This window comes from Salinarimonas chemoclinalis, from assembly GCF_041514305.1.
GTDB classification, from domain to species: Bacteria; Pseudomonadota; Alphaproteobacteria; order Rhizobiales; family Beijerinckiaceae; genus Salinarimonas; species Salinarimonas chemoclinalis.
The window spans coordinates 448,564-563,029 of sequence record NZ_JBGMWH010000001.1; the positions used below are offsets into that span (position 1 = coordinate 448,564).

Below are 114,466 nucleotides of genomic sequence, written 5' to 3' on the forward strand. Positions count from 1 at the left end.
ATGAACCACGGCGTCGTCGAGCAGTTCGGCACGCCCCAGGAGATCTACGACCATCCCGCCACCATGTTCGTCGCCGACTTCATCGGCTCGCCGGCGATGAACTTCATCCGCTTCGAGGGCGGCTTCCGGCCCGGCGACACGTCCGTCCGGCTCGCGGGCGCCGAGGTGGCGGTGCCGGCGTTGCGGGAGGCGGCCGACGGCCGACGCCTCGTGCTCGGCGTGCGCCCCGAACACGTGCGGCTCACCGACGACGCGGACGCCGTCCTGCGCGGACGCGTCGAGGCGGTGGAGTATCTCGGCACGACGCAGATCGTGACGCTGTCCACGGTGAACGGCCCGCTGCGCGCCCGCGTCCCCTCGCGCGAGGTGGTCCGACCGGGCGAGATCGCCGGCCTCGTCTTCGACGCGCGCACGCTGACGCTCTTCGACGCGGGCACCGGCTGCGCCTTCGTCACGGCCGCCAACGAGGGAGTGCACGATGGCTGAGGTCGTGCTGCGCAACCTGACGAAGCGCTTCGGCAAGGTGCCGGCGGTGGACGACGTGAGCCTCGCCGTGCCCGACGGCGCCTTCGTCGTGCTGCTCGGCCCCACCGGCGCCGGCAAGACGACGACGCTGCGCCTCGTCGCCGGACTCGAGCGGCCGGACGCGGGCGACATCCTGATCGACGGGCGCAGCGTGCTGGGCGAGATGCCGGCGCAGCGCGACGTCGCCATGGTCTTCCAGCAATACTCGCTCTACCCGCACCTCACCGTGCGCGACAACCTCGCCTTCCCCCTGCGCTCGCCGATCCTGCGCTGGGACGAGGCGGCGATCGCGAAGCGCGTCGGCGAGGTGGCGGAGGTGCTGCGCATCGCCCACAAGCTCGGCAACAAGGCGACGCAGCTCTCCGGCGGCGAGATGCAGCGCGTCTCGATCGGGCGCGCGCTGGTGCGCCGGCCGCGCATCTACCTGATGGACGAGCCGCTCTCCTCGCTCGACGCGAAGCTGCGCGCGGAGCTGCGCATCGAGCTCAAGCGCATCCAGCAGGAGCTGGGCGCGACGCTGCTCTACGTCACGCACGACCAGATCGAGGCGATGACGATGGCGACGCACGTGGGCGTGCTCGACCATGGGCGGCTCGTGCAGTTCGGCACGCCGCGCGAGATCTACGAGGACCCGGTGAGCGTCTACGTCGCCGAGCGGCTGGGCCAGCCGCGGATCAACACGCTTCCCGCCGACATCTTCGGCCCTGGCCCCGCCGGCGCGACCACGATCGGGCTGCGGCCCGAGCACATCCGCATCGGGGAGGGGCGCGAGGCGCGGGTTGGTCGCATCGAGCGCCTGGGCGACCAGACCCGCCTCCACCTGACCCTCGAGGGCCACGAGATCGTGACGCTCACCGAGGTGCACACCCGCCTGGCGCCGGGCGACAGCGTCGCCGTCGCGCCCCGGGATCCGCTCTATTTCGACGCCGCCGGCGCGCGCGTCCCTTCCGGGAGGTGAGACCGTGAAGCAATTCATCAATGCCAGGGACAGCCTCGTCACCGAGGCGATCGACGGGCTCGTGCGCGCCTCCTCGGGCCGCCTCGCCCGCCTCGACGGCTATCCGCACGTCAAGGTCGTCGTGCGCACGGACTGGGATCGCTCGAAGGTCGCGCTCGTCTCCGGCGGCGGCTCGGGCCACGAGCCGAGCCACGCGGGCTTCGTCGGGCGCGGCATGCTGACCGCGGCGGTGTGCGGCGACGTCTTCGCCTCGCCGTCGGTCGACGCGGTGCTCGCCGGCATCCTCGCGGTGACCGGCAAGGCCGGGTGCCTGCTCGTCGTCAAGAACTACACGGGCGACAGGCTCAACTTCGGGCTCGCCGCGGAGCGCGCCCGCGCCTTCGGGCTCGACGTCTCGATGGTGATCGTCGACGACGACGTGGCGCTGCCGGACCTGCCGCAGGCCCGCGGCGTCGCCGGCACGCTCTTCGTCCACAAGATCGCCGGCGCCCTGGCGGAGGCGGGGGCCGACCTCGGGACGATCACGGCGGCGGCCGAGCGCGTCATCGCCGGCGCGATCTCGATCGGCATGTCGCTCGACACCTGCACGGTGCCGGGCTCTCCCAAGGAGGACCGTATCGCCGCCGGGCGCGCCGAGCTCGGGCTCGGCATCCACGGCGAGGCCGGCATCGAGCAGGTGGAGTTCGCCGGCGCGCGCGCCGCGATGGCGATGGTGGTCGAGCGACTGCGCCCGCATCTCGGTGCGGGCGACCACGTGGCGCTGATGAACAACCTCGGCGGCGCGACGCCGCTCGAGATGTCGGTTCTCGTCGAGGAGCTGGCGCGCTCCGAGATTGGGGATCGCGTGCGCTGGATCGTCGGCCCCGCACCGCTGATGACCTCGCTCGACATGCACGGCTTCTCGCTCTCGCTGCTGCCCGCCGACGAGGCGCGAGCGAAGGCGCTCGCCGCCCCCGTCGCGCCGCAGGCCTGGCCGGGGCTCGAGCGGCTCGGCGAGGTCGGCGTCCTCCCCCTCCCCGACGGCCTCACCCCGATCCAGCCGATGGCCTCGGCGCATCCGGGGAACCGCGCGCTCATCGCGCGCTGCTGCGAGATCCTCGTCGCGGCGGAGGCCGACCTCAACGCGCTCGACGCCAAGTCCGGCGACGGCGACACCGGCTCGACGCTGGCGGGCGCCGCCCGGGCGCTCGCCGGCGCCCTCGACCGGATGCCGCTCGCCGATCCGACGCAGCTCTACCGGGCGATCGGTATCGAGCTGTCGCAGACGATGGGCGGCTCGTCGGGTGTGCTGCTCGCGATCTTCTTCGCCGCCGCGGGTGACGCCTCCGCGTCCGGCCGCTCGTGGATCGGGGCGCTCTCGGCGGGGCTCGATCGGGTGATGCAGGTGGGCGGCGCCCAGCCCGGCGACCGCACCATGATCGACGCGCTCGCCCCGGCGCTGGAGGCGCTGCCGAACGGGCTTCCCGCCGCCGCCGCGGCGGCGCGCGCAGGCGCCGACCGCACCGCCGAGATCACCCGCGCCAAGGCCGGCCGCGCCGCCTACCTCGCGCAGGACAAGCTCGCCGGCCACCGGGACCCGGGGGCCGAGGCGGTGGCACGACTGTTCGAGGGCCTGGCGGAGAGGGCCGGCTGAGCGGACGATCCGTCTTCGGCGCCAGCGCTCCATGGCCGATCGGCCGCGCTCGATCGCGCCGATCGTCCCCGGATCCCGCCGGCGAATCTCCCGCGCCCGACGCGTCTCCGCCTCCCCCGTAAGGAACCGTGCGGACCCCGAGCCCTTCGCCGGAACGACGCCGCGGGAGGATCGCGGAACGCCGCGGAAATCCTCGTGCCGCCGTGGTTCGGGGCCCGCGTCGCGCACGGTGCGGCACCGGCGCGTCGTTCGTGGTGTCAATTTATCCTTACACTATTGGATGTAACATTTCATTGACAGTCGCGAAGCGCGGCCATAGGATGCGAGGGCCTGATCGGGCTCATTCCCGCAGGCGATTCCGAAAGGAGTGCGCGCATGCACAGCGAAAAGCAGACGCTGGATATCGACGATCCGGATCGCATCTGGCCCACCGGGCTGACCATCCGCGAGTCCGAGGAGCTCCATAAGCACGTCATCGACGGCGCGCGGGTGTTCTTCGTGATCGCGCTGATCGCCCACATCCTCGCCTACGTCTTCACGCCCTGGGGCGGCTGAGGGAGGTCCATCATGAATCAAGGTCGTATCTGGTGCGTCGTGAGCCCGACCGTGGGGCTGCCGCTCTTCCTGGGAGCCGTGGCCGTGATCTCGTTCGTCGTTCACTTCGCCATTCTCGACAACACCACCTGGTTCCCCGCCTTCTTCCAGGGCGGTTGACGCGGCCGGCCGATCCCCCGGGCCACCGCTGCCGAGGGGCGGGCGCAGGAGCCCGCCCCCCGCGGCCCTCACGATGGAGGCTCGCCCGCCCTCCGTCGACGGGCGTTTCGTGAACGCGAACGATGGCGCGTGCCGGCGAGCGTGCGCGAGGTCATCGCGGGTCGGGTGATCGCAGGCCGGTTCCGGCGTGCCGCGCGAGGCGGCCCGGACGCGGGCGTATGGGGAGAGCGCACATGGATTCGGGGTCCACTCAGGTCATCGGCATCTTTCGCTCCGAGCCCGCGGCGGAGGCCGCCCATGCGGCTCTGGTGCAGGCGGGCTTCGAGGAGTGTCGGGTGATCCGCCCGCAGCCGCGGGTCGTGGCCGACGCGGCCGGGGAGGAAGGCGCCGAGGGCGGCGCCCGGACGACTCCCGCGCCCGACGCGTCGGCGCTCGACGCCGCCGCCGTCCGCGCGGCCGTGCTCGACGGCTACCTGCCGGGCGCGCTCTCGCGGGCGTATCTCCACCTGCTGGAGGCCGGCGCCATCGTCGTGAGCGTCAAGGCTCCCTTCGGGGAGGGCGCCGCGGCGCAGGCGACCGTGTACAGCGCGCAAGGCTACGAGCCCGCGCCCGAGCCGCCGCCGCCGCGCAACCCCGCTCCCTTCTCCACGGCCTTCGGAATTCCCGTGCTGAGCCGCTCGCGCTCGCGCACGGAGCTGACGCCGACGTGGTCGTTCTCGGATTTCCTGGGCTTGCGCGTCCTGTCGCGCGATCCCGCGCCGCTGTCGCGGGCGCTCGGCATGGCGACGCTCTCCGGCGGCGCCGCGCAGGGTGGGCGACCGGCGCAGCGCAAGACCACGAGCTTCGGCCTGCCGCTGCTGTCCCGCAGCGCGGCGCCGCTGTCCTCGGCGGTGGGCCTCTCGACGCTGACCGCACCCAAGCGCGAATGGAAGACGAGCTTCGGCCTGCCTCTCCTCTCTCGCTCGGCTTCGCCGCTGTCGGACCTCTTCGGCCTGCCGGTGCTGACCAGGAAGCAGTAGCCGCGCCGTTCCGGCGCGCGCTCGCCACCTCGCGAGGACGCGGATGATCACCCTGCGGCGTCGATTGGTGTCGGTCTGGTCTGGCCTCGGCCCGCGCTGGCTGCCGTTCGCCGACGTCGCGACGCCGGACCTCTCGCTCGGGCGTCTCCTGCGGCTGTCGCTGTTCCAGGTGTCGGTGGGGATGACGCTCGTCCTCCTGGTCGGCACGCTCAACCGGGTGATGATCGTCGAGCTCGGCGTCGCCGCGAGCGTCGTGGCCGTGATGGTGGCGTTGCCGGTGGTGGCGGCGCCCTTCCGGGCGCTCGTCGGCCATCGCTCCGACACGCACCGCTGCGCGCTCGGCTGGCGGCGCACCCCCTTCGTGTGGAAGGCGACGCAGCTCCAGTTCGGCGGCTACGCCATCATGCCCTTCGCGATCCTCGTGCTCGCGGGCGCCGGGCAATCGGCGGACGCGCCGGCCTGGCTCGGGCTCGGCGCCGCCGCGCTCGCCTTCCTGCTCGTGGGCGCGGGCGCGCACGTCCTCCAGACCGCGGGCCTCGCGCTCGCCACGGACCTGACGCCGCAGGAATCGCACCCGCGGGTCGTCGGGCTCATGTACGTCACGCTGCTCGTCGGCATGATCGGGAGCGCGCTCGTGTTCGGCGCGGCGCTCGAGGACTTCACGCCCGGCCGTCTCGTGCAGGTGATCCAGGGCGCGGCGGTGGCGTGCATCGTGCTCAACGGCATCGCCTTCTGGAAGCAGGAGCCGCGGGACCCGCGGCGCGCCCGCGAGCGCGCGCCCGATCCGAGCTTCGCCGAGAGCTGGGCGCGGTTCGGCGCGGGCGGGCGGGCGATGCGCCGGCTGGTCGTCGTCGGCGTCGGCACGATGGCCTTCGGCATGTCCGACGTGCTGCTCGAGCCCTACGGCGGCGAGGTGCTCGACTGGAGCGTCGCGGCGACGACGAAGCTGACGGCGCTTCTCGCGCTGGGCGGCCTCGCGGGCTTCGCCACCGCCTCCTGGGCGCTCGGCCGAGGCGGCGACCCGTATCGGCTCGCCCTCGTCGCGGCGCTGGTGGGCGTGCCGGCCTTCGGCCTCGTGATCCTCGCGGCGCCGACCGGCCTCGCCGCATCGTTCCTGGCCGGCAACGTCCTCATCGGCTTCGGCGCGGCGCTGTTCGGGCACGCGACGCTCACCGCGACGATGAACCTCGCGCCGCCCGGCCAGGCGGGCCTCGCGCTCGGCGCCTGGGGCGCCGTGCAGGCCACCGCCGCCGGCGTCGCGCTGGCGCTCGCCGGCGTGATTCGCGACGCCGTGACGCTCGCGGCCGGTGCGCTGGAGGCGGCGGGACCGTTCGGCGGGGCGGCCGCGGGCTACGTCGCGGTCTACGCCCTCGAGATCCTGCTCCTCGTCGTCACGATCGCCGCGGTCCTGCCGCTCGCGCGCCGGGCGCTGCGCCGGAACGTCCCGGAGAACGGCGACGTGAGGGAGCCGCCCTCCGCCCCTTCGCGATCCGCGTCATGAGCGTGCGCCCGATCCTCGTCGCGCCGGCCCCGGCGTTGCGCGCCGTCTCGGCCCGCGTCGAAGCCTTCGACGGGACGGTGGCTGGAGCGGTCGACGACCTCCTCGAGACGATGCGGGCGCGCGGGGCGATCGGCCTGTCCGCGCCCCAGATCGGCGATGCGCGGCGCATCGCCGTGATCGACCCGAGCGGAGACGGGGCTGCGCCGGAGGCCTTCGTCAACCCGCGCATCGTCGCGCGCGGGCGGGCCTATGGCTTCGTGCAGGAGAGCTGCCTCTCGCTGCCCGGCGTCGTCGCGAGCGTGTGGCGCGACACGCGCGTGCGGGTGTCGGCGCAGGACGCGCAGGGGCGCTCCTTCGAGCGCGACCTCGCCGGCCTCGCGGCCGTGAGCCTCCAGCACGAGATCGACCACCTCGACGGCCGCCTCTTCGTCGACCGCCTCGGCGCACTGCGGCGCTGGGCGCTGCGCCGGCGGCTCGGCACGGCGGCCGCGCCTCACGACGGCGCGCCGTCCGCCGTCGGCCAGTAGGTGCCGATGCTCCAGAGGTTGCCCTCGGGATCGCGGAAGGCGAAGTCGCGGGTCCCGTAGGGCGTGTCGCCGAGGGCGGCGGTGATGGTCGCGCCCGCGGCCTTCGCCCGCGCGAAGGCGGCGTCGATGTCCGCGACGGCGAGGTAGAGCGCGTCCGTGCGGCGGCCGCCGCGCGCGCCGACCTCCGCGCCGTACGCGTCGTCGCGCTCCTGGCCGAGCATCAGGATCGACGTGCCCAGCACGAGCTCCGCATGGGCGACGGCGGCTCCCTCGCCGTCGCCGTCGCGATAGACGACGCGCTCGCGGAAGCCGAGCGCCTCGGCGAGCCAGGCGATCATCGCGTCGGCGTCGGTGCAGCGCAGGGTGGGGAAGAGGCAGGGGGCGGTCTCGGGCGTGCTCATCGGGTCCTCCGATCGTGGGAGCCTCCGACGCTACGGGTCTCGATCGCGCCGGTCTTGACGCTTTGTCACCTCAGTCCGCCGTCTCTCCCGCGCGCAGCGCCTCCGCGCCACCCCGAATCCGGTCGAGCCAATCCGTCGGCGTCGCGCCCGCCAGCGCGTGGAACTCGCGCACGAGGTGCGCCTGGTCGGCGAAGCCGCAGGCGGCGGCGACATCCGCCCAGGCGGCACGGCCCGACGCGGCGACGACGCAGGCGCGCCGGAAGCGGACCATGCGCGCGAGCGTCTTGGGACCGACGCCCAGATGCCGGGCGCTCAGCACCGCGAGGTGCTTGCGCGAGATCCCGATGTCCGCCGCGATCGCCGCGATCGAAACCGCGCCGCCGGCGCGGGAGACGGCCGCGCACAGATGCGCGATCTCTGGCCGCGCCGCGGGGAGCGTGCGCGCGAGCAGGAACGCCTCCGCGATGTCGAAGCGCGCGTCCCAGGTCTCCGCTTCGCCGAGGCGCCGCCGCAGGTCCCGCCCCGCGGGGCCGAGCGCGTCCTCGATGTCGACCATGCGCGAGGCGACCTCGCCGGCGAGGCCGCCGAGGAAGCGGTGCGCACCCACCGGCGTGAAGTCGATCTGCAGGCACTCCGCGCCGCCGTCGGAGCGGATCTCGACGGGTCCCGCATGGAGCCCCGCGAGGAAGCTCGGCTGCGCGTCGCCCTCTGTCGGCGCGCGGCCGAAGGCGATGCGGAAGGGACGGCCGAAGGACACGATCAGCGGCACCACGAGCGCGGCGCTCTCGTGCTGGACCCGCAGCCCGGGCCCGCGCTCGCGATAGCCCGCGAGGGAGGAGACCACGCCCGAGAGGGCAGGGTGCGGCACCCGCCGGACGAACTCGACGGGGGACGGCTCGCGCATGCAGCGACCTCCCGGTGTGGGTCGAGGGGCATCATCGCACGGGAGGCGTGGGCAGGGGAGAGGCGTGCACGAACGCCGAAGGCTCCCCCGGGCGCACCCGTCCGCAGACCGGCCGATCGGCTCGCGGAGCAGCGGCGGCAACGATCGCCCCCGGCACCGCTCGAGATTGCGCAAGCTCGGGATTCGACCTAGCCTTTCGAGACTGCTCGCTCGCCTCGTTGGTGGTCGGAATGCTGCTCTTCCAAGCGCTGCCGGTCGACATTTTCAGGCCGCTCTCCAACAAGCATCGACTCGCTTATGCACAGGTCCTCTCGCGCCTCAATGCGGGGCTTTTCTCGATCGACTATCCCGATCAGCCGACGAAGGAAGACGTCGTCGTCGAGATCCAGGAGGCGATCGTCGGATACCTGCGCAGCAACCCGGAGCTCGACCGGGAGGACTTCGGCCTGACGCCGCGAGACGTCTACGTCGAGCTGTGCGCGACCGGCTGGCTTCAGGAGATCCGCGAGGCTTGGACGATCTTCGTCGGTATGGACGAGCGGGTCTCACGGTTGCTCGATCGGCTCTGCCAGCTGCATCAGCCGTCCGACGAAACGATCGGCGGCGCCATCAGCACCGTCGTCAACGGCCTGGAGGACGCGGTCGGTGACCCCGACACCAAGAGCATCGGCGTCCAGGAGGCCGCCAAGCGTGCCAAGCAGTTCGCGCGACACATGCGTGGGGTCATCGGATCGCTGAAGGTGATCGAGCAGGAAATCCTGACGGAGGCGTCGCTCTCCGGCGTCGTCACCCGCTTCTTCGGTGATTTCGTCGACCGTATCGTCATTCGCGATTACAAGACCATCACCGTTGGCGGAAGCAACCCGTTCCTCCATCGACACCGGGCGTTGGGCCTCGCCCGTGACATCGTCGCCGACACGGCTTTGTTCATGCGCCTCTGCGACGGCTACGTCGCGATGGGTGTCGCCGCCGATCGCGCGGAAGCCGAAGCCACCTTGAACCGCCACGTCGCAGACATCGAGCACGCATTCGCGGCCATCGAACGCTTCCGCTGGCGGCTCGACGCCTCGCGGTCGCGCGTCGAGCAACGCTTCAAGAACACCGTGCGCTACATGGATCTTCTCGACGCCGGCAAGGTCGACGCCTTCCTCGGTGCCCTCTCGGCCTGCGCTCCGCTCGGCGACCTCGATGGTGACGACGAGGTGCCGACGACGATGGGGCTCGTCGACAACACGACCTGCCTCGACGACACCATTCTGCCCGAGCCGGACCGTCGGCGCGAGCCGATCGCGACCCTTCGCTCGCGCCCCGTTCCTCCCGACCCCGTCTGGCAGGAGTTCGAGCGCCTGAAGCGGGCTTTCGACAACCGCGTCGCGATCACGCCCGAGCGCATCGGGAACTTCGCTGCACGCGCTCTCGGAGAGGCGGGCGAGGCTCGAGCGGGCGAGATGATCGTGGACGGCCTGGAGGACTTCGTGCTCTTCTCCGCGCTGCAGATCCTGCGCAATTGGCCCGATCGCATGCCCAAGGGCTTCACCATCGAGTCGCTCGACACCACAACGGGAAACGATTGGATGGATTTCGGCGACTTCCGAATCGCCAGGGAGCGTCCGCGTCATGGCTTTGAATGAGCTCGAGGCGATCCTCGATCGAAGCGAGGACGACAGCGAGGCGCTAGAGCGCGACCTGCGCCAGGTCGCGCGCGCGCTCCTGGAGAGGCAGTTCCTCGTCGCGGACGATCACGGCAACCCGCGGCGCTTCGAGCTCGTGCGCGCACACCGTCGCTACTTCGAGAACCTGTTCGATGCGCTCGGATACGAGCTTGTTTTCGATGAGCGGACGCGAGTGGTGGGGATCAAGAACCGTGCCGAGGCGCCGGCGCGCCCGTTGAAGCGCGACCATGCGCTGTTCTTGCTGGCGCTGCGCATCGTCTTCCAGCAGGCGATCGAGAGCTTCGCGCTCGACGCGGGCGGGCGCTGCCGCACGACGGTCGAGGACGTCTGGTCCCTGATCGAGGAGAGGGCGCAGGGCGTCCTGCGGCCGCGCACGCGCGGAGCGACGATCGAGATCGCCCGCGAGTTCCAGAGGAACGGCATCTGCCGCCTACTCGAGGAGGAGGAGAGCGGGGGCCGCATCCCGCTCGAGATCCGTGACGTGATCACACTCATCGTGACGATCGATGCCGCGGAGAAGCTCAAGGCGTACGCGCGAACCCTCCAGCCGGAGAACGCCGGGAGCGAGGACGTCGCGACGGCCGATCCGGCCGCTTCGGACCGAGGCTGAGGGAGCCGACGCGATGAGGCCGACCTTCTTCGAGCTGCGCAACATCTCCTTCGTGAACTGGTATCTGTTCGCCGCAGACGACATCGCGATCGAAGGCGGGGTCGCGCTCGTCGGCGCCAACGGCACGGGCAAGAGCTCGATCATCGACGGCATCCAGGTCGTCCTGTCGGGGAATTCCGCCCACCACTATCGCCTCAATTCCTCTGCGCAGCAGAGCGTGGAGACGAAACGGACGGTTCTCGCATACTGCTTGGGTGTCCTCGACGACGTGTCCGACGCTCACGACGGCATTCGATCCCAGTGCCTGACATGGCTCATGCTCGGCTTCAAGCACAAGGCGACCGGCGAGGAGATCACGATCGGCATCAGCATGGCCGCGAAGCTCGGCGAGGGTCGCGTCCGCGACGAGGCGCCCTTCATAGTGCACGATCGCATCCTGCGGGCTGCCGACGTGACGCAATCCGGAGTTGATACCGAAGGTCCGTGGATCGAGGCTCTCTCGTTCGCCGACGTCAAGGCGCGGCTCGAGGCGGAGGGCGCGCACATCGAGAAGTTCCCGAATGCGACGCGGTTCATCGCCGAATACGCGACCGTGCTGGGCCCGCGACGCGGACAGATGGACCACCAGCGCTTCATGCGCAGCCTGCGCAACGCCGTCCAGTTCAAGTCGGCGGTCAATCCCAACGAGTTCATTCGCAAGAACATCCTCACGAACGAGCGGGTGGACATCTCCGGCTTGCGCGAGTCGATGGCGAGCTACAAGGCGATCAAGGAGCGGATCACCCAGCTCGAGAAGCGGATCGAGGACATCGGCAAGGTCGGCGAAGCCCATCGCGAGGTGGTCTACCGCCGCAATCTCGTCGGCCGCCAGAGGCTGGTCCTGGAGCACGCCAAGCTCCTGCGGGTCCAGCGCAGGCGCCGCGACACACGAAGCCAGCTCGACGCATGCCTCGGCGAGATCGTGGAGATCGCCGCCCGCCTCACCGAGCTGGAAGCCGAGCGGACGCGAGCCAAGGAAGCCAGGGACGACGTCGTTCGACGACGCGCTGAATCGTCCGTCGAGCGCGAGCGCGAGGGGCTTCGTAGCGAGATTCGCCTTCTCGAGGAGAAGAAGGCGCGCGCTGTCCAGGAGCTCGCTCCCGCCGCTCGGGCCATCGACGTCACCCGTGCGCTGGTTGCGACAGCGCGTGAGTTCAACGGCGGCCTCGCCGATCGGCTCGAGCGCATCCCCGAGCCCGTGCCGGGCGACATCGACGAGCAGCTCGGGGCGCTCCTTCGCGGGAGCCTGCGGGCCGATCTCGAGACGCTGCGGGAGAAGATCGGAAGGCTCGCCGCGAAGGCCGAGCAGGAGCGCGACGCGATCGAGGAGGACATCGCCCGCCTCGAGGAGAACCTGGCGCGCGTCGGCGAGGGCAAGCTCCCGCTCGACCATCGCACGACCCTTCCTCTCATGGCGACGCTGAAACGCGCCGGTATCGACAGCATGGCTCTTTGCGAGGCGGTAGACGCCATCGCCGACGAGAGCTGGCGCGACGCCGCAGAGGCGGCGCTCGGTCCCGCGCGCGAGGCGCTCATCGTCGATCCCGCGGAATACGACCGAGCCTTCGATGCCTATCGTGCGGCCGGCGTCCGGGGGGCGCAGGTGGTCGACACGACCAAGACCGCAGGCACGCAGCCCGCGAAGAACGGCTCTCTCGCGACGATGGTCCTGACGGCGAACCCGCATGCGCGCGCGTTCATCGACTTCCGGCTCGGCGGCGTCATGATGGTCGAGACGGCGTCCGAATCCCGCCGGCACGGCAGCGCGATCACCAAGGACCTGATGTCGTCCGGCTCGCGGGTCGTGCGCAAGCTGGAGCGTCCCGACCGCTATCTGCTCGGGCGCGCCGGCTCTCGGGACCATCTGTCGAGCCTCGCGGTCGAGATCGACGAGCGGCGAGGCGACCTCGATCGCGCGACACGAGACGCGCTGCGCCTGCGCGAACGCGAGCGCGACGTGTCTCGCGTGCTCGAGGCGCTCGAGGAGGCGCGCAAGCTCCCGCTGGCCGACATCCTGCGGCGCCTGGGCTTCGTCGAGGGCGAGTTCGAGCGGTGCGAGGATCGGCTCGAGGAGCTCGAGGAGAGCGCAGAGGACTTCGAGGCGCAGATCGAGGCGGCGGATGCGGCGCTCGGCGCCGCCGATGCCGCGGTCACCGATCGACGCCTGCGCATCGCGCGCGGCGAGGAGAAGGCCGAGGCGCTACGCGCGACGCTGACCGCGCTGCGAGCCGAGGAGACGGACGCCGATCTCGCCGGATCCCGAGTGATCGAGGAGATGGCGGACCCGGCGTTGCATCTCGAGCAGATCGAGACCTACTGGGACGACATCCATCCGCGCGGCGAGGAGGGTGCGACCGCCCTGGCCTACGCAGCCGCCCGTGAGCTGAGCTTCGACGACGCGACCATCGAGCGCTTCATCGCGGACGTCGATGAGCGCGTCCGCCGCAACAACCCCATCCTTCAGCGCGTTCGCGATCGCCTGCTCGAGGCGCTCGGCGAGTACCTGCGCCTGCACGACGTCGCAGCGCCCGACTGCCTGCGGAACGAGGAACGCGACATCGCCGAGATCGGAGCCTGGATCGATGCGGAACGACACCGGCTCGTCGAGAACGAGCTCCTGAACTATCGCCAGAAGGCTCAGGACGCGCTGGATAGCGTGCGGGAGCAGCTCGTCGGCGACTTCATCGCCAAGATGCGCGACGAGATCGAGAAGATCGAGCAGGAATTCCGCAACCTCAATCGGCAGCTCGCGAAGACGCCTTTCCACGGCTTGACGCTGGGCTTCGTCAAGCGCCGCGACCCCGACCGCGAGCATATGCTCTCGCTGATCGAGGCCGGATCCGACGTCGCCTGGGAGGGCTCGCTCTTCGAACGGCGAAGCGAGCTCGACGACGGGCTCGGGAAGGCGCTCGCGGAGCTGGAGGGCTTCGTCGACGACCCTGATCGCAACATCGACGAGATCACCGATCCGAAGCTGTACTTCACCTACGACGTGGTGATGAAGGACGAGAATGGGAGGGAGCAGACCGACCTCTCCAAGCGTCTGGGGACGGCGTCCGGCGGGCAGGTCCAGGCGCCGTTCTACGTCGCGCTCGCGGCTGCGATCAAGAGCGCCGCCTATCCCGGGAATCAGGCCCATGACGGCGGCGTTCCCCTCGCCCTGTTCGACGAGGCTTTCGGTAAGATGGACGACGCCTCGATACGGAGCTGCCTCGACTTCATGGACGAGATCGGCCTCCAGGTCTTTCTAGCGGCGCCCGACAGCAAGCGCATCACCTTCTCGCAGATGGTGCAGACCGTGATCTCGATCGCACGCAGCGGGCGTCACTTCACCGTCGAAGTTCAGCGCATCAAGGCGCGCACGCACGAGACCTTCCTGGAGGAGAACCCGCGTCTGCACGACTTCGACGCGTTCCGGCGACGGATGCTGGAACAGCGTGACAAGACGGCCGCGGAGTGATCGGCGTGGAGGCGATCGACGACAGTCCGGCGCGAAGCATCCTCCTCGCCCTCCTGCGGCGAGGAGACCGGGCAGCGGTGGCCAGGCGCGTGAGTATGCGTGTCGACTACGAGCGGATCCCGCGGCGCGCGGATGCTCGCGAGGCGCTCGAGCGCAGCCTCGAGATGCTCGAGCGTGCGAACGTCGTCTTCCTCGTTCGTCGGCGGGGCGCGCGACACCTGATCGATCGTGTGGTGCTCCTCGATCCCGCCGGCCTCGCGCGTCACCTCGGCATCGCACGGTTTGCAGACCAGGCACAGAGGCTGGAGAATGCCGTCGAGCAGGCAGTCTCGATGGACATGGCGCTCACGCAGCTCCTGAGCGCGTGCGTCGCACGATGGCGACGCGGTGAGTCCGCCTTTGGCCTGAGGCCAGACGAGCAAACAACTCGGAAAGCCGTCGAACGCTTCGCGCTTCTGCGGGCTCTTCTGGCCGGCGAGGGGCGGGGCCTCGATCGGCGGACTTTCTCGGTGCGCACCGTCGGACTCAGCAAGGCGCTCGAGACCCATCAGGGCATGCTGTGCCAGATGCTGCGGCGGGTCGGAGCGGAAGGCGAGTCCGACGAGGACGTTCTCGCGCGTCTCGGCCTCGAGCGGTTCATGCCCCAGATCCTGGCTTCCGGCGGGTTCGATGTCCACTTCCCGCCTCCGGACGCCGATACGTGGCTGCCGGGCACGGCGTTCCCGTACGTCTGCATCGATCCGACCTGGTTCGGAGGCTTGTGCCTGCGTGCCACCGGCCGTCGCGCCATCCTCACCATCGAGAACCTCGCGACCTTCAACCGGTATGTGCGCGAGATCCGGGAGCCGCGGCACATCGTGGTCTACACGGGCGGCTTTCCGGCCCAGACCGTCGTCGGCTTCCTCCGGCGTCTGCGCGACGCGGACCCCGGCGCCGCATTCTTCCACTGGGGCGACATCGACGAGGCCGGCTTCGAGATCGTGCGGTTCATGGAGCGTGAACTCGAGCGGGAGGTCACGCCCTTTCTCATGTGCCCCGTCCTGCTCGACACTCTGGGTTCCGCCGCAGGCATCGCTGGAGAAGGGCGTCGGCTCGAGCAGGAGACGCTCACACCGTCGCCGCTGCCCTGGTAGCCGACGAAGAGCCCCGCGCCGAAACCCAGGCGAGACGCACCATCATGCGCAGCCCGACACGGTCTCACACGTCCAGGTTCGACACGCTCAACGCGTTGTCCTGGATGAACTCGCGGCGCGGCTCGACCACGTCGCCCATCAGCTTGACGAAGAGGTCGTCGGCGTCCGCCACGTCCTTGACCCTCACCTGCAGGAGCGAGCGGGCCTCGCGGTCCAGCGTGGTCTCCCAGAGCTGGTCGGGGTTCATCTCGCCCAGGCCCTTGTAGCGCTGGAGGGTGATGCCCTTCTGCCCGACGCTCATGGCCGCCTCGAACAGGGCGCTCGGGCCGTAGAGCGTGCGGGTCTCGGCCTTGCGGACGAGCTCGACCGGGCGATCGTAGATGTCCTGGAGCTTGCCGGCGCGCTCGTCGAGGCGCTTGGCCTCCTGGCTCTCGAGCAGCGCGGCGTCGAGCACCTCCACCTGCGTCACGCCGCGCAGCGTGCGGGTGAAGACGAAGCCGTGATCGCGGACCTCGCCGGTCCAGCCGCGCTCGGTCTCCTCCGAGATCGCGTCGAGGCGCCGGGCGACGTAGGCGGCCGCCTGCCCGGCGGCGTCCGGATCGTCGACGAGCTGCGGGCGCAGCACGCCGGCGATCGCCGCCTGCTCGACGACGAAACGGCGGTAGCGCGAGTGCAGGCCGTTGATGATGTTGCGCACCGTGCGCGCCTCGTCGACGAGCGCCTTGAGCTGCTCGCCCTGGAAGACGACCCCGGTCGCCAGCCTGAGCTGCGCGTCGGCCATGCCGGTCTCGATCAGGTAGTCCTCGAGCGCGCGCTCGTCCTTGGCGTAGATCGAGCTCTTGCCGCGCCCGACCTTGTAGAGCGGCGGCTGCGCGATGTAGAGGTGCCCGCGCTCGATCAATTCGGGCATCTGCCGGAAGAAGAACGTCAAGAGAAGCGTACGGATGTGGGAGCCGTCCACGTCCGCGTCCGTCATGATGATGATCTTGTGGTAGCGCAGCTTGTCCGGGTTGAACTCCTCGCGCCCGATGCCGGTGCCGAGCGCGGTGATCAGCGTGCCGATCTCCTGGGAGGACAGCATCTTGTCGAAGCGCGCGCGCTCCACGTTGAGGATCTTGCCGCGCAGCGGCAGCACCGCCTGGTACTCGCGCGCGCGGCCCTGCTTGGCGGAGCCGCCGGCGGAATCGCCCTCGACGATGAACAGCTCGGCCTTGGCCGGGTCGCGCTCCTGGCAATCGGCGAGCTTGCCGGGGAGCGAGGCGACGTCGAGCGCGCCCTTGCGGCGGGTGAGCTCGCGCGCCTTGCGCGCCGCCTCGCGGGCGGCGGCGGCCTCGACCACCTTGGAGGCGATGGTCTTGCCTTCGGCGGGGTGCGTCTCGAGGAAGTCGCGCAGCGCCTCGTTGACGACGTTCTCGACCGCCGGTCGCACCTCGGAGGAGACGAGCTTGTCCTTCGTCTGCGAGGAGAACTTCGGGTCCGGCACCTTCACGGAGACGACGGCGGTCAGGCCCTCGCGGCAATCGTCGCCGGTGAGCGTCACCTTCTCCTTCTTCGTGAGGCCGGTCGATTCCGCGTAGCTGGTGATCTGGCGGGTCAGTGCGGCGCGGAAGCCGGCGAGGTGGGTGCCGCCGTCGCGCTGCGGGATGTTGTTGGTGAAGCACAGCACGTTCTCGTGGTAGCTGTCGTTCCACCACAGGGCGACCTCCACCGCGATGCCCTCGCGCTCCGCCTTGAGCATGATCGGCTTCTGAACGAGCGGGCTCTTCGCCCGGTCGAGGTAGCGCACGAAGGCCTCCGTGCCGCCCTCGTACATCAGCTCCTCGCGCTTCTTCTCCGCGTGTCGATTGTCGGAGAGGATGATGCGCACGCCCGAGTTCAGGAAGGCGAGCTCGCGCAGGCGATGCTCGAGCGTGCCGTAGTCGAACTCCACCATCGTGAAGGTCTGCTGCGAGGGCATGAACGACACTTCCGTGCCCCGCCGCCCGTCGGCCTCCCCCACCACCGCGAGCGGCGCCACCGGCACGCCGTGCGCGAACTCCATGAAGTGCTCCTTGCCGTTGCGCCAGATGCGCAACTTCAACCAGGTGGAGAGCGCGTTGACGACGGAGACGCCGACCCCGTGCAGGCCGCCGGAGACCTTGTAGGAGTTCTGGTCGAACTTACCGCCCGCGTGCAGCTGGGTCATGATGACCTCGGCCGCCGAGACGCCTTCGCCGGAATGGATGTCGGTGGGGATGCCGCGGCCGTTGTCGGAGACCGTCACCGAGCCGTCGGCGTTGAGCGTCACGTTCACCGCCGTGGCGTGGCCGGCCAGCGCCTCGTCGATCGCGTTGTCGACGACCTCGTAGACCATGTGGTGCAGGCCGGAGCCGTCGTCCGTGTCGCCGATGTACATGCCCGGCCGCTTGCGGACCGCGTCGAGCCCCTTCAGCACCTTGATGGATTCGGCGCCGTAGGCGTCGGTGTCGAGATTGGTCGCAGGCTCTGCCATGAACGGGTCCCTGGAGCGCGCCGCGACGTGCGGCGGGATCGCCCCCTCACGAGTTCGATTCGTCTTCCCTATTTAGGCGCTGCGGCTTGATTTTTCACCCACCGCGCAGCACGCGCGCGCGCCCGGGTACATCTGTACACGGGTTTTTGAGGCCATGCACGTCGGGGGTAGACCTGCTCCGGCAGTGCCGCCGTCAGTAGGCGATGGTGACGAGGACGTCGGCCTGGTCCAGGAGAACGAGACGGTTCGACGTGGCCTCGAGGACCGTCTGCACCCTCTCGCCGACGGGTACCGGGGTCCCGTCGACGACGACCGCGAGCTCGTTGCTCCAATTCACCGCGGGAACGCCGTCGATCAGGAAGAGGTTCGAGAAGGAACTGCCCTCCCGGGCGTCGTTGGCGCGCGCCACCTCGACGCCCGGGCCGCCGCGGTCGGATACCATCACGGCAGAGCACTGCCTGTGCGTGCCGCAATCTCCCTCCCAGGTCTCGAGCCACGCCGCGACGTCGTTCCAGACGACGATGCTGCCGGTCAGGATCTTTCGTCCCGCGTCTCCTTCGCCGATGAGGCGGAGCCCCTGCGCGTCGGCGACGTAGAGCCGGTTGTCGGGAGAGTTGCCCTGCAGCAGAAACGCGCGGCCGTTCTTCCCCGCGAGGATCGAGTAGGGCACCGCTTCGTCCCTGCGGTGCGTATGGACTCGAACCAGATCGTTTCCTTCGAGGACGAAATATTCGTAAACGACGTAGCTGCCCGGTCTGCCACGATCCACGTGCCGCGATACGAGCACGGCTCCGTCCGCGAACCTCCGGATCGACAGGGGAGCCGAGGCTTCATAGCGATGAATTTCCTCGAAATACCGTCCATCCGTCACGTAAATCGCGGAGTCTCCTTTGGAGTTCAAGCTCGCATGGACGAAGGCCCGCCCGTCTCCGCTCGGGAAGATGCCGGTGATTCGCGGCATGCCGATTCCCTCGACGAAGCCGTAGGCGGCGCCGCCGAGCCTCGAGACGCGACGTCCCTGGGCATCGTTGTGGTCGACGTGATGGATCTTGTCGCTCCCCTCGGAACTCGACACCTGCAGAACGGAGGATCCGTCCACCACGACGTACGGCCCCGAGCCGTTGGGAGACACATAGGGCGTGTCGATGATGCCGGGCGCGTCGACACGGGCGATGAACATCCCGTTGTGACGGCTGCCGACGAACGTGCCGTCACGGTACTGGTACGTGGCGAAAGGCGTCCCCCTGCGTATCAGGGTCAGGGGGCCTTGTGGCCCCTCGGGCATGGCCGCGAACGCCGCCTTCAACCGCGCCGCGATGTCCGCCGCATTCCCGGCCCGCGGCGTCGTCGCCTGCGGGCGAGCGGCCGCGCCGTCCTGCCTGGGCGCAGCGGCGGCGACGGCGGGGTCGCCGCCGCCGCTGGCGACCTCGGTGTCGGTGGGCTCGTCGGGATAGGGGTTCCATTCGAGGTCCGGGTTGCTCTCCCAGTATGCGTCCGCCGCAGCCAAGAGGCGATCGACCTGCGGGTGACCGTCGTGGCGCAGGATCATGTCGTGCGTCGGGTCCCACGGGCCGAGGGTGACGAGCCGCCCCCCTTCTGTGCCGATGCGAGAGGACGGGAGACCCGCGACGGCCGGGTCGTGCAGCACGTCGCACATGCCGTCGGCCCTCAGGAGCGGCGACCAGACGAAGCCGCGCAGCCGGCTTCCGGCGAGCTCGGCCTGCGCGTCGTCGATCAGCTGTACCTCGACCCACGCACCGGCGTGGCGGGGATCTCCCGACTTCACGCGCAGCATGGTCGCATTCTCCAGCGACGCGAGCACGTCGAACTCGATCCCCGGTCCTCGCCGGACATTGACGATATTTCCCGTTGGGGAGCAGATCTCGATGATCGCACCGTGGTCCTGGGCCGTGGCGGGCCGGACCTCGCCGGCGAACGCGCTCGCCCCGAGGAGAGTCGCGGCGAGGACATGGGCCGCTGCGCGCGGCCGTTGCGAGGCTCGGGTCATGGATGATGCTCTCCCTGCCGACGAAGCGGATGATGCGAGGAATTTTCGCTCCTCTCAAGACGCGATAACTCGCCGCCTGCCGCGAAGCTTCCCTGCACCCTTCCGCCGTCTCGTGCGTTGTCCCGCGATCCTAGACACTCGACGGACGAGGAGCCCCCCATGCCCGAGCACGGCATCGCACAGGCCCAGGCCGATCCGCAGACCCCGCCACCGCTCTCCGACAAGGCGCTCGCCGTGTTCGCCTTCGCGGCCTACCACCAGCTCGAGAGCGGCGAGCCCGTCACCGGTGTCGTGCGCCACGACGGGGCCGGCCAACATGCCGACGAGGACGCGATCCGGGAACTGCGCGATGCGGGCCTCGTGACGGAGGAGGCGAACCGCGTCGCCTTCTCCGATCAGGGCGAGGCCGTCCTCGGCGCGTTGATCCGGGCCCTGCGCACGGTCGGCGCACGCTCCTGAGCCGGCCCGAGCCGCGTCGCGGCGATCCACCAGCCCGGCCGCGCCTTCGACAGGCGTGCGGCCGCGGCTGCGGCGGCCGCGTCGCTCTCGTAGAGGCCGAACACCGTGGCCCCGGAGCCCGACATGCGCGCGAGGCGGCAGGCGGGTGTCGCCGCGACCAGGGCCATCGCGCGCGCGATCGGCGGCGCGAGGCGCGTCGCGGGGGCTTCTAGGTCGTTGCCCCCTTGGCGCAGGAGCGCGATCAGCGCGCCCGTCGACATGCCATCCGACATGCCCGCCGACGGCTCCGGCGGGGGCGGGCCGTCGCGCAGCGCGCCCGGCGGGAGGGCGAGTTCGCCGAACACCGCGCGCGTCTCGATCGGGATGCCCGGGTTGACCAGGACCGCCGGCAGCGCCGGGCAGGGCAGGGCGGCGCCGAGCGCCTCGCCGATCCCCTCCATCACGCACAAGCGCCCGGCGAGGCACACGGGAACGTCGGCGCCGGTCCCGCGCGCCGCCTCGACGACCCGCGGATCGTCGAGGGCGAGGTCGTTGGCGCGGGCGAGCAGGCGCAGCGCCGCCGCCGCGTCGGCCGAGCCACCGCCGATGCCCGAGGCCACCGGCAGGCGTTTCGTCAGGCGAAACCGCCCCGATACGAGGCCCGGCACCCGCTCGGCGAGCGCGCGGGCCGCCTTCAGGACGAGATTGTCGGCGTCCGCCGAGAGCGCGGCCGCGCGGGGTCCCCCGACCGAGAGCGCGAGTTCGCCGCCGGGCACGAGTGTCAGGTCGTCGCCCACCTCGGCGAAGGCGACGAGGCTCGAGAGCAGGTGATAGCCGTCCTCCCGCCGCCCGAGGACGGCGAGCGTGAGGTTCACCTTCGCCGCCGCGAAGGCGGTCAGCGGCTCGGACACGGCGGGCTCAGCCGCCGTTCGCGCCGGTGCGCGGCGCCTGCGCCGCCTCGGGCGCCGGCTCGTCCTCGAGCCCGACCTCGAGCTTGCGCAGGATCTTCTCGCGCTCCTCGGGCTCGGGATCGTTGTCGAGTGCGTGCTGCCACTGGAATCGCGCCTCGAGCCTGCGGCCGACACGCCAGTAGGCGTCGCCCAGGTGGTCGTTGATCACCGGGTCCGCGGGCTCCAGCTCCACGGCGCGCTCGAGCTCGCGCACGGCGTCGTCCCAGCGGCCCAGCCGATAATAGGCCCAGCCGAGCGAGTCGATGATCATGCCGTCGCGGGGCGAGAGCGCCACCGCCTCCTTCAGCATGTCGAACGCCTCCTCGATGTTGATGCCCATGTCGACCCAGGAATAGCCGAGATAGTTGAGCACCTGCGCGCGCCCGATGGAGGAGCCCTCCGGCACGAGCTCCAGCGCGCGCTTCAGGTCGGCCTCGGCCTTCGGCCATTGCTTCGCGCGCTCATAGGACGCGCCACGGAAGTAGAACAGCGGCCAATGCGCCGGCGTCGGCTCGCCGATCAGATCGAGGGCGCGCGTGTAGTAGTCCGCGGCGTCGGTCCATTGCTTGCGCACGCGCAGGATGTTCGCGAGCGCGGTGACGACCTCGAGGTCGTCCGGCCGCTCCGCCATCAGCACGCGCAGGCGCGACTCGGCCTCCGCCTTGCGGTCGAGCCGCTCGAGCAGGTTCGCGACCTGGATGTCCGCCTCCACGTGGAGCGGCGAGGCGGCGTCGACCTGCTCGTAGAGCAGGATCGCGTCCTGCGCGCGGTCCATGCGCGCGAAGACGTCGGCCAGCGTGAGGAGGGACATCTCGTGCGCGGGCGCGAGGTGGAGCGCGAGCCGCAGGTAGATGATGGTGGGCATCTCGTCGCCCTGCGCGTTCCCGGCGGAGCCGAGCGCGTAGAGCACCTCGGCCGCCCCCTCCGCGATCGAGGTCGCCGGACGTCCGGGGCGCTCGCCGGCCCGCAGCGCGGCGATGCGCGCCTCGGCGAGCGGATGGCGTCGAATCCGCTCGAGGAAGGCCTCGTAGACGCCGATCGCCTCCTGGGTGCGTCCGCGCCGCGCGATGTGGCGGGCGTAGGCGTCGACGATGGAGAGCGCCGTCGGCTGCATGTCGTAGGCGGCGGCGAGGCGTTCCTCGGCCTCGTCCGGCCGGCCCAGGAAAGACGCGAGCAGGCCGCCGTGGTAGAGCCGGAAGATCTCGAAGGCGGGCTCGCCCGCCAGCCGGTCGACCGCCGCCATCGCGGCGTCGCCCTCGCGGGCGCCCGCGTGCGCCCAGGCGGCGAGGAGGGTCGCCGTCAGGTCGGCGGCGCGGCCGCCCCCTCCGTCCTCGAAGCGCGCGAGCGCGTCGGCGAAGCGCGCGTCCCGCAGCGCGCCGACGCCGAGCGCCAGCCGGGCGAGCCCGTTCTGCGCGTCGATGCCGATCATCCGCTCGGCGGTGCGCAGCGCGTCCCCCATCGCGCCGTCCGCGAGGAAGGCGACGAAGGCGCGCTCCATCAGCTCGGGGTTGGCGGGATCGTCGAGCAGAGCCTCGCGCAGGAACGTCGCCGCCGCGGCCGGATCGCGGGCGAGCCCGGCGACGTAGCCGGAGAGGAAGTTGCCCGACAGCGAGCGGGCGGGCTCGACGACGTCGCGCGCCTGCGCGGGTGCGCCGCCGCCCGCGAGCGTCGTCGCGAGGAGCGCGGTCGCCAGCGCGAGGCCGACGTGGCGCGGGAGGGAGAATGTCGGCAAGGAACGTCTCTCGGTGTGGGCGGGCAAGGACTTCGGCTCCGATCTCGCGCGCCGGGTGCGACGCGCGCGCGACCGCGACGACGGGCGACCATGCCCCGTCCGCGCGGCGGGAGCAAGGCGAGACGCGGTCGCGGGCCTACCCGCCGCCGCGCGCCGCCGCGAGCGCCCGCGCCATCGCCACGAAACCGCCGACGCCCACCTCCTCCGCCCGGGCCGTGGGGGCCACGCCGGCGGCCTCGATCAGCGCCGCGGGGTCGACGCCCAGGCTCTTCAGGCTCTGGCGCAGCATCTTGCGGCGCTGGCCGAAGGCGGCGGCGGTGACGGCCTCGAGCGCGCGGACGTCGCAGGGGGCCGGGGCCTCGAGCGGGTCGAGCCGCACGACGCTGGACGTGACCTTCGGCGACGGCACGAAGGCCGAGGGCGGGACGTCGAACAGGATGTCGGCGCGCGTGCGCCAGCCGCAGAGCACGCCGAGCCGGCCGTAGGCCGCGCGCTCGTCGGGTGTCGCGACGATGCGCTCGGCGACCTCGCGCTGGAACATCAGCGTCAGGCTCTCCCAGAAGGGCGGCCAATCGGGGGGCGCGACCCAGCCCGTGAGCAGCTGGGTGCCGACGTTGTAGGGCAGGTTCGCGACGATCCGCGGCCGTCCCTCGCCCGGGCCGTCCACGAGGAGCGCGCGCGGGTCGAAGGCGGCGGCGTCCGCCTCGACGACGGTGAGGCGGCCGGGATAGCGCTCGGCGATCCGTGCCAGCGCCGGCAGGCAGCGGGCGTCGCGCTCGATCGCGACCACGTGTGCCGCACCGCCGGCGAGCAGCGCGCGGGTGAGGCCGCCGGGGCCCGGGCCGACCTCGAACACGCGCGCACCCTCGAGCCGCCCCGATGCGCGGGCGATGCGGCTCGTCAGGTTGAGGTCGAACAGGAAGTTCTGGCCGAGCTGCTTCCTCGGCGCGAGGTCGAACTCCCGCACCACCTCCCGCAGCGGCGGAAGATCGTCGATGGCGCTCACGGGCCGCGCCCCGGCGCGGCGGCGCCTGCGAGGCGTCCTGCGAGCCGGATCGCCGCGACGAGGCTGTCGGGCCGCGCGATACCGCGCCCGGCGATGTCGAAGGCCGTGCCGTGGTCGGGCGAGGTGCGGACGAAGGGCAGGCCGAGCGTGACGTTCACCGCCTCGTCGAAGGCGAGGGTCTTGATCGGGACGAGGGCCTGGTCGTGGTACATGGCGAGCGCGACGTCGTAGGTCGTCCGCGCGCGGGCGTGGAACAGCGTGTCCGCGGGGTGGGGCCCCGAGGCGTCGATGCCGTCCGCCCGCAGCGCCGCGATCGCCGGGGCGATGGTGTCGATCTCCTCGCGGCCCATGGCGCCGCCCTCGCCGGAATGCGGGTTGAGACCCGCCAGCGCCAGCCGCGGTGCGGCGATGCCGAATCGCTCGCGCAGGTCCCGCGCCACGACTCGCGCGACGGCGAGGATGCGCTCGCGCGTGAGCGCCCCCGGCACCTCCGCGAGCGCGATGTGGACCGTCACCGGCACCACCGCGAGGCCCTCGCTCCACAGCATCATCACGGAGAGTGGCGGCGGCTCCCCGGGCTCCGCGGCGAGCGCGGCGAGGAACTCGGTGTGGCCGGGATGGGCGAAGCCGGCCTCGTAGAGCACCGACTTGGCGATGGGGCAGGTGACGACGCCGCCGGCGCGGCCGGAGCGCGCGAGCGCGACGGCGCGCTCGATCGACTCCAGGATCGCGGGCGCGTTCGCCGGATCGGGTCGGCCGGGCTCGGCGCACACGCCCGCCTCCAGCTGGAGCACCGGCAGGGCCTCGTCGAAGACGGCGGGCACGGCCTCGATCGAGGCCACGGACCGCACCGGCACGTCGATGCCGGCCGCGCCCGCGACGCGGTCGAGATGGTCGACGTCACCCAGGAGCGCGAAGGGGGCGAGCCCGTGCGCGGCGCGGGCACGCCAGGCCGCGAGCGCGATCTCCGGCCCGATCCCCGCGGGGTCGCCGAGCGTCAGCGCAAGGGGGCGGTGCTCGCGGCTCGCCATCGCGCTCACTGCGTCCGCGTGCGGCCGAGCGGATCCTGCGACAGGTCTTGACTGAAGCCGACGGAGCCGAGCGTCAGCAACTCCAGGCGCGCGAGAATGGTACGGTTGTACCGCTGGCCGCTGGTGGCGCCGGCGATCGGACGCGACGTCAGCTGGACGGTGAAGATCGTGCACTCGTCCTCGTAACCGGCACCGATCGTCATGGACGTGATCGCGTCCGAATCGAAGCCGCGGCTCGTGTCGTTGCGATACTTGTCCAGATCGACCGAGATGTCGCCCGTCATGAACCAGTTCTGCGTTACATAGAGCGTGCTCGACGCAGTTATGCCTTCGCGTGCAGTGGTGTAGCCGAGTTCGGGCTGAGGTGACAGCCTCGCGTAGTAGACGGTGGCCGAGAAGGGACCGACCACGCCTGTGAGGTCCGCCTCCAGGCGCTTGACCGAGAAATCGTCATTGTCGAAACGCGCGCGCGCGCCGGCGCGCAACCCGCGGAACGGACTGACCTCGAACCGGCCGACCACGTCCGAGAAGCGGTTCTCGAGGCCCGATCCCGTCCCGATGTCGAGCAGCCCCCGCTCGGCGAAGGCGTTGCGCCCGGCGATGTGGACGGATTGCCCCAGCATCGCGTGGAGGTACAGTCCGCGGGTGCCGGTGAAGGTGTATTGGACCCCGTAATTGCCGCGAACGCCGCCTTCGCTGCGGTCGAATCCGGTGAACTTGTCCCACTCGAACAGGCCGGTGTCGTCGAAGACGAAGCTCTGGGAGTCCTCGTTGGGGATGTCCCCGATCAGCGTCTCGTCCGGCCGTGCCACGATCTGCGCGATCGGCTCCAGCACCTGCGTCCCGCCGAGTATCTCACCCGTGAGCGGAAAGCTGTACTCGAGCCCGACGCCCGGCATGACCCTGCCGTGGACGTCGTCGTCCCGGCCGGTGAACGTCGCGACGTTGGCGTTCTCGAAGCCGGTGAGGTTCGGGGAGAACCACATCGCGTCGGCGCGGGCGTAGGCGAAGGGCGTCCAGGCCTGGCCCCAGTCGTCGATGAAGCGACGCCGCCAGCTCGTCTCGATCGAGGCACGCGTGTAGGTGCCGGACACGCCGAAGACGTAGCAGTCGCGATCGTAGAGGCGGCAGGTCTCGTAGTTCGCCTGCAGCCCGGGCGTGACGATCGTCGTCCCGTTCCGGTTGAGGGCCTGGAACTGGGCCGCCTCGCGCGAGAGGCTCGTCAGGTTGGCGGTGAGCCCGATCTCGCCGCCGATCGCCCAGGGCGCCTCGAAGCGGCGGTCGTAGTCGATCACCGGATGGACGATCGGCTGGTGCTTCTGGAAGTCCGCGGACGACAGGCCCTTGAAGTAGTATCCCCGCGCCTCGAAGAACGAGCGCTCGCCGACGCCCGTGAGGAAGAGCGACGAGATCGCCTCGCTGCGGTAGGTCGAGATCGCGCTGACGGAAGAGCCGCCCAGGTTGTAGTCCGAGAGGAAGAAGCGGTCCGACACCATGGTGATGTCCCAGCCGAAGGACCAGCGCGGGTTGATCGAGAAGCGGCCGACACTCTCGATCATGCCGCGGCTCTCGTCGAAGCCTTCCGGCGGCTCCCGCCGGCCGAAGGCGGCGGGGTCGTTCTCGAAGATGCCGGCGGCGCGGATCGAGTACGAGCCCGTCATCAGTCGATGGCGCCACTCGGCGTCGGCGAGGAAGCCTTGCCGGGAGTAGTAGGCCGGGCGCAGCGTGATGTCGTAGTTCGGCGCCAGGTTGACGAAGAACGGCACGCGTGCGCCGTTGCCGAGCGTCTGCGAGATGATCGGCGTCGGCGCGAGGAAGCCGGTCTTGCGGCGCACCGAAGGGTCCGGCGACCAGAAGTAGGGTATGTAGGCGATCGGCACGCCCGCGAACTCGATCGTCGCGTTCTCGTAGTAGATCGTCTTCTCTTCGTTGTCGTGGATGATGCGCGCGGCCTTGACCTGCCACAGCGGCGGGCGGCTGGGGTTCTGCGCGCAGGGCTCGCAGGTCGTGTAGGTCCCGCGCGCGAAGATCGTCTGCTCGCCCTCGATCCGCTCCGCCCGCGGCGCGGTGAAGCGCCCGGTCGCGGCGCGGCCCGAATCGACGACCGGCTGCTCGACGCGCAGCGAGTCGATGAAGCCCGAGCGGAAATCCTCGGTGAGCTCGAAGCGGTCGCCGGTGACGACGGTGCCGTCGGCCTGCGTGAGACGGGCGTTGCCCTGCGCGAAGACACGGCCGGTGTTGCGGTCGTAGGTGACGCGGTCCGCCTGCAGCGTGCGGCCGTCGTAGTTCATCTCGACGTTTCCGACGGCGGCGACCGTGTTGCGATCGTTGTCGTAGACGAGTTCGTCCGCCTCCACGAGGAGGCGCGCCTCCGGGCTCGCGGCCACCCGGCCGGCGATCGGATCGGGACCCGTGCCCTGCGCGTAGGCCGGCACGTGAGAGAGCACGGCCACGAGCGCCGTCGCCAGGGCCATGGTCGCCAGGGCCTTGCGCGCGTGTCCGACCGTCACTCGTCCCACCCTTCGCGGTCGGCGAGCCGTGGGGGCGACCATCAGCCGTCCTCCTTGTGCAAGAGCACCAGCACGCCGAGCAAACTCCCTACAACAGCCGGAAACCAGGCGGCGAGCGTGGTTCCCACCAGCCCCGAGCCGCCGAGATCCTCCATCAGCTCGGTCGCCACATAAAGCAGGAATCCCGCCGCGACGCCACCCAGAACCATCTGGCCCACGCCACCAAATCGGAAGAATCTTAAGGAAACGGATGCCGCCACCAGGATCATGGCGACGAACAGGAGCGGGCGCGCCATCAGCGCCTCGCGCTGGAGGTGGTAGCGCGTGGCGTCGAGCCCGGCGAGCTCGGTCTGGGCGGCGACGTCGTCCAGGCCCCAGAAGGGCACCGATTCGGGCGGGGTGAAGCTCGTGCGCAACTGACCCGGGTCCAGGCTGGACGCCAGCTCGTAGCGAGCGTAGCTCTGCGGCTCGACGTCGAGTGCCGTCACCCGCGCGTCGTGGAGCTCCCAGCGGCCCTCCCGCAGTTCGCCCTCGCGCGCCTCGATGCGCTCGCGGAAGCGACCCTGCAGGTCGAAGACGAAGATCGTCGGGCGCGAAAGCCGCGTCGTGCCCTCGACGGCGGCCTCGGCCCGGATGATGGCGGTGCCCTCGGGGCTGCGCTGGCGGATCCAGACGTTCTGCGCCGCCGCGATGCCGGGATCGCGCGCGAACAGCACCGCCTCGCGGGCGCTCGCCTCCTGCTTCAGCGTCGCGGCGAGCGGATTGTAGACGAAGACGGCGAAGACACCGATCGCCAGCGCCACCGCGATGCCGGGCTGCAGGAACTGCCAGGCGGAGACGCCGGCGGCGCGGGCGACGACGAGCTCGAGCTTGCGCGACAGGTTGAGCAGCGTGATCATCCCGCCGAACAGGACCGCGAAGGGCAGGACCTGCTCGGCGATCGCCGGCGAGCGCAGCAGCGAGAGCAGCGCGACGTCGGCGGCCCCGACGCTGTCGCTGTCGCCCGCCTGGCGCATCTGCTCGACGAAATCGAGCGTGTAGACGAGCAGGAAGACCGTGAGGAACACGCCGCCGATCGTGCGCAGGAAGCGCACCGCGAGGTAGCCGCCGAAGGTCGCGCCGACGAGCATCACGCCCTCCGCGCCGAGGCGAACAGGCGCGCGGGCGCGAGGCGCGCGAGCCCGGTCGAGAGGTGGGCGGTCAGCGCGGCGCTCTGCTGCGGGCGCAGCGCGATCCACAGGGGGAGGACGATGCCCGAGAGCGGCGCGGCCCAGACGAGAGCCACCGCCGCCCCCGAACCGACCGCGGCGCTCGAGGCCGCGAAACCCGCGACGCGTACGAGCACCATGCCGATCACCGCCGCGGCGATCGCCGTCCCGCGCCCCTGGCGCGTCGTCACCGCCTGGCCGAGCGCGGCGAAGGCGATGGCGACGCCCGCGAGCGGGTAGAGCCAGGCGGTGAGCCGGTCGTGCAGCTCCGCCCGGAAGCGTCCGGGAACCGCGCGGTAGTACGGATCGTCCGGATCCGGCGCGAACAGCGCGCCCGTCGACTGCTCGCGCGGCTTGTAGAGGATCGCCGCCTGCTCCGGCCCGAAGGCGGCGAGGTCGACGGCGTAGCGCTCGAAGGTCACGATCGAGCCGTCCTGGCGGCCCGGCTGCTGGCGATGGATGCTGCCCGATTCGAGCAGCAGGTAGCTGCCGTCCTCCAGGTCCGCCGCGACGCCGCGCTCGGCGACGTAGACGACGGTGCGCTGCGGGTCGCGCCGATCCTGGAGGAAGACGCCGAGCAGCGCGTCCCCCGCCTTGTCGCGGTAGGAGAAGGTGATGCCGCCGTCGAGCTCGGTGAACTGCCCCTCGCGCACCAGGTTCGCGACGAAGTCGGCGCGGATCTGGGTGATGAGGTGACGCAGCTGCGCGAAGCTCGCGGGCATCAGCCAGATCGTGTTGAGCGCCACGACGACGGCGACGATCGCGCCGAGCACGGCGAAGGGGCGCATCATCCGCCACGGCGACATGCCGGCCGCCGAGGCGACGACCCATTCGGAATCGCCGTTGAGCTTGTTGAGGGTGTGGATCGAGGCGATGAACAGCGCCACCGGCGCGATCACCGTCACGAGCGCCGGCAGCGACAGGCCCGTCACGACGAGGAAGACCACGAAGGTCTGCCCCTTGCCGGTGATCAGGTCGAGTTCTCGAAGCGCCTGCGTGATCCAGATCACGCCGGTCAGCCCCACGAGGATCGTGAGGAACGCGCCGAGCACGGTTCCGAAGATGTAGCGTTCGATGCGCGTCATGCGGCGGGCTCCGACCCGTTCGCTACCCCCACTCGACCCCGGAGGCAAGCGTCACGGGGCGGGCTCACGCCGACGTGAGGCGGGCGGCGGCCCCGTCGTCGCGCGCCGCGGCAGCCGGCGGCTTCACCCCCGGGCCTCGCCGTGCTACGGCGCACGCCTCCCGCCCGAGAGGATGACGCCCCATGGTCCCGCGCTATTCCCGCCCCGAGATGACCGCCCTCTGGTCGCCGGAGACGAAGTTCCGGATCTGGTTCGAGATCGAGGCGCACGCCACCTCGGCGCTGGCGGAACTCGGCGTCGTGCCGAAGGAAGCCGCCGCCGCGATCTGGGAGAAGGGCGCGGCCGCGACCTTCGACGTCGCGCGGATCGACGCGATCGAGCGCGAGACCAGGCACGACGTGATCGCCTTCCTCACGCATCTCGCCGAGATCGTGGGGCCGCAGGCGCGCTTCGTGCACCAGGGCATGACCTCGTCGGACGTGCTCGACACGACGCTGTCGATCCAGCTCGCGCGGGCGTCCGACATCCTGCTCGCCGATCTCGACGCGCTGCTCGCCGCGCTCGAGCGGCGCGCGCGCGAGCACAAGCTGACCCCCACCATCGGCCGATCGCACGGCATCCACGCCGAGCCGACGACCTTCGGGGTGAAGCTCGCGCAGGCCCATGCCGAGTTCGCCCGCTGCCGGGCGCGTCTCGTCGCGGCCCGCGCCGAGATCGCGACCTGCGCCATCTCGGGCGCCGTCGGCACCTTCGCCAACATCGATCCGCGGGTGGAGGCCTACGTCGCCGAGAAGCTCGGCCTCGCGCCCGAGCCGGTCTCGACGCAGGTGATCCCGCGCGACCGCCATGCGATGTTCTTCGCCACGCTGGCGGTGATCGCGTCCTCGGTCGAGCGCCTCGCCACCGAGATCCGCCACCTCCAGCGCACCGAGGTGCTGGAGGCCGAGGAGTACTTCTCGGCGGGCCAGAAGGGCTCCTCGGCGATGCCGCACAAGCGCAACCCCGTCTTGACCGAGAACCTGACGGGCCTCGCCCGCATGGTCCGCGCCTATTGCATTCCCGCGATGGAGAACGTGGCGCTCTGGCACGAGCGCGACATCTCGCATTCCTCCGTCGAGCGCATGATCGGCCCGGACGCGACGATCACGCTCGATTTCGCGCTCGCCCGCCTCACCGGAGTCGTCGACGAGCTGCTGATCTACCCAGAGCGCATGCAGGCCAATCTCGACCGTCTGGGCGGGCTGATCCACTCCCAGCGCGTGCTCCTCGCGCTCACCCAGAAGGGCGTCTCGCGCGAGGACGCCTATGCGCTCGTCCAGCGCAACGCGATGCCGGTCTGGCGCGGGGAGGGGGACTTCCTGACGCTGCTGAAGGCCGACCCGGACGTCTCGGCGAAGCTCTCGGGCGCCGAACTCGAGGCGCTGTTCGATCTCGGATATCATCTGAAGCACGTGGATACGATCTTCGCGCGGGTGTTCGGGACCCCCTGACGCGCCGCGCGCGCCGGCGGAAACCGATCGGGTTCCATGGCGTTCGTCTCCTGCGACGATCATTCGCGGGGGAGACCATGGAACTCCTGTTGCGCAAGCTGTGCGACATCGCCGTCCGGGACGGGCGCCTCGAGGTCGTCACCGCGTCCGGCAACCGCTTCGTGGCGGGCGACGGCGCGGGCGAGCCCGCGGTGACGATGCGCTTCACCGACGAGGCCGCGCAGCGCGCGCTCGTCCTCTATCCCGAGATGAAGCTCGGCGAGCTGTTCATGGACGGCCGCCTCGTCCTCGAACGCGGCTCGATCTACGACCTCCTCGCGCTCCTGATGCGCGGGCGCCCCGGCGGGCGGGGCGTGTGGGGCTCGCGGCTCGTGCGCCGGCTTCGGCGGGCGGCGCTCGCGCTGTTCGCGCGCAACGGCGAGCGGCGGGCGCGGGCGAACGTCCACCACCATTACGACCTCGACCACCGCCTCTACGACCTCTTCCTCGACCCCGACAGGCAATACAGCTGCGCCTATTTCGAGCGGCCGGGCCAGTCCCTCGACGAGGCGCAGCTCGCCAAGAAGCGGCACATCGCGGCCAAGCTCCTCGTCGAGCCCGGCCACGCGGTGCTCGACATCGGCTGCGGCTGGGGCGGCCTCGCGCTCTACCTCGCCGGCGTCGCAGGGGCCGGGCGGGTGACGGGTGTGACGCTGTCGACCGAGCAGCACGAGACGGCGCGCGAGCGCGCGGCGAAGCATGGGCTCTCGAGCCGCATCGAGATCGCGCTGATGGATTATCGGCGTGTCGAGGGGACCTTCGACCGCATCGTCTCGGTGGGCATGTTCGAGCACGTCGGCCCGGCGCACTACCAGGAATTCTTCGACACGACGGCCGGCCTCCTGCGCGAGGACGGCGTGATGCTGCTCCACACGATCGGCTCGACCGGCGAGCCCGGGCCGACGAACCCCTGGATCACCCGCTGGGTCTTCCCCGGCGGCCACATCCCCGCTTTGTCGGAGATGATCCCCGCGATCGAGCGTGCGGGCCTGCGGCTCGCGGACGTCGAGGTCCTGCGGCTGCACTACGCCGAGACCCTGAGGGCCTGGCGCGGGCGCTTCCTCGCGCGGCGCGAGGAGGCGGCGCGGCTCCTCGACGCGCGCTTCTGCCGGATGTGGGAGTTCTACCTCGCGAGCTGCGAGGCGGCCTTCCGCTACGAGGACCTCGTCGTCTTCCAGCTCCAGCTCACCCGCCGCAACGACGTCGTGCCGACGACGCGCGACTACATCGGCGAGCGCGAGCGCATGCTGCGCGGACTGGAGGCGGGGACGACGAGGGCGGCGGCGCGGCGGACGGGGTGAGCGGAAGGGGGGCGCGGACGCATCCGGCACGCGATCGGGGGCTCCCCTCTCCCTGGTGGAGAGGGGTGGGGGGTGTGGGGCGCTCCAGGATGGTGCACGGGGTCGATGCGGGCCCCGGCCGATGTGATGCGGCACAGGCATGGAGATCGTCCTGCACGCCCCCCACCCCCGGCCCCTCTCCACGAGGGGGAGGGGAGAGCGGCGGCGGACTGCATCTCGGTGTCGTTCATCGCGGAACGCCCGCTCGGCCTCTCCTCACAGCACGAGCACGCCGGTGTGTTTCGCCTTGTCCTCGGGCTCGACGTGGATCGTGATCACCGCCTCGCCGACGGCCGTCCGAAGCCCGCCCTCGATCCTGTCGCAGATTTCGTGGGCCTCGCACACGGTCATCTCGCCGGGCACGACGAGGTGGAAGTCGATGAAGGTCACGCGCCCGGCCTGGCGGGTGCGCAGGTCGTGGGCCTCGAGCGCGCCGTCGGCGTGGCGGGAGATCACCTCGCGGATGGCCGTCAGCTCCTCGGGGGCGACCGCCTCGTCCATCAGGCCCGAGACCGACGACTTCACCAGCTGCCAACCCGACCAGAGGATGTTCACGGCGACGAGCAGCGCCAGGATCGGGTCGAGGATCAGCCATCCCGTCAGCGCGGCCAGCAGGACGCCGGCGAGGACGCCCACCGAGGAGACCACGTCGGTGAGGAGGTGGCGCCCGTCCGCGGCGAGCGCCGGCGAGCGGCGGGTGCGCCCGGCCCGGATGAGCACCGTCGCCCAGATCGCGTTGATCACGCTCGCGAGCGCGTTGACCGCCAGACCGACGGGCCCGAACTCCGGCATGTGCTGCGCCGAGAGCGCCCCATAGGCCGCGTGCGCGATCGACAGGGCGGCGAGGATGATCAGCACGCCCTCGATCACCGCGGAGAAGTATTCCGCCTTGTGGTGGCCGTAGGGGTGGTTGCGGTCGGCCGGCTTCGCCGAGAGACGGATCGCGACGAGCGCCGCGACCGCTGCCGCGACATTGACGATGCTCTCGAGCGCATCCGAGTAGAGCGCGACCGACCCCGTCAGCCACCAGGCCGTGAGCTTCAGCCCCAGGACGAGCACGCCCACGGCGATGCTCCCCACCGCGAGCCGCATCACCGTCTCCACGAGCGCAGCTCCCTTCCGTGGGCGGGCCTCGACGGCGCCCACGGGCGCCGGTCTCGCGCAGCGATATCAGGCCTCGCCGACGATCGCCAGGGCGAACCCGTCCCAGCCCTTGACCCCGAGCGTCTGGATCGCGGTGGCGGAGAGCCGCTTCTCGCGGCCGATCGCCTCGATCACCGCGCGGGTGCCCACCACCGACGCGTCCGCGCTCGCGGCGTCGACGACGGCGCCCTCGCGCACGACGTTGTCGAAGATCAGCACCGTGCCGGGCCGCGAGAGGCGCAGCGCGCAGGCGAGGTAGTGCGGGTTCGAGGGCTTGTCGGCGTCGACGAAGACGAGGTCGAACGGCCCCGCGCCCTCCGCTTCGAGGGCGGCGAGCGTATCGAGCGCGCGCCCGACGCGGAGGTCGACCCGCTCGGCGAGGCCCGCGCGGGCGAGGTTCGCGCGCGCGACCTCGGCGTGCTTCGGGTCGACCTCGAGCGTGACCACCCGCCCGCCATCGGGCACGGCGCGGGCGAGGTGGATGGTCGAGTAGCCGCCGAGCGTGCCGATCTCGAGCATGCGCCGGGCCCCCGCCATCCGCGCGAGGAGCCCGAGCAGCTTGCCCTGCGCCGGCGACACGTCGATCGCCGGCAGCCCCGCCTCCGCATTGGCGGCGAGCGCCGCGTCGAGCGCGGGATCGGACAGGGAGAGTGCGTCGGCGAACCAGGCGTCGACGGCTTCGGCTTCGGCTTCGGTCATGGCGGTCTCTCCGATAGCTGCGTCTCTCGAGGGTGGCGACGGGCGTTCCGGGTCTCGGATCCGGAGCGGGCCATCACTCGTCCTCCCGCTCCTCCACCGTCTCGATCACCGAGGCGTGCTCCAGCGTGCGGTGGACGGGGCACATGTCGGCGATCTCGACGAGGCGGGCGCGCTCGGCGGGCGTCAGGTCGCCGGTGAGGCGCAGGCGGCGCACGAATCGGTCGGCGCGGCGGTGGCTGCCGGCCTCGGCGTCGGCGCTGTCGGCGGCGTGGACCTTGTCGTGCCCGACGTCGACGACGACGCTCTCGAGCGCGAGCTTCTTGCGGCGCGCGTACATCCGCAGCGTCATCGCCGTGCAGGCGCCGAGTGCGACCGACAGGTACTGGTAGGGCGTCGGACCGAGCTCCGAGCCGCCGAGCGCGCGCGGCTCGTCGGCGATGAGCGGATAACGCCCGTCGACCGAGACGTGCTGGAGGAGGCCCAAGGGTGAATCCTCGCTCACCCGCACCACGCCCTCGTGGCCCGCCGCGGTCTTCTCCGGCGGCAGGGGCGGCAGGTAGCGGGAGGACCAGGCGGCGATGACGGAGGCCGCGTATTCCGCGTCCTCGGCGCGGGTGAGCAGGTGGTCGGCGTCGTCGAGCGTGACGAAGCTCTTGGGGTGCTTGGCGGCGAGGAAGATCGCGCTCGCGTTCTCGATGCCCACCGTCTCGTCGCGCGGGGCGTGGAGCACGAGGAGCGCCTTGCGCAGGTCGGCGAGCGCCGCGCGCAGGCTCGCCTCGCGCACGTCCTCGACGAAGTCGCGGGTGATGGTGAAGTCGCGCCCTGCGAGGCTGACCCGCGCGGACCCCTCGCGCTCGATCGTCTCGAGCGAGGCGCCGAGATTATGGGTGACGTGGGCGGGCTCCGACGGGGCGCCGATGGTCACGACGGCCTTCGCCTCGGGGATGCGACCGGCCGCCGCGATGGTGGCGGCGCCCCCGAGCGAGTGCCCGATCAGGATCGCGGGCGCCTCCAGCGTGGCGCGCATGTGGTCGGCGGCGCAGACGAGGTCGGCGACGTTCGTCGTGAAGCTCGTGTTCGCGAACTCTCCCTGCGAATGGCCGAGCCCGGTGAAGTCGAAGCGCAAGACCGCGATGCCCGAATCGGCGAGCGCGGCGGCGATCCGGCGCACGGCGGCGAGGTCCTTCGAGCAGGTGAAGCAATGGGTGAACAGCGCATAGGCGCGCGGCCGGCCCGGGGGCCGGTCGAGACGCGCGGCGAGCGTCTGCCCGTCGTGTCCGGGGAAGGCGATCTTCTCGATGGGCATGGACGCTCCGGGATGCGGGTTCTTCGTATCTCAATCCCCATTCGCCCCTTGCGCAATCCGCGTTACCCCGCCATCTCACGCTCGCTACAGCGCCGGGCCCCTCTGGCGGAACGGGATGCCCCCCGTCCGCGATGTCGGAGCTGTTCCCTCGTTCGGGATCAGCCGGCGGCCGTGCGCCCACACGCGCGCGGGACGACGGATCGCGGACGGGCTCTCGCCCACCCCCGTCATCGGTGCATCTCCATGACAGTCACCCTCCTCCTCCTCCTCGCGGGCCTCGTCCTGCTGGTTCTCGGCGGCGACCTCCTGGTGCGCGGCGCGGTCGAGGCCGCGACGCGGCTCGGCGTCTCGCCCCTCGTCATCGGCCTGACGCTGGTGGGCTTCGGCACCTCGACGCCCGAGCTCGTCACGTCGGTCCAGGCCTCGCTCGCCGGCGCGCCGGGCATCGCCATCGGCAACATCGTCGGCTCGAACATCGCCAACATCCTGCTCATCCTCGGCATCTCGGCGCTGATCGCCCCGATCGCGATCCGATCCCGCGCACTCACCCGGGACGGCGCGGTGGCGCTCGCGGCCGCCGTGCTCTTCGCCGCGCTCGCCTTCGTCTGGCCGCTCGACCGGGTGGTCGGCGTCGTCTTCGTCGCGGGCCTCGCGCTCTACATCTGGACGGCGTTCCGGCAGGAGCGGGCGGTGGTGCCCGCGCCCGACCACGGCGCGCTCTACGCGAAGGCGGTGGCGACGCAGGGCGCCGACGACGCGCTCGTGCCCGACCCCGCCGAGAAGGGCGGCGGGCTCCTCGGGCCGATCCTGCTCGCGCTCGCGGGCCTCGTCCTCGTGGTGGGCGGCGGCAAGCTGCTCGTCGACGGGGCGACCGAACTCGCGCGCGGGCTCGGCATCTCCGAGACGGTGATCGGGCTCACCGTGGTCGCGGTCGGCACCTCGCTGCCGGAGCTCGTCACCTCCGTCGTCGCGGCGCTGCGCCGCCAGGCCGACGTCGCCTTCGGCAACATCGTCGGCTCGAACATCTACAACATTCTCGGCATCGGCGGCGTCACCGCGCTGATCGCCCCCGTCGACATCCCCGGCGAGATCGCACGCTTCGACGCGCCGGTGATGGTGGGCGTGACGCTGCTGATGCTGCTCTTCGCCTTCACGGGCAAGCGCATCGCGCGCTGGGAGGGCGGCGTGCTGATCGGCGGCTACGTGGCGTATCTCTGGTTCCTCTGGCCCGCCTGATCCGCGGCGCGCACCTGCGCCAGGAATGCCGAGATCGCCCCGCTCACGACCGCGAGCGGGGCGAAATCGCCCGTCTCCGGTGCCGCCGCGAGCGCCAGGTGGTCGCCGGGCACGACGTGGAGCGGGGCGGGCGGGGAGGCGGCGTCGCGGCCGTAGGGCGCGAGCCAGCCCGGCGCCTCGCTGAGGATGGAGACGAGCCGGATGCCCGCCGCTCCCGCATCGCTGCGCAGCCAGCGCACGAGATCCGCCATGTCCGCGACGGTCAGGCCGAGCCCCGCGCCGATCTCCGGATAGGGGTCGTCGCGCTCGGGCAGGAGGAGCGGCGCATCCATCAGGAAGAGCAGCGTCGGCGGGAGCCGCCCGCGCGCCGCCCGCGCCCGCAGCGCCAGCGCGGCGAGGAGGCCGCCGAGGCAGTAGCCGACGAAGACCACGGCGGGGCGCTCCGCCAGGAGCCCGTCGAGCGCGTCCCCGAAGGCCGCCTCGATGGGCGCGAGGGTGAAGGCGGGGTCGCTCTTGAAGCGCGCGACGCTCGCCGGGTAGCCGATCGTCGTCGTCGCCCAGCCGGGATGCGCCGCGGACAGGCGGGCCTGGAAGACGCCGGGGCGCTCCCGCGGCCCCCAGCTCGCGAAGGCGTCGCCCTCGAGCCCGTGCAGGAAGACGACGTGCGGCGCGCCGGGCGCCTCGGCGAGGGGGTGGAGCGCGATCACGCCGCCGCCTCCCTCATGAACGGACGCGCCGCCGCCAGCAGCGCGTCGCGGTCGTAGCCGAAGCGCTCCGGCCCGCCGCGGTCGATCGGCCCGCCGGGCGCCGACTTCTGGATCGCGGACAGATGGACGAGGCCGAGGTCGCAGTCGCGTCCGCGCCCGGCGGCGACCGCCGCGGCGAAGGCGTCGAGCACCCGCGCCGCCACCGCCTCCGGCACGAGGGGCGCGGCGCGGTCTCCGTAGAAGTGCACGAACCGCGTCTGCGCCCCGGCGAGCCGCGGCGGCGCCTGGAGGTCGGCGACCCAGCGGATGCGGCCGGGCTCCGGCGGGCGGCGCTTGCGGACGGCGTTGATCGCCTCCTGCTCGCCGACTCCGTTCCAGGGGATTGCGGGCTTCACGAACTGCGTCATCGCCCAGGCGTCGCACAGGAGCGCGCGGGCCCAGGCACCGGCGCGCAGGGCGAAGACGCAGGTGTGCAGCGGCTGGGAGGCGCGCCCGAGCGCGGGGTCGAGGCCGAGATCGGCGAAGAACGCGTCGGGGTCCTGGGCGACGACGTCCGCATCGCCGTCGAGAACCTCGGCGAGGTCGCGCTCGGGCGCGAGCGCCACCGCGTCGGAATCGATCCACACCGCCCAGTCGTGCGTCTCGAGCGCGGCGAGGAGCGCCGGGATCTTGGCCCAGCAGGCCGGGCGCGGGCCGACCTCGGAGAGCGTGTCGCGGAACGCGTAGCCGTGGCGCGCGGCATAGGCGCGCGCGGCCGCGACGCCGATCGGGCCGAGGCGCGCGTATTTCAGCCCCGCCGCGTCCGCCGGGACGACGTTGCCCGTGACGATCGCGACGCGCGGGCGTCTCACGCGGTCTCGACCACGGAGGTGAGGCGCTTCAGCGCGGCGAGGGTCGCCTCGTCGACCGCGCCCTCCACCCGCACCCCGGTGACCCGCGCGACGCCGTCGAAGGCGGCATAGAGCGGCCCGTGCTCCTTCAGGTGCCGGTCGACGGCGGCCTGGGAGGCGGCGCCGACGCGGATCGTCAGGATGGCGTTGCCGTTCTCCCAGCCGGCGGTGAGGGCGAGGTCGCCGCCGTCGCCGCCTCGGCCGACCGCCTCGGCGACCTCGTCGCGCGCGGCCTCCGCCGCCTGCGCCGCGCCGGGGTCGATGGCGAGCGTCGCCGTCAGCGTGATCGGATAGGTCATGATCCCTCTCCCCGCAGCGCCTTCGCCGCGCTCGTCGACATGCCCCAGAAGACGATCGCGCCGTCGACCTTGCCGCCCTCGAAGACGACCCCGCCCCGATCGGCCCAGGTGACCGGCAGCGCGGCGTCGACGGCGAGCGGGTCGATCGTCGGCAGCTGGTCGTACTGGCGCCTGGCCAGCGCCACCGCGACGTCGACGATCTCGCCGGCGGGGATCTCGACCGCCTTCTCGATGATCTTGAGCAGGATCTTGCTGCGGTTGGCCATGATCGCCGACTTGAAGCTCTGCACCCAGCCGGCGTTCCCGCCGTTGGCGACGGCCTCGCCCGCCTGCTGGCCCGCATCCTCCTCGGCGCGCTCGATGTCCTCCTCGCTGGCGTGGCCGTCGAGCAGGCCCTGGATCTCCTCGTCCTCGAAGTCCGAGACGAGCTGGCCGCTCGCCTCCTCCTCGACCGACTCGGCGGCGGCGTTCTCGGCCGCGCCGGCCGCGGAATCGAGGGCGCCGCCGATCACCGCGAACAGCACCTGGAGCGCGACGTTCACCGCGATCTGGAAGGCCTGCACGTCGTGATCGGGGATGACCGTGACGTGGAAGCTCTGCACCGGGTCGGCGACCTCGGCGATTACGAGATGGCCGTCGTCGCGGCGCACGATCCCCATCGTCACGAACTGCTCGGCGTTCATCGACACCGTGATCTCGCCGGGTCCGTGCCAGGCGGGATAGGGGAAGTGCACGTTCGACATCGAGACGTGCGCCACCGCGCCGTTCAGCGTCAGCTGGAGGTTGCCCGCCGGGATCGTGGGGTGGATCGTGCTCGTGCCGCCGTCGGAGTCCGCGTAGGTGAACGTCCCCCAGGTCATCGTCCCGGTGTTGTAGATCGTGCCCGTGGGGCTGGCGGAGAAGTCCGACAGCGACGAGCCCTGGACGATCGCCGTGATGGCGGGCTTCAGGAGGTCCTCGTCCACCCGGTGGGGGCCGAGGGCGACGGCGCGGTCGCAGCCGTCCGGCGCGCCGTCGAGCATCCGCCCGTCCACCGCGACCTGCAGGCCGCTCGTCGCGCGGTTCTCGGTCATGGCGAGGAGCGCCACGATGGCGCCGCGCGGATCCATGGCGGGGAGCGGCGTCACGGCGACGGTGGCGGACGTCGGCACGATCCAGGGCTGGTCGGTCGCCGGCGCTGCGAGCGAGACGCCGGTCGAGATCGATCCGAAGGCGCCGGCGAGGAGCGGCACCTGCTCCTGGAGGATGGCGTGGAAGGCCTTCGCCACCTGGTAGACGTCGTCGCCCGTGACGCCGGCCGGGAAGCTGTAGCGATCGAGCACGACGGCCTCGCCGCCCTCGGGCGCGATCGTGCCGTCCGCGGCGACCGCGAGCGTGATCACGACGCTGATCTTCGAGCCTGTGAGATCCAGCGGCGTCGCGCCGAGCGTCGCCGTGCCGGAGGCGACGGTGCAGGCGAGGACGATGCGGTTCGCGGGCGCGCCGGGGACGAGGTCCCAGGAGCCCCAGTCCCCCGAAACGCCCCCGCCGGAGAAGGAGGCGGGAACCCGTCCGCTCGCCTTCAGCGCCGCGTCGACCGCGGTGAGCGTCGTGGCGTAGACGAGATCCCAACCGAACGTGTCGAGCATGGTGGTGACCTCCCTCAGGTCGCGGCGATGGCGGCGCTCGTGAACCCGAGCGCGCCGGCGAGCCGCAGCGAGCCGTCGAGATCGACGGCGGAGACGGTGAAGTCCTGGCTGTCGGTCCACACCATCGGGGCGTAGACGTTGTCCTGGAGGAGATCGATCGCGGGCGCGTCGTCGTTGGCGATCATGCCCTCGATCTCGGCGGAGAAGCCGACGAGGCCGACGAGCAGCGCGCCGATCACCACGATCACCGGCACCGCCGCGCCGCCCGTCACGACCGCCAGCACGGCGAGCGCGATGGCGAGCACGATCGCGAGGATGGCGTCGGTGATCTTCACCCACTCGGCGATGATGTTGCCGTGGGTCTCCTCCGGGTCGCCGATGCGCTGGTAGGCGAGCGTGGTCTGGCCGGACTTGTTGGTTCCCTTGACGATCGTGTAGCGGTTCGTCGACCGGCACCATGCCGTGACGCCCGCGTCCACGTCCGTCTCGGTATAGGCGTCGATCGAGACCTGGGGCCCCTCGATCATGAAGGTGAACTGCTTGAGCTGCGGCGTGTAGATGTTGCCCTGGTGCTCGACCTGCGGCAGGTCGACGGAGACGTTCGGCTTGAGCTGGATCTGCTGGTCGCCGATCTCCAGGTCCTCGGGCTTCAGGTTCGGCCACATGCGCTGCAGGGAGGGCACGATGAGGTCCTGCAGCATCAGCGTGCGCGAGATGCAGAAGGCGCCTTCCACGCCCTTGGGCACGATGCGCTTGTCGATCACCTGCTGGAGGCCCGCCGGCGAGCGCTTGCCGCACATCGCCAGCACGCCCAGGAAGGCGTCCTCGTCGTCGGGGCCGTCGACGTAGGAATAGGACACGTAGGAGGGCTTCAGGAAGGCCCACGCCCCCGTGTCCGCCTCGTCGTTGAGATCGGCGATCGAGAAGATGTAGGCGAAGTCCGCGAGATTGGCCTCGCACCAGGCCACCAGCGCCGCCTGGATCGAGTACATCGCCCAGGCGGGGGAGGGCAGGATCGTCTCGTCCACCCCGTAGACCTCGACGACGGGCACGCTGGGCTCGTCGCTCGTGGGCTTGACCTTGAGATGCTTCTTCTTGCCGGTCGCGTCCGCGGCGTCGTCGAAGAAGTGCAGCCGCACGGTCATGGTGATCGACCCGGAGGTCCAGGTGTACGGCGTGTAGCCGTCGCCGTCCGGCGCGGTCCCCGTCACGCCGCGCAGCGGCAGCTCGACGTTGACGCCCGAGCCGTCGCCGCCGCGCACGAGCCGCCAGTCGCCGAAGGTGCCCTCGCAGGTCACCTTCGGGTCGCTCGCGTCCGTCCAGGAGAACGCCGCCGGAGAGGCCTTGCGCGCCACGATCGCCGCGTTGACGTTGGCGATGCGCACGGCGAAGGCCGTGTCCCAGCCGAAGGTCGAGATCTCGCCCTGCGGGGTGGTGGCCGGGGCGGCGCTCACTCCGCCGTCCCCGTGGTCGTGGCGCTGCCGCCGAGCAGGAAGGCGGCGCGGAAGGTGCCGCCGGTGACCTGCCAGCTCTCCACGTAGGGCCACTGGATCGCGGCGGAGAAGTTCGTGGCGAAGTCGTCGATCGTGGGCACGTTGCCCTCGGTGATCTTGTCGTTCCAGATCATGGTCATGATCTGCGGCAGGACGCCGATCGGGATGCCCATCATGCCGCCGAGCACGCCGCCCCAGACCTTGAACTTGTTGGCGAAGATGCCGGTGCGGCTGTTGCCCTGCTCGCCGCCGGACTCGATCGACTCGGTGGCGTCCTCCACCGAGCTGTCCTCGGCCGCCGAGATCTCCTCCTCGGACATCTGGCTGAACTCGTCGTCGATCGCCTCCGCGCCGGCCTCGACGACGCCCTCGCCGCCCTCCGTCGTGGCGGTGGAGACCGCGCCGCCGAGCGCCTCGCCGAGCTCCGCGCCGATGAAGCCGAACGCGATGCCGATCGCGATCGACTCGATGATCATCGCGATCTCGAAACCCTTGTTGGGGGAGACGTCGGCGCGGATCGAGTTGGTGCCGAGGCCCGGCGAGGGCACGAGGTAGTACTTGCCGTCGGAGAGCTTGGCGGCCTCGACGTTGAAGTACTGGTCGGCGGTGAGCTTCACGTCGGCGGTGCCGTCGGGCGTGGTGAACGAGGCCTGCGAGATGGACAGGTGGAAGTTCATGCCGTCGAGCGTCAGCTGGAAGTCGCCGGGCGCGATCGAGGGCACGACGATGCTCGTCGGGTCGTCCTTGGTGAGCTGGAAGTTGCCCCAGTTGAGCGTGTTCTTGTTGGCCACCGTGATGCCGTCGTTGACGATGTGGAAGTCGTCGTCGGTGGCGCCCATGACGCACTGCTTGGCCGCCTGCAGGACGATGTTCTGCATCGCCAGCGGCGCCGACACCGCGAAGACCGAGTTCGTCGGCGTCGTGGTCTTGGAGAAGACGTCGAACATGCGGATGTCGAAGTTCTGCTGCGGCAGCGGCCCGGAGGGCTGGCTCGTCAGGCTCAGCAGCGCGAACGAGGCCTGGCTCGGGTCGCCCGGCACGGAGGCCATGCCGTAGAGCGACTTGACCGGCTTGAGCCATTGCTTGCCCGCCTCGATCGCCTCCTCCTCGAGCCGCACGGCGGCGAAGACCGCGTCGAAGGCGGCGAGGTTGTTCTCGTAGTAGGCGTTGAAGGCGGCCTCCGCCGCGTAGATGTCGCCGCCCGAGAGACCGGGCGCGGTCACCGACTGGACGCGCGGGCGCTGGAACTCCTCGCTCGTCTGGTTCGCCTTGAAATGGTGCGTGCTCCCCGTGCCCGGCTTGGCGGTGGGATCGGAGATCTCCTGCGACGCCTCGTCGGAGGCGAGCGTGATCATGACCTCGACGTTGCCGCCGTCGAGCTTGACCGGATCGCTGCCCGGCAGCGTCAGGCTGCCCGTCTTGATCGGGCATTCCATGATGATGCCGTTGCCCTCGCCGCCCTTGACCGACCAGTCGGTCCAGTCGCCGGCGACGTGGGCGCCGCCCGCGTCGTCGGTGCCGTCGAAGGTCGGAGGCGTCGTCTTCTGCGCCACGATCGAGGCGTTGAGCGCCTCGAGCCGGAGGGCGAAGACCGTGTCCCAGCCCATGAGGTCGATGTTGCCGGCGTCGCCGCCGTTGCCGTTGGTTCCGTTCGACATTGAGAAATCCTCGCGCAGGACGTGCGCCCGCTCACGCGGTGAGCCACACGTCGGGTCGTCTCTTCGGGTCGTCTCGTCGGGTGGCGTCGCCGGCGCGGACTGGCGCGCGGCGGTCACGTCTCGCGGGTCACGTCTGGTTGGTGGCGCGGATCACGAAGGCGTCGGAGAGCTCGGCGTTCGTCGCCTTGAAGGTCTCGAGCCCGGACCACACGGCGGTGGCGACCGGGATCGAGTCGATCGAGAGCTGGCCGGTGCTCTTCAGCGAGTTCGTCACCGCGTCCTCGATGGTCGCGACGACGATGTCCATCACCGCGTTGACGATCAGGCCGATCACCGGAATGATCCAGGTGATCTCCTTCTCGTACCAGGGGATGTGCTCGTCGGTGCTCGGGCTGGACCGGCTCACCACGTCGAAGGTGACGGTCTGCGTCTTGGGGTCGTAGCCCACCTCGGTGACGACGGTGAGATTGTCGAACGTCACGTAGGCGTCGTGCAGACCCGTGATGTCGAACCGGCCGCCGCCGGTGGCGATGATCTGCTGACCGCTGATGTGAACCTGGTAGCTCGTCAGCGAGGGGTAGTAGTCGATCGCCCCGCTGTGGACCTTGCCCATCGGGATGTCGGCCGTGTTCGTGATCGAGCAGGCCGTCGGCTGCGAGGCGTTGGGCGGCGGGTTGAAGCGCAGCGTCGAGGCCGGGACGTTCAGCGCCTTCACCACCGACGGCATCAGCAGGTTCTTCAGGAACACGGCCGGCGCCATCGAGAAGAAGTAGTCGTCGCCCCGAGCGAGCAGGCTCGGGTCCACCGCGGTGGCGAGCCCGCTCGGGCCCCAGGGCGCCTGGGTCAGCGACTTGATGCCCAGCGCCTGGATGCTCTTGTCGACCGATTCGAAATAGGTCACCGCCGTCGCCTTCGGCGCGAGCCAGGGCTCGCCCTGCGGGTTCATGATCACGGTGGCGAAGATGAAGGAGATCTCATCCTTGTTCTCGACGAAGATCTCTCCGAACCAGTCGTTGATCATCTGCTCGGCCTGGCCCGACGGGTCGCGCCCGTGCAGCACGTGGCCCGCGCTCGCGTCCGGGTTGGCGACGTAGACGTCCCCGTCCTTGGAGGCCGGGCGCGGCGAGTTCGTCTCGATCGAGAAGGTGAGCGACTGCGTGCCGTTGCTCGAGCCCTCGACCAGGACGAGGGCGAGGTTGAGGATCGGCTGCACGCCCGAGAGGTCGATCGGCTGGCGGAACTGCGGCGCGCTCAGCGTGCCCGACGTGATCGGCACCATCAGGTTGATGCGGTTCGCCGAGCCGCCGGGCTGGATCGCCCACGGTCCGAAGTCGCCCGTCATGGTGATCGCGAGGCTCGTGTTCGTGAACGAGAACTTCGGCAGCGTCGTCGACGTCGCGTGCGCGAGAACCGCGTTCACCGCCGCGACGTTGCTCGCCGTGATGACGTCCCAGCCCTGGAGATCCATGGTCGCCGTCCCCCGCCGCAAGTCATGCGAATCACTTATTGGTTGTTTATCGGGACGATATGGGATTGTGAGAGTCGGTCAAGTGAAATGCGATCGGGGCGCGCGATGCGAGACGGAAGATCGCGCTTTGGTTTCCGTAGCTGGAACCGCGCCTCCGCAATTCGCGTCGAAAGCGTCGGGAGGCTCACGCCTGCGACATCCCGCCTCTCCATGCGCGCGCGGCCATTGATCCCGATCAACGCGACGGCGGTCCCGGCGGGGCAGGGTGCGCGGCACGAGACGGATCAGCGAGCTCCCCCGCCATGGCCGACACGGCAGCACCGAACCCCACCCGCGACGCGCATCGCGTCGAGGAGACGCACGCCGAGCAGAGGCACGCCGAGGAGAGGCACCCGGACGAGACCCTCATCGAGGGGCCGCTCTACGCCAAGCGCAGGCAGCTCTACGTGCAGAAGGTCGACGGCACGTTCCGGCGCATCAAGTGGGCGGTGCTGGTGCTGACGCTCGGCGTCTACTACCTGCTGCCCTTCGTGCGCTGGGATCGCGGACCGAACGCGCCCGACCAGGCGGTGCTGATCGACTTCCCGGCACGGCGCTTCTACTTCTTCTTCATCGAGATCTGGCCGCAGGAGATCGTCTACCTCACGGGCCTGCTCATCCTCGCGAGCTTCGTCCTCTTCCTGATGAACGCGGTCGCCGGCCGCGTCTGGTGCGGCTACCTGTGCCCGCAGACGGTGTGGACGGACCTGTTCCTGGCCGTCGAGCGCTTCTTCGAGGGCGACCGGCGCGAGCGCATCAAGCTCTACAACGGCGGCTGGACGAAGGAGCGCGTGGCGCGCTCGACGGGCAAGCACGCGACCTGGTTGATGATCGCCTGGTGGACCGGAGGCGCATGGGTGCTCTACTTCGCCGACGCGCCGACGCTGGTGTGGGAACTCGCGACGCTCCAGGCCCCCGCCGTCGCCTACGTCTGGATCGGCATCCTCACCTTCACGACCTACACGCTCGCCGGCTTTATGCGCGAGCAGGTGTGCACCTACATGTGCCCCTGGCCGCGCATCCAGGCGGCGCTCACCGACGAGCACGCGCTCAACGTCACCTACAAGGTCGACCGCGGCGAGCCCCGCGGCTCGATGAAGAAGAACAAGGCGCTCGTCGAGCAGGGCGAGAAGGCCGGCGATTGCATCGACTGCAATCAGTGCGTGGCCGTCTGCCCCACCGGCGTCGACATCCGCGACGGGCTCCAGCTCGGCTGCGTGCAGTGCGGCCTGTGCATCGACGCCTGCGACAACGTGATGGAGAAGATCGGCCGTCCCAAGGGCCTGATCGCCTACGATTCCGAGTACAACCTCGAGCGTCGCGAGGCGGGCCTGCCCGAGGAGAAGCCGAAGATCGTGCGCGCCCGCACGATCCTCTACGCGGTTCTCATCGTCGGCATCTCGCTGTTCATGGTCTACCACCTCGCGGTGCGCGCGACGCTGGACGTCTCGGCGCTGCACGACCGCAACCCGGTCTACGTGCTGCTCTCGGACGGGTCGATCCGCAACGCCTGGACGGTGCGCGTCGCCAACAAGGCGCTGGAGGAGCGCACGTTCACGCTCTCGCTCGACGGGCTGGACGGCGCGTCGGTCGAGTCGATCGGCGCGACGAACCTCGACCCGGACACGCTCGAAGTCGTCGTCGGCCCGGCGCGCACCCGCGAGCTGCGCGTGCTCGTCACCCTGGCGCCGGTCGCCGGCGGGCCGGAGAGCCGCGCCGTCTCCTTCGTCCTCGCCACGCCCGACGGGGCGGAGACCGCGATCGCCGACGACCACTTCATCCAGCCCGCCCGCTGAGCGCGGGCCTCACGCGGGACGATTCCCTCAGTCGAGACATTCAAGGAGCGACACGGCCATGACCTCCCCCGATCGGCTCGTCGACGACTACAGGCCCGGCGGCAGGCCCCTCACGGGCCGCAAGGTGCTCGCCATCCTCGTCGCGTTCTTCGGCGTCATCTTCACGATGAACGTCTTCCTGCTCAACATCGCCTCCTCCACGTTCCGAGGCCTCGAGGTCGACAGCGCCTACCGCGCCAGCCAGGAGTTCAACGGGACGCTCGCGGAGAGCGCCGCCCAGCGGGCGCGCGGCTGGAGCGTCGACGTGCGGGTCGCCCGCCGCGGCGACGGCGTGGTCGCCGCCGCCTTCTCGGTCACCGACACGGACGGCGCCCCGCTCGCGGGCCTCGCCGGGACCGCCCGCCTCGCGGCACCCGCCGACAAGAGCCTGGACGCCACGGGCGCGATCGTCGAGACGGGGCTCGGCCGCTACGAGGCCGTCTTCACCGGCGATCCGGGGCCGGGCCGCTGGACGCTCGTGACCGAGCTCTCGAGGGACGGCGACGTGCTGTTCCGCTCCCGCAACCGCATCCTCGTGGATTGATCGTCGTGAGCGTCTCCCCCGCGCTCGCGGCCATCGGGCCGAAGGCCGACCGCATCGACTATTCCGCCTTCCTCACGCCGGCGCAGGACGGCGCCTGCCGCATCGACCTCGCGATCGACGGCGTGACCTGCGCCGCCTGCATCCGCGAGATCGAGGACGGCGTCGCCGGCGCGCCGGGCCTGCGCGCGGCGCGGCTCAACTACACGACGCGGCGCCTGACGCTGCAGCTCGACGCCGACGGCGATCCCGCCGAGGCCGTCGCGCGGCTCGAGCGGCTGGGCTACCGCGCCTGGCCGTTCACCCAGTCCCGCGAGGAGGCGCTCGAGAGCGCACAGACGAAGGACCTGCTCACGCGGCTCGGCGTCGCCGCCTTCGCGACGATGAACATCATGCTGCTCTCGGTCTCGGTCTGGTCCGGCAACGTGTCGGACATCGACCCCGAGACGCGCGACCTCTTCCACTGGATCTCGGCGCTGATCGCCATTCCCGCCGTGGCCTATTCCGGCCAGCCCTTCTTCAGGGCGGCGATCCGCTCGATCCGCGCGGGCGCGCTGGGCATGGACGTGCCGATCTCGCTCGGCGTGCTGCTCGCGGTGGGCGTGTCGCTGTGGGAGACGGCGCATTCGGCGACGCACGCCTACTTCGATTCCGCGGTCATGCTGCTCGCCTTCCTGCTCGCGGGCCGCGTCCTCGACCAGGCGATGCGCAAGCGTACCCGCGCGGTGGCCGGCAACCTCGTGGCGCTGCGCGGCGACACCGCGCGGCGCATCGACGCCGACGGCGGCGTCACCGAGATCCCCGTCCTCGCCGTCAAGGCCGGCGAGCGCATCGCGGTGCGCCCCGGCGACCGCATCGCGGTCGACGGCGTGGTGGAGGAGGGGACCTCCGAGATCGACGCGAGCCTCGTCACCGGCGAGACCGCGCACGAGCCGGTGGCCCCGGGCGCGCGCGTCCATTCCGGCACGCTCAACGTCTCCGGCGCCCTCGTCGTGCGCGCCACCGCCGCCGCCGAGAGCTCGCTCGTCGCCGAGGTGAACAAGCTGCTCGACGCCGCGCTCCTCGCGAAGTCGCGCTACGTGCAGATCGCGGATCGCGCGGCGCGTCTCTACTCGCCCGTCGTCCACGCCACCGCGCTCGCGACCGCACTCGGCTGGCTCGCCTGGGGCGCGGACGCGCACGTCGCCATCCTCACCGCGGTCGCGGTCCTGATCATCACGTGCCCCTGCGCGCTCGGCCTCGCCGTGCCGGCTGTGCAGGTCGTCGTATCCGGGGCCCTGTTCAAGGCCGGCGTGCTCCTCGGCGCCGGCGACGGCGTCGAGCGCATCGCCGCCTGCGACACGGTGGTGTTCGACAAGACCGGCACGCTCACCACGCCCGAGGCGCGTATCGCCGACAGGGCGGACGCGCCCGACGATCTCGTCGGGCTGGCCGCGCGGCTGGCGCAGTCCTCCTCGCATCCGCTCGCCAAGGCGCTGATGCTCGCGCTCTCCCGCGAGGGCCGCGACACGAGCCCGCTCGCGGACGCCCGCGAGGAGCCCGGCCGCGGCGTTCTCGCGACATTGGACGGGGTCGAGGCGCGGCTCGGCTCGGCGGACTTCTGCGGCGCCGCCGACGAGGCCGCGAGCGCCCTCGCAGCCGATCCGGACGCGACCGCGATCGCAGTCGCCTTCGGCGATCGCCGCGCCGTGCTCACCCTGCGCCAGACGCTCAGGGAGGACGCCGCCGAAGCCGTCGCGCGGCTCTCCGCGCTGGGGCTTCGCGTCCTCGTCGTCTCCGGCGACCGCGAGGGGCCGGTCTCCCGTGCCGCCGCCGCGGTGGGCGTCGCGGAGTGGCACGCCGGCGCGAAGCCCGGGGACAAGACCGCGCTCATCGAGCGCCTGACTCAGGAGGGCCGGCGCGTCCTGATGGTCGGCGACGGCCTCAACGACGCGCCCGCGCTCGCCGCCGCGCACGCCTCGCTCTCGCCGATCTCCGCCTCGCACCTCGCGCAGACCTGCGCCGACGCGCTCGTCATCGGCGATCGCCTCGGGCCGGTGGCGGACGCGGTGGTGCTCACGCGCCGCGCGCTCGCGGTGATGCGCCAGAACCTCTGGCTGGCGACGCTCTACAACCTCGTCGCGGTGCCCATCGCGGTGGCCGGGTTCGTGACGCCCCTCGTCGCCGCGCTCGCGATGTCGGGATCCTCGATCGTGGTCACGGTGAACGCCCTGCGTGCGCAGGGCGGCGTGCGCGGGATGCCTCCCGTCGCAGCGGCGCCGCCCCGGCGCGTGTCCCCCCCGCGCACTCGCCTCGAGGAGGCCGCGCCGTGAACGTGATCCTCTATCTCCTCCCGATCGCGCTGGGGCTGGGCCTGCTCGGCCTCGCCGGCTTCCTGTGGTCCCTCAAGAAGGGCCAGTACGAGGACCTGGAGGGCGCGGCGCTGCGCGTGCTCGACGACGACGACCTGCCGGAGGCGGAGCGGCCGCGGCGGGTGGACGACAGGCGTGCGTGACGATCGGCGGAACGCGCCCGTCCCGGGCCGTCAGCGCTGGTCACACACCGCACGTGAGAGCGCCTGGATCGCCGTCACCAGCGCCGGAAAGGCTCGGCGCAGCGCGCCGCTGCGCGCGACCGCCGGTCGCGCCTCCGGGGCGTCCCGGATGGGCGAAACCCGATTGCCGGGCTCGGCCGTTCCGTGCTAAGTCTTTGATATGAAATGCAGTTTCGAATGGCTCTAAACTGGACGCCACGATGATCGTCTGCTCCTGCAACGTGCTTTCGGACCAGCAGGTCAGGGCCTGCATGAACGGCGGCGCCGGTGGGCCCCGCACGCCTGCGCAGGTCTACCGCTGCCTGGGCTGCGCCCCGCGCTGCGGGCGCTGCGCGACGACGATCCGCAAGATCATGAACGCGAGCTTCGCCGAGGCCTCCGCGGACGCGGTCGAAGGCTGCACCGAGACCTGCGGCGCCGCCTGCCTGCAGCACGCCAAGGTCGCCTGAGCCGCGCAGCTGCGCCCGATCGGCGTCGACGGGCACGCCTCTCCCCTTCGTGCGACGAAACCGCCATTGCCAAGGGCTCGATTCTGTCCGATAGTCCGCTCCCTGGAATCGTTCTAATCTGAGAAGGGACGCGACGAGCCATGAAGGGCGACACCAAGGTCATCGAGTATCTCAACCGCGGCCTGCGAAGCGAGCTGACGGCGGTGAACCAGTACTGGCTCCATTACCGCTTGCTCGACGATTGGGGCTACAAGGATCTCGCCAAGTATTGGCGCAAGGAATCCATCGAGGAGATGGAGCACGCGGACAAGTTCGTCACGCGCATCATCTTCCTGGAGGGTTTCCCCAACCTGCAGGAGCTCGATCCGCTGCGCATCGGTCAGAACGTGCTCGAGGTGCTCGAGGCCGATCTCGCCGCCGAGGTCGAGGCCCGCGCGCTCTACCTGGAAGCCGCCAAGTACTGCGACGGCGTCAATGACCGCGTGTCGAAGAACCTGTTCGAGGAGCTGGCCGCCGACGAGGAGGGTCACATCGACTTCCTCGAGACGCAGCTGGAGCTGATCAAGCAGGTGGGTCTGCAGCTCTACGCGCAGAAGCACATCGGCGGCCTCGAGGGCGACGACTGAGCCGACCGTCGGCGGCCGCCCGTGGTGGGCGGCGTGCCACGTCGAATCGAGATTTGGTCGAGGGGCGAGCGTCGCATGGCGCTCGCCTCTCGCGCTTCCAGCCGCGTATTCCGCGGTGAGAGGTCCAGTGATCCGCGGAAACACCCGCGAAATGGCCGTTATGCCGCATGAACGTGCCTGATCACTTTTTTTGCACGCGGCTATGGACGGCGCCGCGGCGACCGGCTTAAGTGACGCGGGTGAGAAGAAGGCCGCGAAAAGCGGCCGGGGGAACGGGATGCGCAGGTGCCTCGCGGCGCCGGGACGTCCCATGGGACGAGGCTGTCGACTAGATGGACTATTTTCTCCAGCAGCTCATCAACGGGCTGACGCTCGGCTCGATCTACGGCCTGATCGCCATCGGCTATACGATGGTCTACGGCATCATCGGCATGATCAACTTCGCCCATGGCGACGTGTTCATGGTCAGCGCCTTCTCGGCGCTGATCGCGTTCCTCGTGATCCTGGCGGTCGGCGTCACCGCGGTGCCGCTGGCGCTCGTCATGGTGCTGATCTTCGCCATGCTGATCTCCTCGCTCTACGGCTGGACCGTGGAGCGGATCGCCTACAGGCCCTTGCGCGGCTCGTTCCGCCTGGCGCCGCTGATCTCGGCGATCGGCATGTCGATCGTGCTGCAGAACTACATCCAGATCGTGCAGGGCGCGCGGGTGAAGGCGATCCAGCCGGTGTTCACCGGCGGCGTCACGCTGCACGAGGGCGACCTGTTCGACGTGCGGATCTCGACGATCCAGATCCTGATCATCGTCACCACCATCGTGCTGATGACGGTGTTTTCGCTCATCGTCGCCAAGACGTCGCTCGGCCGCGCGCAGCGCTCCTGCGAACAGGATCAGAAGATGGCCGCGCTGCTCGGCATCGACGTCGACCGCACGATCTCGCTGACCTTCGTGATGGGTGCGGCGCTCGCCGCCGTGGCCGGGACGATGTTCCTGATGTACTACGGCGTGGTCGATTTCTTCATCGGCTTCATCGCGGGCGTCAAGGCCTTCACCGCCGCGGTGCTGGGCGGGATCGGCTCGCTGCCCGGCGCCATGCTCGGCGGCCTGCTGATCGGGCTCATCGAGGCCTTCTGGGCGGGCTACTTCTCGAGCGAGTACAAGGACGTGGCGGTCTTCGCCATCCTCGCGATCGTGCTCATCTTCCTGCCGACGGGTCTCCTCGGCAAGCCCGAGGTGGAGAAGGTCTGATGACGGCGTTGACCAAGGAGGCGTCGGGAACCCACGGGAAACCGTCCGCGACGACCGAGCCGCCGAGGCCCGGCGGGATCGACGTCGCCCACGTGCTGAAGGACGCCGTGTTCTCCGCGCTGATCGCTCTCGGCCTGTTCGGCGTGATCATGGGGCTCAAGACCGAGCAGGCGCCCGGCGGGCTGGTGCTCGAGCCGCATTGGGAGCGCGTGCTCTGGGCGGTCGGCATCGTCTTCGTCGGCCGGCTCCTGCTCAACCTCACGATCTGGCGCAGGCCGGGCGGCAAGATCGACGACCTGATGCCGATCGGCCTGAGGAAGTACTCGGGCTTCGTCGGCACCGCCGTCGGCGCGGCGCTGATCCTGGTGGCGCTGACGCTTCCGTTGCTGCCGGGCGTGGGGCGCTACCACGTCGACCTCGGCACGCTCGTCCTCACCTACGTCATGCTGGGCTGGGGACTGAACATCGTCGTCGGCCTCGCGGGCCTGCTCGACCTCGGCTACGTCGCCTTCTACGCGGTGGGGGCGTACTCCTACGCGCTGCTCGCGACCTATTTCGACCTCGGCTTCTGGGTCTGCCTGCCGCTCGCCTTCATCCTGGCCTGCTTCTGGGGCATCATCCTCGGCTTCCCCGTGCTGCGGCTGAGGGGCGACTATCTCGCCATCGTGACGCTCGCCTTCGGCGAGATCATACGCGTGGTGCTGCTCAACTGGTCGGAGTTCACCGGCGGCCCCAACGGCATCGGCCAGATCCCGCGCCCGACCTTCTTCGGTCTGGAGTTCTCCCGCGGTGAGGGCGGCTTCGCGGACTATTTCGGGCTCGACTTCTCGTCGATGCATCGGATCATCTTCCTCTACTACGTCATCCTGGTGCTCGCCTTCGTCACGCATTTCGTCAGCGTGCGGCTGCGCAAGCTGCCCATCGGGCGGGCCTGGGAGGCCATGCGCGAGGACGAGATCGCCTGCCGCTCGCTCGGCCTGTCGATCGTGCGCACCAAGCTCACGGCCTTCGCCATCGGCGCGGGCTTCGGCGGCCTCGCCGGCGCCTTCTTCGCCACCCGCCAGGGCTTCATCTCGCCCGAGAGCTTCACCTTCATCGAGTCGGCGCTGATCCTCGCCATCGTGGTGCTGGGCGGCATGGGGTCGCAACTCGGCGTTGCCATCGCCGCCGTGGTGATGATCGGCGGGTTCGAGTACTTCCGCGAGTTCGAGCAGTACCGCATGCTCGTCTTCGGGGCGATGATGGTCCTCATCATGGTCTGGCGTCCCCGCGGCCTCGTCTCCGCGCGGGCGCCCTCGGTCTACCTGAAGGAGCGCAAGACGGTGGGTGCCGACATGGTCTCGCAGGGGCACGGCTGATGGCGGGAGCGACCGACACCATCCTGCGCATCGATCACCTGACGATGCGCTTCGGCGGCCTCGTCGCCGTGGACGATCTCTCGTTCGAGGCGCGGCGCGGCGACATCACGGCCCTCATCGGGCCCAACGGCGCCGGCAAGACGACGGTGTTCAACTGCATCACCGGCTTCTACAAGCCGACCGAGGGGCGCATGGCCCTCTCCCACGGCTCGGCCTCCGCCTATGCCCAGATCGACCGGCTGACCGCCTCTCCGCTGCAGTCGTGGGAGGGGGACGGCGCGGCGCTCTTCCTGCTCGAGCGCATGGCGGACCACGACGTCAACGCCAAGGCGAAGGTGGCGCGCACCTTCCAGAACATCCGCCTGTTCGGCGGCATGACGGTGCTCGAGAACCTGATGGTGGCGCAGCACCACACCCTCATGCGGGCATCGGGCTTCACCTTCCTCGGCCTCGTCGGCGCGCCGCGCTACCGCCGGGCCGAGGCGCGGGCCATCGAGCGGTCCGTCGCCTGGCTCGAGCGCATCAACCTGCTGCATCGGGCGGACGAACCGGCCGCGAGCCTGCCCTACGGCGACCAGCGTCGGCTCGAGATCGCGCGCGCGATGTGCTCCGATCCCGTGCTCCTGTGCCTCGACGAGCCGGCGGCGGGCCTCAACCCGCGCGAGTCCGCCCAGCTCAACGAGCTGCTCCTCGGGATCAAGGCCGAGGGCGAGACCTCGCTGCTCCTCATCGAGCACGACATGAGCGTCGTCATGGAGATCTCGGATCACGTGGTGGTGCTCGACTACGGCAAGAAGATCTCCGACGGCGTGCCCGACTTCGTCAAGAACGACCCCAAGGTCATCGCGGCCTACCTGGGCGTCGACGACGAGGAGGTGGACGCGGTCGAGGCGGAGGTGGGGCAATGAGCGAGCCGATGCTCGACGTCTCCGGCGTCACGACCTACTACGGCAACATCGTCGCCCTGCGCGGGGTGGACGTGCAGGTCAACCAGGGCGAGATCGTCACGCTGATCGGCGCCAACGGCGCCGGCAAGTCGACCCTGATGATGACGATCTTCGGCAAGCCGCAGGCGCGCGACGGCCGCATCGTCTACATGGGCGAGGACATCACGCGGATGCCCACGCACAAGATCGCGCGGCTCTCGATCGCGCAGTCTCCGGAGGGGCGGCGCATCTTCCCGCGCATGACCGTCTACGAGAACCTGCAGATGGGCGCCGCCATCACCGACGGCACCCATTTCCAGTCCGATCTCGAGAAGGTCTTCGCCTTCTTCCCGCGGCTGAAGGAGCGCATGCACCAGCGCGGCGGCACGCTGTCGGGCGGCGAGCAGCAGATGCTCGCCATCGCCCGCGCGCTGATGAGCCGCCCGAAGCTGCTGCTGCTCGACGAGCCCTCGCTCGGCCTCGCGCCGCTCATCGTCAAGCAGATCTTCGAGAGCCTCAGGACGCTCAACCAGGAGGACGGGCTCACCGTCTTCCTCGTCGAGCAGAACGCCTATCACGCGCTCAAGCTCGCCCACCGCGGCTACGTGATGGTCAACGGGCTCATCACGATGACGGGCGGCGGGCGCGAGCTCCTGGCGCGCGAGGAGGTCCGCGCGGCGTACCTCGAAGGCGGCAGGCACTGAGGGGAGGGGACGATGGGCATTCTCTGGGAGACGTCCTTCTGGGTCTTCTTCTTCGTCACGATCGTGCTCGCCGGCGGCGCCGCCTGGATGTCGGGCCGCGCCATCGCGCGCAGCTGGGAGCCCTACTGGCAGGCCGGGGCGTGGATGTTCCTGCTGGGCGCGGCGGCGCGCTTCATCCACTTCTCGCTGTTCGGCGGCAGCCTGCTGAGCCTGCACTACTACGTCGTCGACACGGCGATCCTGATGATCATCGCCTGGCTCGGCCACCGCGTCACGCTCGCGGGGCTGATGACGAGGCAGTACCGCTTCGGCTTCGAGCAGGTCTCGCCGCTCACCTGGCGGGCCCGTGACGGCGCGGCCGGGCGCGGTGCGACGGAATGACGGCGAAAGGCCGTCGACAAGCTGCGCGAAACGCGCAGAAATAGCGGTTGCGGCGCGCGGACGTCGCCCTCATCGGGGCTCGTGACGCGAGGCGCTCCGCCCGGGATCATACGAAGTCCGAAAGAAGGGAACGAACAGATGACCAAGAAGATGTTGACGGGTGTGGCGCTCGGCGCGCTGATGGCGACCTCCGCCCCGGCCTCCGCCGAGATCGTGATCGCCGTCGCCGGTCCGATGACCGGTCAGTACGCCTCCTTCGGCGAGCAGCTCCGGCTGGGCGCCGAGATGGCGGTGGAGCAGATCAACGACGCGGGAGGCGTCAACGGCGAGATGCTGCGGCTCGTCGTCGGCGACGACGCCTGCGATCCCCGCCAGGCGGTGAACGTCGCCAACCAGTTCGCCGGCGAGGGCGTGGTCTTCGTGGCCGGCCACTTCTGCTCCGGCTCCTCGATCCCCGCCTCGGCGGTCTATTCCGAGGAGGGCATCATCCAGATCTCCCCGGCCTCGACCAACCCCGCCTTCACCGACGATCGCCCGGGCCCCGGCATCTACCGCGTCTGCGGCCGCGACGACAAGCAGGGCGTGGTGGCCGGCGGCTACCTCGCGGAGAACTTCCCCGAGGGCAATGTCGCCGTCCTCCACGATCGCACCGCCTACGGCCAGGGCCTCGCCGAGGAGACCCGCAAGGCCATGGAGGAAGCAGGCGTCACGCCGCGTATGTTCGAGGCCTTCACGCCCGGCGAGCGCGACTACTCGGCGCTCGTGTCGCGCCTGAACGCCGAGGGCATCGGCGCGGTCTACATCGGCGGCTATCACACCGAGGCCGGCCTCATCCTGCGCCAGATGCGCGAGCAGGGCCTCGAGGCGCAGATGGTCTCCGGCGACGCGCTCGTCACCGACGAGTTCTGGTCGATCACCGGCGACCTCGGCAACGGCGTCATGATGACGTTCTCGCCCGACCCGCGGAAGTACGAGTCGGCCGCCGAGGTCGTGGCGGCCTTCTCGGAGCGCGGCGTCAACCCGGAGGGCTACGTGCTCTACACCTACGCCGCGATCCAGGCGTGGCAGGCCGCCGTCGAGGCCGCCGGCACGACGGACTTCGACGCGGTGGTCTCCGCGCTCGACGAGGGCGTGTTCGACACGGTGCTGGGCGAGATCGACTTCAACGACGTCGGCGACCCCACCGAGGCGAGCTACGTTTGGTACGTCTGGGAGGACGGCACGTATCGCGAGATGTGATCGGGCGCGGGCCCCGCGCCCGCACCGCTCACGGGACGACGGGAGCCCCCGCGCGGTCACCGCGCGGGGGCTCTTCCGTGTCGAGCCCGCACGAGGCGGAACGCCACGCCCCCGCTCGGTGTTGATGCCGCAGCACCGAAACGGAGGCATTTCCCATGAACGGCATCATCTACGCGGTCGGGCTCATCGTCATCGTCATCGCGATCCTCTCGCTCGTCGGTTTCGCCTGACGTAAGGCGGACGACGACGACCGCTTCCCCGCGCGCCGTCGCGCGGGGGTGACCACGAGCCTCGAACGGGGCCGAAGGGCAGGCACTCAGCCGCCGCCCTTCGGCCCCTTCATGCTCTTCAGGCCGGCGAAGGGCGAGACGTCGGCGTCCTCGATCACCGGCTCGAACGCCGCGTCGGGCTTGCGCGGATAGGGGTCTAGGCCCAGCGCCAGGAATTCCGCGGTGAGCGCGCCCAGGTCGATCCGGCCGTCGACGATCTCGTCGGGCGGATCGATCGCGCGCAGCGCCGCCTCCTCCTCGCTCGCCGGCTCGCTGGCCGGGGCGAAGTCGACGTCGACCTCCTCCGTGATCTGCGCCTCGAAGGGCTCCAGCGTGACGACGCAGGTCCGCGTCACTCGGCCGCGCACCACGCCGGTGACCCCGGCGCGGCGCGCGTCGCCGCTCACGCGGAACTCGCCCACGAGCGAGGCGATGCCGGGGAGCCCGAAATCCCGCGCGAGCGCCGTGCGTTCGTCCTCGCTCGCTTCGACGCGCACGACCTCGCCCCGGGCCGGCAGCCGGTCGACGGGGACGAGGCGCGAGAGGGGAAGGGCGTCGTTCGTCATGTCTGTCCTCCTGCCTCGTTGGATGGGGCGATCGTGGGAAAGACCGGGCCCGCGGCGAGGATCGCATCGAGATCCTGGGCCGCCAGCCGATCCTGCGCCTCGAGCGCGTAGGCGGCGAGGCGCCGCGCGGGATCCTCCCCGCCGGTGACGTTGCGCTGGAGGGCCAGCGCGAGTCCCTCCGAGTCGCGGGCGTCGAGCAGCGGGTCGTAGGCGCGGGCGCGGCCGTAGAAGGCCTCCGCCAGCGTCTTCATCTTCTTGGGCACCGAGAGGTCGCCCACGCCCATTTCGCGCAGCGACTGGTCCAGCGCCCGGAACAGCGCGTCCGCGAGATCCTGGTTCACGTCCGCCGCCGGCTCGGGCAGCGTGCGCAAGTGCCGGAAGGTCAGGACGATGTGGAGCGAGAGCGACTCGAAGCGCCCCTCCACCGTGTCCGGCACGCCCGCATCGACGTACAGCCCCGGCTGGCGCGACGCCTGGGCGATGCGCGTGTAGAGCCCCTCGACGAGCTCGCGGCGCCGGTCGCGCCGGAAGAAACGCATGATCATCGGCCTCGCTCGGGTTGTCGCGCCTTGCCAAAGGGTCTAGGTCGGGGTTAAGCCATCATGCCGGCGCGGCGCAAGCTTCCTCGTGCCGCAGCCCGACCCGGATCCGCCCCCCATGCGTGCCTCCAAGCGTCCCGACGCCCCGCAGATCACCCGCCGCCGCCTCCTCGGCCTCGTCGCCGCGGGAACCGCCGCCGCCGTGCTCGCGGGCTGCAATCAGACGATCGCGCCGATCTCCGAGGAGTTCCAGCGCGGCTACATCCTCGACGATGCGGCGCTCGAGCAGGTCACGCCGGGCATGAACGCCCAGCAGGTGCTCGAGCTGATGGGCACGCCCTCCACCGTCTCCACGGTCGGGAACCAGTCCTGGTACTACATCAGCCAGACGGCGCGCCGCCGGGCCGCCTTCATGCGCCAGGAGGTCGTCGACCAGCGGGTGGCGGCGATCTACTTCACACCGCAGCTGCGCGTCGAGCGCAAGGCGCTCTACGGGCTGGAGGACGGCGTGATCTTCGACTTCGTCTCCCGCCAGACGCCGACCGGCGGCGCCGAGCAGAGCTTCGTGCGCCAGCTCTTCCGCGGCGTCACGAGCTGGAACCCGATCGCGCCCGGCCGCTGACGCCGCGGGCGCGTCCCCGCCTTGCTTGACATCCCCCCGCCCGCATGAATGGTGCGCGCGGTCCATTCCCCGTGAACGAGGGTCGATCCATGTCCGCCCCCAGCGCCGCCGCGATGCATCGCTACCGCACCCACACCTGCGCCGGCCTGCGCGAGAGCGACGTCGGCGAGACGGTGCGGCTCTCCGGGTGGTGCCACCGCATCCGCGACCACGGCGGCGTACTGTTCATCGACCTGCGCGACCATTACGGCATCACCCAGGTCGTGGTGGACCCCGACAGCGCCGCCTTCCGCGCCGCCGAGACCTGCCGGTCGGAATGGGTCATCCGTGTCGACGGCAAGGTCAAGAAGCGACCCGCAGGCACCGAGAACCCGGACCTGCCCACCGGCGCGGTCGAGGTCTACATCGCCGAACTCGAGGTGCTGGGCCCCGCGGCCGAGCTGCCGATGCCGGTGTTCGGAGACCAGGACTACCCCGAGGAGACGCGGCTCAAGTACCGCTTCCTCGACCTGCGGCGCGAGAAGCTGCACGCCAACATCATGAAGCGCGGGGCGATCATCGATTCGGTGCGCAGGCGCATGAAGGACCAGGGCTTCTTCGAGTTCCAGACGCCGATCCTCACGGCCTCCTCGCCCGAGGGCGCGCGCGACTTCCTGGTGCCCTCGCGGCTGCATCCGGGCAAGTTCTACGCGCTGCCGCAGGCGCCCCAGCAGTTCAAGCAGCTCGTCATGATGTCGGGCTTCGACCGCTACTTCCAGATCGCGCCCTGCTTCCGCGACGAGGACGCGCGCGCCGACCGCTCGCCGGGCGAGTTCTACCAGCTCGACGTCGAGATGAGCTTCGTCACGCAGGAGGACGTCTTCCAGGCGGTGGAGCCGGTGCTGCGCGGGCTCTTCGAGGAATTCGCGGAGGGGAGGCGCGTGACGCCCGTCTTCCCGCGCATTCCCTACGCGGACGCGATGCTGAAGTACGGCGTCGACAAGCCGGACCTGCGCAACCCGCTCGTCCTCGCCGACGTGACGGACGTCTTCGCCCGCGAGGACGTCACCTTCAACGCCTTCAAGACGCTGGTGAAGCACGGCGGCATCGTGCGCGCGATCCCGGCGCCGGGAGCGGCGACGCAGCCGCGGTCGTTCTTCGACAAGCTGAACGAGTGGGCGCGGGGCGAGGGGGCGGCCGGGCTCGGCTACGTCGTCCTCGAGGAGGAGAACGGCGCGCTCGTCGGCAAGGGGCCGATCGCGAAGTTCATCCCCGCGGACGCGCTCGCCGCCATCGCCGCCGCCGTGCAGGTGGGGGCGGGCGACGCCGTGTTCTTCTCCGCCGGCGACGAGGCGAAGGCGGTCGCGCTCGCCGGCAAGGCGCGCACGCGCATCGGCAACGAGCTCGGCCTGATCGACGCCGATCAGTACGCCTTCTGCTGGATCACCGACTTCCCCATGTACGAGTGGGACGAGGAGAACCGGAAGATCGAGTTCTCCCACAACCCGTTCTCGATGCCGAACTACGACCGTGAGGCGTTCCTGGCGCTGAACCCGGCGGACGCGGACGAGATCCTCGGAATCACGGCCTTCCAGTACGACATCGTCTGCAACGGCATCGAGCTGTCCTCGGGCGCCATCCGTAACCACCGTCCGGAGATCATGAGGAAGGCCTTCGGGCTCGCGGGCTACGGCGAGGACGTGCTCGAGGCGAAGTTCGGCGGCATGCTGCGCGCGCTCTCGCTGGGCGCACCGCCCCACGGCGGGATCGCGCCGGGCATCGACCGCATCGTCATGCTGCTGTGCGGCGAGCAGAACCTACGCGAGGTCGTGCTCTTCCCCATGAACCAGCGGGCCGAGGACCTGCTGATGGGCGCGCCCTCCGACGTGACGGCGAAGCAGTTGCGCGAGCTGCACATCCGCCTCAACCTGCCGGAGTGAGGCTCCTCACTGCGCCTCGGTCTCCAGCCGGTCGCCCAGGCTGCGCAGGGCGCCGCCCAGCGCCTCGCCGCCCTCGCGGAGCGTGCGCTCGAAGCTCTCGCCGACGCGCACGTCCGCGTCCGGGCAGTCGGGGACGCCTTCCGCCCGCAGGCGCGGCGTGAGGCCGGTGCCGGGCGCCACGAGATAGGTGCAGCCGGTGTCCGGATCGCTCCACACGAAGGGATCGCGCGGCGCGTCCTGCGCGAGCGAAGGCGCGGCGGCGCCGAGGGTTGCGGCGAGAGCGAGGGCGAAGGGCGTGAGCAGGCGCATGGTCGGCGTCTCCGGCGTCGATGAGGGGTTCATCGGCGCAACGCCCGAGCGGAGCCGTTCGATCCCTCGCCCGCCGCCGCGGCGCGCCCCGCCCGTGCGACGCACGCGCGATCCCGGATCGTGCCTCCACCATTCGCGAAGGCGTTTCTTCACGGTTCCCCGCTAAGCATGCCGCGATGGCCCATGGCCCCGGGGAGGCGTTCGTGACGGGAGGTGACCGAGCATTCTCGAGAGGCGTCGCGGCGGCCGTGGCCGATGCGGTCCCGGGAAGCGCGTCGGGCACCACGATCCTCGTCGTCAGCGACACGGGGCGGATGGCGTCGGACGTCGCGACGGCGCTGCGCGGGCGGTCGGTGCTGTGCGTACGGCCCCGGCACGTCGGCCCGGCGATCGTCTCCTCCATCGCCTCCGCCATCGTCGAGGCGGACCTGCGCCAGGTCGCCGATGTCGAGGCGGCCATCGCGTCCTATGCACGGCTCGACGGCGTCCCGACCGTGTTCGTGGCCGACGCCGAGACCGCGCGCATCCTCTCCGCCGACCCACGGTTCTCCGCCCGGCCGATCCTCGTGCGGCCGCTGTCGCCCACGGCGATCGAGGCCGCGCTCGCGTCCCTCCGAGCGCCTGTGGACACGCCTCTCGCCGGAGGCGTCTCGGCCGCGATCCTCGCGCTGACAGACGCCTTCGCCGACGTCTCCGCCGGGCGACCGATCGCCGTCGCGCCCTTCGCGTCGGCGAGCCGCTGCTTCGTCTCCGCGCTGAAGGTGGCGGCCGCCGCCGACGCCACGCTCGCGTCCTTCGTGCGCGACATCGAGCGCCACCACAGCGCGACATTGCGGCACTCGCTCAGCGTCGCGATGAATGCGGCGCTGTTCGGCCTGCATCTCGGGCTCGGCCGCGCGGAGCTGGCTCTCGTCGTCGAGGCCGCCCTCCTGCACGACATCGGCAAGGCCATCGTGCCGCTGGAGGTGCTCGACAAGCCGGGCCGGCTGGACCCCGAGGAACTCGTCGCGGTGCGTGCGCATCCCAGCGAGGGCGAGCGGCTCCTCAAGAACGCGTCCCACCCGGTCGCCCCGGAAATCCTGCGCGTCGTGCGCCACCACCACGAGTACCTCGACGGCAGCGGCTATCCCGACGGCCTGAAGGAGCAGGGCATTCCCGACATCGTGCGGCTGATGACCGTCGTCGACATCTTCACGGCCCTCGTCGAGGACCGCCCCTACAAGACCCCGATGCCGCACGCCCAGGCCGTCGCCATCCTGCGAGGCATGACCGAGGATGGAAAGCTCGACCCGGCGATCGTCTCGCGCTTCGTCGAGATGATCGAGGAGCGCGGGTGAGATTCCCGCTTGTGCCCGTCACGCGGCGCGGGACAGGGCGTGCCCGCCGTTGAGCGGGACGTGGACCATGACCACCGTGCCCACGGAGACCTGCGAGCGGATGCGCAGCGAGCCGCCGTGCAGCTCGGCGAGCGACTTGGCGATGGCGAGGCCGAGCCCCGAGCCCTGGTAGGTCTTGGAATACTCCGTCTCGACCTGCTCGAACGGCCGCCCGATCCGCTTCATGGCGTCGTTGGGGATGCCGATGCCGGTGTCCTCGACGTAGATGTTCACCGCCTCGCCGACGACGCGGGTGCGCACCACGATGCGGCCGTGCTCGGGGGTGAACTTGACGGCGTTCTGCAGGAGGTTGACCAGGATCTGCTGGATCGCGCGCTCGTCGGCGAAGAGCTGCGCCTGCGCCTCCGCGTCGACGACGAGGGAGAGACCCTTCGAGCGGGCGAGCTCCGCCACCATCCGCGTCGCGCGATCCACCACCTCGGGCAGCATGATGTCGCGCTTCTCGAGCTTGATGCGTCCGGCCTCGATGCGCGACATGTCGAGGATGTCGTTGATGACCGAGAGCAGGTATTCGCCGGAGGAGCGGATGTCCTTGCAATAGTCCGCGTAGCGCGGCGAGCCGAGCGAGCCGAACACGCCCTGCTCCATCACCTCGGCGAAGCCGATGATGGCGTTGAGGGGCGTGCGCAGCTCGTGGCTCATGTTGGCGAGGAACTCGGACTTGGCCCGGCTCGCGCCCTCGGCCTCGGCCTTCTGCTCGAGGTAGCGCTCGGCGAGATCGGCGAGCTGCTGGGCCTGCGCCTCGAGCGTCTGGCGCGACACGCGCAGGTCGGCGATGGTCTGCTTGAGCCGCTTCTCGCCGTCGAGCAGGCGCTCCTCGTGGCGCTTGAGCGTGGTGATGTCGGTGCCCACCGAGACATAGCCGCCGTCGTTGGTACGCCGCTCCGAGATCTGCAGCCAGCGCCCGTCGGCGAGCTCGGCCTCGAAGGTCCGTGCGCCGCGCTCGGGGCGCTCCTCGCGCAGGATCTCGTGGGCGACGATCGGCTGGCGGCCGAAGCGCATGACGTCCGCATAGGGCCGGCCGGGTGCGGCGATCTCGGGGGTGAGGTCGTGCAGGCGGCGGAATTTCGAATTGCACAGGACGAGCCGGTTCTCCGCGTCCCACAGCACGAAGGCCTCGGAGATGGCGTCGACCGCGTCGCGCAGGCGGATGTCGGCTGCGGCGCTCGCCTCCGCCAGACGGCGTTGCTCGGTGATGTCCACCGCGATGCCGACGAGGTGGCAGCCGTCGTCGTCCTTGTCCTGCACCAGCTCGGCGCGGGCGCGCAGCCAGACCCAGTCGTCCTGCGCGTCGCGGATGCGGAACTCGTGGTCGACGATGGAGGCGCGGGACGCGGCGAGTTCGTCGGCGAGCGCGTAGAAGTCGGAGTCGTCGGGATGGATCATCGCGTTGACGTCGCCGAAGGACATGAACTCGTCGGCGCGCTTGTAGCCGAGGAGCTCGTACATCGAATCCGACCAGTAGATGCGCCCGCGGGCGATGTCCCAGTCCCACAGGCCGCAGCGGCCGCGCGAGAGTGCGCTGTCGATGCGACGCGAGACCTTCTCGCAGACGTGGTCGGCGGCGCGGGCGCGGTTGGCCTGCAGGAAGTATGCGGCGCCGAGCCCGACGAGCACCACGATCGTCGCGGCGAGCAGCGTCATCTGGCCCGAGGCGCGTGCGCGCCAGGGGGCGAGCACCGACTCGACGGGTTGCAGGAGGGCGATGCGCAGGGGACCGGCCGCGCCGGCGGGGCCGGGCACCGAGCGGACGGTCGCCACGACCTCCATCCCGTCGGCCGCGACGATCGTCATGACCCCGGCCCGGTCGCCGAAGGCGGAGAGCGGCTGGCCCTCGCCGAGGAGCCCGATCAGCGTGCCCGGGAGGACGGCCTGCGGCGGATGGGCGGCCTTGATGGTGCCGGCGGAGTCCGCGACGACGAGCACGCGCCCGCGGATCAGGGCCGCCTCGGGGACGTCGAGGACGGCGTCGGCGAGGCTGGCGACGATCTGCGCGTCGTCGGTGCCGGCGCCGAGGCGGGCGAGGTCGATGGCGACGAAGCTCGCGATCACGTCGATCTCGATCGCGGCCTTGGCGAGCGCCTCGGCCCGACCGTCGCGCGACTGCAGCCAGGCGCTGGTCACGAGGGCCGCGAGGAACAGGGCGAGCAGGATCGGGACGGCGAGCCGCAGCCAGGGATCGGCCCTGTCCAGTCTCCCGAGCGCCGGGTGACCCAGCGACCGTGCGACGCCCAATATCGTGCCCGCGCGCGCAGATGCGCACGTGGTGTCTGCACCTGCCATATGCAGACTCCCCCTCGGATTCCGTTGACGTCTCGTTCGGGGAGACGTGCCGCATCTACCCGAATCGGTAACAATAGAATCGTGTTCACCGGATTTGTCCAGAGTCGGGATTCAGGAAGACTTAACTTTCTCGCGCCGCGCGGCCGCAATGCGATCGCGTTTTGTTCTCGCGACCGATCCTAGACCTTCGGAATGGGGCCGCGCTCGCCTTCGGCGAGTGGATCAGCGATGCGCGAACGCGAGAGCGCGGGCCTCGAGCGCACGGGCGAGGGGCGCGCCCGGTGCCCGCCCGCTGGTGAAGCGGATCGTGCCCGACCCGGCCGGGGCGCTCCCGTCGGCGTCGCCGAGCAGGCTCACCACCCGCCGCGCGATCGCGGGGGCGGGGTCGAGCCAGGCGACCGGCCAGGGCGCGAGCCCGGCGAAGCGCGCGGCGAGCAGTGGGTAGTGTGTGCAGGCGAGCACGACCGCGTCCGTGCGGGTGCCGTTCCGCGCGACGAAACACGGCGCGATCGCCGCCGCGAGCGTCTCGTCGGGGACCGGCGTGCCCGCGAGCTCGGCCTCTGCGTGGGCGGCGAGCGCCGGCGCGGCGACGAGGGTGACGTCGCAGCCCGCCGCGTGGGCGGCGATCAGCGCGCGCGTGTAGTCCCGCGCCGCCGTCCCGGGCGTCGCCAGCACGCTGAAGCGCTTCGACTGCGAGGCCGCGGCGGCGGGCTTGATCGCGGGCACCGTCCCGACGACCGGCACCGAGAGGCGCGCGCGCAGCGGGTCCAGCACGAGCGTCGAGGCGGTGTTGCAGGCGATCACCACCGCGTCCGGCCGCCACTCCTCGCAGAGCCCGGCCGCGAGCTCGACGACGCGTGCGACGAGCGCGTCCTCGGCGAGCGCGCCGTAGGGAAAGAAGGCGTCGTCGGCGACGTAGAGCACCTCGGCATCGGGCCGGGCGCGGCGGATTTCGTCCAGCACGGTGAGGCCGCCGACCCCCGAATCGAGGACGAGGAGGCGGATCACGTCCGCGCCCCGGTGCCTGCCTCGCCCTGCGTGTCCCCGGGATCCGAGGACCCGCCCGCGCGGGGCGGGCGCATCAGGGTCGCGGCGACGCCACGGAAGGTGCGCACCTCCTGCTCGGAGAGGCCGCGGCGCAGGAACATGTCGCGCATGTTGCGCGTCATGGTCGTCTTCTTCTCGGGCGGGTAGAAGCCGCGCGCCTCGAGCTCGGCCTCCAGGAAGTCGAAGAAGGAGACGACCATCTCCCGCGGGGCCGGCACGCGCTCGACCTCGGCGAAGGGGAGGGCGTCGCCGGCGCCCTGCGCGAACCACTCCCAGCCGACGAGCAGCACCGCCTGCGCCAGATTCAGCGAGGGGAAGGCGGGGTTCACGGGAAAGGTGAGGATGGCGTCGGCGAGCGCGATCTCGTCGTTCCACAGCCCCTCGCGCTCGCGCCCGAACAGGATGCCGACGCGCCCGCCGCCGCCGACGGCGGCGCGGGTCTCCGCCGCCGCCTCGCGGGGACCCACGACCCGCTTCATCTGCCCGCGCTCGCGCGCGGTCGTGGCGTACACGAGGCCGAGGTCGGCGATCGCGGCGCGCACGTCGGGGAAGACCCGCGCCCCATCGAGCAGGTGCGTCGCGCCCGCGGCGGTCGCTGTCGCGGAAGGGTTCGGCCAGCCGTCGCGCGGGGCGACGAGGCGCATTTCCGGCAGCGCGAAGTTCGCCATGGCCCGCGCGGCCATGCCGATGTTCTCGCCCATCTGGGGCTCGACGAGGATGACGACGGGGGCGGGGGTCTGCGTGCTCATGTCTGCGTGCTCATGGGGGTGATCTACCCCGACGACGGCGCCGGCGGAAGGGGCGGGCGAAGCGCGAACGCGGGGCGGTCCCCCCTGGCTCGGCCGGTCGGCCGTCCCCATCTGACGGGGATGACGAACCGCATCCTCCTCGTGGCCCTCGCCGGGGCCTGCGCCGCGCTCGCGCCGATCGCCTCGCCGGCGGCCGCCCAGGGACCGGCGCCGCTCCCGCTCCGCAGTCCGTCGGAGCGCGTCGTCGAGGGCACCAACCGCGACCTGCTGCTCCAGCGACGCCTCGGCGAGGTCGAGCGCCAGCGCAGCTTCGAGGAGGGGCAGCTCCGCCAGCGGATCGACCGCCTGGAGCGGTTTCCGCGGCTCGCCCCGCCTCCCGCGCCGCCGCCGGGTGGCGCGATCGGGCGCTGACTCGGCCGGCGCGCCCGCGCCGGCTCTCGCGGGGCCGCGCGCGCCACGCGCATGCGGAAGGGCGGCCGGGCCGGGCCGCCCCCACGGTCCGCCCCGCCATGCGCGCGGGCGTCGCTCACCCCTTGGCGGCGGCCCTCCCGCCACCGAGCATCTTCTTGATGTTGTCCCACAGCTCGATCTTCACGCCGTGGCGGCGCATGATGAAGCCCTGCTGGAGGACGGAGAGGAAATTGTTCCACGCCCAGTAGATGACCAGGCCCGCCGGGAACGAGGCCAGCATGAAGGTGAAGATCACCGGCATCCAGGTGAACACGGCCTTCTGGATCGGATCCGGCGGCTCGGGGTTCATCTTCATCTGGACGAACATCGTCAGGCCCATGAGGATCGGCCAGACGCCGACCGTGAGCAGCGCCGGTGTGGAGAACGGCAGGAGCCCGAAGAGGTTGAACAGGGACGTCGGATCCGGCGCGGCGAGGTCCTGCACCCAGCCGAAGAACGGCGCATGTCGCATCTCGATCGTGACGAACAGGACCTTGTAGAGCGCGAAGAAGACCGGGATCTGGATCAGCACCGGCCAGCAACCGGCGATCGGGTTGATCTTCTCGCGCTTGTAGAGGTCCATCAGCTCCTGCTGCTGCTTCATCCGGTCGTCGCCATAGCGCTCCCGGATGGCCATCATCTCCGGCTGCACGGCCTTCATCTTCGCCATCGAGGCGTAGGACTTGTTGGCGAGCGGCAGGAAGAGGATCTTCAGCAGCACCGTCACGATCAGGATCGCCACGCCGAAGTTGCCGAACATCTTGAAGAAGAAGTCCAGCGCATAGAACATCGGCTTGGTGATAAAGTAGAACCAGCCCCAATCGATCAGCAGGTCGAACTGACGAATGCCGAAGGTGTCGGCATAGCCGTCCACCACGTCGACCTGCTTGGCGCCGGCGAAGAGGCGCTTCGTCGAGGTCGCGGTCTCGCCGGGGGCGACGATCCGCGCCGCGCCGAGCGAATCGGCCTGGAAGACCGGCGGGCCGCCGGCGCTCTCGGCGGTATAGCGACCCGTGAAGGCGCTGTCCTGGTCGGGGACGATCGCGGTGGCCCAGTACTTGTCGGTGATGCCCACCCAGCCGCCGCCGACGACGTCGCGCCAGACCTCGCCGCTCACGCCCTGGCGCAGCCGGTCCGCATCGAGGACGTTGTCGTAGCTCCATTCCTGGAGCCCGGCGTCGCCCAGGACGCCGATGAAGCCCTCGTGGATCACGAAGTAGCCGAGCACGTCCGGCATGCCGTGGCGCGAGACGAGGCCGTAGGGGAACAGCGTGATCGGCTCGCCGGTGGCGTTGAGCGCACGGTCCTCGATCGTGAACAGCGCGTCCTCGTCCACCGAGACGATCCGCTCGAAGACGATTCCCGCCTCGTTCGTCCAGGTGAGCGTCGCCGGGCTCGTCGGCGTGAGTGCCTGCGCGTCCGTCTCCCAGACCGTCTGCGCATCGGGCAGCCCGCCGGGCACCTCCCCGCTGCCGATCCAGCCGAACTCGGCATAGTACGGGTTCGCGCTGCCGGTGGGGGAGAGCAGCACGATCGGTGCGGAGCTCGGATCGGGGGTCTCCCGATAGTCCTTCAGGATCAGGTCGTCGATGCGCGCGCCGCGCAGGTTGATCGATCCCTCCTTGGACGGCGTCGAGATCGGCAGGCGCGGGGCCGCGGCGACCGCCGCCTCGCGCGTGGCGGCGGGGACGCCCCCCGGCGAAAGCGAGGGTGCGGGTGCGCCCGGAGCGAGGCCGCCGTCCGTCGGCAGCGGCAGGTTCGGCTGCGGTGCCTCCTGGGCGGACAGCTCCGCGCGCTGGGCCGCGAGCTCGGCCTCGCGCTGCGCCTGCGGCGCCGCGTAGAAATACGTCCAGGCGACGAACACGATCACCGAGAGGACGATCGCCAGGATCAGGTTGCGGGAATCTTCGTCGCGCATGGAGCTCTACGGGGTCGCTTCGGGATTGCCGGGGGGAGGCGCGTCGCGCCGGCTCGTGCCGCTGCCGCGGCGGCGCCCGCGCGGGGCACCTCCACGGTCGGGCCGCGCGCCGCCGGGCTTGGTCACCACGTGGAGGGCGCGCGCGAAATCGTCAATGAGGGAGGAATACGGCGCCGCGAGCGCCGGGCGCCGGGCGATCACGACGACGTCCGCCGGGGGAAGCGGATCGGGCGGGCGCGGCGCCTCGGGGGCGGGCTCCGCCGCGACGTCGTGCCGCGCATCGGCGCGCGCTCCGTGCGGCCCGCTCGCCTCGCGCGCGAGCGCATCGCGGGTCGCATGGCGCAACCGACGCTTGATGCGGTTGCGCTCGACCGCGTTGCCGACCTTCTTCGTCACCGTGAAGCCGACGCGCAGCGGCGCGTCGTCCTCGCGCAAGAGGCCCTGCACCGTCATGCGCTCGGAATGGAAACGGCGGCCCGAGGCCGCCGCGACGAACTCCCGTCGTTTCGTCAGGCGACCGGCACGCGGCGCGTCGTTGGTTCCGCGCATCGCCCGTTCGCCCCCCACCGCCCTCGTCCGCTCAGGCGGAGAGGCGCTTGCGTCCCTTCGAGCGACGGTTGGCGATCACCTTGCGGCCGCCGACGGTCGCCATGCGCGCACGGAATCCGTGACGGCGCTTGCGCACGAGCTTGCTGGGTTGATACGTCCTCTTCACGGCCTCGTCTCCGCTCGGTTCTTCTGTCGCGTCTCGCGGGGCTCGTTCGTCGTGTCGCGCGGACAGGGTCCGAGAGACCCTCGCGCGACGCCCGCTGCTCGGCATGATGCAAAGGGGAACGGGCGCCGCTCGCGCGGAGCGCCGCTCCAGTCGGGCGGCTTATGGAGGATGGGGGGCGGAAAGTCAACGCGAGGAGCCGCATCGCATCCGGTCCGCCGCCCCGCGTCCCGCACGCCTCACGAAACGCTCGCCACGCCGCGCCGCCTATGATACGCGCATCCGCTCCACCGTCATGCGAGGGGGGCGCGCCGACGCGCCGTTCGAGGTTCATGGATCAATTCACCCGCGAGGTCGACGAGGAATATCGCCGCGCGCAGATGGCGGCGCTTTGGAAGCGCTTCGGGTCGCTCGTCGTGAGCGTGCTCGTCGTCGTCGTCGTGGGCGTCGCCGGATACACCTGGTGGGAGGCGCGCGAGCGCCAGCGGGCGGAGGCGGCCTCGCTCGCGCTCTACGAGGCGTCGAGCCTGGTCGAGCAGGGCCGCTCCGACGAGGCGCGCGCGCTGCTGTCGGGCCTCGCCGACGACGCGCCCTCCGCCGCCGGCGTGCTCGCCCGGTTGCGGCTCGCCGCGCTCTCCGCACGGACCGACATCGCCGCGGGCGTCGCCGCCTACGAGGCGATCGCGGCGGACGGCGCCGCTCCGGCCGTCCTGCGCGATCTCGCCCGCCTGCGCGGCGCGCTGCTCCAGATCGATTCCGCGCCGGACGCGGCGCTGCCCGTGCTCCAGAGCCTCGCGGCGGGGGAGGGCGCCTTCCGCCACACCGCCCGCGAGCAGCTCGGCCTCGCCGCGCTGCGCCGCGGCGACTACGACGCCGCCGGCGAGTGGTTCGACCGCGTCGCCGTCGATTCGCAGACGCCCGGCGCGCTGCGCCAGCGTCTCGCCGTCTATTCCGCCCTGGTTGCCGCCGGCCCGCTCGGCGCCGCGAACTGAGAGAGAGCCCGCCCGCGCGGGACGCACCATGTCGCTCGTCGTCGCCGTCGTCGGCCGCCCCAACGTGGGCAAGTCGACCCTGTTCAACCGCCTCGTCGGCAAGAAGCTCGCGCTCGTCGACGATCGCCCCGGCGTGACCCGCGACCGCCGCGAGGGCGATGGGAAGCTGGCGGACCTGCGCTTTCGCATCATCGACACCGCCGGCCTCGAGGAGGCCGACCCCGGCAGCCTCGCCGGGCGCATGCGCGCGCAGACCGAGCGCGCCATCGCGGACGCCGACGTCGTGCTCTTCGTCATGGACGCGCGCACCGGCCTGCTGCCGGCGGACCAGCCCTTCGCCGAGCTCGTGCGCCGCTCCGGCAAGCCGGTGATCCTGCTCGCCAACAAGGCGGAGGGACGCGCGGGGGCGGAGGGGACCTACGACGCCTACGGGCTCGGGCTCGGCGAGCCGATCGCCTTCTCGGCGGAGCACGGCGAGGGGCTCGGCGAGCTCTACGACGCGCTCCTCGCCCACATGCCGCGCGACGCGGCGGCCGAGACGCTCGAGGACGGCGAGGAGGCCGACCTCGCCCGCGGCGCGGCGCCGATCGAGCTCGACCCGGAGATCGACGAGGACCGCGACGAGACGCCCGTCGGCAAGCCGGTGCAGATCGCCGTGATCGGACGGCCGAACGCGGGCAAGTCCACGCTGATCAACCGCATGCTCGGCGAGGACCGTCTCCTGGTGGGCCCCGAGGCCGGCATCACCCGCGACGCCATCACCGTGCCGTGGGAATGGCGCGGCAAGGCGGTCAAGCTCATCGACACGGCGGGCATGCGCCGCCGGGCGAAGGTGCAGGAGAAGCTCGAGAAGCTCTCCGTTTCCGACGGCCTGCGCGCCATGCGTTTCGCCGAGGTGGTGGTGGTGCTGCTCGACGCGACGATCCCTTTCGAGAAGCAGGACCTCACCATCGTCGACCTGGTCGAGCGCGAGGGCCGCGCGGTGGTGATCGGCCTCAACAAGTGGGACCTCGTCGCCGACCAGCCGAAGCTCCTCGCGGAGCTGCGCGAGAAGGCGACGCGGCTCCTGCCGCAGGTCAAGGGCGCGCCCGTCGTGCCGCTGTCGGGGCTGGCGGGGGAGGGAATCGATCGGCTGATGCAGGCGGTCTTCGCGGTCTACGCGACCTGGAACAGGCGCATTTCGACGGCCAAGCTCAATCGCTGGCTCGGTGACGCGCTCTCGGCCAACCCGCCCCCGGCGGTGTCCGGCCGGCGCATCAAGATCCGCTACTGCACCCAGGTGAAGGCGCGCCCGCCGCACTTCTCCTTCTTCGGCAACCAGCTCCACGCCCTGCCGAAGAGCTACACCCGCTACCTCGTCAACAGCCTGCGCGAGACCTTCGAGCTGCCGGGTGTGCCGATCCGCTACTCCTTGAGAGTTGGCAAGAACCCGTACGACAAGGGGTGACGGCGGGGGCGGCTCCGCCGTCCGCGGCGCCATCCGCCTGCTTGCATCTTCGTTTCACGGTTGCGATAAGGTCGTCGAAAACGGCCTCGTGGCGAGGCTGTCGCGCAGGAGACGCAGCGTGGACGACCAGCCGAGCGCGCGGAATCGCACCCGCCTGGAAGCGGAGCTCGCCGCGGCTCGCACGCGGCTGATCGAGACGGGCACGCGCAACCGGCTGGTGCACGTGAACCGCGCCTCGAAGCGCCCCGCGACGCTCGCGGTGCGCGTGCCCGACACCCAGGTCCTGTTCGAGCGCCTCGTCCGCGAGGGCCGTTCCCTGCGCTTCGCCGCGGATCCCGACCTCGCCGCCCGCGCCGCCGCGGGCGCGCGGGAGGAGGAGGAGCCCCTCGCCGAGGAGGGACCCGCGGAGGGCGGCGGCGCCTTCCGCATCCCGGTGACGCTGCCGAACGCCGCCCTCGACGAGGACGAGGAGGACGAGCCGGTCGCGCGTGCGGCGCCGACGGCGCGCGCGGCCCCGCGGCCCGATACCCTCGTCACCCGGCTCGGGCCGGCGGCGCTCGAGAAGCGGCTCCTGCGCTTCTTCCGCGACGCGCGCCTGCTCGAGGAGGAGCAGGGCGTCAACATCCTCTATCTGGCGATCGGTTTCCTGCGCTGGTACGAGGACGACCGCAGCGACGTCCCCCGCGAAGCGCCGCTCGTGCTCGTCCCGGTCTCGCTCGTGCGCGACGCGCGGCGGTCGACCTTCGACCTGAAGGCCCGCGAGGAGGACATCGGCCCGAACCTCCCGCTCGCCGAGCGCCTGCGCGAGCTCGGCGTGACGCTGCCGCCGATCCCCGAGGCGGAGGACTGGACGCCCGCGGCCTATTTCGACGCCGTGGAGGAGGCGGTCTCCGGCAAGCCGCGCTGGGGCGTGGACCGCGCCGGCGTCGAGCTCGGCCTGTTCTCCTTCGCCAAGCTCCTGATGTTCCACGACCTCGAGCCGGACAAATGGCCCGGGCACGCCATCCTCGAGCATCCGCTGCTGCACGGGCTCCTCGTCGAGGGCTTCCCCGATGCGCCCGCGCCGCGTGCGGTCTCGCCCGGCGACCTCGACCGCCGCTACCGGCCGAGCGACCTCCTGCACGTGGTCGATGCCGACCATTCGCAGACGCTCGCCATCGAGACCGCGCGGATGGGCGGTAATCTCGTCGTGCAGGGGCCGCCGGGCACGGGCAAGTCGCAGACGATCGCCAACCTCCTCGCGGCGGCGGCGCACGACGGGCTCTCCGTGCTGTTCGTGGCCGAGAAGATGGTGGCGCTCGAGGTCGTGCACGCGCGCCTCGCCCGCGCGGGGCTCGGGCCGCTGTGCCTCGAGCTGCATTCGCGGGCGGCCAACAAGCGGCTCGTCGCGCAGGAGCTCGGCCGCACCCTGGAGAGCGGCGCCGATGCGCCGGACCTCTCCCACAGCGAGCGGCGGCTCGCCGCGGTGCGCGACGCGCTCAACGCCGCGAGCGAGGGGCTGCACGCGCCGCTCGGTGCCACCGGGACGACCCCCTACCACGCGCTCGGCGACCTGGCCCGCGCCGCCGGCGTCGGCCTGCCGCCCCCCTCTCTGGCCATCGAGGGCCTCGCGGAAGCCGACGCGCGGTCGTGGGACGCCCTCGTCGCGCAGGCGGCGGGGCTCGCCGATCTCTCCGCGCGCCACGGCCGCGCCGACGCGCATCCCTGGCGGGGCGCGACGCGGCTCGCGCTCCAGCCGCTCGACCTCGACCGGCTCGCGCCGTCCTGCGCCGCGCTGGCGGACGCCCTGCCGAAGCGGGTCGAGGCCTGCGGCGCCTACGCGCGCGCGCTCGGCTACGGGCCGTCGCGGACCGTCCACGACATGACCGGCCTCGCCCGTGCCCTCGACGCCCTGGCGCGGGCGCCCGGCGGCCCCGAGATGCGCGACGCGCTCGTCGCGCTGCCCGAGGCCGCGCTCGCGGGCTGCGACGCGCTCCTCGCCGACGCCGCGGAGGCGATCGCGGCAATCGAGGCGGACCTGCCGCTGTTCGCGCCGGCGGCGCTGGAGGCCCGCACGGCGGACGTGCGCGCGGCCCTCGCACGCGGCGCCGGCTCGTTCTTCGCCCGGCTGGGCGGGAGCTATCGCCGGGCGGTCGCGGAGCTGGCGACGTGGATCACGGGGGACGTCCCGCGCGAGCCCGGGAAGCGCCTCGCCCTCGTCGACCGGCTGATCGCGCTGAGGCAGCGGCTCGCCGCGCTCGAGGAGATCGGCACGCAGGCGCGCGAGACGCTCGGACCGCTCTGGGCGGGGCGGCGCACGGACGTCGCGTCCCTGAAGGCGGTCGTCGCCTGGCGCCGCGGCCCGGCCGCGGTCTTCGGCGCGAATCTCGCGGCGCGGTGGCCGCAGCTGAGGGGGTTCGCCGGTGATGCGCGGCTCGTCGAGTGGTCGCGACAGGTCGGCACACTCGCGCGCGAGAGCACGCAGGCGCTCGGCACCATCCTCGACACGCTCGGGCTCGACCTCCCGCGCGCCTTCGACGTCGCGCGCCTCGAGGCGATCCCGCTCGCCGGGCTCGTCGAGCGCCTCGCCGCCTGGCGGGACGGGACGGCGCGGTTCCCCGAGTGGCGCGCGCTGGCGCAAGCGGAGGCCGCGCTCGCGGACGCCGGCGCGGGGGACCTCGCCCGGCGCCTCGCCGAAGGGCGCCTCTTGCCGGGAGCCGCGCTGGAGGAACTGCGCCACGCCCGCGCCGAGGCGCTCTGGAAGCGCGCGCTCGCCGAGCGGCCGGGGCTGGCCGGGCTCGAGGGCCTGCGCCGCGGGGATCTCGTCGCCGAGTTCGCGCGGCTGGAGCACGCCCGCCGCGGCGAGGTCGCCGCGCTCATCCGCGCCCGCCACGCCGCCGCGATGCCCCGCGGCGGCAGCGGCGAGATGGCCGTGATCCGTGGCGAGATCGCCAAGAAGCGCGGGCACATGGCGCTGCGCCGCCTCGTCGCCCGCGCCGGCTCGGCCCTCCAGCGCATCAAGCCGATCTTCCTGATGAGCCCGCTCTCGGTGGCGCAGTACCTCGAGCCGGGGCGCATCCGCTTCGACCTCGTCGTCTTCGACGAGGCGAGCCAGGTGCGCCCGGAGGACGCGCTCGGCGTGCTCGCCCGGGCCGATCGCGTCGTCGTGGTCGGCGACGCCAAGCAGCTGCCGCCCACGAGCTTCTTCGATCGCCTGATGGCCGACGCCGCCCCCGCCGAGGACGCGGAGGAGGACGATGCCGGGGACGCGCTCGCCGGCGCGGCCAAGGCGACGGAGCTGGAATCGATCCTCACCCTGTGCGAGGCCCGCGGCCTGCCGCGCACGCGCCTGCGCTGGCACTACCGCTCGCGCCACCCCTCGCTCATCGCCGTCTCGAACGCCGAATTCTACGAGCACGACCTCGTGCTGCCGCCCTCGCCGCAGGCCGAGCGTGGCGCGCAAGGGCTCGTCGCCACCCGCGTCGCCGGAGCCTACGATCGTGGAGGCACGCGCACGAACGCCGCGGAGGCCCGCGCGGTCGTCGAGGCGGCGGCGCGCCACGCCCGCGAGCGGCCGGGCGAATCGCTCGGCATCGTCACCTTCTCCACCGCCCAGCGCGACCTCGTCTCGCTGCACCTCGACGAGGCGCGCCGCGCCGACCCCGCGCTCGACGCCTTCATCGTGGCGCGCGAGGGCGGGGAGAGCCTGTTCGTCAAGAACCTGGAGAACGTGCAGGGAGACGAGCGCGACGTGATCCTCATCAGCGTCGGCTACGGCCCGCGCCGGGCCGGCGAGCCGCTCGACACGATGGCGTTCGGGCCCGTCTCGTCGGACGGGGGAGAGCGGCGGCTCAACGTGCTGTTCACCCGCGCGCGGCTGCGCTGCGAGGTCTTCGTCTCCTTCGCGAGCGGGGACATCGACCTCGCCCGCGCCCGCGGACGTGGTCCCGCGGCGCTCAGGCGGTTCCTCGCCTATGCCGAGACGGGCGTGCTGGAGACGGCCGCCGCCACGGGGCGCGACCCCGAGAGCGGGTTCGAGGAGGATGTCGCGCGCGTCGTCGCCGGCCTCGGATACCTCGCCGATCCGCAGGTCGGGCACGCGGGCTTCCGCATCGATCTCGCGATCCGCCACCCCGAGACGCCCGGGCGCTGGATGCTCGCGGTCGAATGCGACGGCGCGAGCTATCACGGCGCTCTGTGGGCGCGCGAGCGCGACCGCCTGCGCCAGGAGATCCTGGAGGGCATGGGCTGGCGCTTCCACCGAATCTGGAGCACCGACTGGTACTACCGCCGGGAGGCCGAGATCGCGCGCCTGCGCGCGGCGCTCGAAGCCGCGCGGGCCGAGCCGCCGCCCGCGCCGGCGCCCCCGCCCGCACCTCCACGGAAGAACGAGCACGACATGCTCGTGCCCGACACCGGGCCGCCCCACGGCGCGCCCGGCCCCGCCGCCGGCGACCCCTACCGCGCCGCCGCGCCGGCCGCCCCGCGGGGCGTCGAGCCGCACGAGGCGCGCCCGTCGGACGTCGCGCGCATGGTCCGCGAGATCGTCGCCGTCGAAGGTCCGATCCACGCCGACGAGATCGCCCGGCGCTACGCCGCCGCCTTCGGCGCGCAGCGCGCCGGGGCGCGGATCGCCGAGACGGTCGCCCGCGGGCTCGCGGCGGCGGCCGCCCGGGGGGTGGGCGAGGACGCCCTCCTCGTCGAGCGCGGGTTCTGGATGACACGGGCGCAGCATGCCTCGCCGCCCGTACGCGACCGGACGGAGGCGCCCCCGAACACCCGCCTGCCGGCGATGATCGCCGCGCACGAGATTCGCGCCGCACTCGCCCGGGCGATCGCCGACAACGGCGCCATGGACCGCGAGGAGGCGGTCACGGCGGTGGCGCGGCTCCTGGGCTTCCAGCGCACCGGCTCGGAACTGCGCGCGCGCATCGGCCAGGCCCTCGGCGAGGCGCCTCCGCCCCCGACCTGACCCCGCTCACCGCGCCGGCCGTCGCGCCCCGGCGTCGCCGCCCGCCGCGCGGGCCGCGGGCGCGCCGCCGCGCAGCCCGTGCGGCGGGGCGACGGAGGCGCGGAAGACGAGGTCGACCGTCCACAGCTCCCGGAGCGCCTTCGGGTCGACGCCCGAGATCCGCTCGATCAGCATCTCGCCGATGCGATAGCCGGCGCGGCGAATGGGGGAGAGCGTCGTCGCGAGCGGCGGGTCGAAGGTCTCGGCCTTGAGGAAGGGCAGGGCGTCGTCGTGGGCGATGACGGAGACGTCGCGCCCCACCGCGAGCCCGAGATCGCGCGCGGCGCGATAGACGCCGAGCGCCAGAAGCACGCTCGAGGCGAGGAAGGCGGTCGGCCGCTCCGCCGTGTCCAGCATCGCGCGGGCCTGGCGATAGCCCACCTCCTCGGTCATCGGCGCGTTCGTGATCCGGCCCGGCGCCGGCGAGAGGCCGCGGCCGGCGAGCGCGGCGCGATAGCCCTGCTCGCGGTCGCGCGCGAAGCTGAGCGCGGCGTCGCCGTTCAGCAGCGCGACGTCGGTGTGGCCGAGGTCGAGCAGCAGCGCGGTGGCGCGCGCGAACGCGTCCTCGTTGTCGATGTCGAGATAGGCGTAGGGCAGCGTCTCCTGCGTGCGGCCGTGCACGACGAACGGAGCGCCCAGCGCCGTGAGCTCGGCGATGCGCGGGTCGCGCAGGGTCGGCGAGGACAGAACGAACCCGTCGACCCGTCCGGCGTTGACGAGCCGTCGGTACGTCTCGAGTTCCTCCCGCGGCGGCGTCGCGCGCAGCGACAGCTCCATCTCGGTGCGCGCGATCATTTCCGCGAGACCGGCGAGGAGTTCGAAGAAGTGCGGGTCGACCAGCAGGTTGCGCTCGACGGGAAACAGGATGGCGACGGTGCCGGCCCGTCCGGTGGCCAGGCGCCGCGCCGCCGGGTTCGGGCGGTAGTTGAACCTGCGCGCCGCCTCCAGCACCTGGCGGCGCGTCGCCTCGGCCACGTCCGGGTAGCCGTTGAGCGCCCGCGAGACGGTCGTCTGCGAGATTCCCAGGTGTGCGGCGAGTTCCTTCAGATTCATACCGCTGGTCCAAAGCGCTTTGAGTGAGCATTGTGCGAGCTTTCGTAGTATCACGCAAGGCTTTCGGCACCTGCGAAAAGACATGCTGCGGTGCAAAACAGAAAATGATGCTTCGCTTCCTTGACAGATTACCCCACGTCGTTCTACGCCTTCCCCAAAGCGCTTTGGATGCGCAACGTCGGACGCGCCGGCCCGCTCCGGGGCGACCTGCGGTGTCGATGCCCGAGGCGTTCGTCTTCACGGGATCCACGGACGGCGAAGCGCGGGGGCGCGCGCCGGCAGCAAGGGAGGACTTCACGCATGCAGGTTCGCACTCTCATCGGCGCCTCGGCGCTGGCGTTGACGGCGGCGCTCGCCGCGGGCGGGGCGCAGGCGCAGGGCGCCTCGATCTCGATTTCCTGCGGTGCGCTGGGCCAGGAACTCGACATCTGCCGCGACGGCGCGGAGGCCTGGGCCGAGGCGACCGGCAACTCGGTGACGGTGGTCTCGACGCCGAACTCCTCGACGGAGCGCCTCGCGCTCTACCAGCAGCTGCTCGCCGCCGGCGCGGCGGACATCGACGTCTTCCAGATCGACGTGATCTGGCCGGGCATCCTGGCCGACCACTTCATCGACCTCGCGCCCTACATGGACGGCGCGCAGGACGAGCACTTCGAGGCGATCGTGGAGAACAACACGATCGACGGACGCCTCGTCGCCATGCCGTGGTTCACGGACGCGGGGCTGCTCTACTACCGCTCCGACCTGCTCGAGAAGCACGGCTTCGAGGTGCCGACCACCTGGCAGGAGATGACCGACACCGCCAAGGCGATCCAGGACGCCGAGCGCGCCGAGGGTAATCGCCAGATGTGGGGCTTCGTGTTCCAGGGCCGCGCCTACGAGGGGCTCACCTGCAACGCGCTCGAGTGGGTCGACGCGTTCGGCGGCGGCTCCATCGTCGATCCCGACGGCACGGTGACGATCGCCAATCCCAACGCGGTCGCCGCGCTCGAGCTCGCCGGCACCTGGATCGGCAACATCACGCCCGAGGGCGTGCTGAACTACGCCGAGGAGGAGGCCCGCGGCGTGTTCCAGTCCGGAAACGCCGTGTTCATGCGCAACTGGCCCTACGCCTACCCGCTCGCCAACGGCGCGGACAGCCCGATCTCCGGCAACGTCGGCGTCGCGGCCCTGCCGCGGGGCGGCGAGGACGGCAAGAACACCGGCACGCTCGGCGGCTGGCAGCTCGCCGTCTCGCGCTACTCCGAGGAGCAGGAGGCCGCCGCCGACCTCGTGCGCTACCTCACCTCCTACGAGGAGCAGAAGCGCCGCGCCATCGTCGGCGCCTACAATCCGACGATCGCCGCGCTCTACGAGGACCAGGAGGTGCTCGACGCGGTGCCGTTCTTCGGCGATCTCTACGACACGTTCGTCAATGCGGTGGCGCGTCCTTCGCGTCCGACCGGCGAGAGCTACAACCGCGTCTCGGCGGAGTTCTGGGAGGCGAGCCACAACGTGCTCACCGGCAACGCCACGGCGGAGCAGGCGCTCGCCGACCTGCAGTCGGCCCTCGAGCGCATGAGCCGTCGCGGCTGGTGATCCGCGACGCGCTCCCGCCGGGAGCCCGAGACGTCGGCGCCGCCCGGAGCCCCCCGCTCCGGGCGGCGCCCGCCCCCCGCACCTGTTGGTCTCGCGTCCTCGCGCCGGGCTCGGCACGCCGGCGCCGCGCGACGGGGAGACACGGAAAGGCCGATCCATGGCGACGCCCGCCAAATCCTCGGAGCTGACCCGCGCCCGCGTGCGCTCGGCCTGGCTCTTCCTCACGCCGATGATGATCGTGCTCGCCCTCGTCGCCGGCTGGCCGCTGCTGCGAACGATCTTCTTCAGCTTCACGGACGCGCGCCTGTCGTCCCTCTCGGACTACGAGTTCATCGGTTTCGCCAACTTCCTCGAGTACTACGAGGGAGAATGGTACGGCGTCATCGCCGATCCCGACTGGTGGCGCGCCGTCTACAACACGATCTGGTTCACGGTGGTCTCGGTCGGCCTGGAGCTCGTGCTCGGCATGATCGTGGCGCTCACCCTCAACGCCGCCTTCCCGGGGCGCGGCATGCTGCGCGCGGCGATCCTGATCCCGTGGGCGATCCCGACCATCGTGTCGGCGCAGATGTGGGGCTGGATGCTGCACGACCAGTTCGGCGTCCTCAACGACATCCTGATGACGTTCTGGATCATCTCCGAGCCCGTCGCCTGGACCGCCTCGCCCGACACCGCGCTGTGGGCGGTCGTGATGGTCGACGTGTGGAAGACGACGCCGTTCATGGCGCTCCTCATCCTCGCGGCGCTGCAGATGCTCCCGTCGGACTGTTACGAGGCCGCGAGGGTCGACGGCATCAGCCCGATCAAGGTGTTCTTCCGGGTGACGCTGCCGCTCATCCGCCCGGCGCTGATGGTGGCGATCATCTTCCGTGCGCTCGACGCGCTGCGCATCTTCGACCTGATCTACGTGCTCACCTCGAACTCGCGCGACACGGCCTCGATGTCCGTCTACGCGCGCCAGCAGCTCGTCGACTTCCAGCAGGTGGGCTACGGCTCCGCCGCCTCGACGCTCCTGTTCCTCATCATCGCGCTCCTCGTGATCGTCACCCTGATGGTCGGGCGCGTGCGCCTCGGGGAGGATCCGCGATGAGAACGTCCTTCGTCGCCAAGGCCGGCTTCTGGCTCCTGATCGTGGCGATCGTCATCTTCGCGATCTTCCCGTTCTACTATGCCGTGATCTCCAGCCTGCGCTCGGGGCAGGCGCTGTTCTCCGCGGCCGTGTGGCCGGATTCGGTGAGCATCGCCAACTACGTCTCGGTGTTCACCGGCCAGCCCTTCGGGCGCAACATCCTCAACTCCGTGGTCGTCGCGGTGTCGGTGGTGGCGCTCTCGCTGTTCCTCGGCGTGACCGCAGCCTACGCGCTCGGGCGCGTGAGCTTCCGCGGGCGGGGACTCCTGCTCTTCACCATCCTCTCGGTGTCGATGTTCCCGCAGGTGGCCGTCTTGTCGGGCATGTTCGAGCTCGTGCGCGCGCTCGGCATCTACAACAGCCTGTGGAGCCTAATCCTCTCCAACATGATCCTGACTCTGCCCTTCACGGTGTGGGTGCTCACGACCTTCATGCGCGAGCTGCCCAAGGAGCTCGAGGAGGCGGCCTTCGTCGACGGCGCCTCGCCCTGGACGGTGGTGCGCCGGATCTTCCTGCCCTTGATGTGGCCGGCGATGGTGACGACGGGGCTGCTCGCCTTCATCGTGGCCTGGAACGAGTTCCTGTTCGCGCTCACCTTCACGCTCTCCACCGAGCAGCGCACCGTGCCCGTCGCGATCGCGCTGCTGACCGGCGCCACGCAGTTCGAGCTGCCTTGGGGCAACATCATGGCCGCCTCCGTCACGGTCACCGTGCCGGTGGTCGTGCTCGTGCTGATCTTCCAGCGGCGCATCGTGTCCGGCCTCACCGCCGGCGCGGTGAAGGGCTGAGCCGACCAGCGACCGCGCGCGCGGGGTCTCGGCCCCGCGCGCCGCTTCACCCCCGCTTTCGCGCAGCACACGCGTGAGCGTGGCACAAGAGAAACGAGACGGGCGCCTCCCGGTGGCGTCCCGGAAACGACAGGAGGAGGCGATGGCGGAGGTCGTTCTCGAGAAGGTCACCAAGCGCTTCGGCAACGTCGAGATCATCCATGCGGTGGACCTCGACATCAAGGACGGGGAGTTCGTCGTCTTCGTCGGCCCCTCGGGCTGCGGGAAGTCGACGCTGCTGCGCCTCGTCGCCGGGCTGGAGGACATCAGCGACGGCGATCTGATGATCGGCGGGCGCAGGGTCAACGCGCTCTCGCCCAAGGAGCGCGGCATCTCGATGGTGTTCCAGTCCTACGCGCTCTACCCGCACATGACGGTCTACGAGAACATGGCCTTCGGCCTCGAGCTCGCGAAGTCGGGCAAGCAGGAGATCAAGGACGCGGTGCTCAAGGCCGCCGACATCCTGGAGCTGACTCCGCTGCTCGACCGGCTGCCGAAGAATCTCTCCGGCGGCCAGCGCCAGCGCGTCGCCATCGGGCGCGCCATCGTGCGCGAGCCGAAGGTCTTCCTGTTCGACGAGCCGCTGTCGAACCTCGATGCGTCGCTGCGCGTGCAGATGCGCATCGAGATCGCCAAGCTCCACAAGGACATGGGCGTGACGATGATCTACGTCACCCACGACCAGGTCGAGGCGATGACGCTCGCCGACAAGATCGTCGTGCTCAACGCGGGCAACGTCGAGCAGGTCGGGCACCCGCTCGAGCTCTACCACAACCCGCAGAACCTCTTCGTCGCCGGCTTCATCGGCTCGCCGCGGATGAACTTCATCGAGACGACGGTGGACAGTGCCACGGGAGGCACGATCACCATGGGCCTCCCCGGCGGCGGGCGCGCGGTGGCGAAGGTCGACGGCTCGCGCGTCCAGCCCGGCCAGAAGGTGACGCTCGGCATCCGCCCGGAGCACATCGTGCTCGAGCCCGCGGAATCGCAGGTCTCGGGCAAGATCGACGTGATCGAGCAGCTGGGCGAGGCCTACCTGCTCCACGTGCGCCTCGCCGACCGCTCGCTCGTCACGGCGAAGATCCCCGGCGACGCGCCGCAGCGCGAGGGCGACGAGGTGACCCTCGGCTTCGACGGGGCGCTGTGCCACGTCTTCGACGAGCGCGAGAAGGCCCTGCCGCGGATCATCGAGACGGCGGCGGCGTGAGGGGGTCGGCTCCGTGGAGCGATCCGCGAGCGGGCGACGTCAGCGGGCGACGACCGGGGCGCCGGCCTGATCGGCGTTACGGCTCCGGCCTCGCCAGCCCTCCAGCAGCGTCGGCCGCAGCGCGTCGATGCGGGGCAGTGCGGCGTCGCCGACGAGCGGCCGGGGCGGCGGGGCCGCGCCCGGGCGGAACGCCAGCGCGTCGAAGGGCGCGAGCAGCGCCGCATCGCTCGCGAGCACGTGGACCGGCACCGCGCGCGACGCGTCTTCCCCCGTGATCAGCGGTGCCGGCTGGTGGTCGCCCATGACGATCACGACGGTCTCGGGCGAGAGCCGGTCGGCGACGAAGGCCGCGACCGCGTCGATCGAATGCGCGACCGAGCGCGCGTACTGCGCCCGCACGGCGTCGGGATCGCGCCAGACCTCCCGCGGATGCGGCGCGCCGTCCGTCCACCGGCGGTAGATCGCGCCGTCGCCCAGCGCCTCCCAGGGCACCACCTCCGGGACCGGGAGCCAGGGCGCGTGGCTCGAGATCAGCGCGGCCACGGCGAAGACCGGCGGGCGATCGGGCGCGTCGAGCTCGGCGCCGGCGAGGTGGTCGAGGGCGAACTGGTCGGGCACGATTCCCCAGTAGAAGGGGGGTCCCGCGTACCCCATGTGGGCGGCCTCGAAGGTCGCGTCGTAGCCCAGGAGCTGACCCTCGGGCCAGGGCATGGTGATCGCCGGCATCGACTGGACGGTGCGCCGGCCGGCGCGGGAGAAGTCGTCGACGAGGGTGCGCGGGTCCTCGGAGAGGAACAGCGCGTAGAGCGTCTGGTCGTCGATGAAGCGGCCCGCCGAGACGCTGGCGTGGTTGAGCCAGGATTGCCCGCCCGCGCTCGCCGCCACGAGCCGCCCGGAGGAGAGGGCGAAGCCGGCCGCGCGCGCGCGCGCCTCGAAGGCGGCGAGGCGCGGGCCGACGACGTCCGCGTAGGCGGGCTCGTCGAGGGCCGTGACGCCGTAGCTCTCGATGAAGACCACCAGGACGTCACGTCCCTCGAGCGCGCCGAGCATCTCGGCGTCGGGAATGCCGTCGGCCGCGTCCCGGGCGAGATCGGCGCGGAAGGCGGCGCGCCGGCCCAGTGCGACGACGAGTCCCTCCGCCTGGAGCGCCACCGTCAGGCTCGCCGAGCCGCCGACCGGCCGCCAGCCCGGAAGCCCCTCGAGGAACGCCTTCTGCCCCCCGTAGAGCGCGAGCGCGCCGGCGCCGAGCGCGTACATCGTGCGCCGTGCGGACGCCGCCGCGAACAGCTCCACGAGCCGCGACAGGCCCCACGCGAGGGCGGCCCACAGCGCGGCGAGGCCGACGAGCAGCCCCGCCACCGCGCCCCAGGCCCGCAGGGGGCCGAGCAGCGTGCGCGCGACGTCCATCGTCGCCGGCAGGAGCGAGACGTCGAGATACAGGTTGAGCGGACGGTCGACGACCGAGCGCGCCGTGAGATCGGCGATGCGGATCGCGACCATGAGGACGAGGAGCGCCGCGAGGGCGTGCACGAGCGCCCGCGGCACCCGGCCGAGCCGCGCGCGCACGAGCGCCAGGACCGCGAACACCGCCCCCACCTCCAGCGCGAAACCGAGATGGAAGGCGCCGAACAGCGCCTCCGCGAAAGGTGGCAGGTTCACGGCGAGGCTCGCCAGGAACCACGCCGCGAGCAGGATCGAAGCCGCCGCGAGCGGGGAGGGGGATGGGCGCGTCATCGAGGGTCCTTCGCCGTCGAAGGGTGTCTACGCGCGACCCTGGCCCGTGGATGGCGAGAAGTCGAGCGGGCGGCGAGCCGCTCCGAAGCATCACCCCGGCGAGCGTGTCCCGTCGACGACGGCGAGCCCGCATGCATGGCCGGCGGCCGCGAGCCGCCGGTCGCAGGTGGCGAGCGGCAGGCGCCCGCGCACAGCGACTTCCAGGTACGTCGCGTCGTAGATCGTCAGCCCATGAGCCGCGGCGAGAGCGCGTGTCGCGCCCCAGGCGTGCACCGTGGTCGCATCGTCGATCCGGATGCGCATGCGCTCCAGCCGCGACAAGGTCGCCTCGACGAGGTCCGGCGTGCAGCGCCCGCGCCGCACGGCCGTCGCGAGGGCGTTGGCGACCTCGACCTTCCAGAGCGAAGGCACGAGGGCTCCGGTCGACGGAATCCGCAGGAGGAGCGCGAGGCCCGCCTCGGTCCGCTCGTCCTCGAAGAACCAGGAGAGCGTCATGGAGCTGTCCAGGACGATCACTCCCCGCGCCGCCCTTCGTCGACGAGCTGACGGATCGTGAGGCCGTTCAGGCGCAGGCCGCGGGAGGCGCGAACGATCTCCTGCGCCGCCTCCATGGCGTCGCGCATCTCGGCCTCCGACCGCGCGGGACGAATCACGACCGTGCCGTTCTCCACCGCGCACTCGACCTCGGCGCCCTTCGTAAGCCCGGCCGCACGCACGACGTCGGCGGGGAGGCGGACCGCGAGGCTCTTGCCCCATTGCCCGATGATGGATCTCGTCATCGCGACCTCCTGGTGGACCAGCGCGCCGTGGCGGGCGCTCGAGTGATATCCCTAGGATATCCCCCGTTCGTCCGCAAGGCGCCTCGGTACGCCCGCACGGGCTGGCCGACGTGCGGCGATTTTCTCGAACACTTCCATCCGCTAAGCCTGTGGGGCGCGCGGGCGCTCTCGCCCGCCTCGGGGAGACGACAGGCATGATCGACAAGATCGTCCCGACGCTGGAGGCGGCGGTCGAGGGCATCCGCGACGGCGCGACGGTTCTCGTCGGCGGGTTCGGCACGGCGGGAATGCCGTTCGCGCTCATCGACGCGCTCATCGCCCAGGGCGCGAAGGACCTCACGATCGTCTCGAACAACGCCGGCAACGGCGACGGCGGCCTCGCGGCGCTGATCGCGGCGCGGCGCGTGCGCAAGGTGATCTGCTCCTTCCCGCGCCAGCACGACAGCTGGCACTTCGACCGGCTCTACCGGGCGGGCGAGATCGAACTCGAGGTCGTGCCGCAGGGCAATCTCGCCGAGCGTATCCGCGCGGCGGGCGCGGGGATCGGGGCGTTCTTCACGCCCACCGGTTACGGCACGCTGCTCGCCGAGGGCAAGGAGACGCGCACGATCGACGGGCGCGACTACGTGCTCGAGTACCCGATCCGCGCCGACGTCGCGCTGATCAAGGCCCGCGCCGGCGATCGGCACGGCAACCTCGTCTACACGAAGACCGCGCGCAATTTCGGGCCGATCATGGCGAGCGCCGCGGCGCTCACGGTGGCGCAGGTCTCGGAGGTCGTGCCGCTCGGCGCGCTCGACCCGGAGAGCGTCGTCACCCCCGGCATCTTCGTCTCGCGCGTCGTCGTCGCGCAGGAGACGACGCCCCCGTCCTGGTGAGGTTCCCCGCGATGAACAAGCTCGACCGCGACACGATGGCCGCCCGCGTCGCCCGCGACATCCCCGACGGCGCCTACGTCAACCTCGGCATCGGCCTGCCGACCCGTGTCGCCGATCATCTGCCCGCGGGGCGCGAGATCGTGCTGCACACCGAGAACGGGCTCCTCGGCATGGGGCCGCGCCCGGCGCCCGGGGAGGAGGACCCCGAGCTGATCAACGCCGGCAAGCAGCCGGTGACGACGCTGCCCGGCGCGTCCTTCTTCCACCACGCGGATTCCTTCGCGATGATGCGCGGCGGCCACCTCGACATCTGCGTGCTCGGCGCCTTCGAAGTCTCGATCGGAGGCGACCTCGCCAACTGGCACACCGGCAAGCCGGACGCGATCCCCGCCGTCGGCGGCGCCATGGACCTCGCGATCGGCGCCAAGCGCGTCTTCGTGCTCATGGAGGCGCTGACGAAGGAGGGCCGGCCCAAGCTCGTGCGCGAATGCACCTATCCGCTCACCGGCCGCGCCTGCGTCTCGCGGGTCTACACGGACCTCGCCACCTTCGACATCGGGCCGGACGGGGTCGTCGCGCGCGAACTGGTCGCGGGGCTGGAGATCGACGCGCTGCGCCGGCTCATGGAGCTCGACCTCCGCCCGGCGTGACCGTGCGCCTCAGGCGTGCAGCGGCCCATCCTCCGGCGTGCCGAGGAAGTTGCCGTGGAAGCCGAAGGTGACGATCTCGGGTGCCTCCGCCCGCGCGATCTCCTGGAGCGTCGCCGCGTCGAGCACGAGCAGGTTGGAGCGCTCGGCGCGGGCGTCGAGCACGACGGAGAGCAGCACGCCGTCGTCCTCCGCCACGCTGCCCGGACGGCGCACGAGAACCGGCTCGCCGGGCCATGCGCCCTCCTCGCGCCAGACGCGAGCGTTCGTCGCCGGGTCGCCGGCGAGGTCGATCTTGACGATCGAATCGAAGAAGTCGTCGCCCGCCTGGCCGCTGCCCCAGACGAACCGGTAGGGTCGGCCCTGGCGCCGCGGGTAGTCGATCCGCGGCAGCTCCATCGGCGTGTCCGACAAGGTGCGCACCGCCACCTCCCCGCCGCCCGCGGGCAGCGTCAGCCGCACCAGCCGCCCGACCGCGCGGACCGGCTCGCTCCCGCGCAGCCGGGCGAGATAGAGCGCGTCGATGACCGACGCGTCGTCGTAGGCGACGAGGTCGATTTCGAGGGCGTCCTCGCATTCGACGGCGTTGACGTGGTGGAAGGCGAAGAGCGGCGGCGCGGTCCAGCGCCCGACCAGCGCGCCGGTCTCCTTGTCGATCGCGGTGAGCGTCGTCCCCCGCGCCGGGTCCCAGCGATAATTGCGGATGAAGGGCACGCCCGAGAGGTACAGGCGCAGGGGGTTCACCACGAAGGGGAACTCGGCGAGGATCAGCCGGCGCGCGCTCATGCCGAAGGAATGCATGTAGGACGGCCGGTCCACCGGGATGCGCGCGAGCTCGCGCTCGGCGCCCCCGTCGTCGACGGCATGGACGTGGTAGGCGGAGCGGCGGCCGAAGGAGATCAGGTAGGTGTAGGCGCTCGCCCCGTCGTGGTGCGGATGCGCCGTCGAGACCGAGCCCTCGACGGACGCGCCGAAATCGTGGACGCCGAGCGTCTCCAGCGTGTGCGGGTCGAAGCGCACGGGAAGGCGCGTCTCGGTCAGCGCGACGATCTCGCCGCCGATGCGGTTGACGCTGACCACCGCGTTGTCGGTGATCGTCGGCTCGAGGATGGCCTGCACGCGCCCGAACAGGGTGCGGCAGGGGTCGGTGGCGAACTCGGCGTGGACGATCCGGCCCGTCCGCGTCGCCTCCTCGTAGGCCCGCGAGCGCAGGAAGCGGCTGCGATAGGTCACGCGCCCGTCGGCGACGGCGAAGCGATGGAGCCGCGCGAGGCCGTCGAACCAATGCGCGTAACGCTCCGCGCCGACCTCGAACAGCGCCGGCGCGACCCGCAGCAGCGCGCCCGAGAGCCAGTCCGGCAGCGTCCCGCGCACGGGGAGCGCGACCTCCGCAACCTCGCGGGTCGTCGATCGGAAGCCGACGGCGTAGGGCGCCCCGTCGTCGCGCTGTTCACACATACGAATCGTCGACCTCGTTCGAATCGGCGCGGCTCCCGATCGCGGAATCCGGAGCATCTCCGGGAAGCGTCGCACGGCGACGGCCCGATTGGCCACACCCTTCGCCAATTCGCTGCTTGCCGACGCAGGCGCACACCATCATGCATGATGCTCGCATAACGGGTTGGTGCGTCGACACCGGACTATTCGATCCGGCGACGAGCCAGGGCTGGCCAGCGTCCCGCGCCGGGAGATGGGCTCCCGGCGCCATGTGGGCATATGCCTTGCCCGATCGATCGGAGGATGAGCGATGAAGTGGCTGCTGCCACGTCTGAGCTCGTCGCTGACGTTCCGCAGCGTGCGGAAGACGAGCTGGTCCCTCGTCTTCCGCGTCTCGCTGGGAGCGTGAGCAAAACGAGAGGGGAGGGGAAACTCTCCTCTCTCGGTCCGATCCTCTTCATAGCACGTCCGCGAGCGTCGGCAAAGGCACGCTCGCACGCGTCCCGCGATTATCTACGCCGCCTTGGTTTCGCCGCGCCCGGCGCGCAGAGCCGCGGCCTCGGCGGGGGACGTCCGAGGAACCGTGTGGCGGCTCTCGCGAAGCCCTCGCCGCATTTGACATTCGCACCCGGATTGCGGAGATGACCCGCGCCGCCGGAGCCGCTCGATGACGACACTCTCCCTGAACAGGGACGGAAGCTTTGCCAGGCCCGATCGCGGGACGTTCGGGGGGCGCGTTCTCGCCTTCGCGGAAGGCGGCCACGGGCGCGCGGCGTTCCTCCTCGTGCTCGTCTGCCTCGCCTGCTTCTTGCCCGGCTTCGTCTCGCTCCAGCCGATGGACCGCGACGAGCCGCGCTACGCGCAGGCGACGAAGCAGATGCTGGAGACCGGCGATTTCGTCGACATCCGCTTCCAGGAGGAGGCCCGTCACAAGAAGCCGGTCGGCATCTACTGGATGCAGGCCGCCACGGTCTCCGCCGCGGACGCGCTCGGGCTCGCGGAGGCGCGCACCACCATCGCGGCCTATCGCGTGCCATCCCTGCTCGGCGCGATCGCGGCGACGCTGCTCACCTACTGGGCCGCGCTCGCGCTCGCGCGGCGGCGCGAGGCCTTCCTCGCCGCGGCGCTCGTGGGCGCGAGCGTGATCCTCATGGTCGAGGCTCGGCTCGCGAAGACCGACGCGATGCTCCTCGCCTGCTGCGTGGCGACGATGGGCGCGCTCGCCCGCGCCTGGCTGGCGCGGGGGGCGGTGCGGCTGCCGACGGCCGTCTTCCTCGCCTTCTGGATCGGGATCGGCGTCGGGGTGCTGGTGAAGGGGCCGCTCGTGCTCCTGTTCGCGGGCCTGCCGGCGATCATGCTCTCCCTCCACGAGCGCTCGGCGCGCTGGCTCGGCGCGCTGCGCCCGCTGCCCGGTGTCGCGCTCGCGCTCGCCATCGCGGCACCCTGGTTCGTGATGATCGCGCTGCGCTCGGGGGCGGACTTCTTCGCCGCCTCGGCGGGGCAGGACCTGCTCGGCAAGGTCGGCACCGCGCAGACCTACCATTGGGCGCCACCGGGCTTCTATCTCCTCGCCTTCTTCGCCACCTTCTGGCCCGGCGCGCTGATGGCCGCGATCGGCGCGGAATTCGCCTGGATCAACCGGCGCGCCCGCGAGGCGGCCTTCCTCGTCGCCTGGGTCGTCCCCGCCTGGATCGTGCTGGAACTCGTGCCCACGAAGCTGCCGCACTACACGATGCCGCTCTACCCGGCGCTGGCGATCGCGGCGGCGCTGGGCATCGGCCGCGGCTTCGTCGGACCCTACCGGCGCCGCTTTCGGCTCTTCGGCTTCCTGCTCGCGCTCGTCCCCGTCGGCCTCCTCGTCGGCCTGCCGATCGCCGCCTGGACGCTGGGCGATCGGCTCGGCGTCCCCGCCCTCGTCGCGCTCGCCGTCGCCGCGGCGATCGGGCTCGTCGCCTGGCGGCTTTGGGCGAAGGCGCGGGTCGAGGACTCCGCGCTCGCGGGCGTCGCCTCCGCCGTGGTGCTGTCGATCGCGGTGTTCGGCCTCGCGCAGAAGGACCTCTCGGCGCTGAAGCTCTCGCCGAGCCTCGCGGCCGCGGCGGAGCGCGCCACCTCCTGCCCCGACCCGCGCGTTGGGACGCTGGGCTATCGCGAGCCGAGCCTCGTCTTCCTCGCCGGCACGGACCTCGCGATGCTCGACGGGCCCGTCGCCGCGGCGCGCTTCCTCGGCGACGGCGATTGCCACGTCGTGCTCGTGACGGAGGCGTTCGAGGTCGGCTTCGGCCAGGCGCTGGCGCAGGCCGGGCTCGCCGCGGTCCAGGCCGAGCGGGTGCTCGGCTTCAACATCAACGGCGGAGACCCGATGGGCATCGGCGTCTACACCCTCGCCGGGGAGGGGGCGCGATGAGCGGTCCCTCCAGCGCGGCCCCGGCCGATCGCGCGCCCGCGCCCGCGCCGGTTCTCTCCGTCGTCGTGCCGGTGAAGAACGAGGCCGGCAACATCCTGCCGCTCGTCGCGGAGATCGAGACCGCCTGCGCGCCGCTGGGCGCCTTCGAGATCCTGTACGTCGACGACGGCTCGACCGACGCGACCCCCGCCGAGCTCGCCGCCGCGCAGGCGACGCGCCCGCACCTTCGCGTCGTCCGCCACGCGCAGAGCTGCGGCCAGAGCGCCGCGGTGCGCTCCGGCGTCCGCGCCGCCCGCGCGCCGCTCGTCGCGACGATCGACGGCGACGGCCAGAACGATCCGGCCTTCATCCCCGACCTCGTCACGGCGCTCGAGGCCGCCGGCCCCGGCTGCGGCCTCGCCGCCGGCCAGCGCACGAGCCGCAAGGGCCGCTTCAAGGCCTTCCAGTCGCGCATCGCCAACGGCGTGCGCCGGCGCGTGCTCGCCGACGCCACCCGCGACACGGGTTGCGGGCTCAAGGTCGTGCGCCGCGACGTCTACCTGATGCTCCCCTATTTCGACGCGCTCCACCGCTTCATGCCCGCCCTCGTCGCGCGCGAGGGCTTCTCGGTGGTGCACGTCGACGTGAAGGACCGCCCGCGCCTGGCGGGCACGTCCAAGTACGGCATGCTCGACCGGCTCTTCGTCGGCATCCTCGATCTCGCGGGCGTGTGGTGGCTGATCCGCCGCCGTCGGCGCGTGGCGGACGCGCGCGAGACGGTCCCGTCGGATCACGCAGCCCGCGCGGGCGCCGCGCGGTCCCCCATCTCGGAAGGACCTCCTCGATGATCGCCAACCTGATCGACGATCTGGGCGGGCGCCTGCACACGATCTTCATCGACAGCTTCGACACGGTCGTGCTGATCGGCCTGCTCGGCCAGCTGCTGTTCACCGCCCGCTTCGTCGTGCAATGGATCGCGAGCGAGCGGGCGGGCAAGAGCGTCGTGCCGATCTCGTTCTGGTTCTTCTCGCTGGGCGGCGGGTTCATCCTGCTCGGCTACGCCGTCTACCGGCAGGACCCGGTCTTCATCATCGGGCAGGCGCTGGGATCCTTCATCTACATGCGCAACCTGATGCTCATCGCCAAGTCCAAGCGCGAGACCCGCTCGCTCACGTCGTGAGATCGGCGGGTGACAACGCCCGCTCCGGGCGCTAGGAAGCCTCGTCCGCCATCGGAGGTCCGCGTCATGACCCGTATCTGCGTCTTCTGTGGCTCGAATCCGGGCAACGATCCGGCCTATCGCGCCGCCGCGGTCTCGCTCGGCGAGACGCTCGCCGCGCGGGGCATCGGGCTCGTCTACGGCGGCGCCTCGGTGGGCCTCATGGCGGTCGTGGCGGATACCGTGCTCGCCCGCGGCGGCGAGGTGGTCGGCGTCATCCCGCAGATGCTCGTCGACAAGGAGATCGCGCATCGCGGCCTCGCCGAGCTGCACGTCGTCGAGAGCATGCACGCGCGCAAGAGCCGGATGGCGGATCTCTCGGACGGGTTCGTCGCTCTGCCCGGCGGCGTGGGCACGCTCGAGGAGCTGTTCGAGATCTGGACCTGGGCGCAGCTCGGCACCCACGCCAAGCCCGTGGGCCTCCTCGACGTCGCGGGCTTCTACGACCTTCTCGGGCGCTTCCTCGACCACGTGGTGGCGCAGGGCTTCATGCGCGAGGCGCACCGGGGCATGCTGCTGCGCGCCGAGGAACCCGGCGCGCTGCTCGACGCCTTCGCGGCCTGGACGCCGCCGGTCGTGCACAAGTGGGTCGAGCGCTCGCAGACTTGAGCCTCACCCCCTGAAGTCGCTCTCCGCCAGGAACGCCGCCTCCTCTGGCGTCGTCTCCCGGCCGAGGATCGCGTTGCGGTGGGGGAAGCGGCCGAAGCGGGCGACGATGTCGCGGTGGTGGCGCGCCCACTTCACCCCGTCCGCGTCGTCGATCTCCTCGTTGAGCGCAACCGACCGGTCCTGGAGGGTGAGGTCCTCGGCGTGCTGGAACGGCAGGAAGAAGAAGCGGCACATCGGCGGTGGGAAGGCGCGATGGTGTCCGCGCTCGATCGCCCGCTCGGCGATCAGCACCGCCTGCGCGTCCGTGCGGTAGACGTCCTTGGTGCCGCGGAACATGTTGCGCGGGAACTGGTCGAGCAGGATGAGCAGCGCGAGCGAGCCCTCCGGCAGGAGCTCCCACTCGTCGAGCCGGCCCGCCGCCGCCGCCTGGTGCGTCGCGCCGAAGCGGTCTCGGATCTGCGCATCGAAGGCCTCGTCCTTCGAGAACCACTTCTGGGGACCCGCGGCCTCCCAGAAGGCGACGATCTCGCCGTACCCCACCGTCTCGCTCATGTCCGCTCTCCCGATCTGCCGATTGCGCCCGGTCGCGCCGATCGATAACACGCCATCGGTGACACGTCGCGCGGGCCGCCGCGCGCGGGCGTCGCGGCGATTTTCGCGGCGGGCTCCCTTGCGTACGCCGCCATCCCCGCTACAAGCGAGCGCGAGCGCGCAGCGATGTTGCGCGGAACGGCCGGCGGGCGCAACGAAACGCGAGCGGGCGGGGCGAGCCCCGATCGATGGGAAGACGGGGGCGCGCCCCCGCGTGAGAAGGGAAACGAGACCATGCGCGTGTATTACGATCGCGACGCCGACATCAACCTGATCAAGGGCAAGAAGGTCGCCGTCATCGGCTACGGGAGCCAGGGCCACGCCCATGCGCTGAACATGAAGGATTCGGGCGTCGGCGAGGTCGCGATCGGCCTGCGCGAGGGCTCGTCCTCCGCCCGCAAGGCCGAGGCGGCGGGCCTGAAGGTCATGAGCGTCGCCGATGCGGCGCGCTGGGCCGACGTCGTGATGATGCTCACGCCCGACGAGCTCCAGGCGGATATCTACGCCGAGCACCTCGACGCCAACATGAAGCAGGGCGCCGCCCTGATGTTCGCCCACGGCCTCAACGTCCACTTCAACCTGATCACCCCGCGCGCCGACCTCGACGTGCTGATGGTGGCGCCGAAGGGCCCCGGCCACACCGTGCGCTCCGAGTACGTCCGCGGCGGCGGCGTGCCCTGCCTCATCGCCATCGCGCAGGACGCGTCGGGCAACGCCCACGATCTCGGCCTCTCCTACGCCTCCGCCGTCGGCGGCGGGCGCGCCGGCATCATCGAGACGACCTTCCAGGAGGAGTGCGAGACCGACCTCTTCGGCGAGCAGGTCGTGCTCTGCGGCGGCCTCGTCGAGCTGATCCGCGCCGGCTTCGAGACGCTGACCGAGGCGGGCTACTCGCCGGAGATGGCCTATTTCGAGTGCCTGCACGAGGTGAAGCTGATCGTCGACCTCATGTACGAGGGCGGCATCGCCAACATGAACTACTCGATCTCCAACACGGCCGAGTACGGCGAGTACGTCACCGGGCCGCGGATCATCACCCCCGAGACCAAGGCGGAGATGAAGCGGGTGCTCGACGACATCCAGACCGGCAAGTTCACCCGCGACTGGATGCTCGAGAACAAGGTCGGCCAGACCTCGTTCAAGGCGATCCGCGCCCGCAACGCCTCGCATCCGATCGAGGAGGTCGGCGCGCGGCTGCGCGAGATGATGCCGTGGATCAAGGAGAAGGCGCTCGTCGACAAGGCGAAGAACTGAGCGCGGCTCCCGATCGGCGGCCAGGAGGGTCGCCATCCCGGCTGCATCGGCAGACATCGAGAGGCCCCCGTCGTCCGCGAGGACGGCGGGGGCCTCTCGCATTCGAGGAGCGGGGGCGTCTACGCCTAAAGTATGACGCAAGATGCGCATGAAGCATGCTTGACGGATTTGGATCTTTGTTCAAATCATATAATCGAATTCATGGTTATACGCAGGAGAAGGGCCATGGTCGGGATCACGGGGGATCGTGGCGTCGAGACCAATCTGCCGCCGGCCGGCGGCGCTCTCGGCAACAATTCCGGCTTCACGCTGGCGAGCGGCGTGGTGGTGGCGCAGGTGATCGCGCCGGACGCGGGCGTGGAGGCGGCGCGGCAGGTTCTGGAGCGCGCCTTCGGCCTGCCGTCGGTGAGCCCGCCGCCGCCGCCGCCCGCGGGGCTCGGCGCGCGGGCGACGCAGATGCTCGGCAATTTCGCGCGGCTGGGGCTCGCCTTCGTCGCCGGGCGCTACCTGACCTCGGAGGGCGATCTCAACCTCGCCAAGGACCTCGGCCAGATCGGCCGCAGCGTCACGCTGCGCGACTGGCAGGACGCGCAGCAGGCCACCCGGGCCATGGGCTGGGACGCCGAGGGCATGGGCCGCGACTGGACGCCCGACCAGCGCACCCGCTTCGTCCACGGCGCCGCCGACCTGTATCGCCTGCTCGAAGACGGCACGATCGGCGAGGACACGTTCTCGCGCAGCATGAACACGCTCTTCCAGCGGGTCGCCAACATGGGGGCGAGCGGCGGCGGCGAGCTGCTCGGCCCGCCCGCGCCCGCCGGCCGCGCCGAGGCGCCGCCGACGGTGTCCTACACGCCGCCGGTGGCCATCCCGCAGGCGCCGCCGGAGCCCACCGTCAACGGCAGCGCGCGCCTCACGCTGGGCGGCTCGGCCTACACGATCGAGAACACGTCGGAGGGCTTCCGCGTCACCAACGCGGACTACGGCTTCCAGGCGCAGATCCGGGCCTCGAGCCTCGACCAGGCGCGCGACATCCTCAAGAGCGCCTGGCTCGCCGGGCAGATCCCGGGCCCGACGCCCTCGGAGAGCCCGCTCACGATCGCCAACCAGCGCTTCTCGATCGTCGGCAACAACGGCACCTACGGCCTGCGCGATCCCGCCGGCGAGCTGATCTACCAGCTGCCCGGGCGCACCCTCGCGGAAGCGGCGGAAGCCGCGCGGGCGGCCTATCTCGGCGGCGACATCCCCGGCTTCCCGCCCCAGTCGAACCCGCTGACGATCGGCGGCCATCGGCTCGACATCGTCGGTTCCCACGGCGACTTCGGGCTCCTCCTGCCCAATGGCGACTATGCCGGGCGCGTGCGCGCGGGCAGCCTCTCGGACGCGGTCGCGCAGATCGAGACGCTCTACCTCGACGGCCGCATTCCCGGCCTGCCTCCGAACCGCCTGACGATCGGGCTCGAGCCCGGGCTCGAGGTGCGCATCATGGGGCCGGGCGGAAGCGGGCCGTACGGGCTCGTGGGTCCCGACGGGGAGCTGCTCCTGCGCCTGCGCGCGCCGGGCGCGCACGGCGGGGACCGGCATCCCTTCTCCTTCGACGAGGCCGCCTCCATCGCCCGCGACCTGTTCGCGCGCGGCGCCCTCGCGCCCTTCGGCCTCGAGCCGAGCGCGCCGGACGCGACCTACCCGCCGATCCCCGACCCGTGGGAGACCGACCCCGAGCCCGCGCCGGCTCCTACGACTACGCCCGCACCCGATCCGGCGCCTGCCCCGCCGCCGGTGTCCTCGCAGCCGCTGCTGCCCCCGGCGGTGCCGCCGGACGCGCCGCTGCTCCCGCCCGCCGGCGAGACCGGCGGCGGCGACGGCACGAACGGCCCGGGCGGACCGCCGCGCACGGGCGGTCCCGACGGCACGAACAACGACGACGAGGAGCCGACCCCGGAGGAGCTCAACGCCTTCCAGCAGTGGTTGCGCAAGAGCGCCGAGAACTGGAACGCGCTGCGCGGCAACGCCATCGAGCGCGCCCAGCAGTTCCGCCAGCTGCTCTCCACGACGATTTCCACCGTCGGCAAGGCGCTCGCGATCACCAATGGTCTCGGCGCCGCGGGCGGAGCGCTCTTCTACGGCGGCATCCAGGAGCAGCGCACCGGTCCGGCGGTCACGCCGGCGAACGCCGCCGACGAGCTGGCGAAGCTCCAGGCCGACCCGCTCGCCTACCTCGAGGCGAACTACACGAACGCCGTCGCCGGCATCAACCTGGGCGACCGCCTCTACAACATGAGCGGCAACCTGCTCGAGCTGACGAACCCCGACGGCACGATCGAGCATTTCCGCCGCGTGCCCGAGGACCTCTTCCTCGCCCTGCGCGACGCCCAGCAGGCGGCCGGCAACCCGTCGAGCCAGGTCTTCGTACAGGAGCAGTATACCCGCCCCGACGGGACGGTCGACACGCTCGACGTCGAGATCCGCCCGCCCTTCCGCTCCGAGCCGCTGCGCGACGCGACGATTTACGGTCAGCTCGCCGACAACTCGCAGCCGTGGTCCTTCGCCTTCCGGGCCGGCTTGAGCTTCGGCCCGCCGGAGGGGCAGAACCTGACGCTGGGGCTCAACACCAACTTCTTCTACCGCACGCAGACCGACACGATCACGACGGTGCGGCTCGGCCTCCAGCCGCCCGGCGGCACCGGCGCCCAGCTCGGCCTGCGCCAGCAGAACACCAACGTGCTCACCGGCATCAGCGCGAACGCCTCGGCGATCGACATCAACCCGTCGCAGGTGCGCGACCTCACCGACCCGGACTCGCCCTTCAACGACGCACGGCTGGTGGTCGCCAACGCGCGGCTCTACCTCGTCACGGGCAACCGCGATCGCGTGCGCATCGACGCGACGGCGCCGACGGCGGGCTCCTCGCCCACCGGCGGCTACGCCCGCGCCCGCGAGACGGGGTTCCTCGAGATCGGGCTGGGCGGCGACTTCCTGCGCTACACGCAGGGCGACACCTGGTGGTCGGCGAACTTCTACAACGAGCTGCAGCTCTACACGCCGGACCTGCGTACGCAGCTCGGCTTCGGCCAGAACGGCGGGCTCGGGGGCGGCTTGCAGCCCTTCCCGCTCTTCGAGGTCGATCCTGCGCTCCAGTTCTCCACGAATCAGGTGCCGCGGATCACGCCGGCGGTTCCCGGGCTGACCGGCGACGACGTGAATTGGGACAACCCGGCCATCTATGAGCCCTTCCATCCATGACGCGGCTCGGGGGCGGTGCGGAGCGCCGCCCCCGATTGCAGTCGGGACAACCTTGAGAATATGTATTCCATCTATGGATAATTTGAACGCATTCAAAATATGTTGAACGCATGGATTATTCATCTTAAATTCCTTCGGCGTAGAGAAAACCGGAGGAATGATGATGGTCGACTCGGTGAACAACCCCCTCGGCGGCAGCGGCACGACCCCCACGAGCCACGGCACCACGACCGGCTTCACGCTGGCGAGCGGCGTGGTGGTGGCGCAGGTGATCGCGCCGGACGCGGGCGTCGAGGCGGCGCGGCAGGTTCTGGAGCGCGCGTTCAACCTCCCGTCGGTGAGCCCGCCGCCGCCGCCGCCCGCGGGGCTCGGCGCGCGGGCGACGCAGATGCTCGGCAATTTCGCGCGGCTGGGGCTCGCCTTCGTCGCCGGGCGCTACCTGACCTCGGAGGGCGATCTCAACCTCGCCAAGGACCTCGGCCAGATCGGCCGCAGCGTCACGCTGCGCGACTGGCAGGACGCGCAGCAGGCCACCCTGGCCATGGGCTGGGACGCCGAGGGCATGGGCCGCGACTGGACGCCCGACCAGCGCACCCGCTTCGTCCACGGCGCCGCCGACCTGTATCGCCTGCTCGAGGACGGCACGATCGGCGAGGACACGTTCTCGCGCAGCATGAACACGCTCTTCCAGCGGGTCGCCAACATGGGGGCGAGCGGCGGCGGCGAGCTGCTCGGCCCGCCCGCGCCGACCGGCCGGGCCGAGGCGCCGCCGACGGTGTCCTACACGCCGCCGGTGATCGTCCCCCAGGCGCCGCCGGAGCCCACCGTCAACGGCAGCGCGCGCCTCACGCTGGGCGGCTCGGCCTACACGATCGAGAACACGTCGGAGGGCTTCCGCGTCACCAACGCGGACTACGGCTTCCAGGCGCCGATCCGGGCCTCGAGCCTCGACCAGGCGCGCGACATCCTCAAGGGCGCCTGGCTCGCCGGGCAGATCCCCGGGCCGACCCCCTCGGAGAGCCCGCTCACGATCGCCAACCAGCGCTTCTCGATCGTCGGCAACAACGGCACCTACGGCCTGCGCGATCCCGCCGGCGAGCTGATCTACCAGCTGCCCGGGCGCACCCTCGCCGAGGCCGCGGAGGCGGCGCACGCGGCCTACTTCACCGACCAGATCCCGGGTTTCCCGTCCCAGGACAACCCGCTGACGCTCGGCGGCCAGAGGCTCAACATCACGGGGTCGCATGGCGACTACGGCCTGATCCTGCCCGACGGCAGCTACGGCGGGCGCTTCGAGGCGGGCTCGCTCGCCGAGGCGGCGGGCATGATCGAGACCGCCTGGCTCGACGGCGTGATCCCCGGCATGACGCCGCCGTCGCGCACGATCGACCTCGGCGACGGGGCGACGGTGCGTCTGGTCGGCGGGCCGGAGGCCGGCGCGTACGGCATCGCGGACACGGCCGGGGAGTTGCTCACCCGCATCCTCGTGGAGAACGACGACGGCACGACCCGCAACCCCGCCTCCTCGGACGAGGCCGAGGCCGTCGCGCGCAACCTCTACCGCATGGGCGGTCTCGCCGATCTCGGCCTCGCCCCGCCGGCGGCGACCACGTCGCCCGGCCAGGGCGACGACGTCGTGCTCTACGGTGCCGACGGCCGTCCGCTGCCGCCCTCGAGCGCCGGCGAGGACGAGGAGGAGACCCCCGCCGCCGGCGGCGACGACGGCGGCATCGACGGCGGCAACGGCAACGGGCCCGTCGTCGGCACCGGCGGCCCGGGCGACGAGGACGACCCGGACTGGAACCAGTTCGAGCGCGACGCGCGGTTCAACCTGGAGGGCAAGGGCTTCTCGCAACAGGCCGTCGAGCGGCTCGTCCAGAGCTGGAAGGCCGCCTACCAGAACGGCGTCTCGATCTCGCAGCTCCAGCAGCGGCTCGCGACGACGACGCCGAACCTGGCGCAGAAGGTCAACCAGCTGCTCGAGAACCCCGCCGCCGCGCGCAACCTGCCCTTCGCGGTCGCGGTCGGCACGGCGCTCCTGGGGGTGGGCACCTGGGCCTTCCTCGGCTTCGCGAACCTCTTCCCCGAGAACGTGCGCAGCTTCCTGACACAGGGCCGCGACATGCCCGAGGTCGGCGACACGATGGTCGACGAGCACGTGCTCGCGGGCGTCAACGCCGTGCTCAGCGCCGGCTACCCGAACATGGACGAGCTGCTGCGCGATCCCGACGGCACGCCCCGCGACTTCACCGACGAGGCGGAGTACCAGGCGGCGATCGGCGAGATCCAGGAGTGGAAGCAGGCCCGCGCACAGCAGGCGGTGGAGGTCATGGTCGGCAACATGGCCGTGCTCCAGGCGGAGGTGGGCGTGCTGATCGGCAGCGAGGCGCTCGCCGATTTCGCCCGGCGGCTCACCAACCCCTCGACGATCGGCGTCGCCGACGTCCAGGGCCTGCTGGGCATCGGCGGGCTGGGCACCGCCCAGCAGATCACCACCGCCGCGCACATGATCCAGGTGAACATCGCCATGCACGGCGACGCCGCGCTCGGGATCATCAACGCCCAGCGCGACTCGCAGCTCGCCGAGACGCGCGACCAGAGCTCGGCCCAGGCCAGCGCGGAGACCGCGATCGTCACGAGCCAGATCGAGCGGGTCGGCGACCTGCTCGCGCGCGGACCCGGGCCGGCCGCGGACATCGGGACAAACCCCTCCGTCGCGCAGCTGCGGGTCGCGCTCGAGGCCTATCGGTCCTTCGTGGGCGAACTCGGGGCCGCGCAGCGCCAGATCCAGGACACGCTCGACGCGCTCCCCGACGGATTCGACGCCGCCGCCCGCCAGCAGCTCGTCGATGCCCGCAACCGGCTCCAGGACCGCGTCGATGCGATCGCCGGCCAGGTCACGACGCTGACCTTCCAGATCGACCTCCTCCAGGGGAACGAGATCTCCCGCAACACGACCGAGGTGAACCGGGAGGTCGACGCCGGGCGCCGGGCCGTCGACCTGTGGAACGGGCGCTTCGACACCGCCCACACCCTGAGCGAGTTCCCGAGCATCAAGGCGCCGATCAATTCCGCGACGTTGTTCGATCTCGTGAGCGCGGTCGAGGACCTGACGGGGCGCCCCTTCGACGCGGGGAGCTTCCCCCGGCTCGCTCAGGCGCCGATGGTGGAGCTCCTCAACGAGCAGAACCCGGACTGGGTCCTGCAGATCGCGCCCGGGCGAGACGCGCCCTACACCGAGGCCGAGGCCCAGGCCCTGCGCGACGAGGCCCTGGGCCGGGCGCAGGCGGGCGATGCCGCCAACGGCCGCGACATCGTCGTGCCCGTGGAGGTCTGGCGCGAGATACTCAGCGGCCGGCGGCAATCGTCGAGCGACGCCGATTTCACCATCCCGGGCCTCGTCGGCGACGTCGTCGCCGCGTGAGGAACGGCTGCCATGCGGCCCGCGGGGCGTGCGCGCCCCGCGGGCTCGTCGTATCATGGCCACCCGTCGATCTAGCCGGAGCGCGCCATGAACATCCTCTCGATCCAGTCCCACGTCGCCTACGGCCACGTCGGCAACGCCTCGGCGGTGTTCCCGATGCAGCGGCTCGGCTGCGAGGTCTGGCCGATCCACACGGTGCAGTTCTCGAACCACACGGGCTACGGCGCCTGGAAGGGCCGCGTCTTCGACGGGCCCGCGATCGAGGAGCTCGTCGAGGGCATCGCCGAGCGCGGCGTCCTGCCGCGCTGCGACGGCGTGCTCTCCGGCTACATGGGCTCGGCGGACATCGGCACGGCGATCCTCGCCGCCGTGGCGCGGGTGCGCGCGGCGAACCCCGATGCGCTCTACTGCTGCGATCCCGTCATCGGCGACGTCGGCCGCGGCGTCTTCGTGCGCCCGGGCATCCCGGAATTCATGCGCGACCACGCGGTGCCCGCCGCCGACGTCGTCACGCCCAACCAGTTCGAACTCGACTTCCTGGCGGGGCGCGAGACGCGCACGCTCGCCGACGCCAAGGCGGCGATCGCCGCGGTGCAGGCGCGCGGGCCGCGGGTCGTGCTCGTCACCTCGCTCCACGTCGACGACACGCCCGAGGGCTGCATCGACATGCTGGCGGGGGAGGGCGGGCGCTTCTGGCGGCTGCGCACGCCGATGCTCTCGGTCTCGGTGAACGGCGCGGGCGACGCCATCGCCGCCCTGTTCTTCGTGCACTGGGCCCGTTCCGGCTCCGCCGAGACGGCGCTCGCGGAGGCGGGCGCGTCGGTGTTCGGGCTCCTGAAGCGCACCCAGGACGCCGGCTCGCGGGAGATCCTCACGGTGGCCGCGCAGGACGAGTTCGTGAACCCGACGCGCCGCTTCCCCGTCGAGCCGGCGTGACGTCGCCATGCGGCTGCGGATCGCCACCTTCAACGTCGAGAACCTCGTCTCGCGCAACGCCTACGGCCCGAAGGCGCGGCCGCAGACGGGGCCGGCGCTGTCGCTGTTCGACTTCGCCGACCCGCGGATGCGCGAGCACATCCAGGCCGCGACCGCCGTCGCGCTCGAGGACGACGAGCGCCAGGCCACCGCGCTCGCCATCGCCGAGACCCGCGCGGACATCCTCTGCCTGCAGGAGGTCGACGGGCTCGGCGTGCTCGCGCCGTTCATCGCGAACTACGTGCACGCCGTCTCCGACATCCGCTACGGCCACATGCGGCTCGAGCCCGGCAACGACCCGCGCGGCATCGACGTCGCCTTCTGCGCCCGCAAGGGCCTGCTCGCCGACGAGACGCGGGTGACCGCGCGCTCCTGGAAGGACGCCACCTTCGCCGATCTCGGGGTGTACGATCCGGCGCTGGAGGCCATGGGCATTCCGCAGGGTTCGAAGGTGTTCAACCGGGATTGCCTGGAGCTGTCCCTGGAGTTCGAGAACACGACGCTGACGCTCTTCGTCTGCCATCTGAAGTCGACCGGTTGGGGGCCGCGCGACGCCGGCTCCGTCCTGCGCCGGGCCGAGGCGCGGGCGATCCGCGCGATCGTCGAGCGGCGCTTCGGCGCCGGCTGGCGCGCGGCGCACTGGATCATCGCGGGAGACCTCAACGCCTCCCGCCGGGCCGTTCTGCCCGGTGGGAGGATCGTCCACGTCGACGACACCGGCATCGAGCCGCTCACCGAGGATTTCGCCGTCGACCCGGCGCGCTCCCTGCCCGAAGACGAACGCTGGACCTACTACCACCGCGAGACGTCCGACGGGCGCGTCGTCGCAGAGCGCCACGTCCAGCTCGACGTCGTCCTGCTCTCGCCGGCGCTCGCGGCGGCGAACCCGGGGGCGCGCGTCGAGATCCTGCGCCGCGGCTTGCCCTATCGCGTCCCCCTCGACCCCGCCCACCCGGATCGCTCGATCGGCCATCTCGCCACCCGCGCCGACCGCTACCCGCGCATCGGCTGGGAACGGCCGCGGGCGAGCGACCATTGCCCCGTCGTCGTCGAGATCGACTTGCCTCCCGCCGCCGCCTGATCCACGAAATCGAACTCCCGCGCGCCCACTCGCCCGGCAGCCCGCGCCCACGAGGTATCGCATGTCCCGCCGCTACGCCGTCCTCGACGTCTTCACCGAGACCGCCCTCGAGGGCAACCCGCTCGCCGTCGTGTTGGACGCGCAGGGGCTCGAGGGCGACGCCATGCAGCGCATCGCCCGCGAGTTCAACCTCTCCGAGACGGTCTTCGTCCTGCCGCCGGAGGACGGCCGCCACCGCGCGCGGCTGCGCATCTTCACGCCCGCCCGCGAGCTGCCCTTCGCCGGCCACCCGACCGTCGGCTCGGCGGTGCTGCTCGCCCTCGAGCACGGTTCGGGCGGCGCGGACGCGCAGGCCTTCGGGCTCGAGGAGCGGGTCGGCGTCGTCCCCTGCGTCGCCCGGATAGACGGGCCGCGCAGCGGGCACGCGCGCTTTCGGCTGCCGAAGCTGCCGATGCCGGTGGGCGAGCACGACCCGAACCCGGCGGATTGCGCGATGGCGCTCGGCCTCGATCCGGACGACATCGGCTTCGACCGGCACGCACCGAGCCGCCACGACGCCGGCAACGCCTTCACCTTCGTGCCGCTGCGCTCGCTCGACGCGCTCGCGAAGCTGCGGGCGGAGCCGACCTTCCCCGCGGTGTTCGGGCAGGACGCGCACGGCGCGGTCTACGCCTACGCCCCCCGACCGGGCGCGGGGAGGCTGGCCTTCCGCGCGCGCATGCTCGCGCTCGGGCTCGGCGACGGCGTGCGGGAGGACCCCGCGACCGGCTCCGCCGCCGCCGCCTTCGCCGGCGCGCTGATGCAGCACGAGCCGATGGGCGACGGCACCCACGACGTCACCATCGAGCAGGGCATCGAGATGGGCCGCCCGAGCCTGATCTCGCTCCAGCTCGCCGTCGAGAGCGGCGCGCTCGCCTCGGGCGAGATCGGCGGCTCCGCCGTCGTGATCGCGCGCGGCGAGCTGTTCGCATGACGGCGGACGCCGACGGCGTCGTCGTCGTCGCCGAGGTCTCGCGCATCGAGGCGCGGTTCGACCCGCACGCGCGCTGGGAGCGCGCCGAGGCCGCGCGCGCCGAGATCGAGGCCCACTGGGCGACGCGCGTCGCCGCGCAGCCGCGCCTGTTCAACGGCCGGGTGTTGATGGCGCGCGACGTCGCCATCGCGGGCGACGTGCTGCGCGGTACCTGGTTTCCGGTCGACTATGCGACGCTGCTGTGGGCCAAGAGCACGGGGTTCGCGCACGAGGAGGTGGTGAACGCCTTCGCGCTCGCCGCCCTGCGCGGGCGCTGCGGCGGCTTCCTCGTCGGCGAGATGGGCGGCCACACGGCCAATGCCGGGCGCCTCTACTTCCCCGGCGGGACGCCCGACATGGAGGACGTGCGTCCCGACGGCAGCGTCGACCTCGCCGGCTCGGCCCTGCGCGAGCTCGAGGAGGAGACCGGCATCGCGCCCGGGCGCGTGCGCGCCGACGGCTGGATGGTGGTGCGCGACGGTGGCACGATGGCGCTCCTGCGCCGGATGGAGGCGCCCGAGGACGCCGATGCCCTCGCGGCGTCCGTCCGCGCCCGGATCGCCGCCGATCCCGACCCGGAGCTCGCCGACGTGCGCGTGGTGCGCGGGCCGGGCGAGCTCGACCCGGCGCGCACGCCGCGCTTCATGGAGGTGTTCCTCCAGCGCGTGGCGTCTCAGGCCGGGTAGCCGAAGCGCGTCTTGACCGCGCGCAGCTGGGCGCGCGCCGCGGCGTCGTTCCCGGCGCGGCAGGTCTCGGCCGGGCCGGCGAGATCGCGCGTCGCGTCGCGATAGACGGTGGGGCCGACGAAGCCGGTCTCGTTGTCGCGGTCGAGCAGCGCCCGGAAGGCGCGGATCTCCTGCGCGCAGGCGGACGACCCCGGCAGGTCGAGGCTCGCCACGGCGACGGCGGGGCCGCCGGCGACGGTGGGGGCGCCGGTCTGGGTGCAGGCGGCGAGGCCGAGCACGGCCAGCGCGGCGAGGATCGGAAGCGGCGGGGGCATCGGCACCGGCATGGCGGGATCTCTCCGTTACGAGCGGACGCGAATCGTGCGCAGAGCCTAGCCGATCGGGGTGCGTGGGCGAAGCGCTCCGCCGCTCACGCGGGCTTGCCGCCTCGCCTCGGCTCCGGTACAAGTGCTATACCGCCGCGCGAAGCGGCGCCGATCGAACGAGGAGTGAGCCGTGGCCCTGGCCGGCTCCCATCGCAGCAGCATCCTGGCCGCGCCGGCTTCCGGCGTGCGGGCGCGCGCGCTTTCCCTCGGCCTCCTGCTCCTTATCAGCCCCTGAGGGCCGTCCGGGCGCGCGCCTGGGCCTTCAGGGGAGATCGAGACCCGACCCGGCGCCGCGAGCGGCCGCCGCGATCCCGATCCGATACCGGAGCAAGACCATGTCGACCGACACCAACCGCGTCCTGATCTTCGACACCACCCTGCGCGACGGCGAGCAGTGCCCCGGCGCCACCATGACCCTCGAGGAGAAGCTCGAGATCGCCGAGATGCTCGACGACATGGGCGTCGACATCATCGAGGCGGGCTTCCCCATCGCCTCGATCGGCGATTTCGAGGCCGTCTCCGAGATCTCGCGCCGGGTGAAGCGCGCCGTCGTCGCCGGCCTGTCGCGCGCCAACCCCAAGGACATCGAGCGCGCCGGCGAGGCGGTACGGCACGCGGTGCGCCCGCGCATCCACACCTTCATCTCCACTTCGCCCGTCCACATGAAGTACAAGCTCCAGAAGGAGCCCGACGCGGTGCTGGCGCTCGTCATCGACCAGGTGACGCGCGCGAGGAACCTCGTCGAGGACGTCGAGTGGTCGGCCGAGGACGGCACGCGCACGGAGATGGACTTCCTGTGCCGCTGCGTCGAGGCGGCGATCAACGCCGGCGCGACGACGATCAACATCCCCGACACGGTGGGCTACACCACGCCGGAGGAGTACCGCGCGCTGTTCGAGACGGTCCGCAACCGCGTGCCGAACGCCGACAAGGCGATCTTCTCGGTGCACTGCCACAACGATCTCGGCATGGCGGTGGCGAACTCGCTCGCCGGCGTGAGCGGCGGCGCGCGGCAGATCGAGTGCACGATCAACGGCATCGGCGAGCGCGCGGGCAACGCCGCGCTCGAGGAGATCGTCATGGCGATGAAGACCCGCGCCGACGTCTTCCCCTACGACACGGGCATCGACGCGACGATGCTGACCCGCGCCTCGAAGGTGGTGGCGGGCGCGACCAACTTCCCGGTTCAGTACAACAAGGCCATCGTCGGCCGCAACGCCTTCGCCCACGAGAGCGGCATCCACCAGGACGGCATGCTCAAGCACACCCAGACCTACGAGATCATGACGCCCGAGTCGGTCGGCGTCACCAAGACCTCGCTGGTGATGGGCAAGCATTCGGGTCGCAACGCCTTCCGCTCGAAGCTGGCGGAATTGGGCTACAAGGTCTCCGACAACGAGCTGCAGGACGCCTTCGACCGCTTCAAGGCGCTCGCCGACCGCAAGAAGCACGTCTACGACGAGGACATCGAGGCGCTCGTCGACGAGCGGCTCGCCACCGCGCACGACCGCATCAAGCTCGTGTCGCTCTCGGTCATCGCCGGCACCCGCGGGCCGCAGCGCGCGACGATGAAGCTCGAGATCGAGGGCCGCGTCGTCACCGAGGAGGCCGACGGCAACGGGCCGGTGGACGCCGTCTTCAACGCCATCCACGCGCTCCAGCCGCACGAGGCGACGCTCGAGCTCTACCAGGTCCACGCGGTGACCGAGGGCACGGACGCGCAGGCCGAGGTGTCGGTGCGGCTGAATTCCGGCGGCCGCACGGTCACCGGCCGCGGCGCCGACCCGGACACGCTCGTCGCCTCCGCCAAGGCCTACCTCGCGGCGCTCAACAAGATCGTCGCCCGCGGCGAGGGGATGCACGCCCAGCACGCGGCGGAGTGAGACGCTCCCGCCCCTTCGGGGCGGGGACGATCCGCGAGAGCGGATCAGGGGCGGGGTCCCGTGGCTCGACGGATGTCGGACTTCGGCTGTCGCCGAAGCGCCTGCCGGCGCCCCCCGCCGTCTCGTCGCTGCGCGCCGATCCACCTCCCCCGACGGGGAGGAGCGTGATGGTGCCGGGTGACGGGCGGTGCGTCCGGCGGTAAGCAGAGCGCGACAGCAACGCTCGGAGCCTCCCGCCATGGACACGCCGCAGATCACCTTCGACGACTTCCTTAAGGTCGACGTCCGCGTCGGCCGGATCGTCGCGGCGGAGCCGTTCCCCGAGGCGCGCAAGCCCGCCTACAAGCTGACCATCGACTTCGGGCCGCAGATCGGCACGCGTCGCTCCTCGGCGCAGATCACGCGCAACTACGCGCTCGACGAGCTCGAGGGGCGGCTCGTGCTGGCGGTGGTGAACTTCCCGCCGCGCCAGATCGGCAAGTTCATGTCGCAGGTCCTCACGCTCGGCGTACCGGACGCCGACGGCGAGGTCGTGCTGATCGAGCCCTCGCGGAACGTGCCGATCGGCGGCCGGCTCTACTGACCCGGCACGGTGGCGAGCCGTTCCACGGCGGCGACGATTCGCGGCCAGTCCGAGAGCGCCGCAGCCGGCAGGCGCACCTGCGCGTCCAGGCCGCCGCGGCGGATCTCGGCGAGGCAGGGCAGGCGGACGCCCGCCGCCGCCGCGCCGTCGAGGCAGCGCGCGGCGAAGGCGCGGCCCTGGGGCGGCGCGAGGTGCAGCGTCTCGCCCTCGTAGGGCGAGCCCTGCGCGAAGACGCGGCGGATGAGCCCGTCCCGCGTCGCCTCCGCGCCGGGTTCCAGGAAGCGATTGTAGAGCTGCGCCGGCCGCTCCGACGGCGCCGGCGCGTCGTCGGCGGGAACCAGCGTGACGCCGATCCGTGGACCGACGGCCTCATCCAGAGCGACCCCGAGCAGCGCGTCGAGGGGCGCCTCGATCGCGACCCGCTCGGTCGCGCCCGGGGTCCGCGGCGCGATCAGCCAATCGCGGGGCAGCACGAGCGGTCGATCGGCGAGTTCGAGCGCGACCATGGCGCCGGGGGAGGGGGCGTCCCGCGCGATCAGCGACCGCGACCACAGCGCCAGGGCGAGGAGCGCCGCGCACAGCCCGAGCGCGAGACAGGCCGCCGGCAGGCCGATCCCGCGCCAGCGGATCGGTGCTGGCGCGAGCGGTGCGGCGCCGGGTGCGGCGGCATGGGCTGAAGACCGCATCTCGGCTCTCCTGCGGCGGGCGCGACGTTAACCCTTTTCGCCATTCGTGCTTAACGAGGAGTAAAGCCTCGTGCAGGATCGCCGTGCCGGCTCGGGAGGGGTCGCGCGCCGGAGCCGCTCATGAGTGTCGATGTGGGTCTCGATCCCTGGACCGTGTCCAGCCTGAACGCGCTCGTCGTGGGCTTCGCCTTCGCCGGGCTGCTCGCGAGCGCCTTCGAGCTGGTGACCCACCGTCGTGCCAGCTTCTCGCTGCTCGAGCGCGGCGGGGTCGTGGCGCTGGCGAGCCTGCCGATGCTGGCCTTCTCGGCTCCCTTCATCATCCTGCGCAACACGTTGCGCGGCCGCCGCTTCGAGCGCCGCCCGATCCCCTTCGTGATGATCGCCACCTGCATCGCCGGCTTCTGGAGCCTCGCGGCCGGCCGCGTGCTGCTCGGAGGCATCGGCTACGTCGTCGGCTGAGCGACGATCCGCATGCCGAAGCGTCAGTGCCGCGTGCCCGTCGCGCGCTCCGGCTCGTCGCGCGGGATGCCGATCCTGCGTCCCACCGCGTCGGGCCGAGGCAGACGGGCGTGGGCGGCCCGCATCACTTCCAGGTTGTCGCGGATCGCGTCCGGGAAGGGTGTCACGCGCTTCGTGGTCATGTCGACGTGCAGCGAGAGGATCTCGCACGTCGCCGCCGTCCAGCCCTCGCGGGCGTGGCGGACCTCGAGATAGACGTGGAAGCGCTTCTCGTCGCTGTCGAGGAGCTGGACCGTCACCCGCACGGGATCGTCGGCGACGAGTTCGCGGCGATAGAGCACGTGCGCCTCCGCCGCGAAGTAGGACGCACGGCTCTCGGCGACGTAGTCCGGCCCCAGCCCCACCACGCCGAAGGCCTCGTCCAGCGCACGGTCGAAGAGGACGTGGTAATAGGCGAGGTTCATGTGGCCGTTGTAGTCGATCCACGCCTCCTCGACGCGCATCGTCGAGGAGACGAACGGCGCGAAGAAGAAGATCGGGGTCGGCGCATGCTCGGCCACGGGAGCCTCTCTGGCATCGTTCCGATCAAGTTGCCCAACAAACGAGCGATCGTCCAGCCCGTGCGGCGGGCAAAAATCGGTTTAGGCGGCTTCGGGACGGCTCGCGCGAGCCCGTTCGCCTACGGATGCCGCCCGCTTCCGCCCTCTGCTAATCTCCAGTCGCTCCGCGTGCCATTCACACGTGTTCCGCAACGCTCGCACGCCCTCCGAGGACGTCCATGAACGCACCCGCCCGCCCGCTCCGCAAGAGGCCCGACCCGCAGGCGCTCGAGGCCGTCCTCGAGGGCCTGCGGCCCCGTTTCGGCGATCGGCTCTCCACCGCCGAGGCGGTGCGCGCCCAGCACGCGGCCACCGTCACCTGGGTCCCTCCCGAGCCGCCGGATGCCGTCGTCTACGCGCAGACCACCGAGGAGGTCGCGGCGATCGTGCGCCTGTGCGCCGAGCACCGCGTACCCGTCATTCCCTTCGGCACGGGCTCCTCGCTGGAGGGCCACGTCAACGCGCCCTACGGCGGCGTGTGCGTCGATCTCTCGCGGATGGACCGGGTGCTGCGGGTCAACGCGGAGGATCTCGACTGCGTCGTCGAGCCCGGCGTCACCCGCACGCGCCTCAACGCCCACCTGCGCGACCAGGGCCTCTTCTTCCCGATCGACCCGGGCTACGACGCCTCGCTCGGCGGCATGGTCGCCTGCCGCGCGTCGGGCACGAACGCCGTGCGCTACGGCACGATGCGCGAGAACGTGGTGGCGCTCACCGCCGTCCTGCCGAGCGGCGAGATCGTCCATACCGCGAGCCGCGCGCGCAAGTCGAGCGCCGGCTACGACCTCACGCGGCTCCTCGTCGGCTCGGAGGGGACGCTCGGGATCACGACGGAGATCACGCTGCGGCTCCAGGGTATCCCCGAGGCGATCTCGGGCGGCGCCTGCCCGTTCCCCTCGGTGCGCGCCGCCTGCGAGGCCACGATCCTGACGATCCAATCCGGCATCCCGGTCGCGCGCATCGAGCTGCTCGACGCCGGCCAGGTCGCCGCCTGCAACGCCTACTCGAAGCTGACGCTCGAGGAGGCGCCCACGCTCTTCGTCGAGTTCCACGGCAGCGAGGCGGGCGTGCGCGAGCAGGCCGAGCGCTTCGGCGAGATCGCGCGCGAGTGCGGCGGCGGCACCTTCGCCTGGGCGACGGAGGCGCAGAGCCGCACGCGCCTCTGGCAGGCGCGCCACGACGCCTACTGGGCGGCGCTCGCCCGCCGGCCCGGCGCCAAGGGCGTCTCCACCGACATCTGCGTGCCGATCTCGCGGCTCGCCGATTGCGTCGAGGAGACGGTGGCGGACATCGAGGAGACCGGGCTCGTCGCGACGATCCTCGGCCACGTCGGCGACGGCAACTTCCACGTCCTGCCCCTCGTCGACGTGGCGGACCCTGGCGAGGTGGCGCGCGTCTACGGCTTCATCGAGCGCCTGATCGCCCGGGCGCTGTCGATGGAGGGGACGTGCACCGGCGAGCACGGGATCGGGCAGCGCAAGATGCGATTCCTCGTGGACGAGCACGGCGCGGCCGCCGTGGAATTGATGCGCGTGATCAAACGTGCGATCGATCCTCACGACATCATGAACCCGGGAAAGGTCCTCGTTCCCTGACCCGGGCATGGTCGCCACGAGGGTCATTTCGTCTTGCGTGACATCCTGACCGCGCTCGCGGGTCTCGTCATCGTCCTGCTCACGGCGGCGCTCGTCGCGCCGCCCCTGATCGACTGGGACCTGCGGCGCGGGGAGGTCGAGCGCGCGCTCTCTCGGGCTGCCGGGGCGCCGATCCGCACCGAGGGGCCGCTCGACGTCCGCCTGCTGCCCTCGCCGCGGCTGAGCGTGGGGCGGCTCTCGATCGGCGGGGCCGAGCCGGGCGCGGCCTCGCTCGCGGCGATCGACGTGGTCGCGGAAATCGAGCTCGCGCCGCTCCTGCGCGGCGAGGTGCGCTTCTCCTCGGGACGCGCCGCCGCCGCCGCGATCCGCGTGCCGACCCGCGGCGACGAGGGCCTGCGCCTGCCCGCGGCCTTCGCGCCGGGCACCGAAGGCGGCGCGCGCTTCGCCTTCGACGACCTGCGCGCCGACACGCTCGCCGTCGTCGCGGTCTCGCCGGAGGGCGAGGAGCGCCGCTGGCTCGACGTCTCCGACGTGCGGCTCTCGGCGGACGCGCTGGGCGGCCCCTACCGGATCGACGGCGTCGCCGAGGACCTGCCGTTCCGTCTCGTCACCGGCCGCTTCGACGCCGAGCGGGTGATGGCGATGCGCTTCCAGGCGGGCGAGGACGGGCCGGTGCGCTTCGATGCGCAGGGCGCGCTCGCCCTGGCGCCGTCGGGCGGCGGCTTCTGGGCGGCGACGCTCGGCGGGCAGGGGCGCATGATCGTCGCCGCCGCCGCCGAGCCCGACGCCGCGCCGCTCGTGGTGGAGACGACCTTCGCCACCGCCGATCGGGGCGTCACGCTGACGGAGCTGTCGATCGAGGCCGGGGACGCCGGATCCGGCACGCGGCTGGAGGGCGCGGGGTTCGTCGCGCTCGACGATCCGCGCCTCTCGCTCGACCTCTCGACGCGCCGGCTCGTGGCCGAGCGCGTGATCGGCAGCCCGCTCGGCGCGGCGCTCGGCGCCGCCGCGAACGGGCGGTTCGGCCTGCCGCTCGACCTCGTTCTCGCCGCCGACAGCGTGGCGCTGCTCGAGGAGGAGATCTCGGAGCTCGCGGTCTCGCTGACGACGGCGGGCGACCGGCTGCTGGTGCGCTCCGCCTCCGCCGTGCTGCCCGGCGACGCACGGGCGCGCTTCTCCGGCGAGATCGGGCGCGACGGCCCGCCGAGCGCCGACGGGCGCGCGAGCCTCGTCGCCCGGGACGGTGCGCGCCTCGCGCGCTTCCTGCGCCGCTCCGGCGTCGACGGACCGCTCGTCGACCTCCTCGACGGGCAGCCCCTCGACGTCGCCGCCGACGTCGTCTGGCGCGAGGATCTCGTGGCGCTCTCCTCGCTGCGCCTCGCCGCGGGCGACACGGCGCTGACCGGGACCGTGCGCTGGGACGCGCAGGGTCCGGGCGGGCGGCCCAAGATCTCCGCACAGGTCGCCGCGGACGGGCTCGACGTCGCCCGCCTGCCGCAGCTCTCGGCCCTGTCCGACCTGCCGCGCGCGCTCGACGTCGAGCTGGTGCTCGACGCCGAGGACGTGCGTTTCGAGGGGGCCGAGGGCGCGGGACGCATTCGCGCCAGGCTCGCTTCGGACGAGACCGGCATCGAGATCGCGACGCTCGAGATTTCGGACCTCGCCGGGGCGGAGGTCTCCGTGTCGGGGCGTGTCGCGCAGGACGGGGCCGGGCGCATCGAGGGGCGGCTCGCGGCGGTGGAGGCCGAGCCGCTGATCGCGCTCATGGGCCGCGTGGCCTTCGGCGAGGCGGTGGCCCTCATCCCGCGCTTCCTGCGCGAGGGCGCGCTCGACGTCGCGCTCACCGTCGAGCGGCTCGCCGACGCGCAGGGCGTGGCGGCCCAGGGCGCCGCCGCGCGCGGGCTGCGCACCGCGATCGAAGGTACCGCAGCCGGCGGGCCGATCAGCGCGCAATGGCTCACCCTAGACGGACGCACCGAGCGGCTCGAGCTGGAGCTCTCCACCGACGACGTCGCCGGCTGGCTCGACGTCGACGGCGTCGCGCCGGTGGCCGGGACGGTCGCGGGCGAGCCCGCCCTCGTCGCACTCACGCTCGGCCGCAGCGGCCCCGACCGTTTCGTCGCCCGCGTCACCGCCGACGCCGCGGGCCTGCGGCTCGACACGAGCCGCCCGCTCGTGCTCGACGCCGTCGACTTCGCGCCGCTCTCCGGCGAGGTCGATCTCGTCGCGCAGGACCTGCGCCCGGCGTTCGCGCTGCTCGGCGGGCGGATCGTGACGGAGACGCCGGTGCCCGCGACGCTGCGCGCCTCGTTCCGTCGCGAGGGCGTCGAGACGCTGCTGGAGGCCGGCGGCAGCATCGCCGAGACGAGCGTGCGCATCGACGCCACGCTCCCGCCGGGCGCGCCCCCGCGGGCCGAGATTCGCACCGCACGCCTGTCGCTGCCCTGGCTCGCCGAGGCCTTCGCGCTGGGCGACGTGCTCGGGCGCGGCACCGCCACGTGGTCACGCGAGGCCTTCGCCGCGCTGGCGCGCCCGCTCTCGCGCGGCAGCGCGACCGTGATCGTGCCACGGCTCGACCTCGGGCGCGGCTACGTCGCCGAGGACGCGCGCTTCGACATCGCGCTCGAGCGCGACGGTATCGCGATCACCGGGCTCGAAGCCGCGCTCGCCGACGGGCGCATCGCCGCCGACCTGACGCTCGGCCGGCCCGCCGCCGAGCGCGCGTCGATCGTCGGCGAGGCCTCGCTCGCGGATCTCGCGCTCTCTCGGCTCGCACCGGACCTCGCGATCGACGGCCGGCTCACGGGCACGATCGACTTCGGCGGCGCGGGCGGCAGCATCGCCGAGGTGGTGGGGGCGCTCGCCGGGGAGGGGCGCCTGACGCTCGCCGACGTCGTCGTGCCCGGCGCCGACTCCACGGCGATCGGCCGCGGCCTCGACCGGGCGCTCGCCGAGGAGGATCCGCTCGGGGGCCGGCGGGTCGACACCTACGTCTCCACCGCCCTCGACGAGGGGCCGCTGCGGGTCGAGACCGTCGAGGCGCCGCTGACGCTGATCTCCGGCGTGATCGGCCTCTCACCGGTGCGCGCGGAGGCGGCGGGTGCGGCGGGCGGTGCGTTCGAGGGAACGGTCGCGCTCGACCTGCGGGCGCTGACGCTCGAGATCCGCGGCTTCCTGCGCGGCGAGGACGCGCCGCAGGGCTGGGAGGGACCCGCCCCGACGATCGGCGTGAGCCTCGCCGGACCGCTCGGCGATCTCGCCCGCACCATCGACGTCGGGCCTCTCACCAACGGCATCGCCGCTATCGTCCTCGAGCGCGAGCTCGCCCGCATCGAGGCCTTCGAGCGCGAGGCGAGCGAGCGCCAGCGCCGCATCGACGAGGCGCGCATGCTGGAGTTGCGCCGGACGCGCGCCGAGGAATGGCGCATCGAGGCCGAGCGCCGGCGCCTCGAGGAGACCCGCGCGCGCGGTGCCGCGGAGGCGGCCCGCCGCGACGCCGAGCTGCGCTCGC

Annotated in this window: 96 protein-coding genes (2 of these 96 running past the window's edge); 57 read left to right on the top strand and 39 right to left on the bottom strand. The window is 71.6% G+C overall.

Annotation, left to right across the window (positions count from 1 at the left end):
- The 8 genes from AB9M23_RS02060 to def all read left to right on the top strand — a co-directional run.
- Positions 1–486 carry the final stretch of an ABC transporter ATP-binding protein gene (locus AB9M23_RS02060; protein ID WP_372422093.1) on the top strand. 618 nt of this gene lie to the left of the window's left edge, so 486 of the gene's 1,104 nt are visible here — the last part of the coding sequence; the start codon falls outside the window, past its left edge; its stop codon occupies positions 484–486.
- A complete protein-coding gene (locus AB9M23_RS02065; RefSeq protein ID WP_372422095.1) occupies positions 479–1,483 on the top strand; it encodes an ABC transporter ATP-binding protein in 1,005 nt (334 codons plus the stop codon). Before AB9M23_RS02060 ends, AB9M23_RS02065 begins: the two co-directional genes overlap by 8 nt.
- A gap of 4 nt (positions 1,484–1,487) precedes the next feature.
- A complete protein-coding gene (locus tag AB9M23_RS02070; protein WP_372422097.1) occupies positions 1,488–3,116 on the top strand; it encodes a dihydroxyacetone kinase subunit DhaK in 1,629 nt (542 codons plus the stop codon).
- A 375-nt stretch (positions 3,117–3,491) separates the two neighbouring features.
- The gene (gene pufB / locus AB9M23_RS02075; RefSeq protein WP_372422099.1) at positions 3,492–3,671 is read left to right on the top strand and encodes a light-harvesting antenna LH1, beta subunit; all 180 of its coding nucleotides are present in this window, start codon (positions 3,492–3,494) and stop codon (positions 3,669–3,671) included.
- A gap of 12 nt (positions 3,672–3,683) precedes the next feature.
- The gene (locus AB9M23_RS02080) at positions 3,684–3,830 is read left to right on the top strand and encodes a light-harvesting protein (protein WP_372422101.1); all 147 of its coding nucleotides are present in this window, start codon (positions 3,684–3,686) and stop codon (positions 3,828–3,830) included.
- Positions 3,831–4,063: 233 nt separating this feature from the next.
- Positions 4,064–4,849 carry a hypothetical protein gene (locus tag AB9M23_RS02085; RefSeq protein WP_372422103.1) on the top strand — a complete coding sequence of 262 codons (786 nt, stop codon included), beginning with the start codon at positions 4,064–4,066 and terminating at the stop codon, positions 4,847–4,849.
- A 43-nt stretch (positions 4,850–4,892) separates the two neighbouring features.
- The gene (locus AB9M23_RS02090) at positions 4,893–6,350 is read left to right on the top strand and encodes an MFS transporter (RefSeq protein ID WP_372422105.1); all 1,458 of its coding nucleotides are present in this window, start codon (positions 4,893–4,895) and stop codon (positions 6,348–6,350) included.
- The gene (gene def, locus AB9M23_RS02095; protein ID WP_372422107.1) at positions 6,347–6,877 is read left to right on the top strand and encodes a peptide deformylase; all 531 of its coding nucleotides are present in this window, start codon (positions 6,347–6,349) and stop codon (positions 6,875–6,877) included. The genes AB9M23_RS02090 and def overlap by 4 nt, the downstream gene beginning before the upstream one ends.
- Here def and AB9M23_RS02100 read toward each other — a convergent pair.
- Entirely contained in the window at positions 6,844–7,278 is a 435-nt protein-coding gene (locus AB9M23_RS02100; RefSeq protein ID WP_372422109.1) for a VOC family protein, read from the bottom strand. The genes def and AB9M23_RS02100 overlap by 34 nt on opposite strands.
- Before the next feature lie 70 nt (positions 7,279–7,348).
- Positions 7,349–8,182 carry a helix-turn-helix domain-containing protein gene (locus tag AB9M23_RS02105; protein WP_372422110.1) on the bottom strand — a complete coding sequence of 278 codons (834 nt, stop codon included), beginning with the start codon at positions 8,180–8,182 and terminating at the stop codon, positions 7,349–7,351.
- Positions 8,183–8,412: 230 nt separating this feature from the next.
- Between AB9M23_RS02105 and AB9M23_RS02110 the strand changes: the two genes are divergently transcribed.
- Genes AB9M23_RS02110 through AB9M23_RS02125 form a run of 4 tightly spaced genes read left to right on the top strand, consistent with a single transcriptional unit; the run spans position 8,413 to position 15,097 of the window.
- Complete coding sequence (locus tag AB9M23_RS02110) at positions 8,413–9,813, top strand: Wadjet anti-phage system protein JetA family protein (RefSeq protein ID WP_372422112.1); 1,401 nt, start codon at positions 8,413–8,415, stop codon at positions 9,811–9,813.
- The gene (locus AB9M23_RS02115) at positions 9,800–10,465 is read left to right on the top strand and encodes a DUF4194 domain-containing protein (RefSeq protein WP_372422114.1); all 666 of its coding nucleotides are present in this window, start codon (positions 9,800–9,802) and stop codon (positions 10,463–10,465) included. Before AB9M23_RS02110 ends, AB9M23_RS02115 begins: the two co-directional genes overlap by 14 nt.
- A gap of 13 nt (positions 10,466–10,478) precedes the next feature.
- Complete coding sequence (locus AB9M23_RS02120; protein ID WP_372422115.1) at positions 10,479–13,964, top strand: SbcC/MukB-like Walker B domain-containing protein; 3,486 nt, start codon at positions 10,479–10,481, stop codon at positions 13,962–13,964.
- Between the two features lie 5 nt (positions 13,965–13,969).
- Positions 13,970–15,097, top strand: a complete 1,128-nt coding sequence (locus tag AB9M23_RS02125) for a Wadjet anti-phage system protein JetD domain-containing protein (RefSeq protein WP_372422116.1) — start codon at positions 13,970–13,972, stop codon at positions 15,095–15,097.
- Positions 15,098–15,161: 64 nt separating this feature from the next.
- On the opposite strand, the gene gyrB is transcribed toward AB9M23_RS02125, so the two are convergent.
- Positions 15,162–17,588, bottom strand: coding sequence for a DNA topoisomerase (ATP-hydrolyzing) subunit B (gene gyrB / locus AB9M23_RS02130; RefSeq protein WP_372422117.1), 2,427 nt, complete (start codon positions 17,586–17,588; stop codon positions 15,162–15,164).
- 193 nt (positions 17,589–17,781) lie between these two features.
- Entirely contained in the window at positions 17,782–19,596 is a 1,815-nt protein-coding gene (locus AB9M23_RS02135; RefSeq protein WP_372422118.1) for an SH3 domain-containing protein, read from the bottom strand.
- Positions 19,597–19,755: 159 nt separating this feature from the next.
- Between AB9M23_RS02135 and AB9M23_RS02140 the strand changes: the two genes are divergently transcribed.
- On the top strand, positions 19,756–20,055 hold the full coding sequence (locus AB9M23_RS02140) for a hypothetical protein (RefSeq protein WP_372422119.1): 300 nt from the start codon (positions 19,756–19,758) through the stop codon (positions 20,053–20,055).
- On the opposite strand, the gene AB9M23_RS02145 is transcribed toward AB9M23_RS02140, so the two are convergent.
- From AB9M23_RS02145 to lptF, 7 genes are all read right to left on the bottom strand, one after another.
- Positions 19,992–20,945 carry a 4-(cytidine 5'-diphospho)-2-C-methyl-D-erythritol kinase gene (locus AB9M23_RS02145; protein WP_372422120.1) on the bottom strand — a complete coding sequence of 318 codons (954 nt, stop codon included), beginning with the start codon at positions 20,943–20,945 and terminating at the stop codon, positions 19,992–19,994. The genes AB9M23_RS02140 and AB9M23_RS02145 overlap by 64 nt on opposite strands.
- A gap of 7 nt (positions 20,946–20,952) precedes the next feature.
- Complete coding sequence (locus tag AB9M23_RS02150) at positions 20,953–22,716, bottom strand: tetratricopeptide repeat protein (protein ID WP_372422121.1); 1,764 nt, start codon at positions 22,714–22,716, stop codon at positions 20,953–20,955.
- 136 nt (positions 22,717–22,852) lie between these two features.
- Positions 22,853–23,722: a 16S rRNA (adenine(1518)-N(6)/adenine(1519)-N(6))-dimethyltransferase RsmA gene (gene rsmA / locus AB9M23_RS02155; protein ID WP_372422122.1), complete on the bottom strand. Its 870-nt coding sequence runs from the start codon at positions 23,720–23,722 to the stop codon at positions 22,853–22,855.
- On the bottom strand, positions 23,719–24,753 hold the full coding sequence (gene pdxA / locus AB9M23_RS02160) for a 4-hydroxythreonine-4-phosphate dehydrogenase PdxA (protein ID WP_372422123.1): 1,035 nt from the start codon (positions 24,751–24,753) through the stop codon (positions 23,719–23,721). The genes rsmA and pdxA overlap by 4 nt, the downstream gene beginning before the upstream one ends.
- 5 nt (positions 24,754–24,758) lie before the next feature.
- Positions 24,759–27,263, bottom strand: coding sequence for an LPS-assembly protein LptD (locus tag AB9M23_RS02165; RefSeq protein ID WP_372422124.1), 2,505 nt, complete (start codon positions 27,261–27,263; stop codon positions 24,759–24,761).
- Between the two features lie 41 nt (positions 27,264–27,304).
- The gene (lptG, locus tag AB9M23_RS02170) at positions 27,305–28,393 is read right to left on the bottom strand and encodes an LPS export ABC transporter permease LptG (RefSeq protein ID WP_372422125.1); all 1,089 of its coding nucleotides are present in this window, start codon (positions 28,391–28,393) and stop codon (positions 27,305–27,307) included.
- Complete coding sequence (gene lptF / locus AB9M23_RS02175; RefSeq protein ID WP_372422126.1) at positions 28,393–29,556, bottom strand: LPS export ABC transporter permease LptF; 1,164 nt, start codon at positions 29,554–29,556, stop codon at positions 28,393–28,395. The genes lptG and lptF overlap by 1 nt, the downstream gene beginning before the upstream one ends.
- A gap of 182 nt (positions 29,557–29,738) precedes the next feature.
- On the opposite strand from lptF, the gene purB reads away from it, so the two are divergent.
- Together purB and AB9M23_RS02185 are read left to right on the top strand one after the other, a co-directional pair.
- The gene (purB, locus tag AB9M23_RS02180) at positions 29,739–31,046 is read left to right on the top strand and encodes an adenylosuccinate lyase (protein WP_372422127.1); all 1,308 of its coding nucleotides are present in this window, start codon (positions 29,739–29,741) and stop codon (positions 31,044–31,046) included.
- Between the two features lie 77 nt (positions 31,047–31,123).
- A complete protein-coding gene (locus AB9M23_RS02185) occupies positions 31,124–32,386 on the top strand; it encodes a class I SAM-dependent methyltransferase (RefSeq protein ID WP_372422128.1) in 1,263 nt (420 codons plus the stop codon).
- A gap of 255 nt (positions 32,387–32,641) precedes the next feature.
- Here the strand turns inward: AB9M23_RS02185 and AB9M23_RS02190 are convergent, their stop codons facing one another.
- The 3 genes from AB9M23_RS02190 to AB9M23_RS02200 all read right to left on the bottom strand — a co-directional run bounded on the left by AB9M23_RS02190 (position 32,642) and on the right by AB9M23_RS02200 (position 35,573).
- Positions 32,642–33,517 carry a cation diffusion facilitator family transporter gene (locus AB9M23_RS02190; RefSeq protein ID WP_372422617.1) on the bottom strand — a complete coding sequence of 292 codons (876 nt, stop codon included), beginning with the start codon at positions 33,515–33,517 and terminating at the stop codon, positions 32,642–32,644.
- A gap of 78 nt (positions 33,518–33,595) precedes the next feature.
- Positions 33,596–34,267: an O-methyltransferase gene (locus tag AB9M23_RS02195; protein ID WP_372422129.1), complete on the bottom strand. Its 672-nt coding sequence runs from the start codon at positions 34,265–34,267 to the stop codon at positions 33,596–33,598.
- Positions 34,268–34,340: 73 nt separating this feature from the next.
- Positions 34,341–35,573, bottom strand: coding sequence for a bifunctional alpha/beta hydrolase/OsmC family protein (locus tag AB9M23_RS02200; protein ID WP_372422130.1), 1,233 nt, complete (start codon positions 35,571–35,573; stop codon positions 34,341–34,343).
- Between the two features lie 243 nt (positions 35,574–35,816).
- Between AB9M23_RS02200 and AB9M23_RS02205 the strand changes: the two genes are divergently transcribed.
- Positions 35,817–36,809 carry a calcium/sodium antiporter gene (locus AB9M23_RS02205; protein WP_372422131.1) on the top strand — a complete coding sequence of 331 codons (993 nt, stop codon included), beginning with the start codon at positions 35,817–35,819 and terminating at the stop codon, positions 36,807–36,809.
- Here the strand turns inward: AB9M23_RS02205 and AB9M23_RS02210 are convergent.
- The 7 genes from AB9M23_RS02210 to AB9M23_RS02240 all read right to left on the bottom strand — a co-directional run bounded on the left by AB9M23_RS02210 (position 36,773) and on the right by AB9M23_RS02240 (position 44,952).
- The gene (locus AB9M23_RS02210; protein WP_372422132.1) at positions 36,773–37,516 is read right to left on the bottom strand and encodes a hypothetical protein; all 744 of its coding nucleotides are present in this window, start codon (positions 37,514–37,516) and stop codon (positions 36,773–36,775) included. The two genes, AB9M23_RS02205 and AB9M23_RS02210, sit on opposite strands and share 37 nt — an antisense overlap.
- Positions 37,513–38,367, bottom strand: coding sequence for a glycosyltransferase family protein (locus AB9M23_RS02215; protein ID WP_372422133.1), 855 nt, complete (start codon positions 38,365–38,367; stop codon positions 37,513–37,515). Before AB9M23_RS02215 ends, AB9M23_RS02210 begins: the two co-directional genes overlap by 4 nt.
- Positions 38,364–38,705: a hypothetical protein gene (locus AB9M23_RS02220; RefSeq protein WP_372422134.1), complete on the bottom strand. Its 342-nt coding sequence runs from the start codon at positions 38,703–38,705 to the stop codon at positions 38,364–38,366. The genes AB9M23_RS02215 and AB9M23_RS02220 overlap by 4 nt, the downstream gene beginning before the upstream one ends.
- The gene (locus AB9M23_RS02225; protein ID WP_372422135.1) at positions 38,702–40,333 is read right to left on the bottom strand and encodes a hypothetical protein; all 1,632 of its coding nucleotides are present in this window, start codon (positions 40,331–40,333) and stop codon (positions 38,702–38,704) included. The genes AB9M23_RS02220 and AB9M23_RS02225 overlap by 4 nt, the downstream gene beginning before the upstream one ends.
- Before the next feature lie 14 nt (positions 40,334–40,347).
- Positions 40,348–41,787: a TULIP family P47-like protein gene (locus AB9M23_RS02230; protein ID WP_372422136.1), complete on the bottom strand. Its 1,440-nt coding sequence runs from the start codon at positions 41,785–41,787 to the stop codon at positions 40,348–40,350.
- Entirely contained in the window at positions 41,784–43,484 is a 1,701-nt protein-coding gene (locus tag AB9M23_RS02235; protein ID WP_372422137.1) for a TULIP family P47-like protein, read from the bottom strand. Before AB9M23_RS02235 ends, AB9M23_RS02230 begins: the two co-directional genes overlap by 4 nt.
- 127 nt (positions 43,485–43,611) lie before the next feature.
- Complete coding sequence (locus AB9M23_RS02240) at positions 43,612–44,952, bottom strand: TULIP family P47-like protein (protein WP_372422138.1); 1,341 nt, start codon at positions 44,950–44,952, stop codon at positions 43,612–43,614.
- A gap of 302 nt (positions 44,953–45,254) precedes the next feature.
- Between AB9M23_RS02240 and ccoG the strand changes: the two genes are divergently transcribed.
- From ccoG to AB9M23_RS02300, 12 genes are all read left to right on the top strand, one after another.
- Entirely contained in the window at positions 45,255–46,787 is a 1,533-nt protein-coding gene (gene ccoG, locus AB9M23_RS02245; RefSeq protein WP_372422139.1) for a cytochrome c oxidase accessory protein CcoG, read from the top strand.
- A gap of 58 nt (positions 46,788–46,845) precedes the next feature.
- Positions 46,846–47,370, top strand: coding sequence for a FixH family protein (locus AB9M23_RS02250; protein ID WP_372422140.1), 525 nt, complete (start codon positions 46,846–46,848; stop codon positions 47,368–47,370).
- Positions 47,371–47,375: 5 nt separating this feature from the next.
- Complete coding sequence (locus tag AB9M23_RS02255) at positions 47,376–49,679, top strand: heavy metal translocating P-type ATPase (protein WP_372422141.1); 2,304 nt, start codon at positions 47,376–47,378, stop codon at positions 49,677–49,679.
- Positions 49,676–49,861 carry a cbb3-type cytochrome oxidase assembly protein CcoS gene (ccoS, locus tag AB9M23_RS02260; RefSeq protein ID WP_372422142.1) on the top strand — a complete coding sequence of 62 codons (186 nt, stop codon included), beginning with the start codon at positions 49,676–49,678 and terminating at the stop codon, positions 49,859–49,861. The genes AB9M23_RS02255 and ccoS overlap by 4 nt, the downstream gene beginning before the upstream one ends.
- A gap of 239 nt (positions 49,862–50,100) precedes the next feature.
- A complete protein-coding gene (locus AB9M23_RS02265) occupies positions 50,101–50,349 on the top strand; it encodes a (2Fe-2S)-binding protein (RefSeq protein WP_372422143.1) in 249 nt (82 codons plus the stop codon).
- 140 nt (positions 50,350–50,489) lie between these two features.
- On the top strand, positions 50,490–50,975 hold the full coding sequence (gene bfr / locus AB9M23_RS02270) for a bacterioferritin (protein ID WP_372422144.1): 486 nt from the start codon (positions 50,490–50,492) through the stop codon (positions 50,973–50,975).
- A 332-nt stretch (positions 50,976–51,307) separates the two neighbouring features.
- Positions 51,308–52,222, top strand: coding sequence for an ABC transporter permease subunit (locus AB9M23_RS02275; protein WP_372422145.1), 915 nt, complete (start codon positions 51,308–51,310; stop codon positions 52,220–52,222).
- Positions 52,222–53,580 (top strand): high-affinity branched-chain amino acid ABC transporter permease LivM, encoded by a 1,359-nt coding sequence (gene livM / locus AB9M23_RS02280; protein ID WP_372422146.1) that lies wholly within the window; start codon positions 52,222–52,224, stop codon positions 53,578–53,580. Before AB9M23_RS02275 ends, livM begins: the two co-directional genes overlap by 1 nt.
- Positions 53,580–54,488, top strand: a complete 909-nt coding sequence (locus AB9M23_RS02285) for an ABC transporter ATP-binding protein (protein ID WP_372422147.1) — start codon at positions 53,580–53,582, stop codon at positions 54,486–54,488. Before livM ends, AB9M23_RS02285 begins: the two co-directional genes overlap by 1 nt.
- Positions 54,485–55,210, top strand: a complete 726-nt coding sequence (locus AB9M23_RS02290; protein WP_372422148.1) for an ABC transporter ATP-binding protein — start codon at positions 54,485–54,487, stop codon at positions 55,208–55,210. The genes AB9M23_RS02285 and AB9M23_RS02290 overlap by 4 nt, the downstream gene beginning before the upstream one ends.
- A 12-nt stretch (positions 55,211–55,222) precedes the next feature.
- Positions 55,223–55,591 carry a DUF6867 family protein gene (locus AB9M23_RS02295; RefSeq protein WP_372422149.1) on the top strand — a complete coding sequence of 123 codons (369 nt, stop codon included), beginning with the start codon at positions 55,223–55,225 and terminating at the stop codon, positions 55,589–55,591.
- A 138-nt stretch (positions 55,592–55,729) separates the two neighbouring features.
- Entirely contained in the window at positions 55,730–56,830 is a 1,101-nt protein-coding gene (locus tag AB9M23_RS02300; protein ID WP_372422150.1) for a branched-chain amino acid ABC transporter substrate-binding protein, read from the top strand.
- 316 nt (positions 56,831–57,146) lie between these two features.
- On the opposite strand, the gene AB9M23_RS02305 is transcribed toward AB9M23_RS02300, so the two are convergent.
- Positions 57,147–57,665, bottom strand: a complete 519-nt coding sequence (locus AB9M23_RS02305; protein ID WP_372422151.1) for a YceD family protein — start codon at positions 57,663–57,665, stop codon at positions 57,147–57,149.
- Positions 57,662–58,210, bottom strand: coding sequence for a ubiquinol-cytochrome C chaperone family protein (locus tag AB9M23_RS02310; protein WP_372422152.1), 549 nt, complete (start codon positions 58,208–58,210; stop codon positions 57,662–57,664). Before AB9M23_RS02310 ends, AB9M23_RS02305 begins: the two co-directional genes overlap by 4 nt.
- A 112-nt stretch (positions 58,211–58,322) precedes the next feature.
- On the opposite strand from AB9M23_RS02310, the gene AB9M23_RS02315 reads away from it, so the two are divergent.
- Together AB9M23_RS02315 and aspS are read left to right on the top strand one after the other, a co-directional pair.
- Positions 58,323–58,826, top strand: coding sequence for an outer membrane protein assembly factor BamE (locus AB9M23_RS02315; protein WP_372422153.1), 504 nt, complete (start codon positions 58,323–58,325; stop codon positions 58,824–58,826).
- A gap of 113 nt (positions 58,827–58,939) precedes the next feature.
- Positions 58,940–60,745: an aspartate--tRNA ligase gene (aspS, locus tag AB9M23_RS02320; protein ID WP_372422619.1), complete on the top strand. Its 1,806-nt coding sequence runs from the start codon at positions 58,940–58,942 to the stop codon at positions 60,743–60,745.
- 6 nt (positions 60,746–60,751) lie between these two features.
- Here the strand turns inward: aspS and AB9M23_RS02325 are convergent, their stop codons facing one another.
- Positions 60,752–61,054: a hypothetical protein gene (locus tag AB9M23_RS02325; RefSeq protein ID WP_372422154.1), complete on the bottom strand. Its 303-nt coding sequence runs from the start codon at positions 61,052–61,054 to the stop codon at positions 60,752–60,754.
- A gap of 248 nt (positions 61,055–61,302) precedes the next feature.
- Here AB9M23_RS02325 and AB9M23_RS02330 point away from each other — a divergent pair, with 248 nt between their 5' ends.
- Positions 61,303–62,391: an HD-GYP domain-containing protein gene (locus tag AB9M23_RS02330; protein ID WP_372422155.1), complete on the top strand. Its 1,089-nt coding sequence runs from the start codon at positions 61,303–61,305 to the stop codon at positions 62,389–62,391.
- 18 nt (positions 62,392–62,409) lie between these two features.
- On the opposite strand, the gene AB9M23_RS02335 is transcribed toward AB9M23_RS02330, so the two are convergent.
- The 3 genes from AB9M23_RS02335 to AB9M23_RS02345 all read right to left on the bottom strand — a co-directional run bounded on the left by AB9M23_RS02335 (position 62,410) and on the right by AB9M23_RS02345 (position 66,530).
- On the bottom strand, positions 62,410–64,734 hold the full coding sequence (locus AB9M23_RS02335; protein ID WP_443726238.1) for a PAS domain-containing sensor histidine kinase: 2,325 nt from the start codon (positions 64,732–64,734) through the stop codon (positions 62,410–62,412).
- 222 nt (positions 64,735–64,956) lie between these two features.
- Positions 64,957–65,742, bottom strand: a complete 786-nt coding sequence (gene murI, locus AB9M23_RS02340) for a glutamate racemase (protein WP_372422157.1) — start codon at positions 65,740–65,742, stop codon at positions 64,957–64,959.
- Positions 65,739–66,530, bottom strand: coding sequence for an RNA methyltransferase (locus AB9M23_RS02345; protein ID WP_372422158.1), 792 nt, complete (start codon positions 66,528–66,530; stop codon positions 65,739–65,741). Before AB9M23_RS02345 ends, murI begins: the two co-directional genes overlap by 4 nt.
- 120 nt (positions 66,531–66,650) lie before the next feature.
- On the opposite strand from AB9M23_RS02345, the gene AB9M23_RS02350 reads away from it, so the two are divergent.
- Entirely contained in the window at positions 66,651–66,941 is a 291-nt protein-coding gene (locus AB9M23_RS02350; protein ID WP_372422159.1) for a hypothetical protein, read from the top strand.
- 115 nt (positions 66,942–67,056) lie between these two features.
- On the opposite strand, the gene yidC is transcribed toward AB9M23_RS02350, so the two are convergent.
- The 3 genes from yidC to rpmH are packed head-to-tail and all read right to left on the bottom strand — an operon-like array spanning position 67,057 to position 69,613.
- Positions 67,057–68,898: a membrane protein insertase YidC gene (gene yidC, locus AB9M23_RS02355; protein ID WP_372422160.1), complete on the bottom strand. Its 1,842-nt coding sequence runs from the start codon at positions 68,896–68,898 to the stop codon at positions 67,057–67,059.
- 6 nt (positions 68,899–68,904) lie between these two features.
- Positions 68,905–69,447 (bottom strand): ribonuclease P protein component, encoded by a 543-nt coding sequence (gene rnpA, locus AB9M23_RS02360; protein WP_372422161.1) that lies wholly within the window; start codon positions 69,445–69,447, stop codon positions 68,905–68,907.
- Between the two features lie 31 nt (positions 69,448–69,478).
- Positions 69,479–69,613, bottom strand: coding sequence for a 50S ribosomal protein L34 (gene rpmH, locus AB9M23_RS02365; protein WP_011631430.1), 135 nt, complete (start codon positions 69,611–69,613; stop codon positions 69,479–69,481).
- Between the two features lie 329 nt (positions 69,614–69,942).
- On the opposite strand from rpmH, the gene AB9M23_RS02370 reads away from it, so the two are divergent.
- The 3 genes from AB9M23_RS02370 (at position 69,943) to AB9M23_RS02380 (ending at position 77,000) form a co-directional block, all read left to right on the top strand.
- A complete protein-coding gene (locus AB9M23_RS02370) occupies positions 69,943–70,602 on the top strand; it encodes a tetratricopeptide repeat protein (protein WP_372422162.1) in 660 nt (219 codons plus the stop codon).
- Positions 70,603–70,630: 28 nt separating this feature from the next.
- Entirely contained in the window at positions 70,631–72,049 is a 1,419-nt protein-coding gene (der, locus tag AB9M23_RS02375) for a ribosome biogenesis GTPase Der (protein WP_372422163.1), read from the top strand.
- A 118-nt stretch (positions 72,050–72,167) separates the two neighbouring features.
- On the top strand, positions 72,168–77,000 hold the full coding sequence (locus AB9M23_RS02380) for a DUF3320 domain-containing protein (RefSeq protein ID WP_372422164.1): 4,833 nt from the start codon (positions 72,168–72,170) through the stop codon (positions 76,998–77,000).
- Positions 77,001–77,006: 6 nt separating this feature from the next.
- On the opposite strand, the gene AB9M23_RS02385 is transcribed toward AB9M23_RS02380, so the two are convergent.
- Positions 77,007–78,092: a substrate-binding domain-containing protein gene (locus AB9M23_RS02385; protein ID WP_372422165.1), complete on the bottom strand. Its 1,086-nt coding sequence runs from the start codon at positions 78,090–78,092 to the stop codon at positions 77,007–77,009.
- 300 nt (positions 78,093–78,392) lie between these two features.
- On the opposite strand from AB9M23_RS02385, the gene AB9M23_RS02390 reads away from it, so the two are divergent.
- From AB9M23_RS02390 to AB9M23_RS02405, 4 genes are all read left to right on the top strand, one after another.
- Complete coding sequence (locus AB9M23_RS02390) at positions 78,393–79,670, top strand: ABC transporter substrate-binding protein (protein WP_372422166.1); 1,278 nt, start codon at positions 78,393–78,395, stop codon at positions 79,668–79,670.
- A gap of 157 nt (positions 79,671–79,827) precedes the next feature.
- Positions 79,828–80,760, top strand: a complete 933-nt coding sequence (locus AB9M23_RS02395) for a carbohydrate ABC transporter permease (RefSeq protein WP_372422167.1) — start codon at positions 79,828–79,830, stop codon at positions 80,758–80,760.
- Complete coding sequence (locus AB9M23_RS02400) at positions 80,757–81,587, top strand: carbohydrate ABC transporter permease (protein ID WP_372422168.1); 831 nt, start codon at positions 80,757–80,759, stop codon at positions 81,585–81,587. The genes AB9M23_RS02395 and AB9M23_RS02400 overlap by 4 nt, the downstream gene beginning before the upstream one ends.
- A 142-nt stretch (positions 81,588–81,729) precedes the next feature.
- A complete protein-coding gene (locus AB9M23_RS02405) occupies positions 81,730–82,833 on the top strand; it encodes an ABC transporter ATP-binding protein (protein WP_372422169.1) in 1,104 nt (367 codons plus the stop codon).
- 39 nt (positions 82,834–82,872) lie between these two features.
- On the opposite strand, the gene AB9M23_RS02410 is transcribed toward AB9M23_RS02405, so the two are convergent.
- The 3 genes from AB9M23_RS02410 to AB9M23_RS02420 form a co-directional block, all read right to left on the bottom strand.
- Positions 82,873–84,567: an alkaline phosphatase family protein gene (locus AB9M23_RS02410; RefSeq protein ID WP_372422170.1), complete on the bottom strand. Its 1,695-nt coding sequence runs from the start codon at positions 84,565–84,567 to the stop codon at positions 82,873–82,875.
- A gap of 90 nt (positions 84,568–84,657) precedes the next feature.
- Positions 84,658–85,083, bottom strand: a complete 426-nt coding sequence (locus AB9M23_RS02415; RefSeq protein WP_372422171.1) for a type II toxin-antitoxin system VapC family toxin — start codon at positions 85,081–85,083, stop codon at positions 84,658–84,660.
- The gene (locus tag AB9M23_RS02420; RefSeq protein WP_372422172.1) at positions 85,080–85,346 is read right to left on the bottom strand and encodes an AbrB/MazE/SpoVT family DNA-binding domain-containing protein; all 267 of its coding nucleotides are present in this window, start codon (positions 85,344–85,346) and stop codon (positions 85,080–85,082) included. The genes AB9M23_RS02415 and AB9M23_RS02420 overlap by 4 nt, the downstream gene beginning before the upstream one ends.
- Before the next feature lie 197 nt (positions 85,347–85,543).
- On the opposite strand from AB9M23_RS02420, the gene AB9M23_RS02425 reads away from it, so the two are divergent.
- Both AB9M23_RS02425 and AB9M23_RS02430 read left to right on the top strand, forming a co-directional pair.
- Positions 85,544–86,224: a 3-oxoacid CoA-transferase subunit A gene (locus AB9M23_RS02425; RefSeq protein WP_443726242.1), complete on the top strand. Its 681-nt coding sequence runs from the start codon at positions 85,544–85,546 to the stop codon at positions 86,222–86,224.
- 11 nt (positions 86,225–86,235) lie between these two features.
- A complete protein-coding gene (locus AB9M23_RS02430) occupies positions 86,236–86,874 on the top strand; it encodes a 3-oxoacid CoA-transferase subunit B (RefSeq protein ID WP_372422174.1) in 639 nt (212 codons plus the stop codon).
- 9 nt (positions 86,875–86,883) lie between these two features.
- Here AB9M23_RS02430 and AB9M23_RS02435 read toward each other — a convergent pair whose 3' ends face one another.
- Positions 86,884–88,329, bottom strand: a complete 1,446-nt coding sequence (locus AB9M23_RS02435; RefSeq protein ID WP_372422175.1) for a carotenoid oxygenase family protein — start codon at positions 88,327–88,329, stop codon at positions 86,884–86,886.
- Between the two features lie 646 nt (positions 88,330–88,975).
- Between AB9M23_RS02435 and AB9M23_RS02440 the strand changes: the two genes are divergently transcribed.
- The 4 genes from AB9M23_RS02440 to AB9M23_RS02455 all read left to right on the top strand — a co-directional run bounded on the left by AB9M23_RS02440 (position 88,976) and on the right by AB9M23_RS02455 (position 92,519).
- The gene (locus AB9M23_RS02440; protein ID WP_372422176.1) at positions 88,976–90,712 is read left to right on the top strand and encodes an ArnT family glycosyltransferase; all 1,737 of its coding nucleotides are present in this window, start codon (positions 88,976–88,978) and stop codon (positions 90,710–90,712) included.
- The gene (locus AB9M23_RS02445) at positions 90,709–91,539 is read left to right on the top strand and encodes a glycosyltransferase family 2 protein (protein ID WP_372422177.1); all 831 of its coding nucleotides are present in this window, start codon (positions 90,709–90,711) and stop codon (positions 91,537–91,539) included. Before AB9M23_RS02440 ends, AB9M23_RS02445 begins: the two co-directional genes overlap by 4 nt.
- Positions 91,536–91,871, top strand: coding sequence for a lipid-A-disaccharide synthase N-terminal domain-containing protein (locus tag AB9M23_RS02450; RefSeq protein ID WP_372422178.1), 336 nt, complete (start codon positions 91,536–91,538; stop codon positions 91,869–91,871). The genes AB9M23_RS02445 and AB9M23_RS02450 overlap by 4 nt, the downstream gene beginning before the upstream one ends.
- Before the next feature lie 66 nt (positions 91,872–91,937).
- Positions 91,938–92,519 (top strand): LOG family protein, encoded by a 582-nt coding sequence (locus AB9M23_RS02455; RefSeq protein ID WP_372422179.1) that lies wholly within the window; start codon positions 91,938–91,940, stop codon positions 92,517–92,519.
- A gap of 3 nt (positions 92,520–92,522) precedes the next feature.
- Here the strand turns inward: AB9M23_RS02455 and AB9M23_RS02460 are convergent, their stop codons facing one another.
- Positions 92,523–93,071: a DUF924 family protein gene (locus AB9M23_RS02460; protein WP_372422180.1), complete on the bottom strand. Its 549-nt coding sequence runs from the start codon at positions 93,069–93,071 to the stop codon at positions 92,523–92,525.
- A gap of 273 nt (positions 93,072–93,344) precedes the next feature.
- Between AB9M23_RS02460 and ilvC the strand changes: the two genes are divergently transcribed.
- From ilvC to AB9M23_RS02495, 7 genes are all read left to right on the top strand, one after another.
- A complete protein-coding gene (ilvC, locus tag AB9M23_RS02465) occupies positions 93,345–94,364 on the top strand; it encodes a ketol-acid reductoisomerase (RefSeq protein WP_372422181.1) in 1,020 nt (339 codons plus the stop codon).
- Between the two features lie 225 nt (positions 94,365–94,589).
- Positions 94,590–97,607 (top strand): hypothetical protein, encoded by a 3,018-nt coding sequence (locus AB9M23_RS02470; protein WP_372422182.1) that lies wholly within the window; start codon positions 94,590–94,592, stop codon positions 97,605–97,607.
- A gap of 157 nt (positions 97,608–97,764) precedes the next feature.
- Positions 97,765–101,031, top strand: coding sequence for a hypothetical protein (locus tag AB9M23_RS02475; RefSeq protein WP_372422183.1), 3,267 nt, complete (start codon positions 97,765–97,767; stop codon positions 101,029–101,031).
- A gap of 87 nt (positions 101,032–101,118) precedes the next feature.
- On the top strand, positions 101,119–101,967 hold the full coding sequence (gene pdxY, locus AB9M23_RS02480) for a pyridoxal kinase PdxY (protein ID WP_372422184.1): 849 nt from the start codon (positions 101,119–101,121) through the stop codon (positions 101,965–101,967).
- Positions 101,968–101,974: 7 nt separating this feature from the next.
- Complete coding sequence (locus AB9M23_RS02485) at positions 101,975–103,087, top strand: endonuclease/exonuclease/phosphatase family protein (RefSeq protein ID WP_372422185.1); 1,113 nt, start codon at positions 101,975–101,977, stop codon at positions 103,085–103,087.
- A 61-nt stretch (positions 103,088–103,148) separates the two neighbouring features.
- Positions 103,149–104,060 carry a PhzF family phenazine biosynthesis protein gene (locus AB9M23_RS02490; RefSeq protein WP_372422186.1) on the top strand — a complete coding sequence of 304 codons (912 nt, stop codon included), beginning with the start codon at positions 103,149–103,151 and terminating at the stop codon, positions 104,058–104,060.
- Positions 104,057–104,785, top strand: coding sequence for an NUDIX hydrolase (locus AB9M23_RS02495; protein ID WP_372422187.1), 729 nt, complete (start codon positions 104,057–104,059; stop codon positions 104,783–104,785). Before AB9M23_RS02490 ends, AB9M23_RS02495 begins: the two co-directional genes overlap by 4 nt.
- Here AB9M23_RS02495 and AB9M23_RS02500 read toward each other — a convergent pair.
- Entirely contained in the window at positions 104,773–105,111 is a 339-nt protein-coding gene (locus AB9M23_RS02500) for a hypothetical protein (RefSeq protein ID WP_372422188.1), read from the bottom strand. The two genes, AB9M23_RS02495 and AB9M23_RS02500, sit on opposite strands and share 13 nt — an antisense overlap.
- Positions 105,112–105,485: 374 nt before the next feature.
- Between AB9M23_RS02500 and AB9M23_RS02505 the strand changes: the two genes are divergently transcribed.
- Positions 105,486–107,033 carry a 2-isopropylmalate synthase gene (locus AB9M23_RS02505; protein ID WP_372422189.1) on the top strand — a complete coding sequence of 516 codons (1,548 nt, stop codon included), beginning with the start codon at positions 105,486–105,488 and terminating at the stop codon, positions 107,031–107,033.
- Between the two features lie 238 nt (positions 107,034–107,271).
- Complete coding sequence (locus tag AB9M23_RS02510) at positions 107,272–107,616, top strand: tRNA-binding protein (protein ID WP_372422190.1); 345 nt, start codon at positions 107,272–107,274, stop codon at positions 107,614–107,616.
- Here AB9M23_RS02510 and AB9M23_RS02515 read toward each other — a convergent pair.
- Entirely contained in the window at positions 107,610–108,302 is a 693-nt protein-coding gene (locus tag AB9M23_RS02515) for a hypothetical protein (protein ID WP_372422191.1), read from the bottom strand. The two genes, AB9M23_RS02510 and AB9M23_RS02515, sit on opposite strands and share 7 nt — an antisense overlap.
- Positions 108,303–108,434: 132 nt before the next feature.
- Here AB9M23_RS02515 and AB9M23_RS02520 point away from each other — a divergent pair, with 132 nt between their 5' ends.
- The gene (locus tag AB9M23_RS02520; RefSeq protein WP_372422620.1) at positions 108,435–108,761 is read left to right on the top strand and encodes a DUF6949 family protein; all 327 of its coding nucleotides are present in this window, start codon (positions 108,435–108,437) and stop codon (positions 108,759–108,761) included.
- Between the two features lie 23 nt (positions 108,762–108,784).
- On the opposite strand, the gene AB9M23_RS02525 is transcribed toward AB9M23_RS02520, so the two are convergent.
- Positions 108,785–109,321: a thioesterase family protein gene (locus AB9M23_RS02525; protein WP_372422192.1), complete on the bottom strand. Its 537-nt coding sequence runs from the start codon at positions 109,319–109,321 to the stop codon at positions 108,785–108,787.
- A gap of 218 nt (positions 109,322–109,539) precedes the next feature.
- Here AB9M23_RS02525 and AB9M23_RS02530 point away from each other — a divergent pair, with 218 nt between their 5' ends.
- Together AB9M23_RS02530 and AB9M23_RS02535 are read left to right on the top strand one after the other, a co-directional pair.
- Entirely contained in the window at positions 109,540–110,955 is a 1,416-nt protein-coding gene (locus AB9M23_RS02530; protein ID WP_372422193.1) for an FAD-binding oxidoreductase, read from the top strand.
- A 33-nt stretch (positions 110,956–110,988) separates the two neighbouring features.
- Positions 110,989–114,466, top strand: the 5' portion of a protein-coding gene (locus AB9M23_RS02535; RefSeq protein ID WP_372422194.1) for a hypothetical protein. It continues 350 nt past the right edge of the window; the window shows 3,478 of its 3,828 coding nt (coding positions 1–3,478); the start codon lies at positions 110,989–110,991; its stop codon lies off the right edge, out of view.

Bases quoted from the DNA above. Each gene is read 5' to 3' on its own strand.
- AB9M23_RS02080 (WP_372422101.1), top strand. From the start codon at position 3,684: ATGAATCAAGGTCGTATCTGGTGCGTCGTGAGCCCGACCGTGGGGCTG.
- AB9M23_RS02405 (WP_372422169.1), top strand. From the start codon at position 81,730: ATGGCGGAGGTCGTTCTCGAGAAGGTCACCAAGCGCTTCGGCAACGTC.
- AB9M23_RS02240 (WP_372422138.1), bottom strand. From the start codon at position 44,952: ATGGATCTCCAGGGCTGGGACGTCATCACGGCGAGCAACGTCGCGGCG.
- AB9M23_RS02370 (WP_372422162.1), top strand. From the start codon at position 69,943: ATGGATCAATTCACCCGCGAGGTCGACGAGGAATATCGCCGCGCGCAG.
- AB9M23_RS02385 (WP_372422165.1), bottom strand. From the start codon at position 78,092: ATGAATCTGAAGGAACTCGCCGCACACCTGGGAATCTCGCAGACGACC.
- pdxY (WP_372422184.1), top strand. From the start codon at position 101,119: ATGAACATCCTCTCGATCCAGTCCCACGTCGCCTACGGCCACGTCGGC.
- bfr (WP_372422144.1), top strand. From the start codon at position 50,490: ATGAAGGGCGACACCAAGGTCATCGAGTATCTCAACCGCGGCCTGCGA.
- AB9M23_RS02500 (WP_372422188.1), bottom strand. From the start codon at position 105,111: ATGCCGGTGCCGATGCCCCCGCCGCTTCCGATCCTCGCCGCGCTGGCC.
- AB9M23_RS02395 (WP_372422167.1), top strand. From the start codon at position 79,828: ATGGCGACGCCCGCCAAATCCTCGGAGCTGACCCGCGCCCGCGTGCGC.
- AB9M23_RS02205 (WP_372422131.1), top strand. From the start codon at position 35,817: ATGACAGTCACCCTCCTCCTCCTCCTCGCGGGCCTCGTCCTGCTGGTT.
- AB9M23_RS02470 (WP_372422182.1), top strand. From the start codon at position 94,590: ATGGTCGGGATCACGGGGGATCGTGGCGTCGAGACCAATCTGCCGCCG.
- AB9M23_RS02460 (WP_372422180.1), bottom strand. From the start codon at position 93,071: ATGAGCGAGACGGTGGGGTACGGCGAGATCGTCGCCTTCTGGGAGGCC.
- AB9M23_RS02090 (WP_372422105.1), top strand. From the start codon at position 4,893: ATGATCACCCTGCGGCGTCGATTGGTGTCGGTCTGGTCTGGCCTCGGC.
- pdxA (WP_372422123.1), bottom strand. From the start codon at position 24,753: ATGGCGAGCCGCGAGCACCGCCCCCTTGCGCTGACGCTCGGCGACCCC.
- AB9M23_RS02400 (WP_372422168.1), top strand. From the start codon at position 80,757: ATGAGAACGTCCTTCGTCGCCAAGGCCGGCTTCTGGCTCCTGATCGTG.
- AB9M23_RS02235 (WP_372422137.1), bottom strand. From the start codon at position 43,484: ATGTCGAACGGAACCAACGGCAACGGCGGCGACGCCGGCAACATCGAC.
- AB9M23_RS02250 (WP_372422140.1), top strand. From the start codon at position 46,846: ATGACCTCCCCCGATCGGCTCGTCGACGACTACAGGCCCGGCGGCAGG.
- AB9M23_RS02335 (WP_443726238.1), bottom strand. From the start codon at position 64,734: ATGGCAGGTGCAGACACCACGTGCGCATCTGCGCGCGCGGGCACGATA.
- AB9M23_RS02515 (WP_372422191.1), bottom strand. From the start codon at position 108,302: ATGCGGTCTTCAGCCCATGCCGCCGCACCCGGCGCCGCACCGCTCGCG.
- purB (WP_372422127.1), top strand. From the start codon at position 29,739: ATGGTCCCGCGCTATTCCCGCCCCGAGATGACCGCCCTCTGGTCGCCG.
- aspS (WP_372422619.1), top strand. From the start codon at position 58,940: ATGCATCGCTACCGCACCCACACCTGCGCCGGCCTGCGCGAGAGCGAC.
- AB9M23_RS02530 (WP_372422193.1), top strand. From the start codon at position 109,540: ATGAACGCACCCGCCCGCCCGCTCCGCAAGAGGCCCGACCCGCAGGCG.
- AB9M23_RS02390 (WP_372422166.1), top strand. From the start codon at position 78,393: ATGCAGGTTCGCACTCTCATCGGCGCCTCGGCGCTGGCGTTGACGGCG.
- rnpA (WP_372422161.1), bottom strand. From the start codon at position 69,447: ATGCGCGGAACCAACGACGCGCCGCGTGCCGGTCGCCTGACGAAACGA.
- AB9M23_RS02440 (WP_372422176.1), top strand. From the start codon at position 88,976: ATGACGACACTCTCCCTGAACAGGGACGGAAGCTTTGCCAGGCCCGAT.
- AB9M23_RS02445 (WP_372422177.1), top strand. From the start codon at position 90,709: ATGAGCGGTCCCTCCAGCGCGGCCCCGGCCGATCGCGCGCCCGCGCCC.
- AB9M23_RS02265 (WP_372422143.1), top strand. From the start codon at position 50,101: ATGATCGTCTGCTCCTGCAACGTGCTTTCGGACCAGCAGGTCAGGGCC.
- AB9M23_RS02485 (WP_372422185.1), top strand. From the start codon at position 101,975: ATGCGGCTGCGGATCGCCACCTTCAACGTCGAGAACCTCGTCTCGCGC.
- AB9M23_RS02065 (WP_372422095.1), top strand. From the start codon at position 479: ATGGCTGAGGTCGTGCTGCGCAACCTGACGAAGCGCTTCGGCAAGGTG.
- AB9M23_RS02305 (WP_372422151.1), bottom strand. From the start codon at position 57,665: ATGACGAACGACGCCCTTCCCCTCTCGCGCCTCGTCCCCGTCGACCGG.
- AB9M23_RS02315 (WP_372422153.1), top strand. From the start codon at position 58,323: ATGCGTGCCTCCAAGCGTCCCGACGCCCCGCAGATCACCCGCCGCCGC.
- AB9M23_RS02220 (WP_372422134.1), bottom strand. From the start codon at position 38,705: ATGACCTATCCGATCACGCTGACGGCGACGCTCGCCATCGACCCCGGC.
- AB9M23_RS02295 (WP_372422149.1), top strand. From the start codon at position 55,223: ATGGGCATTCTCTGGGAGACGTCCTTCTGGGTCTTCTTCTTCGTCACG.
- AB9M23_RS02105 (WP_372422110.1), bottom strand. From the start codon at position 8,182: ATGCGCGAGCCGTCCCCCGTCGAGTTCGTCCGGCGGGTGCCGCACCCT.
- AB9M23_RS02430 (WP_372422174.1), top strand. From the start codon at position 86,236: ATGAACAAGCTCGACCGCGACACGATGGCCGCCCGCGTCGCCCGCGAC.
- AB9M23_RS02435 (WP_372422175.1), bottom strand. From the start codon at position 88,329: ATGTGTGAACAGCGCGACGACGGGGCGCCCTACGCCGTCGGCTTCCGA.
- AB9M23_RS02420 (WP_372422172.1), bottom strand. From the start codon at position 85,346: ATGACGAGATCCATCATCGGGCAATGGGGCAAGAGCCTCGCGGTCCGC.
- AB9M23_RS02475 (WP_372422183.1), top strand. From the start codon at position 97,765: ATGATGATGGTCGACTCGGTGAACAACCCCCTCGGCGGCAGCGGCACG.
- AB9M23_RS02495 (WP_372422187.1), top strand. From the start codon at position 104,057: ATGACGGCGGACGCCGACGGCGTCGTCGTCGTCGCCGAGGTCTCGCGC.
- AB9M23_RS02450 (WP_372422178.1), top strand. From the start codon at position 91,536: ATGATCGCCAACCTGATCGACGATCTGGGCGGGCGCCTGCACACGATC.
- yidC (WP_372422160.1), bottom strand. From the start codon at position 68,898: ATGCGCGACGAAGATTCCCGCAACCTGATCCTGGCGATCGTCCTCTCG.
- ilvC (WP_372422181.1), top strand. From the start codon at position 93,345: ATGCGCGTGTATTACGATCGCGACGCCGACATCAACCTGATCAAGGGC.
- der (WP_372422163.1), top strand. From the start codon at position 70,631: ATGTCGCTCGTCGTCGCCGTCGTCGGCCGCCCCAACGTGGGCAAGTCG.
- AB9M23_RS02490 (WP_372422186.1), top strand. From the start codon at position 103,149: ATGTCCCGCCGCTACGCCGTCCTCGACGTCTTCACCGAGACCGCCCTC.
- AB9M23_RS02310 (WP_372422152.1), bottom strand. From the start codon at position 58,210: ATGATCATGCGTTTCTTCCGGCGCGACCGGCGCCGCGAGCTCGTCGAG.
- AB9M23_RS02195 (WP_372422129.1), bottom strand. From the start codon at position 34,267: ATGACCGAAGCCGAAGCCGAAGCCGTCGACGCCTGGTTCGCCGACGCA.
- lptF (WP_372422126.1), bottom strand. From the start codon at position 29,556: ATGACGCGCATCGAACGCTACATCTTCGGAACCGTGCTCGGCGCGTTC.
- gyrB (WP_372422117.1), bottom strand. From the start codon at position 17,588: ATGGCAGAGCCTGCGACCAATCTCGACACCGACGCCTACGGCGCCGAA.
- AB9M23_RS02135 (WP_372422118.1), bottom strand. From the start codon at position 19,596: ATGACCCGAGCCTCGCAACGGCCGCGCGCAGCGGCCCATGTCCTCGCC.
- livM (WP_372422146.1), top strand. From the start codon at position 52,222: ATGACGGCGTTGACCAAGGAGGCGTCGGGAACCCACGGGAAACCGTCC.
- AB9M23_RS02120 (WP_372422115.1), top strand. From the start codon at position 10,479: ATGAGGCCGACCTTCTTCGAGCTGCGCAACATCTCCTTCGTGAACTGG.
- ccoG (WP_372422139.1), top strand. From the start codon at position 45,255: ATGGCCGACACGGCAGCACCGAACCCCACCCGCGACGCGCATCGCGTC.
- pufB (WP_372422099.1), top strand. From the start codon at position 3,492: ATGCACAGCGAAAAGCAGACGCTGGATATCGACGATCCGGATCGCATC.
- AB9M23_RS02115 (WP_372422114.1), top strand. From the start codon at position 9,800: ATGGCTTTGAATGAGCTCGAGGCGATCCTCGATCGAAGCGAGGACGAC.
- AB9M23_RS02185 (WP_372422128.1), top strand. From the start codon at position 31,124: ATGGAACTCCTGTTGCGCAAGCTGTGCGACATCGCCGTCCGGGACGGG.
- AB9M23_RS02350 (WP_372422159.1), top strand. From the start codon at position 66,651: ATGACGAACCGCATCCTCCTCGTGGCCCTCGCCGGGGCCTGCGCCGCG.
- AB9M23_RS02110 (WP_372422112.1), top strand. From the start codon at position 8,413: ATGCTGCTCTTCCAAGCGCTGCCGGTCGACATTTTCAGGCCGCTCTCC.
- AB9M23_RS02200 (WP_372422130.1), bottom strand. From the start codon at position 35,573: ATGCCCATCGAGAAGATCGCCTTCCCCGGACACGACGGGCAGACGCTC.
- AB9M23_RS02510 (WP_372422190.1), top strand. From the start codon at position 107,272: ATGGACACGCCGCAGATCACCTTCGACGACTTCCTTAAGGTCGACGTC.
- AB9M23_RS02325 (WP_372422154.1), bottom strand. From the start codon at position 61,054: ATGCGCCTGCTCACGCCCTTCGCCCTCGCTCTCGCCGCAACCCTCGGC.
- AB9M23_RS02290 (WP_372422148.1), top strand. From the start codon at position 54,485: ATGAGCGAGCCGATGCTCGACGTCTCCGGCGTCACGACCTACTACGGC.
- AB9M23_RS02505 (WP_372422189.1), top strand. From the start codon at position 105,486: ATGTCGACCGACACCAACCGCGTCCTGATCTTCGACACCACCCTGCGC.
- AB9M23_RS02285 (WP_372422147.1), top strand. From the start codon at position 53,580: ATGGCGGGAGCGACCGACACCATCCTGCGCATCGATCACCTGACGATG.
- AB9M23_RS02190 (WP_372422617.1), bottom strand. From the start codon at position 33,517: ATGCGGCTCGCGGTGGGGAGCATCGCCGTGGGCGTGCTCGTCCTGGGG.
- AB9M23_RS02410 (WP_372422170.1), bottom strand. From the start codon at position 84,567: ATGACGCGCCCATCCCCCTCCCCGCTCGCGGCGGCTTCGATCCTGCTC.
- lptG (WP_372422125.1), bottom strand. From the start codon at position 28,393: ATGCTCGTCGGCGCGACCTTCGGCGGCTACCTCGCGGTGCGCTTCCTG.
- AB9M23_RS02085 (WP_372422103.1), top strand. From the start codon at position 4,064: ATGGATTCGGGGTCCACTCAGGTCATCGGCATCTTTCGCTCCGAGCCC.
- AB9M23_RS02455 (WP_372422179.1), top strand. From the start codon at position 91,938: ATGACCCGTATCTGCGTCTTCTGTGGCTCGAATCCGGGCAACGATCCG.
- def (WP_372422107.1), top strand. From the start codon at position 6,347: ATGAGCGTGCGCCCGATCCTCGTCGCGCCGGCCCCGGCGTTGCGCGCC.
- AB9M23_RS02225 (WP_372422135.1), bottom strand. From the start codon at position 40,333: ATGCTCGACACGTTCGGTTGGGATCTCGTCTACGCCACGACGCTCACC.
- AB9M23_RS02300 (WP_372422150.1), top strand. From the start codon at position 55,730: ATGACCAAGAAGATGTTGACGGGTGTGGCGCTCGGCGCGCTGATGGCG.
- AB9M23_RS02140 (WP_372422119.1), top strand. From the start codon at position 19,756: ATGCCCGAGCACGGCATCGCACAGGCCCAGGCCGATCCGCAGACCCCG.
- AB9M23_RS02345 (WP_372422158.1), bottom strand. From the start codon at position 66,530: ATGAGCACGCAGACCCCCGCCCCCGTCGTCATCCTCGTCGAGCCCCAG.
- AB9M23_RS02275 (WP_372422145.1), top strand. From the start codon at position 51,308: ATGGACTATTTTCTCCAGCAGCTCATCAACGGGCTGACGCTCGGCTCG.
- AB9M23_RS02100 (WP_372422109.1), bottom strand. From the start codon at position 7,278: ATGAGCACGCCCGAGACCGCCCCCTGCCTCTTCCCCACCCTGCGCTGC.